Source organism: Pseudoalteromonas sp. 2CM39R, from assembly GCF_023161845.1.
This window is the reverse complement of record NZ_JALNTM010000010.1, coordinates 1-114325: the sequence shown is the minus strand read 5'-3', so window position 1 is coordinate 114325 and position 114325 is coordinate 1. Positions and strand designations below refer to the sequence as shown.

Genomic DNA, 114325 nt, shown 5'->3' with positions numbered 1-114325 from the left:
TTTCATCACAGTTACCACTTGCAATTGCATCGGCTGCAATACGGCCTTGGTCAAATGCCGCACTTGCAAGGCTTGGGTAACCAATGACATCACCTACAGCATAAATGTTGTCAACTTCTGTTTGGTATGTTTCATTCACTCTAAGCTGGCCACGACCATCCGCTTTTAGGCCTACAGCTTCAAGGTTTAATGTGTCTGTGTTACCAGTACGACCATTGGCAAATAAAATACAGTCAGCTTTTACGCGCTTACCTGATTTTAAGTGCATTACCACACAATCATCGCGAGTTTCTACGCGATCAAACTCTTCATTGTGACGAATAACAATACCGCTATTCCAAAAGTGATAGCTTAGAGCATCTGAAATTTCTGCATCCATAAAGGCAAGTAGGCGGTCACGGGTATTTACCAGGTCAACCTTGGCACCTAAGCCTTTAAAAATAGAGGCGTATTCACAACCAATTACACCGGCACCATAAATCAGCACACGATGAGGGTCATCTTCAAGGCCTAAAATGGTATCGCTGTCGTAAATACGTGGATGTTTAAAGTCTACACCCGGTGGACGGTAAGGGCGCGAGCCAGTAGCAATAACGATTGTTTGTGCAGTAAGAGTTTCAAACGAACCGTCTAGGTGCGTCACTTTGATAGTGTGTTTATCAATAAACTCAGCATCACCTTGATACATATGAATGCGGTTACGCTCATAAAAGCTGCTGCGTAAATTAGATTGCTTTGAAATGACGTTACTTGCGTGGTGCAAAATATCTGGGAAAGTTAAGCGGTTAGGGCGCTCACTAATATTAAATAGCGGATTTGCTTTATATTCAATATAACGGCTTACGGAATGACGTAATGCTTTTGACGGGATAGTACCCCAGTGCACACAACCGCCGCCTACCGCTTCTTGACGCTCAATAACAGCGACTTTCTTGTTACTTTTAGATAGGTTCATGGCGGTACCTTCACCGCCAGGACCTGTACCTATGATGATCGCATCATATTGATAAGATGGAGTATCTTTTTGCTTTACTTGTTGTTTGGCCACAGCCGCTCCTATGTTAACTAAAAGAGGCTTTTAACAACCTCGCATTTAGTGCAAGCCAAGCCTGCTTTTGGTTTTCCCAAGCGGCTTCAAGCTCGTGATATTGTGTCATTAATGCTGATTTTTCACACTGTTTCATCATTTTATTACGTTTGATTTCTAACACGCGTTTTTGCAAGGCACAGAAGTGTTGCAGTTTTTTCAGCAGTAAATCGTACTCAGATTGTAATAATGTAAGCTTATCTTGCGCTAAAGGCAATTTTGCAAGGCGACCTTGAGTCTTATTCATCAAGGTTTCTGCTTTGGCTTTTTCGATTCGCTCAATCGGTGTGCGCTTTAATTTTGAAGCAAGGCCGATTGCCGCTAGAGAGCGGATCATCCACTTAGTTGGATCATAGTGATACCACTTAATGCCATTGCGATAGTCGCTAGCAAAAATATGGTGGAAGTTATGATAGCCTTCACCGTATGTGAATAGCGCTAAAAAACCATTATCGCGGGCGGTGTTTTTTTCTGTGTATGGACGTGAGCCCCAGATATGTGCCAGCGAGTTGATAAAAAAGGTAAAGTGTTGGCTCAATACTAAGCGCAGTAAACCAACCAGTAATAACATGCCCCATACATCGCCAAGCATTAAACCTAATAATAAAGGAATACCAAAATTAGTCGCGACGACTAACTTCATATAGTGACGGTGTTGCCACATAACAACTTTGTTTTTTTGTAAGTCTCGGCAGTTACTGTAGTTACCGTATTGCTCGCCTTGATAATCGCGCAGCATCCAACCGATGTGGCTATACCAAAAGCCATTGGTAGCGGCGTAAGGGTCTTTGATTGGATCATCAACTTGACCATGGTGAATACGGTGATCACTACTCCAGTGCAAGGCACTATTTTGTAATGCAAAAGCACCACCTAAGGCAAAAATCACTTCAATAACAGGATGCACATCATAGGCTTTGTGTGCCCATAAACGGTGATACCCTGCAGTAATAGAAAGTCCGGCGTAGAACATACAGCCAATAAAGGCTATCCACTGTGTACTGGTGTATCCGTAGCTAAAGCCATACCAAGGAACAAGGGTGATCGCGGCCAAAAATGTAAGGCTAAAAAATAGCACATTGGTCCAAATAATCGGTGGTTTTTTCATCTGAATAAATCTCGGCGTACAGTTGTACGCTAAAATAGTGTTTCATTCTCTCCGCGTCAAGTATTAGACTAGCTCATTAACCGAAAAATCATTAAAAATTCACGCTGGGAGTTTCCATGTCGGGTGTTAGAGCGCAACAGAAACAAAAAACACGACAAGCACTAATCGAGGCTGCATTCAATCAATTGAGTGCCGATCATAGTTTTTCTAATTTAAGCTTGCGTGAAGTTGCCCGTGAAGCTGGGATTGCACCCACCTCTTTTTACCGCCACTTTAAAGACATGAATGAGCTCGGTTTGACCATGGTTGATGAAGCTGGTTTAACACTTCGCCAGCTTATGCGCCAAGCGCGTCGCCGTATTGAGAGTGGTGGTAGTGTGATCACGACATCAATCGTTACCTTTATGGAGTTTATCGATAACTCGAGCAACCAATTTAGATTGTTATTGCGTGAGCGCTCAGGAACTTCAAAAGCATTTCGTGCCGCGGTTGCTCGTGAAATTAAACATTTCATTTTAGAGCTTGCGCATTACCTTGAAAGCGAAACACCATGCGACCCAACTCATGCATACATTCAAGCCGAAGCCATGGTGACTTTAGTATTTAATGCCGGTGCCGAAGCCCTCGATATTGAAGGGACACAACGCGAAGAGCTGGTTGAGCGTTTAATCTGGCAATTACGTTATATTGCTCGCGGTGCCACTTTATACGTGCGTGATAGTAACCAATCGCAAAAGTTAATCTAAGCAATAGAGGCTTTACCTTCCGAAACTTTAAAACGTTCAACACACTCAATGAGGGTTAATTAACCTTAAAAATGCATTTTTGTGGATTTTTAATTTCAGTAAGGTGATTTGAAAATCGCTTTTGTGGAAAAATTATGCTTGCAAGCTCGTTTTTTGAATGTTAAAAATACAGCCACTGAACACACATTTAGTAAATTAAGATGCAAATTACACACTCAATTACATTAAAACTAAACCTCTTACTGCTTAAATCAGTGAGCGGGGCTTAGTGTATTTGCATTTGTAGAACATTAAAAAACCCCGCAACCGCGGGGTTTTTTTTATCTCGCTAATGGGTCATTGGGAACGAGGACAGTTTATGAAAGATAAGGTTTGGATTTTTGACACAACGTTACGTGATGGTGAGCAAGCATTAAAAGCAAGCCTAACCGAAGACGACAAAATTCAACTTGCGCATACCATTAGCCGCTTAAATGTGGATGTAATGGAAGTGGGTTTTCCGGTATCTAGTCCGGCAGATTTTCGCTCTGTACAGCGCATTGCGACTGAAGTGAAAGGGCCGATTATTTGTGGCTTAGCACGTGCTGTTGCAAAAGATATTGAAGCATGTGGTGAAGCACTTCGCCCGGCAGAGCAGGGCCGTATTCATACATTTATTGCAACCAGTCCATTACACCTTGAACACAAATTACGTATGAGCTTAGACGATGCAACAGCGATGGCTGTTAAGTCGATTAAACTTGCGCGTAACTACACCGATGACGTTGAGTTTTCGTGTGAAGATGCAGGTCGTACACCGCATTGGGATTTATGCCGTATCGTTGAAAGTGCTATTGATGCGGGTGCATCAACTATCAACTTACCTGACACCGTAGGCTATGTAACGCCAGACGAATACGCCGCGATGATCCACCACTTAATGAACAATGTGCCAAATATCGACAAGGCGCGTTTAAGCGTGCATTGCCACAACGATTTAGGTTTAGCGGTTGCTAACTCAATCGCAGCGGTACAAGCCGGTGCTCGCCAAATCGAATGTACGATTAATGGCATTGGTGAGCGTGCAGGTAACTGCTCGCTTGAAGAAGTGGCGATGATCATGAAGATGCGTGAAGACCACTTAAAAGTGCATACCGATATTCGCAGTGAAGAGATTTACCGTGCTTCGCGCCAAATCGCGAAGATTTGTAATATGCCAGTGCAACCAAACAAAGCAATTGTTGGTGAAAATGCCTTTGCACACAGCTCAGGAATCCACCAAGACGGCGTATTAAAAGCACAAAACACCTACGAAATTATGTCGCCAGAAAGTGTTGGTGTACCAAATAACCAATTAAACATGACTTCGCGTTCAGGTCGTCATGTTATTGAGCATCGTTTAGAAGAGTTAGGCTATCAAAAATCTGATTACGATATGGATAGCTTATATAGCAGCTTCTTAGCATTAGCAGACCAAAAAGGCACTGTGTATGACTACGACTTAGAAGCGATGATTTACTTTAATCAAATCAAAGATAAAGACGAAAAGTACCAACTTGAGTTTGTTAACTCTACGTCTAACTCACAATCGGTGGCGAGCTCAACAATCGGCATGACAATTGATGGCGAGTCCAAGCAAGAGGCAGCAACAGGTAATGGTCCTGTCGAAGCATCTTTCTTAGCAATTGAGCGCTTAACGGGTATGTCGGTCGAAATGATTGAATATAACCTAGAAGCAACAGGCCAAGGTGCCAGCTCGCTAGGGCAAGTGAATATTATCGCTAAATACGATGGTCGCCCTTATCACGGCGCGGGCATTGCAGCGGATGTGGTAGAAGCGTCGGTACGCGCCATGATCCGCGTTTATAACTTAATTTATCGTGCACAAAAAGTGTCTGATTTAAAACAACAGAGGAAAGCAGGATGAGTCAATCGAATTACAGTATCGCAGTATTAGCAGGCGACGGGATTGGTCCAGAAGTTATGGCAGCAGCAGAAACCGTCTTGGATGCTGTAAGCGAAAAATTTGGTTTTACTTTGACTCGTCATCACCATGCGATTGGTGGCGCTGCTATTGATGAGTTTGGTCAGGCCCTGCCGCAAAGCACACTGAGTGCTTGTGAAAATGCCGATGCGATTTTATTTGGCTCAGTAGGTGGCCCTAAGTGGGAAAACTTACCACCGAATGAGCAACCAGAGCGAGCTTCACTGTTGCCACTACGTAAGCATTTTGGTTTGTTCTGTAATTTACGCCCAGCACAATTATTACCAGCACTAAGCGCTGCGTCACCGCTTCGTGCAGATATCAGCGCACAAGGCTTTGATATCTTATGTGTTCGCGAGCTAACAGGCGGTATTTATTTCGGTGAAAAAGGCCGCAGTGGCGAAGGGGAACAAGAAGCCGCTTTCGATACCCAAACATATTCTCGTAAAGAAATTGAGCGCATCGCACGCTTTGCATTTGAAGCTGCTAAGCTGCGTAGTAATCATGTTACCTCGGTTGATAAAGCGAATGTGTTAGCGACCAGCGTACTTTGGCGTGAAGTGGTCTCTGAAGTAAGCAAAGATTACCCAGAAGTAAGCCTTGACTACATTTATGTTGATAACGCGGCAATGCAGTTAGTTAAACAGCCTAGTCAGTTTGATGTATTACTTTGCGATAACTTATTTGGCGACATTTTGTCTGATGAGTGCGCGATGATCACAGGCTCTATGGGCTTATTACCATCAGCGAGTTTAAATCAGTCTGGCTTTGGTTTGTATGAGCCAGCTGGTGGCTCAGCACCAGATATCGCAGGTAAAGGGGTTGCAAACCCAATCGCACAAATTTTAAGTGCTGCGCTTATGCTGCGCTATTCACTAGGTCAAGATGAAGCGGCTCGTACGATTGAAAAAGCGGTAGCAGAAGCGGTTGAGGCCGGTGTTGGTACGCCAGATATCTACCCAAATGCAGGGTACACCACGAGTGATGTTGCTGCGGCAATTGTGGCACGTATTTAATTAAAAATTGTTTGCGCTGAGCTCGTCACTCAGCGTAACTAAAATGAGGGAATAGCAAGTGGCCCAAACCTTATACGATAAAATTTGGCAAGCTCATGTAGTCGCCAGCATAAATGATCAAACCGATTTACTTTATATCGACCGTCACCTAGTTCATGAAGTTACATCGCCGCAAGCCTTTGCGGGTTTACGTGAGAAAAACCGCAAAGTACGTTGCCCAGAAAAAACCTTTGCGACTATGGATCATAACGTTTCAACAAAAAGTCGCTCATTAGATGCAGCGAGTGAAGTGTCGAAAAATCAATTAATGGCATTGGATGCAAACTGTAAAGAGTTTGGTATTCAACTTTATGATTTAAATTCGATTAATCAAGGTATTGTGCATGTAATGGGGCCTGAGCAGGGCATTACCTTACCGGGCACAACCATAGTGTGTGGTGACAGCCATACCTCTACTCACGGTGCATTTGGTGCACTAGCGCATGGTATTGGTACTTCAGAAGTTGAGCATGTTCTAGCCACTCAAACGCTACAGCAGAAAAAAGCCAAGTCGTTAAAAATTCAAATTAATGGTCGCCTGCGCCCAACTGTTACTGCCAAAGATTTAATCATGGCGGTGATCGGTAAATTAGGCACGGCGGGTGGTACTGGCTATGTTGCTGAATTTTGTGGCGAAGGGATCGAAGCGCTGTCTATGGAAGCGCGTATGACGCTTTGTAATATGAGTATTGAAATGGGCGCAAAAGCGGGTTTAATCGCGCCAGATAAAACAACTTATGATTATTTAAAAGGTCGTCCATTTGCACCACAAGGTGCAGACTTTGATAGTGCTGTAGCCTATTGGCAAACACTAAAAACTGATGAAGGCGCAGAGTTTGATCATGTGGTTGAATTGGAGGCTGCTGATATTCAACCGCAAGTTACTTGGGGCACCAGCCCTGAGCAAGTGATTGGCGTAGATGAATTCATTCCTGATCCTGAGCAAGAACCAGATCTAATCAAAGCTGATGCAATCCGTAGCGCACTAAAATATATGGGCTTAACAGCAGGCGATAAATTGTCTTCAGCAACTGTTGATACCGTATTTATTGGCTCATGTACAAACAGCCGAATTGAAGATTTACGTGCTGCCGCACAAATTGTTGAAGGTAAGCAGGTTGCAGCGGGTGTTGAAGCGCTGATTGTTCCGGGTTCTGGCCTTGTTAAAAAACAAGCCGAAGACGAAGGCCTTGCAGATATCTTCAAAGCAGCTGGCTTTGAATGGCGTGAGCCAGGTTGTTCAATGTGCTTAGCAATGAATGATGATAGATTAGAAGCCGGTAAACGCTGTGCGTCGACCTCAAATCGTAACTTTGAAGGTCGCCAAGGTCGCGGTGGTCGCACTCACTTAGTGAGCCCTGCAATGGCAGCGGCAGCGGCAATTCATGGTCGTTTTGTTGATATCAGAGGAGAAGCCTAATGAGCGTATTTTTTAGTGGCTTAATGGCCCCGTTAGATAAAAACAATGTTGATACTGACCAAATTATTCCAAAGCAGTTTTTAACGTCGACCAGCCGTGATGGCTTTGATGCGGCGCTTTTTTACGATTGGCGTTATTTAGATAACGGCGAGCCAAACCCTGAGTTTATTTTGAACCGCCCTTGTTACCAAGGTGCGCAAATTCTTTTAACTCGCGACAATTTTGGTTGTGGTTCATCGCGTGAGCACGCGCCATGGGCATTAAAGCAATATGGTTTTGAAGTTATCTTAGCAGAAAGCTTTGCTGATATTTTCTTTAATAACTGCGGCAATAACCAAATGCTTGCTATCGCATTACCTGCAGAAACACTTGAGCAATTATTTGTTCTGAGTGAACAGCATGATGATATTCATATCGAAGTTGATTTAGAAAACCAACAACTTCGTAGCGATAAGTTTGACACTATTCACTTTGATATTCGTCATGACATTAAAGAGCGTTTATTAAGCGGCTTGGACTTTATCGGTGTGACTGAAACACTTAACAGCCAAATTGATGCCTTTGAGCAGCAACTTGCAGCAGAACGCCCTTGGCAATAACCTTTTTTTTCCATGTGAACCTAAACGCGGCCAAGGCCGCGTTTTTATTTGTTTCTAAAAAAGAAAGTTGCTAATTTGGTTGGAAAAATAATGAAAACAACAAATAACTATGTGGCCTCTTTCTCCTAAATCTATCGGCATCTTGATGGGTGTGCTTTATGGCATCAGCATGCGCATCTTTCTTGAAGTTAGCGGAACGTTTAATTTCGGTAGCCTCGTTACTATTTCGTTTATGTTTTTAGTGCCTGTGGCTATTGGGTTTATACGGGTACATTTTGAATATAACCACCTGTCGCCGATGACATATGGAAGAATGGCGGTAGTCGCTTGGCAGCCTATTTTTGTGTTCTTATTTGTCAGCGTAGTAACTCTTTTAGAAGGAAGTATCTGCGTTGCAATGGCTCTCCCTGCATTTATGTTTTTTGCTAGTATTGGTGGTATGTTAGCAGGGCTATGCCATCGCCTTTGGGAAAAGAAAAGCAACAAAGCGGTGATGTCGGTAGCTTTGCTGCCGTTGATCCTTTCTCCTTTAGAGCTCAACTTTTTACACTTATCGAAAACTTACGAAGTTAAAAATACAATTGTTATCAATGCGCCTGTTGATGTTGTGTGGCAACAATTAGCTAATGTTAGCCAAATTCATGAGGGCGAATATCCAAGTTCATTTTCGCAATTAATAGGTATTCCTAGGCCAATTCGAGCTGATATGAGTGGTGATGGGGTAGGTGCAATTAGAACCAGCCAGTGGCAGAAAAATGTTGTATTTAAAGAAGTGATAACCGAGTGGCAGCAGAATGAGAAAATGCTATATAACTTTGAAATTGACCCAGAATTAATTCCTGATCATGCACTTGATCAGCATGTGAAATTAGGTGGTGAATATTTTTCGCCGCTGCATGGTGGTTATGAGTTAGTTGCAAGTGGTAATAATCAAACGCTGTTAAGCCTTAAAACGACGGTACTTGATAACACTAACTTTGGCATTTATTCGCGAGTATGGGGGGAAGTGATCTTTCAGGATTTTCACCGAGCACTTCTCAAGCTAATGAAAGTACGCGCTGAAAATGACAATAAATTAGTTGTAAAAACAGGATGACCACTCGCTGTCTAGCAGCTTATCGTAATTGTTTTCTTTATGGTCTTTAAACCATTAGCCTAGACTGAAATTTTATTTAGGGAACACACCATGAAATACTTAGTGGCATCGATGCTCGTGGCAGCATCATCAGTAGCGGCTGCACGACCTGCACCATTAGTGTCAATTCCAAGCCATGATGGCTTTTTTGATAATATTGCTGCCCATTGCGGTAAAGCTTACGAAGGTAAAGTGAGCGTTGATAACGCTGCTGGCCCAAGCTCATTTGCGGGCAAAAAGTTAGTAATGCATGTACGTCGTTGTAACGAGCGTGAGTTACAAGTGCCATTTCATGTAGGTGATGATGCATCTCGTACTTGGATCATCACAAAAACGGGCAGTGGACTTAGTTTAAAGCATGACCATCGTCATAAAGATGGCAGCGATGATAAATCAACCATGTATGGTGGCCATACGCTTGATGCAGGTTTTGCTAACGCGCAGTCGTTCCCGGCTGATCAGTACTCAAAAGAGTTGTTTGTGAGCCAAGGTATTCCCCAATCAATGGGTAACACGTGGCAAATGTATATTTATCCTGAGCAATTTACGTATCGCTTAGTGCGTGAAGGGCGTGAATTTCGTGTTGATTTTGACTTAACTAAACCTATCACGCCGCCAAGCGCGCCGTGGGGATATGAAGACTAGTACTATTTAGCTTCGTCTTCACACTGTAAAACAACCGTTAAAGGTGGCTGATAGGCGCGTGGTTTAGTTGGAAAACGTTCATACTCCTGCACCCCATCAGTCACTCTTAGCATAAAAGGTTTGTCTCTACATAAGCGACTTGCATGGCGCAGTAAGAATACGCTTTGATTGCGAAAATGCTTGTAGTCGTCAGACTGAATTTCGAGGTGGTAGCGGCCGTCGGCCAATTTAGTTTGGTAGTAATGGACTTTTTCGTCGAAGTCATAGAGCTTTTCGGTTTCGCCTTTTGCTGCCTGCGCATTACTGCACCCCGCTAACATTAAAACGGCGCTGATTAATAGTGCTTGTGTACTTCTCACTTCACTCATAAACACTTAACTCCATGTGATTAATACCTTGTTTCATCGAGATGTTGAACCTGAGTTAGCATCCATAGTCAAACTAAGGTAACGTTACGTCTTACATGTAGTCTAACACCCAAAAAGGGAAAATGTGATGCTCAATAAAATAAAACAGCTGTTTTCAGCGCTGAATGATACCCAATCTAGCATTGCTGAGCATGACCTAAAAACCGCCGTTGCTGCGTTATTAATTGAGGTTATGCGTGCAGATAATGAGTTACAAGATGATGAGCAACAGACCCTGAATGAGACCTTAAAGAAGTATTTCTCGCTCAACGAAGAAGAGGTTCAAGAGTTAGTTGCAAGTGCATCGCAAAGCTTAGATGATGCAATAGATTACTTTCAGTTCTCAAAACAAGTTAATGCCCAGTGCAGTGCCGAGCAGCGTATTGAAATCATCGAGCTGTTGTGGCGTTTAGCCTATGCAGATGGCAATTTAGATAAGCATGAAGAAATGGTTATTCGCCGCGTCGCAAGCTTGCTGTATGTAACTCATGAAGACTTTATCGCTGCTAAGCTAGCAGCGACAAAACTAAGCTAGGGCGTGTTGACCTTTGTGGATTAAAATTTGTTCACTCTAGGGGCGATTTAATCGCGGCGCGAGATTTGTAACCTAGTGGGCTAAGTAAAAATCGAGCAACAAAGAGTTAATCGTCCCTAGGAAGAACCCGAAGGGCAGCGCGTGTTTGGCATTGAGACTGCGTTATCGCCTATTTATGTGGAACAACCACACTACATAGGCTCTGCCTTGCCTAAATACCAAACACACTGCTGCAAAATTAATCATAAAAGGTCAACACGCCCTTATATTACTTATTTAATTTGCTCGCTACGCTCACAAGTTGCTGGGCAAGGCTGGCAACTTGCTCGGCTGTATCAGCATCGCTGATGCGGCCTTGCTCATCTAATTTAGTGTGGATAGCTGGTACTGCAAGTTGATCTGCAAGTACTAAACTACCAATACCTGATAAAATATCACGCACGTGATTTAAACCACGTAAGCCACCTAAACCACCCGGTGAAGATGCATAAAGTGCAGTCACTTTATTACGAAATGCAGGCACTGCGCCTTGCTCTGTACGAGAAGCCCAGTCGATTGCGTTTTTAAGTGGCGCTGTAATTGAGCCATTATATTCTGGGCTTGCTAATAAAATGCCATCAGCAGCGCGAAGCTTATCTTTTAATAATTGTGCGCCAGCAGGTGTACCTTGCGCTTCAATATCTTCATCAAATAAAGGTAAGTCTAAATCACTTAATTTAATCACTTCTACTTCAGCACCACTTTCGAGGGCGAAGCGTGCAGCTTCATTAATCAGTTTTTGATTAAAGCTGTCTTTACGTAGGCTGCCTGCTAGGGCAATAATTTTTGGTGCTGTCATGATGGCTTCCTTTTTTAAGCTTCACTGTTGTTCTGTTCACTGTTGATATACTCACTGTAGCAAAAAACAGCTTGCAGAAAAGCCAAATAAACGCAAAACTTATGTGCGTATATGCACACAAGGAGCCGTTATGGCGATTCAATTTGATGATTGGCAAGATGTAAAAGTTGCTTATGAGGTGGCAAGGCTCGGCACGTTAACCGCTGCTGCCGAATCGTTAGGTGTTCACCACAGCACAGTGCTTAGAAGAATCAATAATTTAGAAGATAACCTTGATGCGCGGTTATTCCACCGCCATGCCCGAGGCTATACAGTGACAGAAATAGGCGCTAAGTTGTTTGCGACTGCAAAATCGATTAACGCTGAACTTGAAAAACTTCACAACGATATTATTGCCGCTGATAGCCAACTGCGAGGCAGTTTATTATTAACTACGGTTAGTGGTTTTATTGATGTGCTTAGTGATGTCTGCGAACAGTTTCAAAGTCTGCACCCTCAAGTGCAGCTCGAAGTTATTCTTGATCAAAACCGTTTACGCCTTGATCATGGTCAGGCGCACATTGCTGTGCGAGCGGGTCCTCGGCCTGATGAAGGCGACTATATTGCCCAGCATTTAGCTGAACTTTCGTCAGGGTTTTATGCCTCTAAAAGTTATATTGAAAAGTATGGCATGCCAAAGAATATTGAGCAGTTGCAACAGCATAGTTTTGTTTCTGGGGTGGCTGGCTATAACGGTAAAGTGCCTTATTTTGCATGGGTTGATCAACACATTGAACCTTCGCAAATTAAGTTACGGGTGTCTGAAACATCAGAAGCTACAAGGGCGATTGTGAGAGGCTTAGGAATTGGTGGTTTACAGCATGAAGTGGCAAGCCAATACCCTGATCTGCTGCCAGTGCTTCCTAAAGAGCTAAACTGGCCAACGGATCTTTGGCTGGTAACGCATCACTTGGTGCATCGCACAGCCAAAGTCCAAGCATTTAGTCAGCTTTTAAAAGCCTATTTTAAAGATTTAAAAGCCTAAACAGACTTTTTAACGCTAATGCCTAGCCGTTTGGCTAGGCGCACAAGGTTGGCTCTATCAACACTTAAGCTGCGTGCTGTGGCTGCCCAGTTTAGGTTGTGTAGTTCAAGTTGTTGCATAATCAATTGATAACTAAAAGCGTCAGTTGCCTCTTTCAGCGATAAGCGAGTGGCTTTTTGTTCGTTAACTGCAACAGGGCTTGGTGCAGCAACGGTCGTTTTAGCAATATCACAATGCTCAGGCTCGATTGTGACAATGCTTTGTTGCCATTGCTGCTGCTTGGCTTTGAGTGCTGCGCGGCTGATCACATGTTCAAGCTCTCTCACATTGCCTGGCCAATCATATTGACGCAGTAGTAACTGTGTATCGCTACTAAGCTTAAGTTGTTTAATTGCCAATTTTTTAGATGTTTGCTCAATAAAAAAGCCTGCCAATAAAATAACATCGTTATCGCGCTCTTTTAACGGTGCAACATGCAATGGGTAAACGCTTAAGCGATGATAAAGGTCTGCACGAAAGCGCCCCGCAGCGACTTCTTGTTTTAAATCGCGATTGGTAGCTGCAATCACTCTGACATCAACATAACGGCTTTGATCTTCCCCCACCGTTTGTACTTCACCACTTTGTAATACGCGCAATAGCTTACTTTGCATAGCAAGTGGAAGCTCGCCGATTTCATCTAAAAACAGGGTACCACCATCGGCGAGTTGAAACTTACCTTGACGCGCAGTATGTGCGCCAGTAAATGCGCCTTTACTGTGACCAAAAAACTCACTTTCGGCTAAGCTCTCTGGTAACGATGCGCAGTTTAAGTGGATCAACGGCATGTCGCGGCGTTTTGAGTTTAAATGGATATTGCGGGCAACGAGTTCTTTACCGACGCCTGTATCGCCTTGTATCAATACGCTAAATTCTGAGGCAGCCACCAGCTGAATATCATTTTTAAGGGTCAGCATTGCTTGGCTATTACCAATAATTTCGACACCTTCTCGTGTTAGCGCTTCAAGATTAAGCTGCTGCGCAACTTGATGGCTGTGCTGTGCATGTTGCTTAAAATGCTGCAAGGTTAGGGCATGCTCAACATAACCTGCTGCTAGCTGTTTTAGTTGATTGAGCTCGTTCATTGCTAAAGCGTCAAAGGCATGTTCATCTAAACTATCAAAGGTCAAAACACCGAGTAGTTCGTTGTTGTTTTTGCTGCTCAGCAGCGGCACACCCATGCAGGCATGAACAGGAAAGTCGCCATGCTGGCTTTGTAATAAACCATCGTAAGGGTCGGGTAGGCCACAATCTTTGGCAAATTTTAGCGGTTCACTGCCACGGCATATTTCAAATAAGCGCGGATGCTCCGCTATTTTAAAGCGTCTTCCTAACGTATCGTCCGACAATCCACGAAGGGCTACGGGCTTTAACACATCACCTTGTTTCAATAATAAGGCAACGGCATCACATTCAAGCCAATCATTAATGCAACTCAACAGATAACTGAAATTATGATCAACACTGCTTGCTTTGGTAAGTGCAAGAGCAACATCAAGAAGGGATTTTTTGAATGCCATGTCAATTTGACCTGAATGTGTTTTATTGATGTTTTTAATGGTGTGTCATTTTGACTTATTTATCAAGTGTCCAAACTTAATATATTGATATTTAATGGTTTTTATTTTTGGCTTGAACTGTGCAATAGCTGGGGAAATTAAACGCTGAGAGCACGAATGAAAGTCATTAATTTAACTGAACCTATGCCAACTAAGATCAAATTTTATCAACTCAGCCAGTGGCCGTTATGGGCATTAGCATTTCGGCCTTTTTTCTTGGCGGCAGGTGCCTTAGCTGTATTTGCTATGAGTTACTGGTTTTTAATCTTGGCGGGCTATGCACAGTGGCACCTAACAATGCCCGCAACGCTTTGGCATGCTCACGAAATGCTGTTTGGTTTTGCAGGCGTGGTTGCCATGGGCTTTTTGCTCACCGCCGCACAAACTTGGACAGGCGTGCCGAGTGTAAGTGGTATTAAGCTTTGTTTGCTTAGCATGATTTGGCTTGCTGCAAGGCTTAGTTTTTTTATTGAGATTGCAGGGTTCGAGCAGCTAAACCTTTATATTGTTAGTGCATTACAACTCGTTTGGTGGCTAGCTGGAATTATTATTTTAGCTGACATGCTGATACAGGCGAAAAGCAGCCATAACTACTTATTTGTTGTCATCGCATCTTTGCTCTGTGCACTCAATGTGATTTTTTTGAGCTTAGTTGTACTTAATAAAATGTCGCTGGCACTGGGGGTTATTGATACCGCTGTGCTTATCATGACACTGCTAGTTGGCGTTGTCGCTGGGCGAGTTGTGCCATTTTTTACCGCGCGCGGTCTTAACCTAAGTGAACAAGTTAGAACCCCCAAGCTCGATAAACTAGTCGTATTTAGCTCATTTTTCGCCATTGCGTGGTTTTTTATGAGTCAGCTATTTTTTAGCGCAATGAGCACCGGTTGGGTTTTTGCTTGGCTTGCTTGTTTACATTCAGCTCGGTGTGTTTTGTGGTGGCATAAAGGGATTTTAAAAGTGCCTTTGCTATGGTCATTACACGTGGCTTATTGGGCTTTATCGGTTGGTTTAATACTCGTCGCGCTGAGCTATTTCAGCCCTATTATCTTATTCAAAGATGCGCTTCATCTGATCACTGTTGGCACCATAGGTGTGATGATCATCGCCATGATGGTACGTGTCTCTCACGGTCACACTGGGCGCGCATTACAAGCCCCTGCGTACATTAGCTTGGCATTTGTACTCATTGTGATAGCTGCCATTGTACGTTCGTTACTTCCCGTTTATTTAGGTCATCACCTTGCATGGCAGTTAAGTGCGTTGCTGTGGGTTGCTGGCTTTAGCTTATTTTTATTTCATTGTGTGCCCATCTTAGTGAATCGTCGTGTTGATGGTCGCCGCGGTTAACCTCTCCAATAGGAAAAACTATGTTATCTGAAAAAACGATCCAGATTGTTAAAAGTACTTTGCCGTTGCTTGCACAAGCAGGCCCTCAAGTGACTGAGTATTTTTATGATCGTATGTTTAGCTACAACCCGGAGCTTAAAAATATTTTTAATATGACACATCAGCAATCGGGCTCTCAGCAATTTGCGCTGTTTAATGCCTTAGCTGCCTACGCGGCAAATATTGATAACTTGGCAGTGTTAAAAGGTGCGCTTGCGCGCATCAATCATAAACACACCAGTTACCATATTTTGCCAGAGCATTATCCTATTGTTGGTGGACATTTGATTGCGACTTTAAAAGAGTTATTGCCAGAACAATTTACCCCTGAGGTCGAGTATGCATGGCGTGAAGCCTATTCGTTATTAGCGGATGTATGTATTAATGAGGAGATGTCGCTATATCAAAAAACCAAAAAGGCACCGGGAGGTTGGTTTGGTACCCGTACTTTCACTATTACAGAAAAACGTATGGAGTCATCGCAAATTTGTAGTTTCACATTAACGCCTGTCGATACAAAGCCTGTAGTGGCGTATTTACCGGGCCAATATTTAGGGATTAAAGTAACGCCTGCAAACAGTGATTTAACGCAAGTTAGGCAATACTCTTTATCGCAGCAAAGTAATGGTCGTAATTACCGAATTAGCGTGAAAAAAGAAGGCTTGGTATCTAACTACCTACATAGCTTAACTGAGGGGGATGAGGTAGAAATTTACCCACCTGCAGGCGACTTTGTGCTTCGCGAAATTGACTCGCCTGTTGTATTGATTTCAGCGGGAGTTGGTCAAACCCCGATGATGGCGATGCTCGAAACACTATTAAGTAATCAACCTAATCAGCCAATTCATTACCTGCATGCTTGCGACAGTGAGACGCAGTTTGCCTTTAAAGAGTACTTATCTAAGCAACAGCAAGCGCAAGCTTCATTACATTGTGTTACCTGGTTTAAAGATGGCAAGGGGGGCGATTTTGCGGGCTTAATGGATGTAAACCACATCGCTGACAGCTTACCAATTAGTAAAGGTGACTTTTACCTGTGTGGCCCAATCGCATTTATGGCAATGATAAAAGAGCAACTACTAGGTATTGGGGTTGCAAGTAAACGCATTCATTATGAGGTGTTTGGCCCTCACCAAAGCCTATGATGTAAAAGGCGCAGCTTCAGCTGCGCCTTTTTGTTAGTTTACTTCGCACTCTACATTAGGAAGTGGAATACGGAGCTCTTTTTTGGGGTAGTAAAGCAGGCATTGCTCGCCCGCCTTTTGCAACACAAACTTCTCTGAAGGAATTGAATGGGCCCCCATAATTGGCAGACCATCAGGCCCTTTGTTGGTGCCGTGGTCAATCAGCAACTCTGCACTTTTAGTAAACACATCATCGGCTAAGGTGACCAGAGCACCGCCCTTAGCAGACTGAATAGCCTGCTGTATATCAGTAATCACTCCCGGGTTTACCCGAACAAGCGTAGCATCTTGCGGTTGCTCCGCTTGAGTACTTTTACAGCCTGCGATGCTTGCCAGTAAGGTGCAGGTTAATAACAATGCTTTATTCATTATCACCTTCCTTAGCTGGTAGCGGACGGGTTAAATCCATATTATTTTTGTAAAGTGTAGTATTGGCTTTTAGCGCAATACCAGCTTCATCAGCAGCATAAGATGAGGTTGTCGCTTGCTTAGCTGTGACACTTTGCGTTACCACTGGGCAACTATCATTCTCAATATGATAAAGCGCTGCACTCAGAAGTGTTTCATCACTATCACCTAACTGGTGGTTAAAGTCGTCATCGAGTTCACAGCCTTTTACATCTGCATCGAATTGCGGTGAAGGAGTTGGTACTAAGCCGTCAGAGTATTCGCCAAAGCCTTTGTAATTCACACCCGTTAGCTGAATGGTGTAGTAAGTGGTTGCACAGTTATGTGTTGGGGTAAAACCATATGGTTTACCGCAGGTTTTACCACCTATTAAAACAACTTCAGTATCTATGCCTTTTAAGCCATTGATAAGTGCTTCTGATGCTGAACACGTATTATCAGTGCTGAGTACATAGACTTTCGATAAATTTAAGTCGGGGAGAGTGTTACCTGTTCCCTCGAAAGTAGAATAATCGACTTCAACATCAATAAACGGGTATGGGTCGCTCTCGGGCTGCTTGTCATTTTCAATGACTTGATAGTAAAAATAGTCACTCGTATTAGCTGGACCTGCAATCATATAGGCAAGTTGTGAAGAAAGCGCTAATAAACCACCGCCATTGTATCTAAGGTCGATCACAAGCTCGTCGATATTGTCGGTTTTGAACTTATTCACAGCACTTATCAGCTCAGGCTGAGCAATACTTATATGGCTGTTAAACTGCATGTAGCCAACTTTAGTGCCATCTCCTGTGGTAATAGTATCGACATTTTGTACAGGTGTTTGGGTTATATTACCTGCGATTAGAGTAAACGATTTTTCGGTGCCATCATTACTGCGTACAACAAAATTGTGCGAGTCGCCAGCTGTCGGCCCAAATAGCGCTTCATTTAGAATATCTACGCCTTGTTGAGTATTAGTGTCAATGCTAACGTCGTCGACCATTAAAATAGTATCACCGCGTTGTAAGCCTGCATTTGCAGCCGGTGAGTCATCCTCTAAATAGGCAACACGCAACTCTCGTGGTGGAACATTACTAATAAATGCCCAGTTAATTCCATAGCCAGAAACGACCCCAGATTGAGCCTCTTGAAAATACTCTTCTGTTGGCCTGCTGAAATGGAATTGATCTTTATAAGCACCAGAGTCTGTTGTTTCGAAGGTTTTTAATTGATCAAAATAAGCGGCGACAGAGCTGAAGTTATCTGGGTCATTGTCTTCTATTTCATCGTACCAAAGATAGGTTTCGTCACTCCATGAACGTAGCCACATCTTCTCAGTAAACTCAGAGCCTGCTGTATCTGGGTAAGGTTGATTATCGTTATATGGATCATTGCCAGTTCGCGGTACAGCGCATTGATCTTTAAATTCGCTTGATGGCTCAAAGACACCAGCCGTCCAAGTGGGTTCTGAAGTTGTTGGTGGTGGATTCGTGGTATCGGTATTGCTCGATGAGCCACCGCCACCGCCGCCGCAGCCAGATAAAGACATGCCTGAAGCCGCTAAGAAGACAGCTAAAGCGAGTTTGTTATTTTTAAACATGGTGCTTCCTTTCTTATATAAATTGTTTAAAAACTAACAATTACTTAATCTGAAAGCAATAAATTATAGTGTCTAAAATGTAAACGAATGTGCTGCTAGTTATAAAGATTTGCGATTGCTAATTTCAGCTATTTCAAGCTTTTGCCACGATTCAAATAATTTACGTTGTTTGTCAGATATTTTTAAGCCATAGGTTTTTTGCATATAAAAATAGGTATCGGCTATTTGCTTTCTTGCATAAATGGGTGGCTCAAATACGCGTTGCTTAAAGTCAACTTTTACAGGGCATGCTCCGTAACTTGCACTTGATGATGACACCATGCCGTAGCGAAAGTTTGAGCGGTCAGCATTGATCTCGCCTATAGCAGGTGCAAGGTTATTAATGTCGGCTTCCATTTGACGAAACTTTTCACTGACCTTTTTACAGTTTTTGCGACCGCCATTCTGCCAGCATTGTAATTGATGACCAAACTCCCAGGCAGGCACAATGTGCTCCCACTCTATTCTTTTTGCGCGAGCATTCTCTTTTCCTGAGCGGGTGACAGAGTTTCTAGGAATATAACCACACGCATCAGGGTCTGGCACAAGTTTTTTACCTTGGCGCTTGATATCGCAACCACAATATAAGCTTTTACTGTTGCTTGGTAGATTCTTAATTAAATGCTTTTTGGCACTGTAAAAGCTCGAAAATTCTTTAGCGGATATAGGAAAAGTGAAAATAAAACAAAGGGCTAAGTATAGAAATAAACGCATATCCATCACATCAGTGAACTACAGGAACAGCTATTCTAGGGCGACTATTCTAAAAAGGAAAAGTTTTTCAACTCAGCTATAGTTGTTAAGCCGTTTTTATTAAAGGAATTACAACCATGTTATTAGGTGCTTTTTCTGTAAGTCTAAATGTAAAAGATATTCATGCTTCAAAGCTGTTTTATGAAAAGCTAGGTTTCAAAGAGTTTGCTGGGGAGATAGAACAGCATTGGCTAATAATGAAAAACGGTGAACATTTAATTGGTTTGTTTCAAGGTATGTTTGATAAAACCATGCTGACCTTTAACCCAGGGTGGGATCAAAATGCTGAAGCTTTGGATGAATTTGCAACCTTTGAGCAATTAGCTGCACAATTTCAGCAACAAGGATTAGAAATACAAAAGGCCGGTGACGCGAGTTTTATTATCACCGACCCAGATGGCAATCCTATTTTGATTGACCAACACGTGTAGCTGGCTTTTTACGTTTAATTCGAACGTTTTGTAGTAACAAGAGAACTCCTGTAATACAAAATAGTACGCTGGTGGCTGAGAAGCTGATGAGTAGTGGATTGTTAAAGTTCTCACGCTCATCATAATCCATAATGTGTAGCATCCAGAAAAAGTCGAAAATGCGCCACAGGGTGCTGCGCACAGTTATAACTTTACCGGTTTGGCTATCTAAATATAAGGTTGTTGTTAACCAATCATCGGAGCTAACTTGCCAAACATTGGCTTTGTGACCGACTTCTCTAGGCCCTTTTGTTAATAACTGCGCTTGCGTTATTTTTGCGTCAATAAGCAGGTGAGCTTGCGCATTTTCAATGATTTGCGCTTTACTCGGTGCAGGCATTTTAGCACCAGTTTTGCCATCAAAAGTAAACGTACCGCTAGAGGATGTAACTTCTATAATCGGGGTATTTAAAAAATGGCTATATTTAATACCTTCGATTTGCTCAAATTGCGCTGTTATTTTATCAATTGAAGCAGGGTAGTCCGACAATAAAAATGGGCTACTTAAACTGCGATTAGCCAGATGCTTACCATGCACTTTTTCAAGTGGTAATGAGCTCATCACAAGCCCACCTAAAAGCCAAAAAAAGATCTGCAAAGCAAGTAAGTAGCCAAGCCATTTATGCCCTTTTCGAGCATATTTGAACATGCGTTTATTCATTATTACCCCGTTATTATTGTTATGTGGGCGCTATTTTAGGTTGTTTAGCTAGATTGCCAATGCGGCATAATGTCGCATTAACTGTATTCTAGATTTGGTATATATACAAAACTGAGTTAAAGTTTCAGTCGATATCAATAGAGGGTAAAAACGAGAGTATGTCGGAAATTCAATTTTTAAATGTAGATCTGGAGCTTGAATCAAAGCACGATATTAGTGCGCTTGTTGCTGATTTGAAGAAAAACGCCATGGTTTTACATTATGACCAAGATGAATACCGCCAACTAGCACGTATTGAAGCAACCGCAGATATCAGCTCTCCAGATAAAGCAATTAACCAGCTTTGCGAGCTTATTGAGTCTTGCTCGCGCAATGCATTGAAACAGTGGTTATCGTGCTCAAAGCGTACATTTGATATAGGCTTTGAATCAGGTAATTCTCCTAAATGCTTTAACCAACCCCTGCATGCCGATACCTTGTTACGTATCTCTGCAATTGGCGCAGGGATTGAAATTACTATTTATCCTGTCGAAAAATAGTCTGAATCTATCGCTCTACAACAGCTGCGGTCATTCTTGATACGCAGCAAAGCTCTCCTGCGGCATTGGTAATTTTAATATCCCAAACAGAAGTTCGCTTACCTAAATGCAGCGGTCTCGCAGTTGCTGTTAACGTTCCTTTGCGTGACGCTTTCATGTGGTTGGCATTAATTTCTTGGCCAACAGCATAAAACTTATTGAAATCAACCACGAAATTGGCTGCATAGCTTGCCACTGTCTCTGCTAATACAACGTTTGCTCCGCCATGGACCATGCCCATAGGGTTATGATGCTCAGGAATAGCAGGCATGGTTGCCATTAAATAATCATCGCCAATTTCAGTTACCTCAATGCCCATAGTTTTCATTAAAGTGCCTTGACCGGTAATCCCTTGTTCCAGCTCTTTGCAAAGCTCTAACGTGATTGGTTGGTGCCAAATACTCATTGTGTTTCCTTAGCCTGCTAATTAAAGCTAATACCTTATGGCATCTTTTGGTGTGGTTCAATGTTAGTTTTGTAGCAATATGATGGGGTTAATTTAAATTTGCGATTTTCAAATAACTGTATATACTCACAGTTAAATGTACTGTATGGAAAACCAGTTGTATGCGCCCATTAACTAAACGCCAATCGCAAATTTTAGAACTAATTAAAGTCTTTATTAAAGATACAGGCATGCCACCTACGCGTGCTGAAATAGCTCAAACATTGGGTTTTAAAAGTGCCAACGCTGCTGAAGAACACTTAAAAGCACTGGCAAAAAAAGGCATGATCAAAATGAAGCCTGGGGCGAGTCGCGGTATTCAGTTAATTGAAGAAGATGAGCCAGAGCAACTAGGCTTACCTTTAATTGGCCGTGTTGCAGCTGGTGAACCTATTTTGGCGCAAGAGCATGTTGAAAGTCACTGCCAAGTTGATCCTTCATTATTTAAACCTGCAGCCGATTTCTTACTGCGTGTAAATGGCATGAGTATGAAAGACATTGGTATTATGGATGGCGATTTGCTTGCAGTACACAGAACACAAGTTGCTGAAAATGGGCAAGTAGTTGTAGCTCGAGTCGATGAAGATGTAACAGTTAAGCGTCTAGAAAAAGCGGGTCGCAAAGTACTTTTACATGCTGAGAACGAAGAGTTTTCGCCTATTGAGGTTGACCTTGAGCATGAGTCGTTCAACATCGAGGGGTTAGCGGTAGGTGTTATTCGTAACGCTGACTGGATGTAAACGTTCCCAATTTGGTGCATCAAATTGACTCAATTTGGTGCGCCGCTGAAATTTTACTACTTAATTAGGATTTGTGAATCCTTACTCTTCATTTAAAGCCTTATATGGCGCAGTTTTCCTCTCTTTTTATATTTCGTACTTACTCCTAAACATTAAATAACGCGCTGATTATAGTTGTTATTTCTGCACCAAAATAAACATTTATTATCATTAAAACTTGCTTATTGGTCATTTTTTAACTAATTGGTTAATACACTGTATTAACACCTAATTAATAAAAAGACACAAAAATGTGCGAGGTGTTAGTCAAGGGGTCGGTATCATAAGTGGGTCAAAATGATACGTAGTCGCTCTGAACAATAAGAAAAACGAATGGGCACCTTGTTGTATCGCCTTTTCGCTTTGCGTCTTGCAATAGCATCTAAAGGAGCCGTCACATGGGTAAACTGCGTTACGCCTTGTGGCTTATATTGTTTGCACTTCCTGAGCTTGCATTGGCAAATAGCCAATACAATATGCGTAAAGGGGTGACCGATATAAGTAATAATGTTTATGAGTTACACATGACGATATTTATTATCTGCTGTGTAATCGGCATCATCGTATTTGCGGTGATGTTTTGGGCTTTAATACACCACCGTAAATCCAAAGGGGCCAAGCCAGCCCAATTTCATGAAAGTACAAAAGTTGAAATACTTTGGACTGCCATTCCATTTGTCATCTTAATCGCCATGGCTGTGCCTGCCACAAAAACCTTAATTGCCATGGAAGATGCCTCTAAAGCCGATATCACCATTAAAGTGACTGGCTCACAATGGAAGTGGCATTACGAGTACATGGGTGAAGACATTGCTTATTACTCGATTCTATCTACTCCTAAAGATCAAATAGACAACCAAGCAGAGAAAACAGAGCATTATTTGCTTGAAGTAGATAAACCGCTAGTACTTCCTATCAATAAAAAAGTTCGCTTTTTAATGACCTCAGACGATGTAATTCATTCGTGGTGGGTGCCTGATTTTGCGGTTAAAAAGGATGCAAATCCTGGGTTTATCAATGAAGCGTGGACACGTATTAACGAGCCAGGAGTATACCGTGGTCAATGTGCTGAGTTATGCGGTAAAGATCATGGCTTTATGCCTGTTGTGGTGAAAGCCTTACCTGAAGATGAATTTGCTAATTGGCTTGCAGATGCCAAGCAAGAAAAAGCCAATGCGGCCGCAGCAGATGCTGCTTTGCTTGATCAAACATTACCGAAAGAAGAGCTTATGGTCTTAGGTGAGCAAGTGTATATGGCAAGCTGTGCTGCATGTCACCAACCTACTGGTATGGGCTTACCGGGCGTTTTTCCAGCGCTTAAAGGCAGCCCGATTGTATTAGGTGATGTAAAAGATCACATAGATATCGTGTTACACGGTAAGCCTGGCACAGCAATGCAAGCGTTTGATAAACAGCTTTCAATTAAGCAACTTGCTGCGGTTATTACTTATAAGCGAAACGCGTGGGGTAATGATACCGGCGATGTTATCCAACCGAGTCAAATTCAAGCCGCGATTGATGCAGCAGCGGAGGCGAACTAATGAGTAATGTTATTAACGAGCAAGCAACAGGGCATGCGCATCACGACCATCATCATCCAGCTAAAGGTTTTAAGCGCTGGCTATACACTACCAACCATAAAGACATTGGTAGTTTATACCTGATTTTTTCTCTAACTATGTTTTTAATTGGTGGAGCGATGGCAATGGTGATCCGCGCTGAATTGTTTCAGCCTGGATTACAGTTAGTCGACCCGCACTTTTTTAACCAAATGACTACCGTACATGGTTTGATCATGGTGTTTGGTGCCGTTATGCCCGCATTTACTGGGCTTGCAAACTGGATGGTACCTATGATGATAGGCGCACCTGATATGGCTTTACCACGTATGAATAACTGGAGCTTTTGGATATTGCCGTTCGCATTTTTAATTCTATTGGCTTCGTTACTTATGCCTGGTGGTGGTCCTGCGTTTGGTTGGACTTTCTACGCACCACTATCAACAACTTACAGCAACGATAACACCGCACTGTTTGTATTTGCCGTACATATCATGGGTATCAGCTCAATTATGGGGGCGATTAACGTTATCGTGACTATCGTCAACTTAAGAGCGCCGGGTATGACGTGGATGAAGCTGCCGCTATTTGTTTGGACATGGTTAATCACTGCATTTTTGTTAATTGCTGTTATGCCTGTCCTAGCAGGTGCGGTCACAATGGTGTTGACCGATAAATACTTCGCAACCAGCTTTTTTGATGCAGCCGGTGGGGGCGACCCTGTGATGTTCCAGCATATTTTCTGGTTCTTTGGGCACCCCGAAGTGTACATCATGATTTTGCCGGCCTTTGGCATTATATCGACTATCGTACCGACTTTCTCGCGCAAAAAGCTATTTGGCTATGCCTCTATGGTGTATGCAACTTCATCGATTGCGCTACTAAGTTTTATCGTTTGGGCACACCATATGTTTACCACTGGGATGCCTGTGGCAGGCGAGTTGTTCTTCATGTACGCCACCATGCTTATCTCAGTGCCAACAGGCGTTAAAGTATTTAACTGGGTGGCCACCATGTGGCGCGGCTCAATTAGCTTCGAAATACCGATGATGTTTGCCATCGCCTTTATTGTGTTATTCACCTTAGGTGGTTTCTCTGGCTTGATGCTTGCGATTACACCGGCAGATTTTCAGTATCACGATACCTATTTTGTGGTGGCTCACTTCCATTATGTGCTTGTGACAGGGGCTGTGTTCTCAATTATGGCGGGGGCCTATTACTGGCTACCGAAATGGACCGGCAACATGTATAACGAAACGCTGGCGAAATGGCATTTTTGGTTATCGCTAATCAGTGTCAACGTGTTGTTCTTCCCTATGCACTTTGTTGGCCTTGCTGGTATGCCGCGTCGTATTCCTGATTATGCTCTGCAATTCGCTGACTTTAACGCCATTATCAGTATTGGTGGTTTTGCATTTGGCTTATCGCAACTGTTGTTTGTGTTGGTGGTATTTAAATGTGCCAGAGGTGGCGAAAAGGCGCCTGCCAAAGTGTGGGATGGAGCTGAAGGTTTAGAGTGGGAAGTCGATTCTCCAGCGCCTTATCACACCTTTGAAACACCGCCGGAGATTAAGTAATGAACCATGCACCTTTGCTAAAAAAACTGCTGATTACATGCTTGCTCATGTTCGCATTTGCTTTTGCAATGGTGCCGCTTTACGACGTGTTTTGCGACGTTACAGGGTTGAATGGCAAGCCATCATTAGACAAAGCGAGCGCGAGTGAATCAATAAACACACAGCGCCAAGTTGATGTCAGCTTTACCACTCACGCCCAAAGCGGCGCGCCATTTAAGGTGCAGTCTGAGCAATACAGCGTGGCGGTACAACCTGGTGCCATGCGTGAAGTTAAATTCTCAGCAAAGAACACCAGTAATGAAGACAAAGTCATGCAAGCAATTCCATCAGTATCACCGGGTAAAGCGGCAAAGTACTTACATAAAATCGCCTGTTTTTGCTTTGATCAGCAGCCAATGAAAGCCGGTGAAGAAATGGAATTTACCTTGTTGTTTTATGTTGATACTGAGTTACCCGACGATGTTGAGGAACTGACGTTGTCGTATACCGTGTTTGATATTAGCGGGCATGTTGTGGCTAAAAACGATTAAAAGCCGCCAAGCTAATTGCTAATTGGGAGCAAACAAAATGAATCAAAATTATGAAAAATACTATGTTCCAGCCGAGAGTCCTTGGCCAATAGTTGGTGCCATCGCGATGTTTTTAATTGCTGTTGGTGCTGGTTTAACTGTGATGCAAGTAAGTGGTGAGGGCAGTAGTGGCCAGTATGTCTTGTATCTAGGCATTGCCATATTAGTTTATATGGTTTTTAGCTGGTTTAGAAACGTTATTGAAGAGTCTCATAAAGGGCTTTACTCAGCACAAATGGACCGCTCATTCAGACAAGGTATGAGCTGGTTCATATTCTCTGAGGTTATGTTCTTTATGGCGTTTTTTGGCGCACTTTTTTACGCACGTATGATTTCGGTGCCTTGGCTCGGTGGCGCTGGTAATAACGCTATGACCAATGAAGTGCTCTGGCCAACCTTTGAAGCCGTATGGCCGCTATTAACTACGCCAGCGGGCGAGACCACACAGGCTATGGGCTGGCAAGGTCTACCTCTGATCAACACGCTTATTCTGCTTACCTCATCGGTCACAATTCACTTTGCTCATGTTGCTATTGAAAACAATAAGCGCGGCGCTCTAAAGGTATTTTTATCTTTAACCGTGCTATTAGGTGTGATTTTCCTTGGCTTACAAGTTTACGAGTATATGCATGCATACCAAGATTTAGGTTTGACCTTAGATGCGGGCGTTTATGGGAATACCTTTTTCTTGTTAACGGGTTTTCACGGTATGCACGTGACACTAGGCACCATTATTTTATTTGTGGTGCTACTTAGAATTTTTAAAGGCCACTTCACAAGTGAAAAGCATTTTGCCTTTCAAGCGGCTGCTTGGTATTGGCACTTTGTTGATGTGGTGTGGTTGTGTTTATTTGTATTTGTGTACGTGCTGTAGCTTTGTGAAGCGGCGACGGGTTGGTGTGAATAAAGCCCAATTTCATTGCGGCAATGATGAGCACCAGCACAATACCTGAAAACAGCACTCGACGACCTAAGTAATGCGACATGGGTTTCGAGTGCTCTTTTGCTGACATCATCACAAACAGCGCTCTAAATAGGTTGAACAGAATATAAAGTAATAACAAAACAATAATGATTTTAATCATATTAGGTATTCCAAATGCAGTTAATTTTATGGCGTAAACAAAAGCTTAGCTCAATTATCGCAATTTGCGTTGTGATACTTGCAGTGCTTATTTGTTTACGACTAAGCGTTTGGCAATACCAGCGAGGCGAGCAAAAACAGCAGCAACTAAGCCAGTTAGCCGTTTCGAAAGAGCAAGGCGTTTTGAGCTGGCAAGAACTGCAAAATTTACCTAGTGAGCTGAACAAAACGGGCTTGCAAGTCAAAGTCTCTGGCGAGGTAAATAAACAATATTACTGGCTGCTTGATAATCAAATTTATCAGGGGCAAGTGGGTTATGACTTACTGGTAGCGATGACAATTGCAGGTGAAACCGCGCCTTTAATCGTTAACTTTGGTTGGCTAAAAGCCCCAACAAACCGTAGCCAGTTGCCAACCGTTGTGTGGCCAGAATCAACAAGCTTTACGGCTACTTTGCAATTGAAACAAGGCAACTTACAAGGCTTCACACTTGCCGATGAGATTGGTGCAGAGCAAGGCTGGCCTAAGCGTATTCAAGGCATCGATTTAGCAATTTTTAGTGCTCAATTAGCAAAGCCCTTACAAGACTTTATTGGTTATCGCAATGAAGCAGATGGTATTGCAACCCCGCATTACCAGAGTGTCGTGATGGGGCCAGATAAACATTACGCCTATGCCGTGCAGTGGTTATTAATCGGCTTAGCGTGTGTAGTTATTGCTTATTTTGCGATGAGAAGGAGAGGTTATGAAAATAAACCCGCTTAGTTTATTCGTTTTATGCTGTTTTGTGCCGCTGGCACTTGCTTATGCAGCATTAAAGCTTGAGTGGTTACCGAGTGGTTCGAGTAATCATGGTGAGCTTTTAAGCGAAGAAGTTAAATTAGCTGACTGGCAACAAGGCGATCCCAAACAATGGACAATTGCGCTTAATTATCCAAAAGAGTGCAGTGAAGTTTGTGCAAACCAATTAGCCAGTCTAGATAACCTATATGTCGCTTTAGGTAAAAATCAGCAAAAAGTGGATGTGGCGGTACTGACAAATCAACAGCAGGTATCGGCAAATTGGCGTCAACTAGCAGTAAGTCCTGCGCTCAAAGCGGGAGACTTATATTTGGTTGATCACATGGGCTTAGTGGTTTTGCATTACCCCTACACGGCTGAGCCAGAACAAAACAGACTTATTCAAAAAGGCTTACTTAAAGACTTAAAGAAACTACTTAACTATGCGCGTTCAAGTTAAACCTCATTAAGGGGATAAAGATGTATAAAAATTATAAATATTTAGTCTTAATTACGGTTTTCTTCTCTATCTTAGTTGTTGGGCTTGGTGCTTATACACGGCTGAGTGATGCTGGACTTGGCTGCCCTGACTGGCCTGGGTGCTATGGATTTTTAACCGTGCCAAAACATGAAACCGCTCTGTTACATGTTGAACAAAACTACCCTGATATGATGTTTGAAGCAGCAAAAGCTTGGAAAGAAATGATCCATCGCTATTTTGCCGGTGCCCTTGGTCTATTAATTTTAGCTTTGTTTGTTTTTGCATTTTTAAAGCGCCAATATCCAAATACGCCGGTTAAATTGCCATTAGCACTATTATTGCTAGTGATCTTCCAAGCCGTATTGGGCATGTGGACTGTCACTATGAATCTACAGCCTTTGATTGTTATGGGGCATTTGCTCGGCGGCTTTAGCATTTTGTCGTTGCTGTTTTTATTGTATCTACGTTTAAAAACCGAACCTGTAGCTAGCAGTGATAGCGGCGCAAAGCCATATTACCGGTTAGCGCTGGTGGGCTTGGTGGTGCTAATACTGCAAATTGCATTGGGTGGCTGGCTTGCAGCTAATTACGCCGCTCCGCATTGTAATGGCTTACCGCTGTGTAGTTACGGACAACCGTTTTCTTTGAAGAGCGTTTTTCAATTGCCGCTCGAGCATAGTACCTATGAATATGGTGTGCTATCTCAGCAAGCGCGTATGTCTATTCACTTACTGCATCGTATTTGGGCGCTGGTTACTTGTGTGGTGTTAGCGCTGATCATGTGGCGCATATATTCACGCTGTTACTCTCGAAAAATTAAGCACTGCACAGTCACTGTATTAGTCGCTTTGTTGTGCCAAATCTGTTTAGGCCTAGCTGTTGTGCACTGGCACTTCCCATTAAGTGTTGCGCTTGCGCACAACCTAATGGCCGCATTGTTACTGCTTAGCATGGTAAGACTATGCTTCCACTTAAAAATAAGAACCTAGGAGGCTGTGATGGCATTATTACTAAGCTCAGAAAAATCATTATTTATTCAAAGCTCAGAGTTACTTAAAGATTACTTAGCTATCAGTAAGTTTAAAGTAGTTGCCATGCTTGTACTAACTGCTTGGGTTGGTTTGGCATTGGCTCCCGATGTTGGGCGAGGGATATTTGTGCAGCTTGCAAGTTTGCTAGGCATTGGCTTGCTGTCGGCTGCTGCTGCCGTGATCAATCATGTTGTTGATAGTGAAATCGATAGTAAAATGGCACGTACACGTCATCGTCCTGTGGCAAAAGGTAGGCTCAGTAAACAACATGCTTTGAGCTTTGCTGCGACTATAGGTGTACTAGGTTTTGTTATGCTTATGGTATGGGCGAATACTCTCACAGCCATTCTTACTTTGTTTGCACTTGTCGGCTATGCCTTTATTTACACCTCATTTTTAAAGCGTGCTACACCGCAAAATATTGTTATTGGTGGTTTGGCTGGTGCTATGCCACCCCTGTTAGGGTGGGTGTCTGAAACAGGCCATATGGCTGCGGCTCCTTGGCTATTAGTGATGATTATATTTACTTGGACCCCACCACATTTTTGGGCATTAGCGATTGCACGTAAAAGCGATTATGAGCGGGCAAAAATTCCTATGTTGCCTGTTACTCACGGTATCGAATTTTGTAAAACCTGTGTTATTGGCTACAGCATTTTGCTTGCTTTGGTATGTGTGTTGCCTTATTTAATTGGCATGTCAGGGCTAATTTACTTACTAGGAGCAAGCGCTTTAAACGCGATATTCATTTATAAAGCGTTAAAACTAAAAATTGCCCCAAAAGATGATACAGCAATGGACTTATTTCGTTTTTCAATCGTGCATTTAATGCTACTCTTTATCGCCTTATTCATTGATAAATGGTTAGTTTTATGACGCGAATCGTCGCTTTTTTATGTTTCAGTGCGGTATTGTTTGTAACCGGTTGTGGTAAAAACAACACCGCTCCTGAAGTCGAAGCACTGGTTTATGAGCAAGCAAAGCCGATTAGTCCGTTTTTATTAACCGATCAACATGGTGCGCCCGCTGATAACAGTCAGTTTATGGGGCATTGGAATTTGGTCTTTTTAGGCTACACCAGTTGCCCTGATATATGTCCAATGACATTGGCGAAACTAACGGCAGTACAAAAGCAGTTAAGCCAAGATTACAAAGTGCAGGTATGGTTTGTTGCCGTAGATCCAAAACGTGATATAACCGAAAAACGCAAAGCCTACATTGATTACTTTAATCCTGATTTTCTTGCAGTATCGGGCCCACACAAACAACTTTTTCCATTTGTCAGAGAGCTTGGCTTAATTTACGCAATTAATGATAGTGATGAGCAAGAATATGCCGTTGATCATAGCGCGTCAGTAGTGATGGTTGATGGCGATGGCTCGGTACGTGCGATTTTTAAGCCTGAATTTAAACAAGGCAGCGTGCCATTAATAAACGCCACAACTTTGACTGAAGAGTTCAAAAAAATAGCAGATTATTACGCAAAGTAAATTTTCTTGGTCAAGGGAGTCATTTTCAGCAAAAGAAAAGCTTCCTTTTTTGATATAAATGTCTAAGCTACTAAAAAATTTTACTATTTTTTGATTCAAATTATGGCATTTTTATTTAGTCAGTCTAAGCTTTTGTTATGAATTGTTTAAAGCAGGGAAGGTATAAGTAATGTTAAAGCTCCCTACAGAATTAGCTATTAGTCAGGTCGAAACACTCCATCAAGATTTGCTACAAGAGTTGTCAGCAAATGATGATATCTGTCTGGATATCAGTGAAGTGACCCGTGCTGACACAGCATCAATTCAGCTTTTATGTGCATTACAGAAGCATTTGCTTTCGGTGCAACACAAAATTATTTGGGTTGGCGAGAGTAAGCCGTTGCAACAGGCAATTAATAGTTTGGGCTTAAGCCATTATCTTGTGCTTGAGAATGCCAATTAAGAGGTTTTTATGAAAAGAATTTTAGCAGTAGACGATTCTGCATCTATGCGCCAAATGGTTGGTTTTACGCTTAAAAAAGCTGGCTTTGATGTGACAGAAGCGAAAGACGGCAGCGAAGCTTTAAATATCGCAAAACAACAAGGCTTTGATGCTGTTATTTCTGATGTGAATATGCCGGTAATGGATGGTATTACCCTTATTCGTGAGTTACGTAGCTTACCTAATTACAAGTTCACACCTTTACTGATGCTGACCACAGAGTCGGGTCTTGATAAAAAGTCTGAAGGTAAAGCTGCTGGTGCAACTGGTTGGATTGTTAAGCCATTTAATCCTGAGCAATTGTTAGCGGTATTGAAAAAAGTGATTCGCTAATAATAGGAGCGGGGCATGAGTATAGATCTAAGCCAATTTTTTGAAGTATTCTTCGAAGAAAGCTTTGAAGGACTCGACGCTATGGAGGCTGAGTTATTAAACTTAGTGCCTGGCGAAGAAGACTTAGAGACGATAAACACAATTTTTCGCGCTGCGCATTCAATAAAAGGAGGCAGCGGTACCTTTGGTTTTAGTGCTGTTGCAGACTTTACTCATGTTCTTGAAACTCTGTTAGATCAAATTCGTGAAGGTTCGCGGGATCTTACTGCTGAGCATGTAAATTTACTTTTAAAATCAGTTGACTGTTTACGGGCTTTACTCAGAACTCTACAAGCTGAGCAGCAGCCAGACTTAACTGAAGCTGATGAATTGCGTATTAAGTTTGAAGAAATTCTTGGTATGCGTGCTGCAAGTAAAGAGACTGAGCAAGCGCAAGAAGTTGTTAGCGAAAGCAGCTTTAATACCTATCAAATCGATTTCAAACCACATCATCATTTATTTAAAACCGGTAATGAACCACTGTATATGATCAGTGAGTTGGCTGAGCTAGGTGAGCTTGAAACTCAATCCTTTCAAGATGATGTGCCTGATATTACTAACCTTGCCCCTGAAGACTGTTTCTTATCGTGGCGCTTTTTCTTAACCACAGACAAAGAGCAAAGCTGCATCGAAGAAATTTTCGAATGGGTTGAAGATGACGCTGATATCACCATCACGCTATGCGGTGGTTTGTTTGGTGATGAAGAGATTACAGTAGCTGAAACTGTTGCTGAAGAAACTGCGCCAGCACAAGAGGCTGAGCCTGCAGAAGTTAAACCAGCTACTGATTCTAAAAAGCCAGCGCCAGTTAAAGCAACCACAGCCAATGCAGAATCAACCTCAATCAGGGTTGGTATCGACAAAGTTGATTCACTGATCAACATGGTGGGTGAGTTAGTTATTACCCAAGCCATGTTAAGTCAATTGGGTGAACAAGAAATCACAGAAACAACGATAGCCTCATTACAAGAAGGCTTGGCACAACTGGCACATAATACTCGTGATTTACAAGAAAATGTCATGCGTATTCGCATGTTGCCAATAAGTTTTGTATTTAGTCGCTTTCCTCGCTTAGTGCGAGATATCTCGCAAAAGCTTGATAAACAAGTCGAGCTTAAATTACTGGGTGAACAAACAGAGCTAGATAAAACTGTAATGGAGAAGCTGTCTGATCCTATGGTGCATCTAGTAAGAAACTCCCTAGATCATGGCTTAGAAACCGTTGATAAGCGTGTCGCCGCGGGCAAAGACCCTGTTGGCACAGTAACGCTCAATGCGTTTCATCAAGGCGGTAATATCGTTATCGAAATTATGGATGATGGCCAAGGTCTTAACACCAGTAAAATTCGCGAGAAGGCGATTAAAAACGGCTTAATTTCAGAAACCGATGAGTTGTCTGATAACGAAATCAACGAGCTTATTTTCTTACCTGGGTTTTCTACAGCCGATCAAGTCAGCGACTTATCGGGTCGTGGTGTTGGTATGGATGTAGTTAGGCGAAATATCGAAGCACTTAGCGGCTCTGTTGAAGTGGCTTCTGCACCAGGTGTGGGCTCAACATTTACAATTCGCTTACCGCTAACGCTGGCTATTTTAGATGGGCAGTTAGTCCGGATTGCTGAACATACTTATATTATTCCGCTGATTTCGATAATAGAGTCATTACAAATCGATATAAGTAAAGTGAGTCGGGTAGGTAAAGATTTGGATGTGCTGCGGCTACGTGATGAATATATTCCAATCTTAAGGCTTTATAATATTTTCAATCACCAAGGGGCGATAGAAACGCTTGATAAAACCCTGTTGGTTGTGGTTGAGAGTGACAACCAAAAAGTAGGTTTATTGGTTGATGACTTATTGTCACAACAGCAAGTGGTAATCAAAAGCTTAGAGGCCAATTATCAAAAAGTTGATGGTGTCTCAGGGGCGACAATTTTGGGGGATGGTCGTGTTTCTTTGATTGTTGATATCAGTGGTTTGATTAAATTATCTGGGCTTAGAAAGCCTGGGAGCCAAGAATTGATTATTGAATCAAAAGCGAATTTGGAGGCGTCATGATTGCACAGCACGACGACCTGCATAACAAGCTAAACCTTGAACAAGATCAAGATGTAAAACAGTTTTTAACCTTCTTCATGGCTGAAGAAGAGTATGGTGTTGATATTTTAACGGTGCAAGAAATTCGCAGTTGGGAAGAAATTACGGTGATCCCTAATTCACCTGATTTCGTCAAAGGGGTTATCAATCTGCGTGGCACCATAGTGCCAATTATTGATTTAAGGCTTCGCTTTGGTATTTCAGCCATCGAATACGGGCCGTTAACCGTTGTAATTGTTCTAAAAGTACAGCTTGAAAATACATGTAAAATTATGGGCATCGCCGTTGATGCCGTCTCGGATGTCTATAGCATTGCTGAGCATGAAGCGAAGGCAGTGCCACATTTGTCTGACTCAGACAACGCGCAATTTGTTGCGGGCTTAGTCAATGTGGGTGAGAAAATGGTCGCATTACTTGACCTACAAAAAACAATGGACATTTAACTGGGTAGATTAACAAGAAGGTGAAGGGTATGGGATGGTTTAGCAGTCCTAAAAATGTTGAGTCGGAAAATGATTTAGTTATTGCGGCACTTAAAAAGTCGCAAGCGATGATTGAGTTTCAACCGTCGGGGCAGATCATAACTGCCAATGCTAATTTCTTAAACACCATGGGTTACCGACTCGAAGAAATCCAAGGGCAACACCACTCTATGTTTGTTGCTGAACAAGAGTCGCAAAGCCCAGAGTACCAACAGTTTTGGCAGCGATTACGCAGCGGTGAGTTCTTCACTGATGAATTTAAGCGTGTCGGTAAAAATGGCAAACAAGTTTGGATCCAAGGTACCTATAACCCAATTATTGATAGTAATGGTAATGTCACTAAAGTTATCAAATTTGCGACTGACATCACACCACAAAAAGAGCTTGAACGTCAGTCAAAACGTGATGCCGATTTATCAAATGCGCTGCGTGTTTGCCAAGCTAATGTGATGATTGCCGATAACGATTTAAAAATTATCTTTGTTAATGAGCAAGTAAAGCAAATGCTGCAAGCTCGCGAATCAACGTTACAAACTGTGCTGCCGAGCTTTTCAGTTGCTAACCTAATTGGAACCTGCGTTGATGATTTTCATAAACAACCGTCACACCAACGTGAGCTGCTAAAAACCTTATCTGAACCATACAAAACCACATTGCGTTTGGCGGGGCTTATTTTTAGCTTGATTGCGACTCCTTGGGTAAGCGCTTCGGGTAAGCGTTTAGGTACTATTGTTGAGTGGCAAGATATTACTGATAGTGTAAATAAAGCGGATGCTGAAAAGCGTGCAGCAGAAGAAAACTTGCGAGTACGCCGAGCACTTGATCGCGTGGCAACCAATACCATGATTGCAGATTCTGGTAACAACATTATTTACATGAACGAAGCCGTTCTGAACATGATGAAGGTTGCTGAAAGTGATTTACGTAAAGATTTACCTAACTTCAACAGTAATAATTTAATTGGTCAAAATATTGATGTATTCCATAAGAATCCAGCGCATCAACGTAATATGCTTGCTAAGTTAAGTGACACTTACAGCACTGAAATTCAAGTCGGCGGTCGTACTTTTGGTTTAGTCGCAAACCCTATTTTCACCCCAGACAATGAGCGTATTGGAACGGTTGTTGAGTGGGAAGATAGAACAGCTGAAGTCGCAATTGAAAAGGAAATTGCCGGCCTTGTTGCTGCAGCGGGTAAAGGTGATTTGCAAGCGCGTGTTGAAGAAGCGGGTAAACAAGGTTTCTTCTTACGTCTAGCACAGGGATTAAATAGCCTAGTTAGCATTGTTGATGATGCAGTAAAAGACACTGGCAATATGCTTGATGCTATGGCGAACGGTGACTTATCAAAACGTATTGAGCAAGACTACCAAGGTTCATTCGATAAGTTAAAACGTGATGCAAATGCCACAGCTGATAAGCTTACTGAAGTGATTAATCGCATTAATACCTCAGCAACCTTGGTTGCTAGTGGTGCAGAAGAAATCTCGCAAGGTAATGCTGATTTAAGTCAACGTACTGAAGAGCAGGCTTCATCACTTGAAGAAACAGCGTCAAGCATGGAAGAGATGACCAGTACAGTTCGTCAAAATGCTGATAATGCTAAAGAAGTAAATGAACTAGCTGAAGAAACACGTACTAAAGCACAAAAAGGTGGCGAAGTTGTAAATCGCGCTGTAATCAGTATGTCAGCAATTAATGAATCAAGTAAGAAGATTGCAGACATCATCAGTGTCATTGATGAAATTGCTTTCCAAACAAATCTACTTGCGCTGAATGCAGCTGTCGAAGCAGCACGAGCAGGTGAACAAGGCCGAGGTTTCGCGGTTGTTGCTGGTGAGGTTCGTAACTTAGCGCAACGTTCAGCTGCTGCTGCAAAAGAAATCAAAGAATTGATCCGAGACAGTGTTGGAAAAGTTGAGGATGGTACATTACTGGTTAATGAATCGGGTTCAACATTACAAGAAATTGTTACGGCGGTGCAAAGAGTTACAGCAATGATTTCTGATATTGCTCAAGCTTCTGAAGAGCAAAGCTCTGGTATTGAACAAGTTAATAAAGCCATTGCTCAAATGGATGAAATGACTCAGCAAAATGCTGCTTTAGTCGAAGAAGCCTCTGCCGCAGGTGAATCAATGGCTGAGCAAGCGAATGATATGAGCCGCTTATTAAACTTCTTCTCGTTATCAAATAACGAGATGGATATTACAAGCCGCGCAAGTTCAGCCCCTGCTCCTAAAACGCCAAGCTCACCTGTGCGTTCAGCGCCAAAAGGCAATAACTTTGTTGACCCTAGTGATGAGTGGGAAGAGTTTTAAAACTCTTCCCAACTAAATTCTAACTAGTTAATTGCATCTAATGTTACAGCTGCAGGGTCAGGCTCATGAAAGAGTTTTTATTAACGGATAGTGATTTTAAAGCTATTTCGTCACAAGTGTACGATGCTTGCGGCATTGTCTTAGCAGAACACAAACGCGAGATGGTTTACTCGCGTTTAGCAAGACGTATTCGCCAACATAAGCTTAAGAACTTTAAAGAATATTTAGATTTTCTTGAGGAGAATAAAGAGCAAGAGTTTAGTGAGTTTATTAATGCCATAACTACTAATCTGACTTCTTTCTTTCGTGAGCCACATCACTTTAGTTATCTAAAAAATACCATAGTCCCCAAACTGCTGATTAGTAATGCTAAACAAAAGCGTGTAAGGGTGTGGTCTGCTGGTTGCTCGACCGGCGAAGAGCCTTATACCATTGCTATGACTTTAAGCAGCCTATTTCCATCTGATTGGGATGTGAAAATCCTAGCTACTGACTTAGACTCAAATGTGCTCGCTAAAGCACAGGCTGGCACCTATACCGCTGCCAATGTGAATGGTTTAGACAAAAGCCAACTTAAGCGCTGGTTTCTAAAAAGCCATGACGGTCAGTTATATAAAGTAAAACCCGAACTACAAAAAAATATTTTCTTTAAACGTCTAAACTTATTACAAAGCTGGCCTATGAAAGGGCCGTTTGATGTTATTTTTTGTCGCAATGTAGTTATCTACTTCGATAAGCCGACGAAAGATACTCTATTTAAACGTTATTACGATTTGTTGACCGATTCAGGTCATTTATTCTTGGGGCATTCCGAAACACTGGGTAAGGACCACAAAGAGTTTAAGAATTTAGGCCAAACTATCTATCAAAAAGGTGGTCTATGAGTAGTCATTTTAAACCTGTATTGTCTGGTTTTGAGCACGTTAAACGGTTTTGGGATGGCAAGCGCCATAAAGTGGTTGCTAAAGTATTACCAGGCGAATTTTATGTGTCTAAGTCTGATGAGTTGATCACAACTGTGTTAGGTTCGTGTATTGCTGCATGCATTTACGATGAAGGCTTAGGTATTGGTGGTATGAATCATTTTATGCTGCCGGCGGAAAAAGGCGTTGATCCGAGCAACGCACATAGCCTTAATTGCCGTTATGGTAACTGGGCAATGGAATACTTGATAAATGAAATCCTAAAAAATGGCGGTTCTAGACGCAACCTCAAAGTAAAGCTGTTTGGCGGCGGGAAAATAATCCGCTCAATGACAGATATTGGTGTTGGCAACATTCGTTTTGCAAATGCCTATGTACTTGAGGAAGGTTTAGATTTAGTATCCCATGATGTTGGCGGGCCTTGGCCACGTAAGGTGATGTTTGATCCACAAACAGGCAAGGCGCAGGTTAAGAAAATGCGTGAATTGCATTCTGATAAGCTTGAAAAACGTGAAATTAAATACTTACACGATATTGAGCATCAAGATGCAGAAACGGATATTGAATTATTTTAGGAGAGCAAATGATCAAAGTACTCATAGTTGATGATTCTGCTTTGATCCGTGGTTTACTCAAGGAAGTGCTCGAGCAAGCGCAAGACATTCAGGTCGTTGGCGCGGCAGAAGACCCTTATCAAGCCCGAGATTTAATTAAGCGCCTTAATCCCGATGTCTTAACGCTTGATATCGAAATGCCGAAAATGGATGGGTTAAGTTTTTTAAAAAACTTGATGCGCCTTCGTCCTATGCCAGTTGTGATGATTTCTACACTGACTCAAAAAGGCTCACCAATCACACTGGAAGCCCTCGAAATTGGTGCCGTTGACTTTATTGCTAAGCCAACTATCAATGTCACTGAAAATCTGCAGCGTTATGCCCATTTATTACATCAAAAAGTACGTACTGCAGCTGGCGCTAGAGTGCGAGCTTTTAAAGAAACAAAAGTTGAAGACGACAGCTCTTTAACTGCATTGCAATTTAAGGCAAATAGCGTGCTTGCAATTGGTGCTTCAACAGGTGGTACAGAAGCAATTAAAGAAGTGCTTGTGCGCATGCCAGAAAGCTGCCCGCCGATTGTTATTACACAGCATATCCCTCCAGTATTTAGTACTTCGTTTGCGATGCGCATGGATAGAACGTGCAAAATCAACGTTAAAGAAGCTGAACATGGCGATAAGCTACAACCAGGCTGGGCGTATATTGCACCGGGCGATCAGCATTTGAGTGTAGTAAAAAAAGCAGGCGGTTTGTTTTGTCAGCTTGATTCAAGTGAGCTGGTTAATCGCCATCGTCCAGCGGTTGATGTGCTATTTAACTCCTTAGTCATGGCTTGCCCTAAAGCGACGGTAGCTGCGTTATTGACCGGTATGGGCAGCGATGGCGCCAAAGGCATGCTTGCATTAAATCAAGCTGGGGCTTACACCATAGCACAGGATGAATTGTCGTCAGTGGTATGGGGCATGCCTAAAGCCGCAGTAGAGCTTAATGCGGCTAATGAAGTGGTTCGCCTTGATAAGGTTGCAGCGCAAATGCTAAAACAAGCTGCTAAGGTACAATAACCCAAGGTTGAGAGAACCAGTAGTAACTGCCTTTTTTCGCGATAGAAGGGGCAGTGCAGTTAAAGCGAGAGCGGCCTTTTTTCAGTTTTTCAGGTGAGGTGATCTTCACCGTATCTTTACTAAGCCAAGTTAAGTCTGCTTGACCAATACCAGAGACATAACAAGCAAACTGACTTTTATGAAAGTCCTGCATATCAAATTGAATGCTTATACTTGGTGGGTTTTCGTTTGTAACGCTATCTGAATAGCTGAGCTGTTTGATTGTGAATGCTTGAGAGTCGAGTTTAGTGGCAAGCGTATCAAGCTTTGAATAAAAGCCCGATGCCGGAAAGCGTGGTAATCGGGTAAAGTCAGAATGGATACCTACAGCACCCGAATGCTGACCTATACCAACAAAGCCTAGCGATTTTACTAGTTGTTGCAATGAATTATTAAACTCACCATAAGGGTAAGCAAGGTATTTAAAATCATGGCCAATTTCTTCTTTAATGCGCTGCTGGGCAGATAAAATATCTTTTTTAGTACGTGCAAGCCATGATTCTTCACTCTCGCCAGACTGTTTGCGATGCAAGTAATTATGAACTTGTGTATGGTTGCTGATTAAGGCGCCTTTATTAGATAGCTCCTTTAACTGCTGCCATGTCATTACATAGCTTTTACCTTCATCAATTAGCTCGGGATTTACGAAAATTGTGTACGGATAGCCAAACTTCTCCAAGATAGGCGCTGCTTCTTCATAGTTATTTTTGTAGCCATCGTCGAAGGTAATCGCGACAGTTTTATCAGTTAGCGGTTGGCCTGCTTGTAACGAGGTGATGAGTTCATCTAGTGGAATAACGTTGAAGTTATTATCTTTTAAATATTGCATGTGTTCAGTGAATGTTTCGCTGCTGACACTGGTTACCGCAGGAAGGCTTTCACTGACGTGGTGATACTGTAGAATGACTGCGCCATGGGCACGCAAAGATAAACCTAACAGGACTGCAAATACTAAATGAAACATTTTCTTAAACGTCATAAGGCACACCATAAAAGTTTACTGTTATTAGCCGGTCCGATGATTTTATCAAATATTACCGTGCCAATGTTAGGTTTAGTTGATACTGCTGTAATCGGCCACTTAGGAAGCGCTCACTATTTAGCTGGTATAGCGCTCGGTTCAGCAGTTATCTCGTTATTGTTTTGGCTAGCAGGCTTTTTGCGCATGAGCACCACAGGATTAGTTGCACAGGCTTATGGTAAAAGCGATCACACCTTACTCGCTGAGCTATTAAAGCGCAGCTTGTTACTAGCAACAGCGGTTGCGCTGTTATTAATAGCGCTGAGTATACCTATACAATCCTTAATGGCATATTTATCAAATGCTAATGAAGCTGTTTTAGAACAAGCAAATAGCTATTTTTCGATTCGTATTTTTAGTGCACCAGCTGCTTTGTGTAATTTGGTTTTACTTGGTTGGATGTTAGGTGTTCATTATGGTCGAGGACCGTTTTATTTATTACTTATCACCAATATAACCAATATTGTGCTCGATATTTATTTTGTGGTGTTTCTTGATTGGGGTGTAGCTGGAGCTGCGTGGGCATCTTTAATCGCTGATTATATCGCCCTTGCTTTTGCACTTATGTTAGTTGCACAGCTTGCTAAAAAGCAGGGGGTTAATCTTGCTGTGAAAGCGTGGTTAAGTGTTGCTAAGTTACTTGATTTAGTGAGCTTAAATCGCGATATTTTTATTCGCTCACTAGCACTCCAGCTATGTTTTAGCTTTATGACTTTTTATGGCGCACGTATCGGCGAAACAACCTTAGCGGCTAATGCCGTATTGCTAAACTTTTTAATGTTGGTGAGCTTTGCGCTTGATGGTATTGCTTATGCCAGTGAGGCAAAGGTCGGTAAAGCGAAAGGTGAGTACAGTACTAAGCAGATTAAGTTATGGGTTAATTTGAGCTTGTTTTGGGGCGGGTTATTTGCACTGTTTTATAGCCTTATATTTTTATTATTTGGTGAGGCAATTATTCGCTTACTTACCGATGTGCCCGAAGTTATCAGTCTTGCAACGGTTTATCTACCTTGGGTGATTATATTGCCTATCGCGGCGATGGGCTGCTTCTTATTTGATGGCGTATTTGTCGGTTTAACCCGTGCTAAAGACATGCGTAATACTATGCTATTTAGTGCTCTAGTGGGCTTTTTTGGACTGTTTTGGGTAGTGAGCAGCTGGCAAAATCATGGTTTATGGTTTGCGATGACCAGCTTTATGCTAATGCGTGGGTTAACGCTGTGGTTTCGCTATCGTAAAATTGTCAACAATCAGCAATTATTAGATTAAATTACTTCCACAAATCAGGGTCGTGATTTTTGGGAGACGAGCGCTCTAAAACTTGCGCAAAACGGTTGGCAAAAATACCTAAGTAGCCCCAACCAGCAAAGAATAAAGCCACTGCTAGTATGACTAGGCCAATTAATTGAAATAGTGCGGGCCCATAGTAACCTATGGCAATAAAAATCACGGCTAGCACAAACAGTGCTAGGCCGCGAAGAAAGCGTTTTAAGCTTAACTTGGGGTCGCTACCTAAGCGAAATACCCATTTTTTAAGCATGCTTTATATACCGGTTAGTAGTAAGAGTGCTCACCAGATTGGTGATCAGTAATGTCTCTTACACCGTTGATTTCGTCAAACTTGGCGATCATTTCTTTCTCGATGCCTTCTTTTAGTGTGACATCAATCATTGAACAACCGTTACAGCCACCACCAAATTGCAGTACCGCGATACCGTCAGCAGTAATTTCTACTAGGCTAACTTGGCCGCCGTGGTTAGCGAGCTGTGGATTCACTTCAGTTTCAAGCATATGTTGAACACGTTCTTGCAGTGATGCATCGTCGCTAAGTTTACGTGCTTTTGCATTTGGTGCTTTAAGCGTTAACTGGGTACCCATTTTGTCAGTTACAAAATCGATTTCAGCTTCTTCTAAGAAAGGGGCGCTTTCTGCATCAACAACGGCATCAAAACCATTGAATGGTAGACGAATATCAGTCGCTTCAACGGCGTCTTCTGGGCAGTAAGAAACACCACACTCAGCCTGCGAAGTACCTGGGTTTACTACAAACACGCGAATGTTTGTTTGTTCAGCTTGGTCTGCTAAAAGTTTAGCAAAATGAGATTGTGCAGATTCAGAAATAGAGATCATAAAATGGACTATACTTGACTAAATTACTCGGATACTGTGTATCATACTCCGCTCATCGTGTTGTCGCCAGTGTTGAGCGTAAAAAGTTGCATCTATTTTATCGAATGGTAGCGTTAAAACATCAAATAATTACGGGTGCTATCTATGCGTTTCATAATAACAATATTAACCATGCTAGTGAGCGTCAGCGCATTAGCAAAACCTCTTTCTTATTACTTTGAACAAGATGTGAAATTTGACCCAAGTATTCCGACTCCTGAGCAGGTGTTAGGCTACGAAGTGGGTGAGTGGCATGTACGTCACGATCAACTTGTGCAATACATGCAAATTCTTGCTGAAAAAAGTGACCGAATGAATTTTAAAGTAATCGGTCGCACTCATGAACAGCGTCCACTGGTGATGCTCACGGTTACAGCGTCAGACAAACTTGGCCAAGTTGAGCAAATCCGCAAGGCGCATTTGGCTCGCCTAAATGGTGAAGCGAGTGACTCAAGCAAACAGCCTGCGGTTGTTTGGATGGGTTACAGTGTTCACGGTAATGAATCATCAGGCAGCAACGCATCGCTTCTCGTTGCGTATTACCTTGCAGCCGCACAGGGCCCAGAAATCGATGCCTTACTTAACAACACGGTTATTTTACTCGACCCATCATTAAACCCAGATGGCTTAGCACGTTTTGCTAATTGGGCAAACAGCAACCGTGGCATGAAATTGTCATCAGATCCACAAACTCGCGAGCATATTGAAAGTTGGCCAAGTAGCCGTACTAACCATTACTTGTTTGATTTAAACCGTGACTGGTTGTTACTGCAGCACCCTGAATCACGTGCACGTATTGCACAGTTTCACCAATGGAAGCCGAATATCCTAACTGACTTCCATGAGATGGGGCCAAACAGCACTTACTTTTTCCAACCAGGGATCCCAACTCGTAAGCACCCAATTACGCCAGAAAAAAATGTCACGCTGACTAAAGCCATTGCAAACTATCATGCAAAGACACTTGATGAGCACAATGCACTTTACTTCACTGAAGAAAGCTTTGATGACTTTTACTATGGTAAAGGCTCAACTTACCCAGACGTAAATGGCGGTGTAGGCATCTTATTTGAACAAGCGAGCTCGCGTGGTCACTTACAAGAAACTATCAACGGTCCGTTAAGCTTCCCGTTTACGATTAAAAATCAGTTATTAACTAGCTTATCGACGTTCCAAGCGGCGATTGATAACCGTACAGACTTACTTGATTATCAAGCAAAATTTTACAACAAAGCAGTTGATCTTGCTGGTGATGAAGACTTTAAAGGGTATGTGGTTAAAGGCGGCGCTGATCAAAGCCGCATGCAATACTTCCTTGATTTACTTAGACAACACCAAATCAATGCGTACATGTTAGAAGAGCCGTTAAAAGTAAACGGGCAAAGCTTTTCTGAGCAGAGCTATTATGTGCCATTAGCACAGCCACAATTTCGTTTAATTAAAGCGATTTTCAGTGAGCAACAGCGTTTTGTTGATAATACCTTTTATGATGTATCTGGTTGGACACTTGCTCATGCCTTTAATTTAGAATTTGCAAAGGTAAGCAGCAACTGGGGCTTAAATGTGGCAAAAATGCCTTGGCAGCAAAGTGTTAAGTCAAGCTTTGCAGCATTACCGCAAAGCTATGCTTACGCATTTAAATGGGATGATTACCTAGCGCCAAAAATGCTTAATAGCTTACTTGAACAAGGTGTGAAAGCACGCGTGGCATTAAGCCCACTTACAGCAAAAACACCATCAGGTGAAATAGCGTTTGAACCAGGTAGTATTCTTGTTCCTGCTGGTCTGCAAACTGATAGCAACTGGGTTAGCTATTTAAACCAAGCACAGAATGAGTTTGGTATTGAAATTACGCCAATTAGCTCGGGCCTAACGGTTAAAGGTGCTGATTTAGGTTCTCGTGCAATGGCGGTTGTGAAAGCACCTAAAGTATTGCTAGTGGGTGGTCAAGGAACTAGCCAGTATGAGCTTGGTGAAGTGTGGTATTACTTAGATCGTTTTGTTGGTACCGCGCCAAGCATTATCGAAATGGAGCGCTTAGGTAGGGTAGACCTTGAAAACTACAGCCATATTATTTTAGCGCACGGAAATTTCAATCGTCTTGACGATGCGACTAAAGTGGCTATTAAGTCGTGGGTTCGTAAAGGCGGTGTTATTTGGGGTCACAAAGGTGGTGCCAAGTTCTTAGCTGATCAGCAGCTACTAAAAGCTAATTACTTATCTCGTCGTGATGTAGCGAGTGCCTTTGATACAACAGGGCTTACTTATGCTGATAAAGATGACTTAGCAGGTCGTCAGCGTATTGCTGGTGCAATTTTTAATACCTCAGTGGATTTATCTCACCCACTTACGTATTCGCTGAACCGTAATACATTACCTGTATTTAAGAATAGCACTTGGCTACTTGAGAAGTCAGATGCCCCATTTGTTAATGTGCTTACTTACACAGATAAGCCGCTTTTAGCTGGCTTTACTGATGACGTAAACGTAGAGCAAGTAGCGGGTGCTGCAGGTCTCATTGCGCATTCATACGGCAAAGGCAGTGTAATAGGTATGACAGATAACCCTGTGTTCCGTGGTTACTGGTACGGCACGAGCCGATTACTAAGCAATGCTTTATTTTTTGGTAATGCCTTTCATGCCTCAGGTGATAAGTAATCACAATTAATCATAATGCAGGTTGCCTAACCCTGTTAGGCACGTGAGCATAGCCCATACTTGCTTTGCTCCTGCATTTTTTATGGCTTCTGTCGCAGCATTTATGGTTGCGCCAGAAGTCATCACATCATCAATAATTGCCACGGTTTTTCCAGTTAAATCTTGCTGACAAACAAACGCATTTTGTAGGTTTTTAACTCTCTTCGCTTTACTTAACTGTGATTGCGCTTTGGTTGCTTTTTGCTTGTAAAGAGCTGGGCTAACAGTCCATTGCTGGTTTTTTAAAACAGGCAGCCAAGTTTGGCTTACCTGATTAAAGCCGCGAGCTAAAAAGCGCTGATTATGCAGAGGTAGCACAATAAAAAGATCGGGCCAATTTGTATTTACTTGATGAGCTAATTGCAGCTGCCTCTGTATTACTTGTTGTAGCGCCACACGAAAATACTGCTGGTCATTAAATTTCAATTGCTTGAGCCAAAGTTTAAAAGGTGCTTGATACCAAGCACAGGCAATTAAATGATCAAAATTACTATCAGGAAATGCATCACATATATCTGGTCGGTGTAACAGATTTGGATGGCGTGTAAGGTCAAATAAATTAAGGTCATCTAAGCAATACTGACACAAAGCTTGATCAGCCTGTATGTGATTCTGGCAGCTAATGCAAAAGTTGGGGAAGAGTGCGTCTAGCCCTAGTTTTAAGGCATGAGGTAAGTGAGACATTGCATTCATTCCTTTAAACGCTATTATGAGCGCTAAGTGTGGTTGGGAAATACAAATTATGCAAAATGAGATGGTGCTATTACATGGCTGGGGAATGAACCAAGGGGTTTGGCAAGTGATCAAACCTGAGCTTGAGTTTTTTCATGATGGTGAAGTCCGTTGTCTCGATTTACCTGGCTTTGGTAACGCACAGTCTATTCCCACACCTTACACTTTGCACGCTGCAGCTGAGCAACTAAGTACACAGCTAAGTGAAAAGTCAACTCTTGTTGGCTGGTCGTTGGGCGGGCTTTTTGCTTTGTATATTGCAGCACATTGGCCTGACAAAGTAGCAAAGGTTGTGTTGGTTGCCTCAACGCCTTTTTTTGCGCAAACCGACGAATGGCCAGGTATTAAACCTGACGTATTGAACGCATTTAAAGATCAGCTAGTTAGTCACAGAGAAAAAACGATAGAACGGTTTTTGGCGATACAAGCGATGGGCAGTGAATCAGCACGGGATGATATTAAGCAATTAAAAGCACTTTTAAACCAATACCCAGCGCCTCAAGAGCAAGCTTTAAGTGCGGGCTTAGACATTTTACAGCAGGATGATTTACGGGAACTATTCGCTAACCTTAGCGTACCTGTGCGTGGTATTTTCGGTCGCTTAGATTCATTAGTTCCTTATCGCGCGATTGAAAAAATGCATGCCTTACAACCTCAGTTTGAATATGAAGTTTTAGATAAGGCCTCACACGCGCCTTTTATTTCTCATAAAGCGTCATTTATATCAGCACTGAAATCAATGTGTTAAGCAAAACTCGCTGAGAGGCCAGAAAAATAGCGGGATTTAGCTTTATTTTGCTCGTTTTATGAGCGATACTTAACGGATAGATCTCACTGTTGGAGGGTGTTATGCCAATCAGTTCTGTTTTTAATAATGCGGTAGAAGGTTATAACCGTGCAAGCCAAGGTATCGAAAAGGCGAGCGCTGAGATTAGCCGTGCCTCAATTGATCAGCAAGATGATGCCCAATTAGCTCAACAACGCCAATTACAAGCGGCAACTCCAAATGAAGCTGTAACTCCGCCAGTTTCACAACCTGCCCCAATCGATGAGTCGCTTGTTAACTTAAAAGTTGAAGAGTTTAATGCAAAAGCCAATATCAACACGATTCAAACTGCTGATGAAGTGCTGGGTACATTAATAGATATTAAAGTTTAGTACTTATGAATATCGTCACTCCGTTTCCTTCGATTAATATCAACACAGCGAATGTGCACACTGAAAGTGCTCGCCGTGATAATCAGTTACGTGAAGTGATCCCACCTCCTGCTGCTACCAAGCCGAGTAACGCAGAAAACAAAACCCTGAATGATGGCGACAAAACCAAGCAGCCTGGTTCTGAAGCTGGTACTTATGATGCTAAAGGTCGTCTAGCTGAAGATAAGGTGATTGAAGAACGCCAGCAAGGTAGCGAACAAGGCGAGCCTGAACAATCAGAGCAAGAACAGCAAGAAGCTAAACAAGAGCAGCAAAAAGAGCAAAAGATTGCTGAGCAAGAGCAACAAGACGCTGAGCAAATTAAAGAGCTAAAAGCCCGAGATACCGAAGTGCGTATTCATGAACAAGCGCATGCGACGGTTGGAGGGCAATATGCAGGCTCGCCAAGCTATGAGTATCAACGCGGCCCTGATGGTACAAACTATGCCGTGGGCGGCGAGGTGCAAATTGACGTTGCTGAAATCAAAGGCGACCCAAAAGCTACAATCGAAAAAATGCAGACGGTGCGTGCAGCTGCGCTTGCACCACAAGAGCCTTCAAGTGCTGATCGCTCAATTGCTGCCGATGCCACACAAAAGCTTATGGCAGCGCAAGCTGAGCTTGCCAGTCAATCAGCTGATGTCGATGCTGACTCAGGCAAATCGACTTTCAAAATAAACAGTGAGTATGCCGAAGATAGCGCTACTCAAACCAGCGAAACTAAAACAGCCAAGCGTGATGTAGAAGTAGACGAGCGTGCCTCACGTATTGCTAATTATTATCAAGCAGCAACTTCTCCAGCTAATCAAAATCAGTTCTCTGCCTTTATTTAAGCTCCTATTATTGCACATTATTAATTAATCATTTTGGTGGATTAAACCTGTCGTAAGCGAGGGTTTTATTGCCTAAAAATAGCTCAATTAATTAAGTTTTTAATCGAATTTTTATAACAGTTTCTTACATTTAGCCTACTAAAATTAATATTGTTTCTATTGCGGGTCCTTACTCGCTTTGGTAGATTGTCCACGATTTATAATTAGGATGATTAAACAATGAAATACACTCTTCTTGCTTGCGCATTATCACTTGCTTCTACCGCTGTCATGGCAGAAAACACCTCGCCTCTAAGCTATGACTTTGTTGAAGCAGGATATAAAAAGACAGAAATTGATGGCTTAGATGAGCGATCTCTTAAAGGCTATGGCTTTAATTTCAGTAAGCAGTTTGCTGAAAATTGGTATGTTACAGGTCATTATTCAATTTTAAATGATGATGTGACTGCAACGAATGAATTCAATGGCTCAGGTGTTTACGATAGCAATAATAATTATTTAGGTGATACTGTCATAGCTTATACTTTCGATTATGATGTTGATATGACGCGTTACGAAATAGGTTTAGGTTATATTTATTCGCTATCCGATCGCACTAAAGTTGATTTTTCAGCAAAGATTGGCCAGTTAAAGAGAGAAATTGACCTTAATGTTAAAGAAGTTGTCTCATACCAAGATCAAGTTTTTAATAGCTTTTCAGAGAACCACTCAAATTCAGAAACCGCAGATATTTTGTCTGCTAACGCGCAAATCAGACATCTATTAACTGATTCATTTGAGATCAACGCTGGCGTTGGCTACGAGCGTTTGCACGACGAAGAGAGCGAAAATAATGCTGTATTTCATGTAGGTGCAAACTATGCCTTCACACCAGCTTGGCTTGTCAGCGCAAGCTATCGTGATGCAAATGATTACTCAGATCTTGCATTGTCGGTTCGTTATAACTTCTAATTTTTTAGCAGCTAGGGATGACTTTCCCTAGCTGTTTTCACTCCTCATTTTGTTTCTGTAATCGTATTTTTGTACAAAACGCTACATTTTGTGTAAATATCCCGCAAAGCGTTTATTTTTACCGCTTTGGTGTTTATTTAATGTTAATTTTGTGTCTCAGGTGTGTACAGGTCGGTTTGACCATGTAACCCCCCCTCTGTATATGTTTGCCTGCTAAATAATTTAGTGTGTCAGCTCAAGCAATTTATGAGCTGTTTAGAATTAAATCAGTGGGAATCATATGCAACCTTGCAATAAGAAAATCGCACACTTGAAGAAAAGTTCAGTAGCCGTACTTACAGCCTTGTATGTCGGTGCTACAGGCTATGCTGCGGCAGAGCCTGGCTTTAACAAAGTGTCAGATAAAGGCTTCTATCAGCCAACATTTACAGCTGAAGATATCGCAAATTACCAACAAGAAAAACAAATCGAAGATCATCCAAGCTTACTCAAAGGGAGTGCTCAACGCTTAAATCAGCACTATCAAAGTCAGCAGCCGGAACATGTTTTTCAACCTCAAGATGGGGTGACAGGGATTCAAACTTACATTGTGCAAATGCATGATGAACCTGTAGCAAGTTATCAAGGTGATATTCAAGGCTTCAGCGCTACAGCCATTACAGAGTCACGTTCTTTAATGGTAAAAGAGCGCATTGATACAGCTTCGCAAAGCGTGCGTGCGTATCAAGGTTTTTTAAAGCAACGTCAAACAGCAGTATTAAGTAAGGCGCGTGCAATAGGTGCCAATATTGCAATTAAAAAGCAATTTACTCTTGCAAATAACGCGGTAGTGGTCGAAATGACACAAGCTGATGCAGAGCTACTTGCGACACAATCAGGCGTAAAGCGTATTACTCCTAACCGTATTTTTGAATTACGCACAGACCGTGGTCCTGAGTTTATTGGTGCTGATCATTTATGGCAGGGTGCAACACCGGCTTCATCGGTAGGTGTTAAAGGTGAAGGTATGGTTGTAGGTATTATTGATACAGGTATCAATACAGACCATCCTGCATTTGCTAGTGACGAACAATACAGTGAGAAAAATCCACTAGGTGCAGGTAACTTCGTAGGCGACTGTGAGGAAGAACCTGAGCTATGTAATGACAAGCTAATTGGTGTTCGCTCATACCCAGAAATCACTGCAATGAATGCCGATTATCAATTTGCACGTGCAGATCGCCGTCCTGAAAATGGTGAAGACTATAATGGTCACGGTTCTCACACAGCAAGCACTACGGCGGGTAATTACATCGAAAACACACCGCTTCAAGCTGCAACAGGTGAGAAGGTAAGTGATGGTGAAAACTTACCATTTACGTTTGAAAGTACCAGCGGTGTGGCACCTCGTGCGCACATTATTTCGTACCAAGTGTGTTATGCAGGAAACTCGGGTGATCTATATTCTGGCTGTCCTGAGTCAGCTATTTTATCAGCATTTGAAGATGCAATTGAAGATGGTGTAGATGCAATCAACTTCTCAATTGGTGGTGGTGAAAGCTTCCCGTGGGAAGACCCAATGGAAATGGCTTTCTTAAGTGCGCGTGAAGCAGGTATTTCAGTGGCAGCAGCAGCGGGTAACTCAGGCCCATATTATATGTCTGCGGATCATACTTCGCCTTGGGTAACTACTGTAGGCGCTTCAACCCATGATCGTGTAATGGACTTAGGTGCTAAAACCATCAATAACTTCCAAGGTACGCGCACGCCTTATACTGGTGAGTATTCAGGTAAGAGTTTCTCTGGCGGTATCACAGGTGAAGTTGTACTTGCTGAAAAGTACGACGATCCGAACGAAAATGATGATTACGATGCAGCAAGTTGTAATGCCCCTTTCCCAGCAGGCACGTTTACATCTGACCAAATTGTAGTGTGTTTACGTGGTGACATTGCGCGTGTCGACAAAGCTAAGAACGTGGCAGCTGGTGGAGCAGGTGGCTTCATTTTACAAAACATTAGTTCGGCAGAAAATATTGTTGCTGATAACTATGTAATCCCAGGTATTCACCTACCAGCAAATGCACGCTGGACAATTCGTAACTGGATTAATGCTAACCCTGATGGCGCAGCGATTGCGACAATAGGTGAACCAGAAAATCATTATTCATTTGATGAAGAAGCAGGTAATGAACTCGCGATCTTTAGCTCAATGGGGCCAAGTTATTACATCAATAACCTTGTTCCAGATGTGACGGCACCAGGTGTGGATATTTACGCAGCGAATGCCGATGACCAACCATTTACAGCTAATCCTCGTGCATCTGACTGGACTTTCATGAGCGGTACTTCAATGGCTACGCCGCATGTTACTGGTGCAATGACGCTACTTATGCAAATGCACCCTGATTGGACGCCTGCAGAAATTCAATCAGCGCTAATGATGACGGCGAACAAAGTGCGCATTTCTAATGGCGTTACTTTAATTGACCCATACTACAACTTCATGGCTGGTGGCGGTGCGATTGACGTAGCACAAGCTGCCAATGCGGGTCTTATCATGGATGAGACTATTGAAAACTATCATGATGCGAACCCGCGCAATGGTGGTTTAGTAGAGTGGCTTAACCTACCTTCGTTAGTTAACCAAGACTGCGAACTTGAATGCACGTGGATGCGTACAGTTAAGGCCACAAAAGATGGTACTTGGGATGCAACAGCTTATGGTTGGGCTGTTGAAGGTGAAGAAGAAAGCTTTGGTGTAGAAGTTAGCGTAACACCAAGTAATTTCACACTTCAAGCAGGTGAAACACAAGATGTGATGGTTACTATGAAGTTGCCGAATATCATCGAGTCTAAGCTTGATCCTGTTGAAGAAGGTGCGCCTTGGGACAATATCTTAAATAAAGATGCTTGGTTCAACGGTAAAGTGTTATTCAAGAACACTGATGGCGACTCACCTGATGCTCATTTCACATTAGTTGCGAAAAACGTCATTGATGAGTTACCAACCATGGTTGATATCGATATGGCACGTGCAAGTGCATCAGAATCAATCGTTGTTAATACCGATAGCTACAGTGAATTTACGCCGACTTATTATGGTCTAGTAAAACCAACGGAGATTACCGCAAATATCTTAGGTGTTGCACCTTATGTGACAAAAGACCGCGTTGAAAAAGCGTGGGATATCCAGGCGTTTGAAGTACCAGAAGGTACAAAACGCTTAATGGTTAAAGTTGCATCTACCGAGCAAACTACAGATCTAGCAGACCTTGTTGAGCCTCGCTGGCAAATGAAAAAAGCACACTTGGTTGTGGGTTATGATGCTAATGAAAGCGGCTCATTCATGGTGTCTGATGAAGAGATTGCGGAAGATTCTACTGCACTGATCAAAGCGCTTAATGAAGAAATGATTTGTTATTCTTCAAGCAGTGTTGAAGATAACTACTGTAACATTATTGACCCTAAGCCTGGTAAATACTGGTTTGCGACCGCAGCTCTAGCAGGTTTACGTGATGTTGGTTACCAAACAGTGACGCATTACGCCATTGTTAAAGAGCAAAATACTGGTGAATTCAGTGTATCAGCGCCACAGCAGCACAGCGGCAATGGTAACTATGAAATTGCTGTAAATTGGGATTTACCAGATGCGCAACCGAATGATGTTTATTATGGCGGCTTTGCATTAGGTAATGCTGAGGGAGCTGAAGGCACCCTTGGTTTCACATCGGTTAATTTAAAGCGTGATGCAGAGGCGCTTACTTTAAATGTTGACCAAGACACTGCTCGCGCTATGGACCTAGTTAACGTTAATGTTAAACTTAAAGCCAACTATGAATCTAAAGCACGTGACTATTCATTGTCATTGACGATTCCTGATGGCATGCAAGTTTGGCCTGAAACGCTAACTTCAAACAATGAAGAAGTTGAAGCTTCGTTAGTTGTAGAAGGCAACACGTTAACTATTCAAGGTACACAAGACGCAACGCGTAACGTACAACGTGATTATGTGGTAACTAACAACATCACTAATGAGATGTGTAAAACGCCAATGATTGATGAATTCTCGACAGGGGGATATATCGATTTATGGGGTGATTTCCGCATTCAACCTGAAGCTGCTTGGTATGAAGGTGGCTCAAATGTGTACTTTGATGTGCCAATTGATTGGTTATTCTATAAAGAAGGTGCGAAGTTTGAAATTTACAACCAAGTAAATAATAACGAAGTACGTTTACACCCAACAGGTGCAATGCAGTTCACACCTATTTGGTGGATGATGAGTGCACACCGTGGTCCTGGTTTCTTAGTTGAAGCGCTAGCACCATTCTGGCGTGGCTCGTTTGAAATCGAAAACCTTCGCAATCCAACGGATCCAACAGGTCTAACAATTGCCTCTCAGTATAAAGAAGAGCGTCCTGACTTAGGTGATCTCGTATTCTTGGAATTCGATAACGTGACTGATAAATACACAGGCGACACGTTTGACTATGAAGTGATTTTACGTAGTGGTATCGATGACCATGAAGGTATGTTCGAAGCTATCTTTGCTTACGATAACCTAGGCGCAGGTGTTGATGAAGGGACTATCTTTATTGAAGGTGGTGATAGTGTTTACTCTACAACTGCCGGCTTTAAAGACGGTGCATTAAGCAATGTGGTTGGTTATGACGACCTTGGCAAGATCTTACAAGATGACTTAGTGATCTGTTTTGATTATGTTGGCCCAGAGCAAAGTGAAGTTGAGTTTAACTTTACTGCTACGGTTATGCCTGATGCGAAAGGTTCTGTGCAAGATATCACCCTTGATTACCAACTAGGTAGCCAAGAAGGTGGTATGTTAATGCACTCTATTGGTGTACAAAGCAATCTGAAAATGAGCGACATCGCTGATATGACGGTAGCAGAAAATGGCCGTATCGATGGTGTTGATGTGATGGTTGTTGATGTAGATCAGTCGCCAAATGAATTAGTGGTAACCGGTGAGAATGTTACGGCTGAAGTTGACGGAATGTCGTTTAACTTAATCCCTGATGCACATTTCCATGGTGAAACAATGGTGACAGTCACAGTACAAGATAAAGCTAACCCAGCAGACAAAGTAAGCAAAGAATTCTTGCTTATGGTTGAGTCTGATGGTGTAGAGCTTGGCTGTACTGATGCTGCTGCAACTAACTATGATGCGACTGCGAATGAAGATGATGGTAGCTGTGAATTCGCTTCACAAGTAACACCTGAAACTGAAGCTGAAACTAAGAGTTCTTCAAGCGGCTCATTAGGTCACTTCATTGTGTTACTACTGCCATTACTTGCACTTCGTCGTCGTAAGTAATAGCGATAAAGGCTCAGTTTATTGAGCCTTTCATAGCAACGAGACTGATTAAGTTGCTATACAAATAAAAAACCGCGTAAGTTTACACTTACGCGGTTTTTTTCGACTTATGCCTACAGCCTATTATTTTTTCACTTTTGCATTGGCAAATGCATCAGCAAAGGCATTACCCATGGCAACATTGCCAAACTCGCGTTTTTGCTTAGGTGCACTTTTCGCTTTCGCAGCTGGCTTAGGTTTGCTAGCTGGTGCGGCTTTATTGCTGGTATCAACATCATCATCTAAACGCATGGTAAAGCTAATACGTTTACGAGCAGCATCTACTTCAACTACTTTTACTTTAACAATATCGCCAGCTTTAACCACTTCACGTGGATCAGAGATAAACTTGTTAGTAATCGCAGAAATATGCACTAAACCATCTTGGTGTACGCCCACATCAACGAAGGCACCAAAGTTTGCAACGTTAGACACTACACCTTCTAAAATCATACCTGGTTTTAGGTCGTTAATAGTTTCAACACCGGCTTTAAATTCAGCTGTTTTAAACTCAGGACGCGGGTCACGACCCGGTTTATCAAGTTCTTTGATAATGTCGGTAACCGTTGGTAAACCAAATTTTTCGTCTGTGTAGTCGTTTGCAACGAGCTTATTTAGGATGTCAGGGTTACCAATTAGGCTGTTTACATCTAAGCTGTTCTTCTCGCAGATACGCTTAACAACCGGGTAGGCTTCAGGGTGAACTGACGAGTTATCAAGAGGATCTGAGCCTGTGCTGATACGTAAGAAACCGGCAGCTTGTTCAAAGGCTTTTGGCCCTAAACGTTCAACTTTTTTAAGTTCAGAGCGTTTGCTAAATGAGCCATTCGCATCACGGTAGCTAACAATGTTTTGTGCTAATGTTTTGTTTAAGCCAGATACGCGAGTCAGTAGTGGCACCGACGCCATATTTAAGTCTACACCCACTGAGTTTACACAGTCTTCAACCACTGATGTTAGTGTTTGACCAAGTTGGCTTTGCGATACATCGTGCTGATATTGACCTACACCGATAGATTTAGGCTCAATTTTTACCAGCTCAGCAAGTGGGTCTTGTAAGCGGCGCGCAATAGACACAGCACCACGTAGTGAAACATCAAGGTTAGGGAATTCATTAGCGGCAAACTCAGATGCCGAATAAACAGAAGCGCCTGCTTCACTAACCATCACTTTATTAAGTTTAAGCTCAGTGTTGGCTTTAATCAGTTCTGCTACTAATTTGTCAGATTCACGTGAAGCCGTACCATTACCAATAGCGATTAGCTCAACTTTATGCTGGCGGCATAATTGCTCAAGAGTACGAAGCGATTTATCCCAATGATTTTGTGGTGCGTGCGGGAAAATCGTTTGTGTTGTTAACAGCTTGCCTGTGCTATCTACAACGGCAATTTTACAACCAGTACGTAAACCAGGATCCAGACCTAACGTGGTACGTGGACCTGCTGGAGCGGCCATTAATAAATCTTTTAAGTTCTTAGCAAAAACGTCAATTGCGCCGGTTTCTGCTTTTTCGCGCATTGCACCTAAAAACTCATTCTCAAGGTGAAGGCTTAACTTAATTTTCCATGCCCATTGCACTACGCCCATTAACCAAGCGCTTGCTGCAGAGTTGCTAACATCTAAGCGATAATGATCGGCAATCATTTGTGCACACACTTGCGCCGGGTTTTCTGCGCTTGGCTCTGGGTTGATACTAAGTTGTAATACGCCTTCATTACGAGCACGAAGCATAGCAAGTGCACGGTGTGATGGTACTTTCTTAAGCGGTTCTTGATGCTCGAAGTAGTCGCGGTACTTTACACCTTCATTTTCTTGGCCAGCAATTACAGTACTTTCAATTTGACCATGTTGTGCGATATGGCTTCGGAATTTAGCTAGCAGTTTGGCGTCTTCAGCAAAGCGTTCCATTAAGATAAATTTAGCGCCATCTAGCACTGCTTTATTATCTGCAAAGCCTGCATCAGCATTAATGTAGTCACTTGCTTGTTGTTCAGGGTCTAGGCTAGGGTTGTTAAATAGCGCATCGGCAAGCGGCTCAATACCCGCTTCAATGGCAATTTGCCCTTTTGTACGACGCTTAGGTTTGAAAGGCAGATATAAATCTTCAAGCTCAGTTTTACTGTCAGCGTTATTAATATCAGCACTTAGCTCGGCTGTTAGTTTGCCTTGCTCTTCAATAGTATTAAGGATAAAGCTGCGGCGCTCTTCTAATTCACGTAAATACGATAAACGCTGTTCAAGTAAACGTAGTTGCGTGTCATCTAAGCCACCAGTTACTTCTTTACGATAACGGGCGATAAAAGGAACTGTGGCACCTTCATCAAGTAGTTTGATTGCAGCAACAACTTGTGGTTGCTGGGCACTTAGCTCTGTTGCTAAGCGTGCAGAGATATTGCTCATGCATAAACCTTTTTAAAAATAGAAAATCAGTAAAACTGAAGATTAATTGCCTGAATAATATCACAATAAGAAGGCCTTAAAAGCACTGCTTTTAAGGCCTGCAAAAATAGTCTTACACAACGCAGATTTTAACGCTTAGTGCGGGTGATCAACCTGCTGTAATACTTCGCTAAAGCCATTAGCAATTGGGTTGATATTAACAGGGATATGTAATTTTTTAGCGATCTCTCGAGCTGAAATCAAACCACATATTTCTTGTTTAGCACTGGTTACTAATAAGAACATCATACCTTGGTGTTCCATGGTTTGCAGTGCATCGCCAATACTTGCGTAGCTGATGCTTTGCAGGCTCACACCAGCTAAGCTGCTAAGTGGCGTCATTACATCGTGTAAAGTAATTTCGTCACGGTGTAAGTTCAAGCGCTGTGCAAGGATCATAATTTTTGAGCTTTGCAGATCAGCACTAGAGGTGATGCCGAGTAGTTTATCTTCGCTATCAACCACTAAAATAAAATCTGAGCAACAGCTATTTGTTTGCTTTAGAGCATCAACAATAGTGGTGCCGTAATGTGCACGTAAAGGGTCTTTTTTAGTAAAGCTATTAAGTACTTTTAAAGCTGAAGAAGTGAGTTCTAGTGTTGGCTCAACTTCATTCACTGCATTAGATAATGCGCCATTAGAGATATCTTGAAGACGTAATTCTTTGAAATTATTCATTTTGGTCACCATACATTTTAATAAAACTGAAATAGAAAATTTGAGTTAATTAAAAAGCAGGAGGCCCTCGCTGGTGCGCGCTATAAACAGACACCTTATTACAAGGGTGAACATACGAAACCACACGTGCATCTGGCAGTGGTTGGGCTACATTAGCAACGAACGCAGGAGTATGTTTATCGAGGTCGGTATCTAAGTTGGCAGGGTCTGCACTATCACACGCAATAAAGTGAGCGGTTGGCGTAACACTGTCTGAATGGCTCTCTATATCACTGGCGTAAGATATCAAACTCACACTAATTAATAGTGCGAATACAATGGCATTATTCATTATGCGTTGTATTGCGTTTGACATACTTACTACCTTCTAAAACTCAAGTAATGATTTATCTTGAGTAACTTTAGTTATAGATCACATTTTTAGACTAAACAATCACTAATTAACGCTTTCTGAATTTTCTGGCAAAAGTTATTTCTCGTCCGGATAAGTTATCTCGTTGATATACCATTCTTTTGCGCCTTCAGGCGTGTTCACCGAAAAATCATCATCTACCTGTTTGCCAAGTAGCGCTCGAGCCATAGGTGCATCAATCGAAATGTAATCTTTGCGCTCGTAAATTTCGTCGGGGCCGACAATACGAAAGCGCTTTGTTTCGCCTTGCTCATTCTCAATTTCGACCCAAGCACCAAAAAACACTTTTCCCGCTTGCTGTGGGTTGTAGTCAACAATTTTAAGATCTGGCATGCGTTTACGAAGATAGCGTACACGGCGATCTATCTGTCGTAAAACACGCTTATTAAATTGATAATCTGCGTTTTCAGAACGGTCGCCTAAGCTTGCTGCCCAAGTAACAATTTTGGTAATTTCAGGGCGCTTTTCATGCCATAAGTAATCATGTTCTTGTTGTAATTGCTGATACCCTTCTCGGGTTATTAAATTTGTCTTTGCCATTTTATTCAGCCTAAAAAGAAAACCAGCCGCAAGGTATAAAAGTCTTTTACCTTTGTCGAGTGGGATTTTGAAATGTTCAGTAACAATCTAAGCGCGTAATTCGTTTTTTATTCTTAACTTTTTCATTTATATTAATAAGTAACATATTACAAAAAGAATGAAAGTTATGGGACACGAAACGACAAAAGTATTGGTTGTTGATGACGATATGCGCTTACGTAGTTTGCTAGAGCGTTACCTTGTAGAACAAGGCTTTATTGTTCGCTCAGCAGCAAATTCAGAGCAGATGGATCGCTTATTAGAGCGTGAAAACTTCCACTTGATAGTATTAGATTTAATGTTACCAGGTGAAGATGGGTTATCAATTTGCCGTCGTTTACGTCAAAAAGAAAATGACATTCCAATTGTAATGCTTACAGCCAAAGGCGATGAAGTTGACCGTATAATCGGTTTAGAGCTTGGTGCTGATGATTACATTCCTAAACCATTCAACCCACGTGAACTGTTAGCGCGTATTAAAGCAATTTTACGTCGTCGTGCTAAAGAAGTGCCAGGTGCGCCTGCTGCCGAAGAAAACGAAATTAGCTTTGGTGATTTCACACTAAACCTTGCGACCCGCGAAATGAGCCATGGTGATAAAACAATGTCGTTAACCAGTGGTGAGTTTGCGGTATTAAAAGCATTAGTGACTCATCCACGTGAACCGCTTAGTCGCGATAAATTGATGAACTTAGCTCGTGGCCGAGATTACAGTGCGCTTGAGCGCAGTATCGATGTTCAGGTTTCACGCTTACGCCGTATGATTGAAGTGGATGCTGCTAATCCTCGTTATATACAAACAGTATGGGGCTTAGGCTACGTATTTGTGCCAGACGGTGAAAAATAACAGTAATGGGCATGTTTCCACGTAGTGCGTTTGGACAAACGGTATTTTTGGTTGCAGCCTTGCTGTTAATCAATCAAATTGTCTCTTATATCACGGTCAGTTTTTATGTTGTTAAACCAACTATAGAACAAGTAAACCTGATCCTTTCGAAACAGGTGAAAACCGTGTTTATCGAATGGGAAGAAGGCGTTGAGGTAAGCAAGGAAGCCTCAGACAAGTTTTTTGAGATCACCGGCATCGAAGTGATGACCCAGCGTCAAGCGATGAGTGAAGGGTTGGCTGAAACTCGTGAGTACTCCATGCTATCGCGCAGTATGTCGAAAGAACTCAATGGCTCTGCTCGAGTACGTATTAGCCAAACCGATCCACTTGTTTATTGGGTTGAAGCACCGCAAGCACCGGGTTATTGGGTGCGCGTGCCACTCACCGGCCTGCAAGAAAACAACCTGAAGTTCTTAACCTTTTATTTATCGAGTATTGGCTTTTTAAGCGTACTCGGTGGGTGGTTATTTGCCCGTCATCTAAATAGGCCTTTAAAGGCACTGCAACAAGCCGCTGTGAAAGTAGGGGTGGGTGACTTTTCTACCAAATTAGAAGAGCAAGGCTCTACTGAAGTCATTGAAGTAACCCGAGCATTTAACCAAATGTCGCGAGGTATTGCTGCCCTTGAGAATGACCGTCGGTTATTAATGGCAGGTGTTTCCCATGACCTGCGTACACCGCTTACACGTATTCGCCTTGCCACCGAAATGATGTCGGACGATGAAGATTACCTGCGTGAAGGGATCATTCATGATATTGAAGATATGAATGCCATTATTGACCAATTCATTGAATATTTACGCCATCACAAACGTGAAGAACTTGAGCTAGAAGACTTAAACGCGATTGTTTCTGAAGTTGTCGAAGCTGAACAAAAACATCACCGCACTATTACCTTTAAAGAGAATCCGAGCTTAAGCGAAGTGCCAGTGAGTATGGTAGCAATAAAGCGTGTTGTTACTAATATGATTGAAAACGCAATTCGCTATTCAGATGGTGATATAGAGGTTGAAACCCGCGTGAGCAGTAATAAAAAGTTTGCCATGGTCGTGGTTAACGATCACGGCCCGGGGATCCCAGAAAGCGAACTTGAAACTGTATTTGAACCGTTTAAACAAGGTGATGCCGCTCGCGGTAGCGAAGGCAGTGGCTTAGGCCTTGCGATAATAAAGCGTATTGTCGATATGCACGGCGGCCGAGTACAACTACTTAATCGCCCAGAAGGTGGCCTCAGCGCACAAATCTATTTGCCTTTTTAAAAGTATTTAGCTTTAAGCCTTAAGCTATAAGTTTCAAGCAGCCCGAGTGGGCTGCTTTTTTATGGCAATAAAAAAACGCGACATCAAATGCCGCGCTTTTCATAATTTTTTAGCAACTAGCAACTAGCAACTAGCAACTTAAATCGCTTTAAAACGAATCGCTGTGCCGCCGCTGGTGGCAAGCTTTAACGTTAGCTTATCATCAGCAGTCACTATGCGTTTTTCTACTTTTAAGTCGTAAGGGTTATTTACCCATTCGGCTTTGTCACCGTCACGGTAGATTTGCGCTTCAAACTTTTTATCTTTATCTAAGAAGTCTAACTTCACTTCTAAAGTGCGGGCTTTTTCGTCTGTAACAGCACCTAGATACCAGTCGTTACCTGAGTATTGATCACGCTTGCGTTCTTTACGTGCAAATACAACGTAATCGCCTACTTCACCTTGTAGTGCAATACTTTGTTGCCAATCAGTTGGTACATCCTGAATAAACTGGAATGCATCTGGCTTCGCTAAGTAGTTACGTGGTAAATCTGCCGCCATTTGAATTGGGCTGTACATTACAACGTATAGCGCTAATTGCTTCGCTAGGGTTGTTTGTGGGCGGTTGGTATCAGCACCTAAACCGTTAAAGCCCATATCAAAAATACCTGGCGTAAAGTCCATTGGGCCTGCAAGCATACGCGTGAAAGCTAGCATTGGAATATGCTCTGGTGGGTTCGGCGGTGTACCCCATGCGTTAAACTCTTGACCACGGGCACCTTCACGAGCAATCCAGTTAGGGTATGTACGACGTAGGCCGGTATCTTTCACAGGCTCATGCGTGTTGATACTAATTTTATGTTTTGCAGCAAGTTTTACGTTGTGTAAGTATTCATTAACCATGAACTGACCATCGTGCCACTCTTTGCGTACAATGCCGTTTTCATCGATACGCTTGATGTTACCACCGTCAGCGACATAACCTGTTTTAACTTGGCTTACATTTGATTTTTCGTATAACGCAAATGCATCTTCCATTTGGTTACGGTAGTTGGTCACGTTGCCCGAAGTTTCGTGGTGACCAATTAACTGTACGCCTTTCTCTTTGCCGTAACGTGTCAGCTCTTCAATATCAAAGTCGTCATAAGGTTGTGTGAAGCTAAATACGTCACCGTTATAGAACCAGTCGCCATCCCAGCCAGTATTCCAACCTTCAACTAATACGCCATCGAAGCCATATTTAGCAGCGAAGTCCATGTAATATTTAGTGTTTGCAGTAGTTGCACCATGAATTTTACCGCTACCCCAAGTATTTTCATTGATGTGCATACCCCACCAAATACCTACGTATTTACCCGGTTTAACCCAAGATACATCACCCAGTTTATTTGGTTCGTTTAGGTTTAAGATGATATCTGAGTTGATTAAATCAACGGCTTCATCACCAATTTGAATTGTACGCCAAGGAGTATTAAATGCGCCTTGTTTTTTGACCGCGACACCGTCTGACCAAGGTGTTAAATCGGCTTGGAAAGTACCATCACGACGTTGATTTAAAACCATGCCTGCATAATCAACAAGGGCTGCTTCGTGAATACTGATATGCACACCCTCTTTATTTTTTATAGTAAATGGTGTGTGCACAAGCGCCGCTTTATGAAGTGGGGTGGTGTTATAAACATATTCATAACGGTTCCAACCACGAGCGGGGATCCACCAAGCTGTTGCATCTGATGAGTCTGTAATAGCAAACTCTGTAAGCTCTTTAGTGATTTCTACATCATCATAGCCAGCTTGTTTTGGTAATTCGTATCGAAAGCCTACACCATCATTAAAAGCACGAAAACGTACCGTAAACGTACCACCTTGCGGTTGTGGTTTTTTAAAGGTAACAGCGACTTCGTTATGGTTATCAACCACAGTTTGGCGTTCACCCCAAGGTTGCTCCCAGCTGCTTTTTACCGAATCAGTGGTTTGGCTGCTAATTTTGTAACCTTCACTCATTGCTGGTTGTTGTTTAAAAACAAGGCCTAACGAAGAGTTAGCAATGACTTGTTTACCGGCAAAGCTGATTTCGTAGCTAGGTGTGTGTTGCTCATCTGAGATAGTTACTTTGATCTGCCCATCAGGTGAACTGACGGTTGTGGTTTGTGCTAGGCAAGTACCTGAAAAGGCTGCTAACATTAAGGCAGTTAATCGCATTGTTGTTCCTTGGCGGCTTATGGTTATGGATTGTTGTCATGTATTCACTTATATCCTTAAAGCATAAAGTGACTTGCTGGTTAATACGAGAGATCTGCATACGTATTCAACAAAGTGAACGCGGCGATATCCAGCCCAGCACCTAAAAAGGTTTAGCAAAATGACAAGAATAACCCTGTTGCTACTACTATTGTTTAGTCAATGTTTATTGGCACAGCAAATACAAATAGTTGATAAGCAGAATCAACCTGTCAAAAATGCCGTGGTTTGGCTTAAAGGTTCAAAACAACTTACATCTCTTGATAGTCATTACACGATGAGCCAAAAAAAGCGTGCCTTTGTGCCTCATGTGTTGGCAGTGCCACAAGGGGCTAATGTTGAGTTTCCTAACCTTGATTCAATCATGCACCACGTTTATTCATTTTCTAAAACAAAGCAATTTGAGTTAAAGCTTTACCACGATAAACCAGAAAAACCGATTAACTTTGCACAATCGGGGGTTGTTGAGCTTGGCTGTAACATTCATGACTGGATGCTGGGTTACATTGTGGTTGTAGATGGGGGTATTTATGGGCAAACAGATGAGCAAGGTATGGTTGAGTTACGCTTACCAGAAGGTAAGTTTACTTTGGCAGTTTGGCATGACCGCTTTAATGATATCAGCACACCTGAAACCATTGATATGACTAACAATGCAAAGTCATTGAGCTACCAGCTAAAACAAGCCTTATTACCAAAACTAGAATTAAGCAGTGACGAGTTTGATGATTATGAATAAATGGCAAGCTTTAGCATTGGCGAGTGTTTTTGGGTTGCCCGCAGTGGCATTTGCTGAGCATGATGGGCTGGTGACTGTTTCGGCTGTGCGTGGCGACCAACTAGCGAGCTATCAACGCAAAGGAATTGGCTTATACCGTTATGACCAAGGGCATGATGGAGTTGTGATATCCCAAGCTATGCTGAGTAGTCGTTTTGAGTTAACGAGTGATTGGTCTGCGCATACAGTGCTTAACGCCCATCCTGATCCTGAACTAACAGTCGGTTTTACTCAGGCTTATTTACAATATCAACCGCTCACTGCAAGTCGTTACAAATGGGCTGTTAAAGCGGGTGGCTTTTATCCAAAAATGTCACTTGAAAACCCACAAAGTGGTTGGATGTCACCTTATAACTACACTAACTCTGCAATTAATTCTTGGATTGGGGAAGAGGTGCGGGCCTTTGGTTTAGAGGCAAACATCAAGCGCCCAGGTAGAAAGTTTAGAAGTAACCATAGTTTTGAAGGCTTTGCTGCGGTTTTTAAAGGTAACGATCCAGCTGGAACACTCTTGTCATGGCGAGGGTTCGCTATGCATGACAGGCAAACCACGTTCAATGAACAAATCGACTTTGCTATTCCACATTCTTTTGAGTGGGCGCAGTTAGATAAGCAAGCTGAGTATGTGGAGCCTTTCGAAGAAGTCGATGGGCGCTTTGGTTATTACGTCGGTGCACATTGGGATTATCAAAAAAAATCGCAATTACGTGTTTATTATTATGACAACAATGGCGATCCAGGTGCGTTGAATACCCGTACTGGTCAATATGCGTGGGATACACGTTTTTTAAGCGCGGCATGGTTGTTTAAGTTTAATAAGCAAACCCGCATTATTGTACAGATCCTTGATGGTAAAACTGCGATGGGTACTAATCGTGGGGTAGACAATGATTTTTATAGTCATTTTGTTTTGTTAAGTCACAAGTTAGACCAGCATCGCCTCACAATAAGGTATGATTATTTTAAGGTTAGCGATCATGATGATTGGCAATTTGATCCTAACCAAAGTCGTGGAGAAGCTTTAACCGCAAGTTGGCGTTATCAACTGTCGACCAAGTGGCAAGTAGGTGCTGAATATTCAGTGCTGAGCAGTGACGCTCAAAATAGACCCGGTATGGGATTTAATGAGCATAACTCGCAGCAGCAATTGCAACTTTCAGCGAGTTGGCACTTTTAATTTCATACACTTTTTTAGTTTTTCTACTAACATTCTAATGAACGTGCTGATTAGAATTTGAATTAGGATAATGTATGAAGTTACAAAGCATTCGCGTCAAAAGTTCTTTGCCTATTGTGCTACTTGGCATTGCTATCGTCATTTTAATTGCCGGCTATACCTATCTAATTAACCTTCAAAAAGAAGCGATTGATGCACAGTCTGAACGTTTCTTAAATGCGGTTTCTGTGGTTGTTAATGCTGACCGAGATTTATACCAAGCCAAAGTAGCAGAGCTGCACCTGGTTACCCAAATGAAAGGGGATAAAGGCCAACTTACTGATCACCAAGAAAATGCTGAGCAAGTTAAAGACCGTTTCAAGCAATATTTATCTTACATGTCGCCATACTCTGAGGTGACTGGTCAGTTTCGTAACTTTGATAGCGCATTTGACGCTTGGTATACAGCATCAACAGCTCATATTAATAACCCAGCAAATGCTTCACAAAAACAAGCGTCGGAGCAAAGCTTTTCGGCACTACGTGATATTTTAGATAAAGCAGGTGAAGCGGCAGACAAAACCTCTCAAGCAGAAACAGAAAAGCTGATGGATAAAGTAATGGGCTTTAAAGTGTTGCTTATGGTGATGATTGCAGTGGTTTTAGCTGTTGCTGGTTGGTTTAGTTATTTTGTACCGCGTCAGCTTACAAAACAAATTAACTTTGTCACAGAGCGGATTAACGAGATAGCCTCTGGAGATGGAGACCTAACAGGTCGTATCAATGTTAAAACGCAAGATGAATTTGCTGAGTTAGCAACCGCATTCAATCGCTTTTTAGATAATTTACAGCAGTTAATCAAAGATATTTTAGAGCAAGCGAGCGAGCTACATAATCTAGGTAACGATTTAGATAACTTTGCTAATCAAAACCATCAAGTTAACCAAAAGCTCAGCCAAGCATCTGAGTCTATAGTCAGTGCTGTCCACGAAATGAGTGTAGCAAGTCGCGAAGTGGCGAATGTGGCGCAAAACTCATCTCATGAAGCTGATAATTCCCAGCAGCTAGCTAAACAAGGCTTAGCTGCGGTTGATAATTCAAGCCGTAAAATTAATGCCCTGTCAGACAATATGGAGCATGCTAGCCAGCGTTCAACTGAGTTGCAACAAAGTTCAGACAACATTGCTAAAGTGCTTGAAGTTATTCGTGCTATTGCTGATCAAACTAACTTACTTGCACTGAATGCGGCAATTGAAGCGGCCCGTGCCGGAGAGCAAGGGCGAGGTTTTGCGGTGGTTGCTGATGAGGTTCGCACCCTTGCAACTCGTACGCAAGAGAGTACTAATGACATTCAAACTATGGTTGAGCAGTTTGCATCAAGCGTTGAGCAGTCACTGCAAGCTATTAACAGTGGTAAGCGTTATGCAGATGAAGCAGTTGAGTCATTCACACAAACCAATGATGTGCTCAACTCAATGCAAGAGTCATCAGTTAAGGTAAATGATATGGCGATGCAGACAGCGCAAGCGACTGAAGAGCAAACCGCTGTGGCAGATGAAATTAGCCAAAATTTATCAGACTTAAATGACCAAACCCAACAAGGGGGCGGCTTAGCAAGTTCAACACAAGAAGTAGCTAATCGCATGAACCAACTAACTAATGAGCTAAATCAATTAGTGAATCGATTTAAAGTCTAGTTAAAGCCAACAAAAAAGGGCTCAATGAGCCCTTTTTTACATCTAGCTAAAACGCTTACTTTTTCTCAAAAGCACGCTTCATATAATTTGGTGTCGCTAATGCGCCGTAGTGAATACCTGCATTGTAGTATTCTGTGCTTTGCGCAAGTGTATTTGCATCATTTTCACGAAACCCTGCGAATGCTTCTGATTTACGTGCAAGCGTTACTGACCATAAGCCACTTGGGTAAATTGGCTGTGGGAAAGGCAACGTTTGTAGGTCAACAAAACCCACTTCTGTCATTGCATCACGCATTTCTACTAATAGTGGCATATGCATTAGTGGTGATTCACTTTGCTGAATTAAGATGCCACCAGGGCGAAGTGCAGTTAAACAGCTAGTATAGAAAGCGTGGTTGAATAAACCTTCGCCTGGACCAACTGGATCTGTACCATCAACAATAACCACATCGATTGATTCAGGTGCAGCTTCACGCATGTACTTGATGCCGTCGTCAAACATCACTGTCGCGCGAGGATCTTGGTTTGATTCACACAACTCAGGGAAGTACTTAAGTGACATTTGCGTCACGACTTCGTCGATATCAATTTGCGTTACGCTTTCAACACCAGGGTGTTTTAAAACTTCGCGTAAAGTACCGCAGTCACCACCACCAATGATCACAACATTTTTTGGATTTGGGTGTGCAAGCAATGCCGGATGGCTGATCATCTCGTGATAGAAAAAGTTTTCACGGCTACTTACCATAGTACAACCGTCAATAATCATCAGATTACCGAAGTCAGTTGTTTCGTACATTTCTACTTTTTGAAATGGCGATTGCTGTTCATCAAGCTTTTTAGTAATGCGTAATGAAAAGGCACTACCATCACGGTCACTAATTTCAGTGAACCAGTTGTTTTGATCTAAATTAGCCATCTTGCTTATACACTTTTGGTTAATGGTAAAAAAGGGGGGCAATTTTGCCAGTGCTTGACCAATTGCTCAATCAAATTTTAATCAGTATAGCGAATATTTTTTATCACTTTGGCATATAGCGCAATTTTTGTTAGCGTGGTCAGCCCTGGCGTATTAAAATGTGCGTTTATATCTATTGAAATTACAGAAGACATTGCCATGACTTGGGGTTTAGACAAAGCACGCGATACATACAATGTTGCTCACTGGAGTGACGGTTACTTTGACATTAACGCACAAGGTGAGCTGGTGGCTTACCCTGATGGCGATCAAACTAAAGCTGCGGTGTCTTTATCTGAACTAACCGAGCAATTCAAAAAGCAAGGTCTTACTTTACCTGTACTAGTACGCTTTACCGACATTTTACAAAATCGTGTTGATACCCTAACGAGTGCTTTTACTAAAGCCTGTAATGCCCGTGAATACCAAGGTAGTTATACCTGTGTTTACCCAATCAAGGTTAATCAGCAGCGCTCTGTTGTTAGTAAACTACTTGCTCATCCAAGTGGTTTAGTCGGCCTTGAAGCCGGCTCAAAGCCTGAGCTTATGGCGATTTTAGGTGTAGCACAAGAGCCAATTACCATTGTTTGTAATGGCTACAAAGACAGTGAGTTTTTACGTTTAGCCTGTATCGGTCAAGGCATGGGCCATAAGGTTCATATTGTTGTAGAAAAACTGTCTGAACTAACCACCTTATTGGCTGAAATTGATGACTTAGGTATTGAGCCATCAATCGGTATTCGCATTCGCTTAAACTCGGTAGGCAAAGGTAAATGGCAAAATACCGGTGGTGAAAAAGGCAAATTTGGTTTAACTGCAGGCCAAGTACTTTCTGCGGTTGAGCTACTTAAATCACGTAATAAACTTCATTTAATGCAACTTGTGCATTTCCATATCGGCTCTCAAATTGCCAATATCCGTGATATTCATCGAGCACTGCGAGAATGTGCTCGCCATTTTGCAGAGTTAACACAGTTAGGCGTACCACTTAATACAGTTGATGTTGGTGGTGGCTTAGGTGTTGACTATGAAGGCTCTGGTTCACGTAGTTCATGTTCAATGAACTACAGTGTTGATGAATATGCACGTAATGTAGTGAATGCATTTGCTGAAGTGTGCCAACAACATGAGCTTAAACACCCAGCCATTATTACTGAATCAGGCCGTGCGTTAACAGCGCACCACGCAGTATTAATTACAGATGTTATTGATGTTGAGCGTGCACCTAACCATGCGAATCCAACTGCACCAGATGCAGGTAGCGTATTAGTGCTCGATGAAATGTGGCAGTGCTTACAGCGTTTAACGCCGCGCATGGCATTAGAAATTTATCATGATGCAATGCACCTATTCAGTGAAGCCCATGATCAGTATGTGCATGGCTTACTCACCATGCTTGAGTGGGCGAAGCTAGAGCAGCTTTATTTCACTATTTTACACCGCGTTCGTGCATCCCTCAGCGAAAATGCCCGTGCCCACCGTGAAGTGTTAGACGATCTAAACGAAAAACTGGCCGACAAGCTATTCGTTAATTTCTCATTATTCCAATCACTGCCAGATGTTTGGGGTATTCAGCAACTTTTCCCTGTGATGCCAGTAGAAAACCTTCATCAGCCATTAACGCAACGGGCTATTATTCAAGACATTACCTGTGACTCTGATGGACAAATTCGTAACTATGTTGAAGGTACAGGTATTGAGAGTAGTTTACCTATTCCTGAGTACAAGCAAGGTCAGCAATACCACATTGCCATGTTCTTAGTGGGCGCGTATCAAGAAATTTTAGGTGATTTACATAACCTGTTCGGCGACACAGATTCAGTGCATGTTGAGCTTACTGAAGCGGGTTATCAGCTGACTAACGCAATTAAAGGTGACAGCGTTAAGGACGTATTAAAGTTTGTTGATTATGATAGCGACATTCTTGCTGAAAACTTTGCAAAACGGGTTAACTCACTGGCAATTGATGAGCAATCTAAGGCACAATATTTGTCAGAACTAAATGCAGGCCTTGCTGGCTATACGTATTTTGAAGATTAAGCATTAAAGGAATAAGTAGTAATGTCCATGATCCGTTGTGTGTTCAGTTTTATATTTTACACCCTCAATACACTTTTTTGGTTTGTGCCCATCTTTATTTGTGGCGTGATTAAACTGATCCCAATTAAGCCTCTACAAAAAGCAATGAGTTGGATAGCTAAGCAATGCGCCACTATGTGGGTGAGTTGCAACAGCATCAACCAAAACATATTTGCTTCATATAAGCTAAACGTGACAGGTCTTGAGCAACTAAAAGCGAAAGACTGGTACTTGGTTATCGCAAATCATCAAAGCTGGGTAGATATTGTTGTAATGCAACGCGTGTTTAATCGCCGCATACCGTTTTTAAATTTTTTCTTGAAAAAAGAGCTAATCTACGTTCCTTTTTTAGGCCTTGCTTGGTGGGCATTGGATTTCCCATTTATGACTCGCACGAGTAAAGCTCAGTTAAAGAAAAACCCTAAATTGCGTGGTAAAGACTTAGAAACGACGCGTAAAGCTTGTGAAAAGTTTAAAGAAATGCCAGTAAGTATCGTTAACTTTGTTGAAGGTACGCGTTTTACACAGCAAAAGCACTCGCGCCAAAATAGTCCTTTTGAGCACTTGTTAAAGCCAAAAGCGGGTGGTGTTGCGTTTGTTATGCAAGCAATGGGTGAGCAAATTTCCAAAGTGGTTAATGTCACTATTCATTACCCTGGTGGTATTCCTAGCTTTGTGGACTTTGCCAGTGGTCGTGTAAAACAAGTCGAAGTGCGAGTAGAAGTGATGGAAGTAAGCCCTAATTTAATCGGTGATTACACTGGTGATGCTGAGTTTAGAGTTAACTTTCAAGCTGAATTAAACCGCATTTGGAATGAAAAAAACCAGCAGCTAGCCGAGTTAGAAGCAAAAACGCAGTAGTATTGCTAACGCAGTCGAGAGCACACTTATGTTAAAGAAATTTTTACCAAATTGGTTAACAGGCGTTCTAGTTAGCATTGTCTTGTTTGCTAATGTAATCATTTGGGGCACGATTGTACTGCTCTTTGGTGTGCTTAAGCTAATACTGCCATTTAAAGTGGTTAGCGATATTCTTCATGCGGCTTATCGCGGTTGGTGTAAAGGTAACCGCTTGGCTTTGTGGTTAGGTTGCCCCACAATAGATGTTGATATTAAAGGCAAAGTCAGTACAGATGGTTGGTACTTACTTATCTCTAATCACATGAGTTGGCTAGACATTGTTGTTCTAAGCGCGATTGATGTTTTACCTGCGCCAAAATTTTTCTTAAAAGATGAGCTGAAGTATGTGCCATTCATTGGCACCGGCGCGTGGGCCATGGGTATGCCTTTCATGAAACGTGTTAGCAAAGCACAGCTGGCAAAAAATCCTAAGCTGAAAGGTCTCGATGTTGAGCGCACTAAGCGCAGTTGCCGCGACTTTCGTAATCACCCGACAACCATTATCAACTTTGTTGAAGGCACGCGCTTTACGTGCCAAAAACACAAAAAGCAAAATAGTCCGTTTACTTATCTTTTAAAACCAAAAGCGGGTGGTATTGCATTTGCCCTTGAGGTGTTAGGCGAACAGTTTGATGCATTATTAAATACCTCGATTATTTACCAAGGCGAGGGCGACCATATTTGCCGTAACCTGATGCGTGGCCGCCTTAATGTGATCAAAGTTGAAATGCACGTACAAGCAATTAGCGCAGAGATGATTGGTGATTATCAGCATGACCGCGCATTTAGAACGGCTTTTCAACAACATATTAATGAGTTATGGTTGAAAAAAGACGCTCAGCTACTAACTTATCATCAAGCCCAACAAGCTGAGTACCTTGCCAATATCAATAAAGAGGTTGAAGCGCCATGAAGCAAACTCACCTGCAAGAGCTGGTGATGCCTTGGTTTGAATCAATGCCAGACGCGGCGCTGTTAAGTGCATTAACGGCTACAGCGATTGGCGTTGGCTCATTATTATTAATTTATATGTTTACCCGTCGACTGCTGCTACCGGGTATTCAAAAGGTTGTTACACGTCTGTCTCCAGAGCGCATAGGTGCGCTTACTCCAATGCTCAATAAACTGAATCGTCGTTTTGCGGGGATATTGTGCTGCGTACTTTATTTGGCAACCTTTGATTATGTATATCCAGTTCATGATGTTGCTGCGTTGGTACTTAAAACCGTAGGCCAAGTTGCATTGATCATTTATGGTGGCTTCATTTTAAGTAGTGTGGTGAGCATTGCTGGTGGCATTTATAACCAACTTGACTTTGCCCGCGATATTCCGATTCAGGGTTTGATCCAAGTTGTAAAACTTATCACATTTATGGTTTGCGCCATTCTCATTGTGAGTATTTTGCTAGAAAAGTCGCCAACTTATATTCTTTCTGGCTTTGGTGCGATAGCGGCGGTAACCTTACTCGTATTTAAAGATACCATTTTGGGATTTGTCGCCAGTATTCAAATTGCAGCTAATCGATTAGTGACCTATGGTGATTGGATCCAAGTGGATAGCTATGGCGCGGATGGCGAGGTTATCGACCTTGGCTTAAATACGGTAAAAGTACGTAACTGGGATAACACTATCACAACCATTCCAACCTATATGCTAGTTGCTGGGTCATTTAAAAACTGGCGTGGTATGCAAGAGTCGGGTGGTCGTCGTATCAAGCGTGCTTTAAACATTGATATGAACAGTATTCGTTTGGTTGATGATGCGTTTCGAGAGCAAATTGATGCTGCTATTCCACTTAACGACTATATTCGTGTTTCAAGCTTGCCCGATCCGGTGACAAACCTTGGCTTGTTCCGTCGTTATGCTGAAGGTTACTTAAAACAACATGAGAAAATTAATCGTGATTTGACCTTAATGGTGCGTGAGCTACAGCCGATGAATCACGGCTTACCTATTGAGTTTTACTGCTTTAGTGAAGATAAGCGTTGGATTTCATACGAGCACTTGCAAGCAGAGATCATGGATCACCTGCTTGCTGTGTTGCCAATCTTTGGACTCAGACCTTATCAAAGTGTTACTGGGCAGTTAAGTACAAGCGAAGCTCAAACAGGGCTAAAACCAAGTATCAAGGTTGCTAACCCTGTGCGCGAAAAAACTTAAAACTGACTAACTAGCACGCTCAGTGCAATAAAGCCTAACAATAGCCACCAAATAGGTGGCTTTGCCATTCTTAGCCACGTAAATGCTGCAATGACTAAAGCTACTTGCCACAAATTTTGCACTGCCGATTGCCAAATAGGTGAATAAAGGGCGGCAGCTAAAAAGCCCACTACGGCCGCATTTAACGCTGCAATACTGCCCGCAAAGCGAGGCTTATCAGCCAGCTGTAGCCAGCTTTTCATAAAGGCTAACATCAATAAAAAGCCCGGTAAGAAAATCATGATGGTCGCGACAATCGCACCTATAAGTGGTGTATTCGGCGACACTTGTGCGCCTAAGTATGTGGCGATAGTGAACATCGGTCCAGGTATGGCCTGAGCACTGGCATAAGCAGATAAAAACTGCTCGGTTTCAAGGCTCGGCACGCCAGCTTGTAAAATGGGTAACACAACGTGGCCGCCACCAAAGACCATAGCGCCAGTTTGGTAAAATGGGGCAAACAAAGAAAACCCTTCGCCTAAAGGCAAAAAGCTAATCAGTAACAAGACGGTAAATAAACAAAGCGGTAACCAAGCAATTTTCACAGGTTTATGTTCTTGGTTCTCTGGCAGTTTAAGCTGAGGATAAAACCAACCTATGGCTGCAGCTGCAATCAGCACTATAATTTGACTTGATAACTGTGAGAAAACAATCAGTGCAATCGTGCTCAATACCGCGATAAGCTTGTGTAAGTGGTTTTTGCAAAAGCTCATTGCCATAGTGTAGGTCGCATCGGCAACAATCACCACAGCGAAGAGTTTAAGCCCGGCAATGACCGCAAAGTAAATATCACCAAACTGGTGAGCGCTAAGAGCCAAAAAGAACATAATTAAAAATGAGGGCAGGGTAAAGCCAACAAATGCACACAGGCCTCCCAGTATTCCTCCTTTTTCAACCCCCATTGCAAAGCTAACTTGGCTTGAACCAGGGCCTGGTAATGCTTGGCTTAGGCTAATCAATTGCGCATAGCGCTCAGCAGTGAGCCATCTTAAGTTATCAACAAAGTGGCGCTTAAAATAACCAAGGTGTGCCGCAGGACCGCCAAAGCTCATACAGCCTAATAAAAAGAATTGTTTAAAGATGATAAATAACATTACTTTTACCGTTACAGGGTGATTGTTTCTATTATGACAAAATTGTATGACATTTTTGTGGTTTTTATGACACAAGGCCGTCTACAATATAGAGAACGAGTGAACGTAGTTATGAGTATCACTATGAAACGCTATATTATCAGTTTATTTTTATTACTATGCAGCAGCTTTGCATTTGCAACCTCTTTTGAGAAAGTTGTGGTGGCTGTTGATCATGCGCCTCCTTATGGCATGGTCTCTGAAGATGGTAGAGTCAGTGGCGCAATAGTGGATATTATGCGTGAAATGCAGCGTACCTTACCAATAAAGCTTGAATATGTCGCTTGCCCGTTTTCTCGTTGTTTAAAAATGCTCGAGCAAAATGAGCTAGATGTGATGGGCGGGCTTATTCGCACAGAAGCGCGCGAGCAAAAAATACAGTTTCTTACCCCGCCGTATATGATGCTGTCATCTTCTTTCGTGTTTTATGCCAGAGCCGATAGCGAGCTTAAAATAAACAATTATCAAGACCTAGTCGGTAAGCGTATTGCGGTAATGCGAGGCGCTGCGCACTTTCCTCGTTTCGATAATGATAAAACACTCACTAAAATTGAAGCGTTAAGCGAACATAATGCTTTTGATATGTTATTAAAGGGCCGCGTTGAGCTGGTAATTGCTGTTGAAACCACAGCTGACCACGCCTCAGTGTTTTTGCAGCGACCTTCACAAGAAATTGTAAAAATGCCCTATCGCTATAAAGATGTTATTTATGGTCACATTGCCCTAAGTAAACAGTTTGCAAGCTCGGGTTTAGCCGAAAAAATTCAAGACCGCCTCAATACGTTAGTCCTCAATGGCCGTTTAACAGAATTGGTCAAAAGTTATAACTTACCTCCGGTTACTGCTGTAGCAATCGATAAGTAACCCATTCTTCATAGTTTGTTCATAGACGTTCATTCATAATTGTTAACAATTCAATTTGAATAATTGCCATGGAGAGACACATGACTTTTACAAAATCAGTTTTAACAGTGGGCGTATTAGCCGTTCTATTAACAGGTTGTGAGACAACGAATACAGGTAAAGGCGCTGCGATTGGTGCTGCAACAGGTGCAGTACTAGGTAAAGCAACTGGCGACCATGACGATAAACGTATCTTTATTGGTGCGGCTATTGGTGCATTAGCAGGTGCAGCCGTTGGCGATTATATGGATAAGCAAGAAGAAGCATTTCGCGATGAACTAGCAGGTTCAGGTGTTGAAGTGGTTCGTGAAGGCGACAATATTCGTTTAGTGATGCCATCAAATATTACTTTTGCAACTGATCAATCTTATATTTCGTCTGGCTTTCATAGCACTCTAGATGCGATTGCTAAGGTTATGAATAAATACGAAAAAACCTACTTAAGTGTTGAAGGTCATACCGACAGCACAGGTAAAGATAGCTACAACATGACGTTATCTCAACAACGTGCACAAAGCGTAAAAGACTACTTAGTGAATCACCAAATTATGTCTGCGCGTATCAGCACACGAGGTTATGGTGAAACACGTCCTGTGGCGAGCAATGACTCAGCAAATGGCCGAGCTTTAAACCGCCGCGTAGAAATTCAGATCGTACCGAATACACAAGGTTAGATTTTATATCTAGATTTGTGGTCAGGTTTGATATGCCCTTTCAAACCTGACATTTCCCTTCTTAATCTCGATTAAACTGTAATTCGCACAATTGTTTATACAATGGGTTAGTTTCAAACAATTGCTGATGCGTACCCGTTGCAATAATTTCTCCTTTATCCATCACGACAATCACATCGGCGTGTTTAACTGTTGCTAAACGATGGGCAATAATCAGTGTTGTTCTGTCTTTCATTAGATGCTCAAGGGCAGCTTGTACATGAAACTCACTTTGTGCGTCGAGTGCACTGGTTGCTTCATCAAGCAATAAAATGGCAGGGTCTTTTAATATTGCGCGCGCTAGTACTATGCGTTGTTTTTGCCCACCTGAGAGCCTAACACCTTGCTCACCTAAAAAGCTGTGATAACCATCAGGAAGTTGCTTAATAAACTCATCGGCATGGGCATATTTAGCCGCAGCATATACTTGCTCGTCGCTGGCGCTTGGGTTGCCATAGCGTATGTTATGCATTACGTCTGAGCTAAATAAAATTGGGTTTTGTGCCACCATCCCCATTTGCTGGCGTAAGCAATCAAGAGAGAGTGCTTTTATGTCTATTCCTGCCAGCGAAATACTCCCAGAACTTGGGTCATAAAAGCGCTGCAGTAATTCAAACAATGTTGTTTTACCAGCCCCTGATGGGCCAACGATTGCAACAGTTTGCCCCTGTTTTACTTGTAAATTCAGCGCATTTAAAGCGGCTTTATCTTGCCTTGAAGGGTAATGAAAAGACACATCATTAAACTGAATAGCAGGGTGATTAAGCTTGTTTTCCTCAAGTTGTGCATCATGATTTGTATCTGGGCTTTTGATCATGCTTTCAACGGCGAGTAGCTCTAATAATCGTGCTGCTGCACCTGCAGCTCTTTGCAACTCACCGTACACTTCGGCAACGGTTGCTACAGACATCGCCACCATAATCGCATAAAACACAAAAGCACCTAGCTCACCACCTGTCATGGTGCCAGCTAATACGTCGCTGCCACCGACCCACAGCATCACGCTAATGGCACTAAAGGTCAGAAATATAACTGCTGCAATCAAAAACGAGCGCTGTTTGATACGGCTCTTCGCTACTTGAAACGCCTTGTTTGTTTCTTCGCTAAATGCGGCTTTTTCACGTTCTTCGTGACTATAACTTTGCACGACTTTAATATTTTGTATGATCTCACCAGCATAGGTGCTGATATCGGCAATGGCATCTTGGCTTGAGCTTGCCAGCTTTCTCACTTTTCGGCCAAAAATCATCATCGGCAGTAGTACTACGGGTACGCAGGCAACAACCACAAGAGTTAGCTTTAGGTTGGTGATAAGTAGCATAGCCAAGCCACCAATCAGCATTAAGCTACTGCGTAATGCCATCGAAAAAGAGGAGCCAATGATAGATTGCAACAAGGTGGTATCGGTGGTTAGTCGCGACATCAGTTCGCCGCTGCGGTTTTCTTCAAAGTAGCTGGGGTGTAGTGTAACGATGCGATCAAACACGGCTTTACGGATATCGTTACTGACTCGCTCACCAATCCACGACATTAAATAAAAGCGACAAAAAGTACCTACAGCTAATAAGCTAATCAAACCAATCAGCACCATCACCGCTTGCTGAAGCTGAGCTTGCGAGCCTGCAATAAAGCCATGGTCGATAACAAATTTAACGCCTTGTCCGAGTGATAAGTTAACACCGGCCGTAAGCAACAAGGCGCCAAGGGCTGCAAACACCACCCATTTGTAGGGTTTTATAAAAGCTAAAATCGGTAACAGGCTACTAAATGCGGCCTTTTCTTTATTGTTAGACATGCTAGATTCTTGTTGGTGAATAGGGTATAGATATGGTTATCAATGCTCTAAAAATCAACAGTTATTAAGGGATTAGTATGGAATCTACAACGATCAGTGGTCAATTCACCGTAAAGTTAAACCCAATTGGCGGCTATGCCACAGGGCAAGATGGCGTAAATTTGGGACGCATGTCGATTGATAAACAGTTTTCAGGTCCATTAGAGGCAACAAGCCAAGGCGAAATGCTCAGTGCCATGACTGCAACTCAGGGGAGCGCAGGTTATGTAGCGATAGAACAGGTTGTTGGTAGCTTAGAAGGTAAGCAAGGCAGTTTTGTGCTGCAACATTTTGGTACTATGGATAAAGGTGCTGACCGATTGATTTTAGAAGTGGTGCCTGACTCTGGCGCAGGAGAGCTTGAAGGTCTCTGTGGTAAAATGGCAATTCGAATTGAATCGGGTATTCATCATTATGACTTTGAATACCAACTGATGGACTAACATGCAAAAAGTAGTTGAGTTTAAAAAGAAGCGCTTTTTCGGCGGCATCGATATTGATGCATTAAATCAACGGGTGTTCGAATTAGGCCAAGCTGGCTGGCAAGTGAAAACCATCACCACTGCCACTGGGGTTTATGGTCAGATAACATCCGTTTTATTACTAATTGAGAATAACGAATAATGACACTAACTGAGTGGTTGAGTTTAGTTTTAATTTGCGTGATGGGGGCAATGTCGCCGGGGCCGAGTTTAGCTGTGGTTTTAAAACACAGTTTACACGGTGGTATGAAGAACGGCATGTTAGCGGCGTTGAGCCACGGTATTGGGGTTGGCTTTTATGCATGTGCCTCGTTACTAGGTTTAGGTGCGCTGATGACTCAGGTACCAACGCTTTATCAAGTGCTGGTCTATGGCGGTGCAGCCTATCTCGCATATTTGGGTATTCGTATTCTGTTAGCTAAGCCCAGCTCGCAAACACTGAATGTTGAGCAGACTAAGCCGAGCCCTCGCAGCGCGCTGCAAGATGGCTTTGCTATTGCCTTTTTAAACCCAAAACTTGCGGTGTTCTTTTTAGCGTTGTTTTCGCAATTTATTGACCCTGAGAACCTGACTTTGCAAGTTGGTTTAATCATGTGTTTAACGGTATTTGTGCTTGATACAGGCTGGTATCTACTTGTTGCACTGTTAACCGAAATATCAAAAAAGCGTTTTGGTTTCACCAAGACAAATCCATGGCTCGAAAAATTGCTAGGGGTGATTTTTATTGCCTTAGCTGTTCGCGTTGTTATTACTCTATAAATCCCTCTATATTGCGATTACATCACTAATAAAAAAGGGTTGTGATCGCTGCTCTCCCCAGCAAGTTCCTATTGCATACGTATTCATCACACAATATTTACCTTTTGGTTACACTTTATTGGTTGTTTTTTGACAACAACAATAACCACAAATACAACACCTCCAACGACAACAGGGTGGAAATCCAATGGGGAAATTCAAGCTAAGTGCGCTTATGCTGGCTTTAGTGGCAGCAAATAGTGCAATAGCGGCGACGGAAGAAGAACGCACATCAGCAAAGGAAATCGATCCTGAGCTAGAAGTAATCGAAGTGCGCGGCTTTAGTCGCAGCTTAATTCAATCATTAAATCAAAAACGCTTTAGCGACACTGTCTCTGAGCAACTATCAGCCGATGACTTAGGGGCATTACCTGATGTGTCTATGGCTGATGCATTAACACGTCTACCGGGGATCTCGGCGGTACGGACCGGTGGCCAAGCTGCCGAAATCAACATTCGCGGTTTATCTGGTGGATTTGTTTTTTCGACATTAAATGGTCGAGAGCAAGTATCTACTAGTGGTAGTCGCAGTATTGAGTTTGACCAATACCCGTCTGAGTTAATCAGCTCCGCGGCGGTCTACAAGTCGCCAAAAGCATCACTTATTGAAGGGGGCGTAGCAGGTACGGTAGAGCTACAAACAGCCAGCCCATTGGATAATGACCAGCAACACAAATTTACTGCGAATGTGCGTGGTATGTATAACGACCGTGCTTCAGAGGTATTTGATGCCACGGAGTATGGCGACCGTATTAGCTTTTCTTACCAAGGCAAGTTTCTTGATGATACGCTAGGTGTCGCACTGGGTTACGCGCGCTTATTCCAACCAAGTGTGGCGACTCAGTTTATCGGTTTAGCATATAACGGTAATAAAGATGTTGATGGGCTAGCAAATGATACCGATGGCCCTGCTGATAACCCTGCTAATGAATACATCAGTGAAGGTTTTGAGCTTCAGCACTTAGGTGGTGAAGAAACCCGTAATGGTTATTTAACCTCAATTGAATGGGTCCCAACCGATAACTTTAAACTAAAAGGTGATGCGTTTTTATCGCGTTTTGATAGCGAATCATTTGCCCGTGGTTTTCGGGTTAAGTTTGGTGGTCCGTCTGCGGTGTATGCTAATCCAGTACTAGATGGTAATGCGGTGATTGGTGGTGCGATTAACCGCACATCAAATAGCTTTACCCGTGTTGAAATCGTTAATGATGATAACCAAGACTTTGATGAAGTAGACAGCTATGGCATTAATGCCGACTGGCAAGTTACTGAGCGTTTGAACGTCAATGCTGACGTGTCGCTATCACGTGCTAAGAGTAATTTTCGCAATGGTTTACTTTGGGCATTGGTAGCAGAAGATGCCACCGTTGAGAACCCTGTGTTCGATACCAATGTATCGCTTAACTATCAATTGAATGGCTTAAACTTGCCTGATGTAGGTTTTAACCAAGCCGACGCATTTAGCGATATTGACCGCGTTATGGTCAGTAAATACGGTATTTATCCGTATGAAAATGAAGATGAAGTAAAAGCATTTCGACTCGATTTTAAGTATGAGTTAGAGAATAACTGGTTTAGCTCCATTGAATTTGGCGCTCGTTATTCAGACCGTGAGTACAGCAATAATCGCTCTGTATTTGAATACGGTAACGATGGTGCATTTTCTTCGACTCAACCACCGCTTCGCCTTACCGATGACATGACCACCGTAGTTGATTGGCAAGGTGAGTTTAGTTATTTCCCATCTTACCTAGCGATAGATTTAGATAAAGCACTCAACGCATGGTTTCCTGGTGGGACTCCGCAGCCAGTACAGACCTGGGGTAACGCCGATGGTGTTGTGGATTTAGATGGTGATGGTGAGCCAGATGCGCAAGGCTATACCACTAACTACTCATGGACCATGTTACAAAGTGGCTCAGTGTATGAAGAAGTAGTGTCAGCCTATCTGATGCTTAACATTGATACTGAAATTGGCACTCTACCCGTTACAGGTAATATTGGTATTCGCCGAGTAGATACCGATCAGTCAGCGACGGTACTCGAAAACGTCGGTGGCGACCCACAACTCGGTGCGCAGTATATTGTTGATGACAATGGCATTGTTAACGACCTTTATGCACCAAGCGTGTTAGGTATTAAATACACTGACTACCTGCCTTCATTAAATCTGAACTTTAAAGTCAGTGACGCGACACAAATTCGTTTTGCTGCGGCAAAAGTGATGGCGCGTGCTCCGATTAACCGTTTAGCGGGTGATGCCAGTGCATCGGTTAACAATGACGGCGAAATTAACGGTTCAAGTACTAATAACCCATTCTTAAAACCTTTCTATGCTGATCAATACGATATCTCGTACGAGCAATACTTTGAAGACACCGATGGTGCACTGGTTGTTGCTGCGTTTTATAAGAATATCGACTCATTCATAGATACGGTAGCTATAGAGAACTTTGACTTTAAAGGTAATGGTTTTAACGTACCAGAATACATTGTTGACCCTGTCAGCGGTGAGCAAATCGAAACCACGAATGGGGTGTACACAACTGCGGTTAACAATGCCAAAGGCGGTTATATTCGTGGTATTGAGCTTGCCTATACGCAAGTTTTCTCTTTCTTACCCTCACCGTTTGAAGGTTTAGGCATTAACGCCAGTTACTCATATACCGAGAGTGAGGTGCAATCTATTACCGATTTAGGTGGTGATTCTGTGTCGCAAGACTTGCCTGGCCTTTCAAACAATGTCTTTAACGGCACACTTTTTTACAGCTATGAAAACTTTGAAACACGTTTGAATGTGCGTTATCGCGATGATTTCGTTTCAGAGCAAGTTGCTGTCAATGAGCAAGTGGTGAATTTTGATGCAGAAACGGTTGTCGATTTCCAAACGTCGTATCAGTTCACAGATTCATTCGGCATGTTATTACAAGTGAATAACTTAACCGATGAACCAACACAAAGCTACTTTGGAACAACCAGTAAAACAGGCACCACGCAATTCTTTGGTCGTCAGTTTTATCTAGGTTTTACCTATAACCATTGATCAGTAAGTTGGAGATAATAATATGAAAATAATAGCTAATTTTAGCCGCTTACTGATTGCATGTAGCATGGTTTTGCTAACTGCATGTGGTGGTGGCGCTAGTAACGATATAGATTCAGGGCAAGTTTTATTGACCTGTAGTGTCCCGCAAGTTCCCAATGAAGCGGGGACTGAGTGTGTTGATCCACCACCGATTAGTTGTCCGGCACCAACGGTACCCGATGAGAATAATGAAAGCTGCGTAGTAGGCGCTGATCCCACTTTGCCTGATCCTGTGGTTTTCCCTGCAGACGACGAAGCCATCTTATTCTATAACCGCACCAGTGATGATGCCTACGAAGGCTATCGATTACACTCATGGAATAATGATGATTGTGATGCGTACGCAGCGCCGTTTGATGCCACTGATTGGGCCAATGGTCATGAATACGATGGTATAGATCCTAACTATGGTGCGTACTGGATTGTAAAACTAAAAGAGGGTTACAACGAGTGTGCTAACTTCATCGTGCATATTGGTACCGAAGGGTCTGGCAAAGCGTTTGGTGATGTTGATTTAAAAATGCCATTGATGCAGGACGATGAAAAGTTCCAACGTATGAACTTTACCATTCATGGTGAACCATCAGTATTTGAATATCCAATTGTTAGCTTAGGTGAGCGCCCGGTGAGTATTTCTGGTGCTTCAGCGCATTGGATTGATTTATCTACTGTGATTTACCAGCCAAGTAATGAGCTGACAAGCATCATTAAATTACACTCATCAAACAGTGCAGATTTAGCTGTCGATGAAGATACTGGTGAGTTAAATGGTCAAGTGGTTGAGCTTACATCGACATCTTTAAGCGATGAACAAATCGCTAAAGTGCCGCACCTTGCTGGATGGAATGCATACCAAGGTAACTGGGATGCCGCCGCTGCAAAAGAGCTTATTAAACAACAACTGGTTGTGGCAGGCTATGATGCTGATGGCAAGCTAACAGAAGCCACTTATGTGCAAGCCGCTAAAGCCCTCGATGACTTATACACCAGTGGCGAAAGTGATGCTAATGAAGCACAACTAGGTGTGCATTACGCCAATAATGGCATTGATGTGTCGGTATGGGCGCCGACTGCAAGCAATATGAAATTAGCGCTGTATGATGCTGATAAAACAGAGCTTGAACAACTTGCTATGACCTTTGATAGCACAACGGGTATTTGGTCTAGCAATGTCGATATCAGTCACGATCGCCATTACTACCGCTTTATGTTTGATGTTTATCATCCTACGACTAAGCAAATTGAAAGCTTATGGAGCACAGACCCTTATTCATTAAACGTTTCAACCAATGGTCTATATAGCCAACTGATCAACCTTGATGATGAAGATACTAAACCAACCGGCTGGGATGAGCGTATGGTGCCAACGGTTGATTACCCTGAGCAAGCGGTCATTTACGAAGGCCATGTGCGTGATTTTAGTGTACGTGATGAAACCGTCAGTGAAGCAAACCGTGGTAAGTATCTTGCGTTTACTGAACTTGATAGCGCACCAATGCAACATCTCAAAAAGCTGGCAGATAATGGCTTAACCCATTTCCATTTACTACCACTGACAGATATTGGCACCATTGATGAAGATGCCAGTCAGCGTGTTGATATTACTGCAACCTTAGGTGATTTATGTAGCCGCATTGAGGATGATGCCGATGCATGTAAAACCGAAGATAAGAGTGCTTTGATAGTTGATTTAATGGCGTCATATCTACCAGGCTCTGATGATGCTCAAGCACTTGCTAATGCAATGCGTGGTGTTGATAGCTTTAACTGGGGTTATGATCCGCATCACTTTATTGCGCCTGAAGGTTCTTACGCTTCATCACCTGAAGGTATTGCACGAGTCAAAGAAACGCGTGCGATGATCCAGTCTTTACAAGAAATTGGTTTACGTGTCGTGCTTGATGTTGTTTACAACCACACGACCTCATCAGGTGTTTGGGATAAATCAGTGTTCGATAAACTCGTTCCGGGTTATTACCACAGATACAACGAAACCTCTGGTGATATTGAGCGTTCAACCTGTTGTGAAAATACAGCAACAGAACATGTCATGATGGACAAATTTGTCGCTGATTCTATGGTGATTTTAGCCCGTGATTTTGGTTACGATAGCTTCCGCTTTGATGTGATGGGGCATATGCCAAAAGCGTCAATTATGACCGCGCTTAGTGCAGTACAAGCGGTTGACCCAGATACTTACTTCTACGGTGAAGGGTGGAACTTTGGTGAAGTCGCTGATAACCGTTTATTTGTGCAAGCTAAACAAATGGATATGGCTGGCAGTGAAGTAGGCACCTTTAATGACCGTATCCGTGAGGCAATTCGTGGTGGTGCGTTCTTTAGTAATAATGTCACAGATGGCAATTTATCTGAGCAAGATACGTTGCGTTTATCACTGGCAGGTAACTTACAAAACTACATTCTTAAAGACTTTAAAGGTAATTCAGCAAAAGGCAGCAGCTTTAGCTGGAGTGGTCAGCCAGCGGCTTACGCCCTTGACCCGGCTGACAGCATTAACTATGTCTCCAAGCATGATAACGAAACACTATGGGATCAGCTGCAATATAAACATGGCACTAACTTAAGTATTGAAGAGCGTGTGCGTGTTCACAATATGGCTTTAGCTATGCCGCTGATGAGCCAAGGTATTCCATTTATGCAAATGGGTGCTGATATGCTACGTTCTAAATCAATGGATCGTAATAGTTATGATTCTGGTGATTGGTTCAACTTTGTTGATTTCAGTATGGATACCAATAACTGGAATGTAGGCCTACCTCCTGAGCAAGATAACCAAGCGAAGTGGGGCGAAATTGCGCCTATTTCAGCAAATCCTAATGCACAAGCTATGGCAAGCGACATTGAGTACGCAAGTAATGTATTTACTGAATTCTTAGCAATTCGTAGTGCCAGCCCATTATTTAGTTTAACCACAGAGCAAGACATTTTAGACCGCGTTGGCTTCCACAATATTGGTAAGCGTCAACAGCAAGGGTTAGTCGTGATGAGTACCGATGATGGCGTTGGGTTGACTGACCTAGATAGCCAATACGATGCCATTGTCGTGGTGATGAACGGTACGGAGCAGAGCTTATCGCATACGGTATCAACGGCTGCGGGTTTTGAGCTTCACCCTGTTTTAAAAGCGAGTGTTGACTCAAGTATGTCAGCAGCAAGCTTTATAGCTGGTGAAGGCGAAGGTACCTTTAATGTTCCACCATATACTGTTGCTGTGTTTGTGAAACCACAAGCTGATGCACAAGGCGAAGGCCTAAGTGCCGATGCGACTGTGGGTGCGCCAGATATTGTGCCATTTGGTAGCACAACAGTTTATGTTCGTGGCTCGTTAAATGACTGGGGTACGGCAAATAGCTTTGAATATGTGGGGAATGGCGAGTACAAAATTGCGATTCCTCTAACAGCAGGTAGCTATGAATTTAAAGTGGCTTCTGAAGATTGGTCTACTGTTGATTTTGGTGCGCTTTCTGCTGATGTTGCTGAAGTGATCGAAGGCGAAGATGAGCCGCTAACACGCAGTGGTGCCAATATGACCTTTACGGCGGCAATGGATGCTGTTTATGTGTTCTCATTCGATGCCACAGACACCGAAAACCCAGTACTTAAGCTCTATAATGAAGAGCCATTTGTTGGTACGCCAATTTATGTACGCGGTAGCTTAAACGATTGGGGTACCAGTGACGAGTTGATGTATCAAGGTAAAGGTGTTTATACCTTCACTAAACAGTTAACTGCGGGTAGCTATGAGTTCAAAGTGGCCTCTGAAGATTGGAACACAGTGGATTATGGCTCAGGTGAAAGTAGTGCAGCGGTTACAGTGGGTACTGAAAAACTACTCGCAGTAAAAGGCGCAAATATGACAATGGATATTGCAAGTGATGGTCAATATCAGTTTGTGTTTGATGCCAGTAACCTTGAAGAACCACTTATGACTGTATTCAATGCAGAAATGTTTGGCGAAACTCAAGTGTACTTACGTGGCAGTGTAAATGATTGGAGCACAGATAACCCACTGATTTATGCTGGTGATGCGATGTACAGTACCACCATGACATTAGAAGCCGATGACTATGAGTTTAAAGTCGCTTCTGAAGACTGGAATACGGTAGATTACGGTGGCAGTGGTGATGCCCCTGTTGCTGTGCTTGGCGAAGCGGCTTTACTAGAAGCGGTTGGCGCCAATATCGCTCTGAGTATTGCAGCTGCTGGCGATTATCGTTTTACAGTGCAAGGACCTGATCTGAGTAAACTAACAGTGACGGTTGAAGCAGTGGAATAGCTTTCCCTGCAGTACCCTTAAGCCGGGCTTTTGCTCGGCTTTTTTTGTATTTAATGAAAAGTTTGTATATTGTCATAACTCTCTATCAAGGAGCCTATGATGACAGAAACCAGTGTAACGAGTGCTAGCTTTGATCCAAAAGTAAAACAATATTGGTTATTACTGGGTATTTTTACCTGTGTGATTAGTATGGTAGGGATCCCTTTCATTCCCATAGTTGCGTTAATAATCTGGCTGGTGTCTGGGCGTATTTTAGCGGCGATGTCAGCCACACTTTTAACGCGCAAGTTAGTGGTAAAACGAGGTGTCTTCTTTAAAGAAGAAAAATCGATCCCACTTGAAAAAATAACCGATGTGGCACTTAGCCAAGGTCCTTTAATGCGTCAATTTGGCCTTTATCGACTGAGCTTTGAAACGGCAGGTCAATCAGGACAAGGTGCATTGGTATCATTGCTCGGAGTGGTTGATGCTGAGACGTTTCGTGAAGCAATCTTGAAACAAAAAGATGAAATGACTCAAAGCAGCAGTGCTAAGGCTGAACATCAACCTGAAGATACTCAGTTAGAACTGCTGCGCTCACTTACTTATAGCGTAAAAAACATTGAGCAAATGTTAGTTACGCTATTAGATGAAAAGCGTTAAGCCATTTGTAAAGTAGAGCTACCAGCTTGTACGCTGAGCGCTTTTTTACGCTCGTTAAGCAGTGTGTAATCGGCTGTTTTAACGCTACTTACATAATGCCACTGGGCAAGCGCTTGCTGTTGAGTAAAGGTGACCGTTAAGTAGCCTCGTTCAACTAAGTTGTTGTAGGCTAAGTCGTTAACCAGTAATGCAATAACTTGCTCAATTTGTGCGACAGCCTCACTCGGTTGCGTATTTAACGCTAAGTAGTTCTCAAGACCTGGAGAAGAAACCGAAGATGTTGCAAACTCAACACCAGCTGCAGCTTTAGCAGAAACAGGGTTACTTGCATCAGTGACTAATTGTCCTGCCCAGCTGTTATGCGTGTCACCCGCTAAAACCACCAAGTTCTTTTGTGCAGCAATTGCAGTCCCAAGTATTACCTCTCGTTCATAAGCATAGCCATCCCATGCATCAAGATTATAAGGCGCTGTTGTTTCTACGCGTGCTCGCTGCTCACTAGTAACTGTTGGATCGCCAGCTAATACGCGCCCTTTAATTTGCGCAAGCTCACTAAATAAGGTATTTGCTTGTGCAAGTAATGCAGATGGATCAGCTCCGTTTGCTTGAGTCACTTGAATATTCATTAGTAACTGTAAAATCTCGAATGGCAAATGCATTTTTGTCATCAGAACTTGTTGCCCAAGCACTTGCCATTGTGTTGTTGCTGTCGTTAAACCATCAGTCAGCCATGTAAGTTGCTCACTGCCTAATAGAGCACGAGTAGGTGAGCTAATTGCTGCAACAAAGTCAGTTTGTCCTTGGCTGCTGGTTAAGTCGAAATCTGCATAATTAACTTGCTCGTCGCGAGCTAAAACACGGGTATCGAGCATGTGTAATGAAACTAAATTACCAAACTCAAAGCGTCGATAAATACGTTCTTTATCGGCAACATTACGGATAGGCATCCATTCAAAGTAGGCTTGTAACGCATGCATTTTGCGCTCGCTAAATTCACCTTCGCCGTCGTTGTGATTTTCAGCGCCACTATGCCATGTATCATTAGTTATTTCATGGTCGTCCCAAACAGTAATAAATGCACAATGACTATGGGCAGCTTGCAAGTTATCGTCTTTACGGTAATGGGCGTAACGTTTGCGATAATCCGCTAAAGAAATGATTTCATCGCTATTGTCATCAGGTAATAAACGGCCAAGTTCGGCGGCATCTTCAGTGGCATAACCTGTATTACCATATTCATAGATGTAGTCACCTAAGTGCAGTACTGCATCTAAATCGGTTTGTTTTGCGATTTCACCATACACATGGAAGTAGCCAGCAGGATAGTTAGCGCAAGAGACAACGGCAAATTTTACTTGTTCTATGTTGTCGGTTGGAAGTGTTTTACCTGCTCCAGTAGGTGAGGTTTTACCATTACTTATGAAGCGGTAGTAATAGGTGGTGTTGGCATCGAGACCTTGCAGATCAACTTTTAAGGTGAAGTCAGTTGCATCGCTAACCTGCGTTTCGCCATCGTGGCTTATGGTTGTAAAGTTAGCATCTGTTGAGGCTTGCCAAACTACGTTAACACTCGTGACGTTTTCAAGAGGTGTTATGCGAGTCCAAATAATTAGACTGTCAGCGAGCGGGTCGCCACTGGCAACACCGTGATCAAAGCTGACAGGGATTTGCTTTGTAGTTTCGTCATCATCGTCATTAAGACTACAGCCCGTTAAACCAAAAGATAAAACGGCGGCTCCAAAACCAGCCGCCGATGCTTTTAAAAAGCGTCTGCGCGTAAAAGTCATTGCTCTGTACCTATAAGTAGAAAAGTACGAGCTTATCCGACCAGTGTTACTGTTCTATGAAGTTAAAACACCTGACAAATTTGTTCTGCATTACAGGTGATTACAGTGACATTTTCGTAGCCAACACGAGTCAGTGCTTCGGCACTTAGTGTGGCGCGGGCACTACTTGCACAGTGTAAGTAAATGGGTCTTGCAGGATCTTTTTCAATTTCCATTAATTTCATTTCAAGTACACCACGCGGGATATTAATTGCACCTGTTGCTGCTTTAGTTGCATGCTCAGCAGGTTCTCGTACGTCTATTAATAAACCGTGGTTTTCGCTTAATTCTTGTTTTGCTTGGTCAGCGCTAATGCGGCGCTGGTTTGGGGCAATAATTTTCATTAAGTCAGGAATTGGGGTCAGCATACTAATCCTCCATGCCAAGTTTGCGTAAAATGGTGATCATTGGGCACCACTTAGTGAATGCCGATTGAATTAAGTTTAGAGCAATAAACACCGTAAACCAAATCCACAGCGGACTGTGAAACTGTTGCAGCAACAATGAAATACAGATCATTACACCAGCAATTAAGCGAAGCGCGTCATTTAGTTTCATAATAAGACCTCGATAACAGAGTGATGTATTTAATATATTAGATAATACTACATTAGTAAATTCTAATATTAGACTTTTCTAATATATCAATCTATACTTTAGCGGTATTTTAAGAATATAGAGTAGTGTGATTATGAACATCGATTTTGCGGCTATGGCCGACAATGTGGAACAAGCAGAGCAAATGCTAAAGATATTGGCGAATAAGAATCGCTTGATGATCTTATGTTCGCTGCAAGATGGTGAAATGAGCGTGAGCGAATTAAATGAAGCAGTGCCATTGGCGCAGTCAGCATTATCGCAACACTTAGCGGCGCTGAGAAAAGCTCAGATAGTTGCTACTCGACGCGAAAGCCAAACTATTTATTACCGCGTGGTTGATGAAAATGTGGTATCAATCTTAGCGACCCTACATGGCTTATTTTGCAAAGGTAATTAAGCAATGAATGCTATCGATAATGCAGTAAAAAACAGCTTGAGCGGCCGCCTCCCTGTCATTATTTTTATTATGTCGGTGCTGCTTGGCCTAATGGCATTAAAGCAAACACCCCGTGAAGAAGAGCCGCAAATTGTGGTTCCTATGCTTGATATATATGTGGCAGCGCCAAACGTCGAAGCGCCAGAAGTAGCTAGGCTGGTAACTGAACCATTGGAGAAGTTATTGGCGCAGTTAACGGGCGTTGAGCATATTTACTCGACCACACAAAGTAATGCTGCTGTTGTTACTCTTCGCTTTGAAGTTGGTCACGACCGTGAGCAAGCCATCCTCGACACTTACGCTAAACTCTATAGCTATCAACACACGATGGCGTCAGTGATCAGCTCATGGCAAATACGTCCGGTTGAAGTGAATGATGTGCCAATAGTCATGCTAGGCTTATTTAGTAAAGATCCAAAACTTTACGATGACTATCAACTAACCCGTTTTGCCAACGAAATCGCTAACAGCTTACAGCGCATTGAAAATACCAGCGAAGTGAAAGTGATTGCTGGTCGAACACGTCAATTAACGATTAACCTTGATGCAAGCGCTCTCGCTGCACACCAAACAACATTAACCGATGTGTATTATGCGCTTAGCGTATCTAACCAATTAGTGAATGTGGGCAGTGTTGTTGAGGGTAAGCAGCAAATTGCCTTACAAGTGGGTGATGTTTTACGTTCTCAATCTGCGATTGAACGGCTTGTTGTCAACGTGGTAAACGGTAAGAGTGTTTACCTAAATGATGTGGCCCAGGTGAGTGATGGTCCAAGCGAAGCACAAAGTTATCAATGGTTGGCTCATTCAGATAACCAGCAACAACTTCCTTTAGTCACAATTAGTGTCGCTAAACAAGCAGGTACCAATGCGGTAGCTGTAGCCAATGAAGTGCACAGCATGATGGACAGTTTATCGGCTAATCTACTACCAGATGAAGTGGGCTACACCGTACTGCGTGACTATGGCCAAACCGCGAATGAAAAAGTAAATAACCTTACATCGAGCTTAGTGTTTGCGGTATTTACCGTGGTTATTTTTGTTGGCGTATTTCTAGGTTGGCGACCAGCGATTGTTGTGGGGCTAGCGGTACCTATTTGCTACGGCATCACCCTGACACTTGATTTTGCCTTTGGCTATACGATTAACCGAGTCACGCTGTTTGCACTAATACTTTCTTTAGGTTTATTGGTTGATGATCCCATTACTGGGATAGATAACATAAGTCGTTTTTTAACGAAAAAAGGCGATAAAAAACAACGCATAGTTGATGCCATGAGCGAAATTCGTGTGGCGCTCTTTATGTCTACATTGACCATTATGGTGGCATTTATCCCACTTGCGTTTATCACAGGCATGATGGGGCCGTACATGGCACCGATGGCATTCAATGTGCCGGTCAGTGTGATGGTTTCAACCATAGTGGCATTTTTTGTCACGCCATGGTTGGCCATGAAGTTACTGAAAGCGCCAGTTGATGACAGCATGCAACTAGAAGCTAACCCGCATAGTTTATATGAGCGCATGTTATCGCCATTACTCGAGTCTAAAGGCCGCGCCAAACTCGTACTATGGACCACATTAGCTTTGTTTGTCGCCAGTGCCATGTTACCCGTAATGCGTGCAGTGCCTCTAAAGCTATTACCGTTTGATAATAAAAACGAGTTGCAAGTTTTAATTGATATGCCAGAAGGCACGAGCCTTGAGCAAACCGCCGCTTTCACTCGACAAGTACAAACCATCACTTGGCAATTAAATGAAGTAAGCGAGGCGGCAGCCTACGTTGGTCAGCCATCAAGCATGGACTTTAATGGTATGGTGCGTGGTTATTATCGACGTGAAGCTGCTAATTTAGCTGAGCTCAGAGTATTACTGCTCGATAAAACTGAGCGTGATCATCAATCTCATGGCGTGGTCATGCGCTTGCGTGCCGCATTAGCGCCACTGGCAACCGATGGCATTGTAATTAAAGTGGTTGAAGTACCACCTGGTCCGCCGGTTTTAAGTACCTTAGTGGCTGAGGTTTACAGTGAGCCATTTGTTGATACAGACACTCACTATCAAGCAGCACTTGCTGTTGCTGCAAGGTTAAAGCAAGAGCCGCATGTGGTTGAAGTTGATACCAGTATTGCTGCCAATGCGCCGTTACAGCGTTTTGTTACCGATAAAAGTAAAGCGTCATTGTCGGCGGTCTCTACGCAAGATATTGCCCAGACCTTAGCCATTGCCTCACATGGACAAAATGTTGGGGTGTTATATGTTAGCGGCGAAACAGACCCTGTCGATATAAAGTTACAACTGCCTTATCAAGATCGTAACCAATTTGCTCAATTGCTGGCATTACAAGTTCGTGGTGATAGGGAGCTTGCAAAAACCAGTGATGAATTTGGGCTACAAAGTGCACCACGTCCGCTGGTGGCGCTTTCTGAGTTAGGTGAATTTCAGCATCAAGATGTTGCCAAGCCAATTATGCGTAAAGATCAGCGTAATGTTGTGTATGTAATGGCTGAGCTAAATGGCCGTACACCCGCTGAAATTATTGCTGACGTCAATGCCGACTTAGGTATTAGCGCTGACGAATTTAGCCAAACTGATTGGCAAAGTAGGCACTTTTTCAATAATGGTGGTAGCCAAGCTTGGCAATTACCTGCTGGCACTGACGTGACCTTTAGTGGTGAAGGCGAATGGCGAATTACCATTGATGTATTCAGAGATATGGGCATTGCCTTTGCGTTTGCGCTAACAGCCATTTTCATCATCTTACGCATTCAAACAAACTCTGCGAGTTTGTCACTGATCATCATGTCGGCTATTCCATTAACTGTAATAGGGATCATGCCGGGCTTTTGGCTATTAAATCAATTTGGAGAACGCACTATTGCAGGTGCTCCAGAGCCGGTGCTATTCACCGCAACAGCCATGATAGGCATGATTGCACTTGCCGGTATTGTGGTTCGTAACTCACTTATTTTAGTTGAGTTTATTAATCAAGCTCGCGGCCAAGGTATGGCAATTAAACAGGCTTTAATCGCCGCAGGCACCGTGCGTATGCGCCCTGTGTTGCTCACAGCGGGAACCACCTTATTAGGTAACTTGGTGATCACCCTAGATCCGGTATTTAGCGGTCTAGCGATCGCAATTATTTTTGGTATTGTGGCATCAACATTGTTCTCATTATTTGTTGTGCCACTGGTTTATTATTTAGTGTTTGCAAAGGATGCAGCCAAAGAGGAACAAGCTCATGCAAGGTAAATCAAAACTTATTGGTTCAATTATCGCGTTATCAGTGATTATTGTGGCGGTACTTTACATGGCGGGCAGTTTTTCTGATAAGCAAGCTGCAGGCATGAAAAACCCATCGGCAAATGATTATACTGGTCAGTTAGTGACAGTGACACTGGCAGATATTGCTCGTGATGAAGTTGTACCGGGCACCGTGATTGCAAAACAAAATACGCAAATCTCTTCTCGTGTAATGGCACAAGTTGAGCGTTTAAATGTACGCGCTGGCGATACTGTAAAACAAGGTGACGTGCTAATTACTTTGCAGCAAGATGACTTTAAAGCAGGACTTGCTCAAAGCGAAGCACAAATAAATGCGATTAATGCATCGCTAACTCAAGCTGAGAAACAACTAAAGCGTATTAACGACTTATACAAGCAAGGCTTGGTATCTGTTAGCGAATACGACGATGCAAAAGCAAGGTTCGATAACTTAACAGCGAACCTAGCGATTGCTAAGCAGCAGCAAACACAAGCGCAAGTTGCACTGAGTTTTACGCAAATTAAAGCGCCGATTTCAGGTGTTGTGGTTGAGCGCTTTGCAGAGCCTGGGGATACCGCAACTCCTGGCACACCATTACTCGCACTGTATAACCCTCAACAATTGCAATTAGCATTTAATGTCAGAGAACAACAAGCAATTAAGCTGAATGTTGGTCAAACTTTAACGGTCAAATTACCTGCTTTATCTACGTCAATGCCTGCCACAGTGACAGAAATTGTGCCTGTTGCTGATAGTGCTGCGCGTAGTATGGAAATCCGTTTAGAAACAGATGCGCAAACTGGATTAATGCCTGGGCTTTATGCGCAATTACAATTACCGCTCGCCACTGAAAAAGGGGTGTTGATTGAGTCAAGCTGGGTGCACCAATATGGCCAATTGAGTATGGTCTATTTACTTGAAAATAATCAGATAGTGCGTCGCTATGTGCGCCTTGGCGAAATGCTTGATGGCAAGCAGCACATCGTTTCAGGTTTAAACCCGGGTGATGTGCTGGCTGTTGATTTTAAAACTAAATAAAGGTCGCTATTTCGTCTAGCGACTTTTTCACTAAGGCATGCTCAGGGATGGTTGCATCTGTGCCTGGGTAGCCTGCAATAAGTAGCATATAAGGGCGCTCATTATCTTTATCGCGGCCACAAATTTCGGTTAAAAAACTCATTGGTTTTGGTGTATGCGTAAGGGTTGCAAGGCCAGCTCTGTGTAGTGCTTGAATTAAAAAGCCGGTTGCTAGGCCAACAGATTCATGAACATAGTAATTGGTATTTTTGTCATCGGCAGAAATCCCGCCTTTCTTTTGACTAAACACGGCAATTAGCCAAGGTGCATGCTCAAGGTAGGGCTTACTGGCATCGGTGCCAAGTGGTTTTAAGGCATCTAACCATTCTTCACCTGCGCGACCTTCATAAAATGAGCGCTCTAATTTTTCAGCGGCTTCTCGAATTTGTTTTTTCACATCGCTGCTGTGTATTGCTACAAAGTGCCAAGGTTGATGATTGGCACCGCTCGGTGCAGTGCCAGCCGCTCTAATACAGGTTTCGATTATTTCTTTTGGCACTGGGCGGTCGCTAAAGCTGCGAATACTATGGCGACGCTGACTCACGGCTAAAAACTCTTCGGCGCGTTTTAGCATCTCGTCATGAGGGTACTCAATAAAGTCATTGAGTGGCTGATTTTTGTGTTCTTGCATGGCTTTTCGCTTCTTGTGTGTTGATGATTTTAATTATGAATATGTTGGTTTCGGCGGTACTCTTTTAATTCATTGCTCAACCAATCTTTTGCATTGAGTAACGACCCATTGCTGAGTCTTACTTTATAGGGCTTACCGCTCCATGAGCTTTTACTCGCTAGGTTTTCGATAAACTTTTCAGCGGTTTTTGCATAGCGGGTCGCTTTTCGATACTTCATAGCAAGGTGTTCGGCAGCATCTTGACTTGAGTGCTCTGTACCGTTGCGAATAAATATGGCATCGCTTTTAGCTACAAAATCAATGAGGTGATTTATCTCTTGTTCTGGGGTGGCTGCATCACTGAATTGGCTAATGCTCAATAATATTAACGCGATAAACCAATATCTTCTCATACATAATCTCATAGCGTTTGATGCTCTATCGTCAAGGTTGCAATTATTGGGTTATGATCTGAGCTTGCAAGCTCAGGCACAACGGTTGTCTCTATTTTGACACCGCGCACCCATACTTGGTCAAGTGCTAATCCAAATGCTTTGGTGCGCTTATCATCTAAATAAATAGCTTCGTGCAAACCTAGCTGGGTCAATGTTTGCTGTAATAAGGCTTGGCGCTCATCACTCCAGGTATTGAGATCACCGGCAAATACGATTGGGCCCTTATGCGTTCGCATAATAGCAGCGGCATCGTCGAGCTGTTGCTTAAAGTCACTTACGCCAATCGTAAAATTAATGGCGTGTAGGTTAATACTCAGTAATAACTGTTGATCTGGCAGCGCATACTCCACAATATTGGTGGCTTTTGGACTACGTAGCCAAGGCTCTTTATGGGTGAGTGTACAATGCACAGTAGCTGGCCAGCGGCTGAGTGTCATAACCCCTGATTGCACGCTGCCACTCTTATACCCTTTAGCAAAGCGCCAGTAAGGTTTTAGCTTCGTAAGTGCAGGTTCTTCGATAGCTTCTTGTAGTAACACAATATCAGCATCGGCATTTAGCTTTTGCAAATCTGTGAGTAAGCCATCTATTTGTGCTTTGTAGATATTCCAACTCAATAACTTGAACTGATAGGGCAAAATATAATGTTCAGCATAAGTTTGCATGCGGCTTTGCGCTAATTGCTGTTGGCAATTTGCAAGGTTCACAGCGGTTTTGGTTATACCTTGTTGCTCATCAGAGCTAGGATCGCTTGAAAAGCTATACCAAGACAGCACACTCAAACACACAAGTAATAAAAATATACGCAAATATGCCGTCATAATGACCTTTAGTTACTTTTCTCAAGAGTTAGTCGTCGATAGCCCCAGTTTAGTTCAAAGGCTAAATGTTAGAAACTGTAGTATTTCCTACAATTTCTATACGCTTTCTTACCCAAAATGAGTACTCATATTCTTATACTTACTGAGCTTAACAACTCAGACAAAGGAACTACTCATGAAACAAATGGCCTGTATGCTGCTTGCCTTATCGGTGACAGCGTGTTCATCAGTCACCATAGTGCCAGAAAAAACAACCAATAAATTAGCCACTAAAGCTGATTACCAAGATAGCCGCCCATTCTTTTTGTGGGGCCTTGTTGGTGAAGAGCGCGTTGATGTAAAGGCTATTTGCCAAGATAAAAAAGTTGCCCAAATGCAATCGCAACAAACATTCGCTGATGGCGCATTAGGACTCGTTACACTCGGAATTTATGCTCCTCACACAGTAAAAGTATGGTGTGAGCAACAAGCACAGGAGCAACAACTATGAAAAGCCTACTAGTAACAACTGTGTTAGTAGCAACCTTAAGTGGTTGCACAAATATCTACTTTGATAATGGCAGTGCTGCGCAAGCCAATAAAGCGCCTGCAACAGAGCAATGGCATCATAACTTTGCCGCAGCGCTTTACGAAGGTTCAAAGCCTGTCGACTTATCTGAGGAGTGTCCTGATTCCGAATGGCAAACTGTTCACACTTATAAGTCGTTCACCAATGGCTTAGCTGAAGTTGCAGTAAACCAAGTTGGGCCTATTTGGTACCCGAAAACAGTTGAAATAAGCTGCGCTCAAGTACCTTATAAGCCAGACTAGTTACTCATAACGCAGCGCATCAATTGGGTTTAAGCGTGCCGCTTTAATAGCGGGCGCTAAGCCAAACACAATACCAATCAATGAAGTAAAGCCAAATGACAGCATAATCGCCCAACCCGGTATGTAGGCATCTGGCATGCTCGGCACTGATAACGAAATCAGTGCCGCAGCACCATAACCAATCGCTAAACCAATTAAACCACCAAATAGTGATAGCACCACCGCTTCAACTAAAAATTGCAGCATAATAAAGCCAGGTGTTGCCCCTAATGCTTTCAAGGTGCCGATCACACGCGTACGTTCTGTTACCGAAACCAGCATGATATTCATCACTCCGATACCACCAACTACCAGGCTGATACCCACTATCCCCGCGGTAATTGCGGTAGCACTTCCGGTAAATTTATCGATATTAGCACGGGCTTTTTCGGCGGTTTCAAATTCAAAGTCGTCATCTTCACCGTCTTTCAGTTTATGTAATTGACGTAAGATACGGCGAATTTTAGCCAGTACTTGCGCTTCGTTAGCATCGTCTTTCAAACGAAACATCATTTGTACATTGGTATCAACACTGCCGCCTTCTAGCGCACTCATGGTACTTATTGGAATATTAATGTAATCGTCTTGGTCAAAACCTAATAAACTACCTTGTTTTTCAGCAACACCAATGATGCGAAACCACTCACCACCGAGTTTAATATATTCGCCTACAGGGTTTTCAGGCAGGTTAAGCTTTTCGATAATTGAAGGGCCAATAAACGCCACTCGACGGCGTTTTTCATCATCTTCTGCGCGAATAAACCGCCCGAGTTCTGGGTAGGTGCGATAAGCTTTTTGGTAGTCTTGCTCGGTGCCCATTACCCGTGAAGCATGACTTTTATTGCCATACTCTGCTGCACCAGAAAAGCGCCAAGTAAACATTAGCGCAGTAAAGGTTTCGGCTTCTTTCACCCGGGCTTTTAGAGTTAAAAAGTCGCTGTAGGTTAACTTTGCTTGTTGACCTACCATTTCTTTTTCTACGCTAGTGTAAGGTTTTATATTGGTGACATCGGGAGACATATCAGCAAGCTGATCATTAATTTGCTTGGTAAACCCTTGCATCACTGCCACCACTGTCACAACCGCTGCAACACCAATAATAATGCCTAAGCAGGTAAGGGCACTGCGCATCGCATTGGCTTTAATTGCCATCAGTGCGGCTTTTGTACCTTCCATTACAGCGATAGCAGATTTAAACATGTTGTCTTGTTCCTTCGCCTTTACGGGTATCACTAACAACCTTGCCATCAACTAAACGAATAACCCGTTGGCAGTGATCAGCAATATCTTGTTCGTGAGTAACCAAAATAATGGTGTGCCCTTCGTTATGAAGCTCATCAAACAGCGCCATGATTTCAGTGGTGGTTTTACTATCTAAGTTACCGGTAGGCTCATCACCAAGTAGAATGTGGGGCTTAGTAACCAGTGCGCGAGCTATAGCGACACGTTGACGTTGACCACCAGAAAGCTGGCTCGAAAGGTGATTTACCTTATCGCCAAGACCAACCCGTTGTAATGATTCGAGCGCTTGTTGCTTTCGCTCTTTGGCAGAAATAAATCGATACACTAAGGGCTGCATAACATTTTCAAGGGCGGATGCTCGTGGTAATAAATTGAAACTTTGAAAAATAAAGCCAACACTTTCATTTCGCTGATGAGCAAGCTCCGTTTCGGTCATGCGCTTTACTAGCTTATCTTTTAAATAATAGTCACCACTGGTGGGAGTATCTAAGCAGCCAAGCAAGTTCATCAGGGTTGATTTACCTGAGCCGGAAGGGCCAATAATGGCAACATACTCATTTTGCGCAATTTCAATATTAATATCATCAAGGGCTTTGAAAACTTGTTCGCCCATTTTGTATTGTTTATTGATATTACTGAGTTTGATCACCGCAGACATTAGTTAGCACCTTTTTCAGGGCTGTTTTTAACGGCTACCGTATCACCCTCTTTTAGTGAGCTAAGTGGTCTAGCTGGGCCGATAACAATACGATCTCCTTTTGCAACACCGCTGGTTAGTGCTTGCTCTATATCTGAAGAAATACCTACCGTAACAGCTGTTTTAGTTACTGTGTTATCTGCGTTAAGCTTCCAGACAAAGTAGCTATCATCCTCTTTTTGAATAGCTTCAATAGGCAGTTTTAAGCCGTTTTCGGCAATGCTTGTGGCGATTTCTGCGCGGCAGCTCATTCCGGCATAAAGCTGGCGGTCAGTGGCATCAAGCAGTACTTTGACTTTAAATGATAAGCCCTGAGAACCGGCTTGATTTTTTGCTGATGTGCCAATGTTTATTACTTTGCCAGTGAAAGGTTGATTTGGGTAAGCGGCGGCATAGATATCTGCATGTTGGTCTAATTTGATACCGGCAATATCAGTCTCATCCACTCGAAGCTCGGCTAATATTGCGCTGGGGTCTGCTACTAGCATCAGGTCTGAGCCAATAATGTTAGTTGTTCCCGCAATAACAGTTTCACCTTCTTTAATATTGACCGAAGCAAGTAGGCCACTCATTGGAGCGCGAAACACGCTTTTATTTAAACGGTCTTCAGCAATCAATAACGATGCTTGGGCTTGGTTGTAAGCTTCACGTTTTGCTTCAATATCTATTTTTGCTAAATCGCGGGCATTTTGTAGGTTTTCATATACCTCTTGGCCAGCAAGGCCAACTTCATAAAGCTCTTTTTGGCGGCTTAGTTGACGCTCGATATTTTTTAATCGGGTTTCGCTATGTTTAATATCTATTTCGGTCGCACGAAGCACGGCTTTATTGCGGGCAACTTCAGATTCAAACGCGGTCGTATCTAGGCGCATTAAAATATCGCCCTCAGTGACACTTTCACCTTCCTCGACAAACACTTTCGCTACACGGCCTGTCACTTCTGAGCGCAGTTGCACTTGGGTGTTAAAGACTAGGTTGCCTGAGGCTAAAATTGAATCGGCAATATTGCCTTGTTCAACTTCTGCAATATGCATTTCTGGTGCATCTTTATTGCCTGTGACTTGTTTTGAAATCAGTAAAGCGACAAATGCCGTAACAGCGAGGCCAATAATAATGGCTTTTTTCATGTTACTTCCTTGGTAGTTAAGAGCGGCATATTGCCGCTCAAAGCAGAATTAAACGAGAGCGATTACAGTCCAAATACCGTAAATAACAATACTTGGTAGAGCTGCAAACAGTAGCGCTTTATTGAAAGTGAAATTAGTCCAGCTCTTTAAACCGATAGCTGCGATGAAAATACCCCAAATAGAAAAGATATTGAGACTTTCAAGTAAGGTGTAGAATGGGTGGCCAATTTCTAAACCAATTAAAAGTTGGTTAATCGAAGCATAGTTAAATAACGTCTGTGAGATTTGGTCGGTACTCGCAGTTAATACTAAGATGAGTAAACCAAGACTTGAGATAATCATTGGCATCATGGTCCACACACCAAAGCCATACCACGCACCATAACCGTAGTTAGCTTCTGGATCTTGCTTAGATACAAATAGGTAGTAGCCTGCCATTAGAGCATTAATAACAGCCAAACCAATGATGCCACCAAATATAGCAAACCATACTTGCATATCTATGGTTTGCTCCATGCTTTGGCGAATCATTTTTTGTTCTGCAATGGTGGCATCAACACTGGCCGCTGCCACTTGTTGATCGATTAAAAACTGCGGGTCAGCTTTATTGTAAAAAGCAAACATGCTGGCAGCGAGGATGCCGGCAAGTAAAATAAAGGCAACAAAAGACCAACCTTTTGCTTCCTTTAAACCATTAAAGGCTTTGCTCGGGCTGATAAAAATATCAACCAATGCGGTCATGACATTTGATGATTTCATTTTTTATTCCTTGTTTTATAACATTTGTTTTTAGGTACTAAAATATCCTGTTTAGTAACAAATTAGCAATTTGTTTTGTAACTGTATGTTAACAGCTGTGATTAGTAAATCTGTGATATGGTTAAAAGATTAATTTGAGTCGAATTTATTAGGAATAGTAGGTCGTTATGGTGAATAGCAATGGTCGTTGTATTGATGAGTTGGTATTAGGGTTCTGGCGCTTGCTAGATTGGCAGATAACGCCACAGCAATGCTTAAGTTTTTTAGAAAATGCAATCGATATTGGAGTTTCACATACCGATCATGCTGACATCTACGGTGAATACGGTTGTGAAGCCGAATTTGGTAAAGCACTTAAACTAAAACCAAGTATTCGTGATGAAATCAAAATAATCACTAAATGTGGTATTAAGCCTGCGTTTGCAAGCCTAGGATTACAAGGCAAAGCAAACCATTATGATTCAAGTGCCGCGCATATTATTGCCTCAGCACAGCAGTCACTTAAAAACTTTAACACTGATCGTTTAGATGTATTACTTATCCATCGCCCTGATTACTTAATGAATGCCGATGAAATGGCACAAGCATTTAATACCCTAAAAGCGAATGGTGATGTGATTGATTTTGGTGTATCAAATTTTACGCCATCGCAACTTAGTTTGTTGCAGTCGCGTTTAGACTTTGAGCTTGTGACCAATCAAATTGAGTTTTCACCTTACGAAATGAAAGCCCTTGATGATGGCAGCTTAGACCAATGCCAATTGCTCGATATCAAACCTATGCTTTGGTCACCATTAGCTGGGGGTCGTTTATTCTCAAGTGATGATGAAAAAGCGGTGCGTTTACGTGCGGTGTTAGAGCAGGTTGGTGCTGAAATTGGTGCCACAGCTATTGATCAGGTTGTTTATGCTTGGCTGTTAATGCACCCAAGTGCACCGTCTGTGGTACTTGGTACGGGCAATATTGAGCGTGTTAAATCAGCTGTTGAAGCTAAGCAGCTTTCTATGAACCGTGAACAATGGTATCGCATTTGGCAAGGCTCAACCGGTCATAGTGTGCCTTAACGAATAGCCCAAAACGAGAAAAGGGCCTTATCGGCCCTTCGTGTTGCAGCAAGTAACACATTCTTTATAAAGTGAAGTCAACCGCGTAAGCGACGTACACTTTTACATCTGAACCATCAATGTCGTTGTCTGAAAGACCGAAAGTAAAGCCGTCTTTCGACACTGAAACACCGTAGTCGATGATGTCATCATCACCAATGAAATCCCCTGAGTAATGACCTAAATGAAGGGCCATTTCTGCACCGGTACTGCCTACAGGGAAACCGTAGTCAGCATTTAAATATAGAGAGTCACCAAAATCTGTACCGTCACCGCTTGCTGCTGATGTTGCTAGGACTGCTGCACCAAAGGTGAAGCTACCCATACTAATGCTACCGTAGATTTCAGAGAAGTCTGAATCTGTATAAGACGCTGCATCTGGGTATGCATAATAAATGTAGCCAACATCGTAGCTAAAGGTTTCATTGATTTCACCGCCAAAACCAGCATAAAGGTCTAGCTCGTAAGTCATGTCGTCAGCCCAGCTAGCATTCGATACCCAAGTACCCGCATAAAAGCCAGATTCACTTGCGTAGTCGATACCACCTTGGATTGCAGCATCACCGCCGGTTTGTTCTTGACCACGCCACAAGTAGTTAGAAGTGGCTGCTGCATTAGCTGTTACTTCTGCATAACTATATGTTGAGCTCAAAGTTAATAGCGCAATGGCGCTTGCTGCGACCGTTTTTTTTAGTTTTAGCATGTTTCTGTATCCTGTTGTTATGTTGATTTTGTCCCATTTTCAGATTGCAGTCTGGTTATTATTTGAGGACATTTTCTATGTGTTGTCTGGATACGATATTGCACTGGTTGTGCCAAGTTAATTTCGAACGGGATATTTTATGCTTAAAGGCTTTAAAAACAGGCTTTTAAACTTGTTTAATTGTGAAAAGGATGGTTATTTGAATTGTTCATGCGCACATGTGTGGTGCAAAAAATAACCCGGTTGCACAATTGCGAAGCAACCGGGTTTTGCTTATTTGAGAGTAACTTAGCCGAAAATTGCACGCATTAGAGTAATGGTTTCTTCAACACTGCGGCCTTTTTCAACTTCACTGATGATTGAATCGCGCTTAGCTTTGATATGTTCAGGGATATCATCACTTGCTAATGCTCGGTCCACCAGTATCTCTGCTGATTCTTTGCCACGGCGTACGGTCTTTTTACCTGCTGAGCTTGTGGTACCCTTAGGTTTGTTTAACAACTTAATATAGTTAGAGTTATCAGCGGTACTTTTATCTGCATAATAAAAGAAGCTAGGCAATAGGGCTTTGATTTCAACTAGAGATTGTTCAAGCTCATTTGCTGCACTGGCCATTTTGAACCAAGGCATGCTATGTATTGCTTCTACAACATCTTGCCAGTAGCGCTCAAAATCACGGTTATTAAGCTTAGTAATGCCTAATGCCGCACAAAGGGCATCAAGTTTACTATTTACGATTGGTGTAAACACGTCAGGTCGGCGCATCGCAAGCAAGCGAGTAGCAGGAGCAAGCGTTGGCTTTTCATCGCTGCCATTAAATGCCATGAAGTAAGCAACCATAAAATGCTGATAATGTTCTTGCGTTACTTCACCCTCAAGTGGAATGTGTGCAAGCGCCTCATCGAATGCACCTGGTAAATCACTCAACATTTGGTGGAAACCTTTTGCGTTCTTAGTAGAAGCAAACCATTCAACGTCGAAGTTATAGCTGCTTGGATCAAGCGAGGCACTGTGTTTACCTGAAAACGCTAAACGGTCTTCTGGGATCATCTCTTTTAGTGATTGCGATTTAATAGCAGCAATGTAATTAGCTAAGCGTAGTTGCTCATCAAGGGCTACAAGCTCTTTATGCTGCTCGATAAAGCCTGCGATAACAGGCCATGGCGCGACCCTTAATGTTTTGAGCTGCAAAAAGCTGATTGCAGAAATTAATAAGTCATGAAGTTTTTTAAGAGTGGGTAATTGCTTATCTTCTAATAGATCGTAGTTAATGCGATCGCGGCTTGCACTTAATAGCTCATAGCACCAACCTAAAAAGTCTTCAGGGTGGTTTTCTACTTTAACTGCCATAAGGTTTAAGCTGATATCAGAGGCTTGCTTGAGGATATTTTGATAAATTTGACTTTCTTGCTCGCCAAGCGCCATTTTTGACGGTGAAATAAGCAGTTTCTTCATGCTTAATCGATACTCCAGTTTTGACCAAATTGGGTTGTTTAATTTTAGTACACAGGGTGCAAAAACAACAGGGTCGTGCATCATACCGAAGTAATGAAATGATGCAATCTTACTGATAATTTATAAGTAAGATTGCGACTGATGTGGTTTATTAATCATTGTCATCGAGTGTAAATAATTGCTCAACACTGAGTTCAAAGTGAGCAGCAATTTTTAACGCGATAATCACCGAGGGTATAAAGCGGCCTGTTTCAACTGTGCTAATGGTTTTACGTGATACTGCAATGGCATCAGCAAGTTCTTGCTGCGATAACCCCTTTTCTTTGCGGAATTTAGCGATACTATTTTGCACTTTTATACCTAGTCTCTACTTTGCCAAAGAATTGATACGCCATATATCAAACACATCAAGGCAAGGTAAAATGTGGCCATCATGCTATGAGATACATTTAAAGCAAGTTCATCAGACAATAAAAAAATAGCCCCCATGCTAAAAAGCAATCCAAGCACAACATGTTTATAAGCGATGGTATCAATCGTATTTAAAAATTCATCCTTATACGTAAGGCGATAACCAAGTTTCCATGTAAACCCCCCTCTAATTACAAACATAAAGAAAGATCCTAAAAATGCGGTACCGCCAATAAACAGTAACGGTGCTGATGTTTGCTTGAGCATTGGGTAAACACTAATAATTAATAACGTGACTCCCATGAATATTGAAAACCATGCGTTATGACTCATAAACTTTTCTTCCGTTTTGATATCTTGCATAGACATAATCGTTTCCTTTTATTTTAAACTCAAATGTAACCTATAGGTATCAATGTAACCCTAGGGTATCATACGGTCAAGATCTTTTTGTAACCTATAGGTATCAAAATGTTTCAGCGCTGATTCATATTCTTGTACCTAAGCTTGTTTACAAACCTTTTTATGTGTTGGGCAATGCAATTGCGCCTAACTCCCGCTATGATAAGAACATTGTTTGCCCATTTTTAAGGATGATTATGAAAACCTTACTGAAAATCGTTGGTGTCATCTTCGTATTACTGATTGCATTGGTAGTCGCTGCACCATTCCTAATACCTACAGACGCGATATTTAATAAAGTATCGGAGCAAGTAGAACAAACCACAGGTCGTAGTCTGACTATTAATGGCGATAAAAAGCTGTCGGTATTTCCATCATTAAAACTTGAATTGAATGATGTGCACTTTGCCAATATGCAAACAGGCTCGCAAAAAGATATGGCAAGCATGCAGCAACTTGCTATACGTATCCCGTGGATGTCGTTATTTGGCGGTGAGTTTAAGCTTGATAAATTCGTTATTAACGAACCAACGATTTTGTTAGAAACCGATAAAAATGGTAAAGCAAACTGGCAACTATTTGATGCGGTTGCTGAGCAACCACAGACAGAGCAGCAAAAGAGTTCTGGCGCTGTTAACTTACCAGATAACTTTGATATCGAACTTGGTGAAGTGGCAATCTACGGTGGTACTTTCACTTATCTAGATGGTAAAACCGGAGCAAAGCAACAGATAAGCGATTTAGAGTTAGCCATCTTACTACCTTCTCTTCGCAAGACCTTAGAATTAAAAGGCGGTATTACCTATATGGGTGAGCGCTTTGATTTAGATGTCACGCTAGATACACCTGTTAAAGCGATTGAAGGCGAAACCTTTAATGTAAGCACTGAGGTTGATTCACGCTTAGTCGATTTGAATTTTAAAGGTGCAATTGCAGAAATGGGTAATGACGTGCAAGGGCTTCTTTCTGTCAGTGGTGACTCTGTTAAAAACATTGCGAGCTGGCAAGGTGTTGAGCTTAATGCAAAAGAAAATGCGTTTAATGCCTTTAATGTAAAGGGTTCAATGCACCTAAAAGGACAACAGTTTAAGCTTACTGAGCTACTTGCCACCCTAGATGAGCTGCAAATTAAAGGTAAAAGCGATATTAAGCTTGGTGATCGTTTAGCTGTGAATGCCGATATTGATTTAGGCATGCTTGATCTAAACCCTTACCTACCAGAGGGCGTAGCTAAAGAAGAGCAAGCAGAGCCTGCAGCAGATACGCCAGCACAGCCAATTGTTTGGGATGATACTGCAATTGATATGAGCGGCTTAAATGCACTTGATGCAAATGTAGTCGTGCGTTCAAGTGGCTTACAAGCAAATGATATTACCCTTGGTGAAAACCAGTTAACGGTGAACCTAAAAAATGCAGTGGCTAAAATCAGTCTAGACAAGTTTGTTGCTTATGAGGGCAATGGTAAAGGTGTGATAACCGTTAACGCCAAGCAAACACCTTATAAAATTAGTACTAACTTTTCTTTAGATAAAATCGATGCACAGCCTTTACTGACTGATGCGGCTGGTTTCGATAAGTTAATGGGTAAAGGCTCTCTAAATTGGGATCTAACGACCACAGGTCAAAGTCAAAAGAGCTTTATCAATGCTCTAAATGGTAAGTTAGGCTTTGAGTTTGCTGATGGTGCGGTAAAAGGGGCCAACATTGCAGAGATGGTTCGTAAAGCAAAAGAGCTTATCAAAGGTAACTTAAGTGCAGTATCTGAAGGTTTAGATACTGGCTTTGATAACTCACAGCAAACAGACTTCTCGGCATTGCAAGGCAGTTTTGTATTCACTAACGGTGTTGGTGAAAATACAGACCTGTCACTACTTAGCCCGCTTATTCGCATTACAGGCTCTGGTAAAGTTGATTTACCTATGACGAATGTAGACTACCGCTTAGTAACGGGGATTGTTGATTCAATCGAAGGGCAAGGCACGACCGATGATAGTACAGGCTTTAAAATTCCACTGCGTATCAAAGGCCCATTCCATGATGTTGGTTATAGCTTAGATGTCAGTGATGCGGCGAAAGAAGAAGTCAAAGAAAAAGCCAAAGATAAAATTAAAGACAAATTAAAAGGTTTATTTGGTAATTAATAAAAATTTAATTAAACTCAAAAACAGGGCGCATTTGCGCCCTGTTTGTTTTATAATCAATAACAAACCAGCAAGCTGCTGTAATTCCTCAATGCAGGCATTGCGATTAATTCCAAATTAATTAAAAAATAACCTACCACTTCCTTGCCATTGCTGCTACAATTGCCCGCCCTTAAGAGACAACTTGCTTGTTTTTTGAGTGGAATTTAACCGAAATGTCTTGATTTTAAACAAAATTAAGGCGTGTTGTAATTTCTACACCGGAGGTCATTAACATGATCCAAATGCAAACTCAGCTGGACGTTGCTGATAACAGCGGCGCTCGCAAAGTGCAGTGTATTAAAGTCCTTGGCGGTTCGCACCGTCGCTATGCAGCGGTTGGCGATATCATCAAAGTTTCTGTAAAAGAAGCTATTCCTCGCGGTAAAGTGAAGAAAGGTGATGTTAAAAACGCGGTAGTTGTGCGTACTAAAAAAGGCGTTCGTCGTCCGGACGGTTCTTTGATCCGTTTCGATAGCAATGCGGCTGTTATCTTAAACGATAACTTACAGCCAATTGGTACTCGTATCTTCGGCCCTGTGACTCGTGAACTTCGTACTGAAAAGTTCATGAAAATCGTTTCACTAGCACCAGAAGTACTATAAGGAGTCTATCATGGCAGCAAAAATCCGTCGTGATGACGAAGTAATCGTACTAGCAGGCAAAGACAAAGGTAAGCGCGGTAAAGTGCTTTCAGTTGTTGCTGAATCTGGTCGAGTATTTGTCGAAGGCATCAACTTAATCAAGAAGCACCAAAAGCCTGTTCCTCAGTTGAACCAAGCTGGCGGTATTGTTGAGAAAGAAGCGTCTATCGACGTATCAAACGTTGCGATCTACAACTCGGAAACGGGTAAAGCAGATCGTGTAGGTTTCAAGATTGAAGATGGTAAGAAATTACGTATCTTTAAATCTACTGGTAAAACTATCTAATAGTTGGAGTAGAATGATGGCGAAACTGCATGAAGTATATAAAGACAAAGTAGTTGCTGAGCTTCAAGAGAAGTTTGGTTTCAGCTCTGTCATGCAAGTCCCTCAGATCGAAAAGATCACATTAAACATGGGTGTGGGCGAAGCTCTAGCTGACAAGAAGATCCTAGATAACGCTGTTGCGGATCTAGAAGCAATCTCTGGTCAGAAACCTCTAATCACTAAAGCACGCAAATCAGTTGCTGGCTTCAAAGTGCGTGAAGGTTACCCAATTGGTTGTAAAGTAACCCTACGTGGCGAGCGTATGTGGGACTTTTTTGAGCGTTTGGTTTCAATCGCTATCCCACGTATCCGTGACTTCCGTGGTGTGAGTGCTAAGTCTTTTGATGGACGTGGTAACTACAGCATGGGCGTACGTGAGCAAATCATCTTCCCAGAAATCGATTATGATAAAGTAGACCGTGTTCGCGGTTTAGATATCACAATCACTACTTCTGCGAAATCAGATGATGAAGGCCGTGCGTTGTTAGAAGCGTTTAACTTCCCATTCAAGAAATAAGGGTAGGGTTATGGCAAAGAATTCTATGAAAGCGCGCGAAGCAAAGCGTGCGAAATTAGTTGCTCAGTATGCTGAAAAGCGTGCGGCACTAAAAGCTATCATCAGTGATGTTAATACATCTGACGATGATCGTTGGGACGCGGTATTAAAGCTACAAGCTTTACCACGTGATTCTAGCTCTTCACGTCAACGTAATCGTTGTAACGTTACGGGCCGCCCACATGGTTACCTTCGCAAATTCGGCATGAGCCGTATTAAAGTTCGCGAAGCAGCTATGCGCGGTGAAATTCCTGGCCTTAAAAAGGCTAGCTGGTAATAGTATCACGGGAGTAAGACTATGAGCTTGCAAGATCCTATTGCGGATTTGTTTACACGTATCCGTAACGGTCAGTCAGCGAAGAAAGTATCAGTATCGATGCCAACTTCAAAACTGAAAGTAGCAGTAGCTAAAGTATTAAAAGATGAAGGTTATATCGCAGATTACGCTGTAAGCGGTGAAGCGAAGCCTCAGCTTTCTATCGATTTAAAATATTTCGAAGGCAAAGCTGTTATTGAAAATATCCAGCGTGTTAGCCGCCCTGGTTTACGTATCTATAAGAAACGTGACGAATTACCAAAGGTAATGGGTGGTCTTGGTATCGCTATCGTATCAACTTCTAAAGGCCTAATGACAGACCGCGCAGCACGTAGTGCCGGCGTTGGTGGTGAGATCATTGGCTTTGTAGCTTAATCGGAGGGGAACTATGTCTCGCATAGCAAAGGCACCAATCAATGTTCCTGCCGGTGTAGAAGTTACATTAAAAGGCCAGGACATCACAGTTAAAGGCAAAAACGGTGAATTAACTCGTACTATCAACGACGCTGTTGAAGTACAAGTTAACGATAACGTTATTACAACTTTACCTCGTGAAGGCGTAGCTAATGCATGGGCACAAGCAGGTACTGCTCGCGCTCTAATCAACAACATGGTTGTTGGTACGCATGAAGGTTACGAGAAGAAACTTCAGTTAGTAGGTGTTGGTTACCGTGCAGCAGCTAAGGGCAAAGTATTAGACTTAACTCTTGGTTTCTCACACCCAGTGAATTTCGAAGTACCAGAAGGTATTACGATTGAAACACCAAGCCAAACAGAAGTTCTAGTTAAGGGCGTAGACAAGCAGTTAGTTGGTCAAACAGCTGCTAACATCCGTGCATACCGTAAACCTGAGCCTTATAAAGGTAAAGGTGTTCGTTACGCGGACGAGAATGTACGCCGTAAAGAGGCTAAGAAGAAGTAAGGTAAGACGATGGATAAAAAAACAGCTCGTCTACGTCGTGCTAAACGCACTCGTAGAAATTATATTGAACAAGGCACAACGCGTCTTGTTATCCACCGCACGCCACGTCACATTTACGCTCAAGTAGTTACTGCTGAGGGTACTGTACTGGCTGCTGCTTCTACTGTTGAAAAAGCAATTAGCGAAACAGTTAAAGGCACAGGTAACGTTGCAGCTGCTCAAGCAGTTGGTAAAGCGGTTGCTGAACGTGCAGCTGACAAAGGCATCGAAAAGATTGCTTTTGATCGCAGTGGCTTTAAATATCACGGCCGTGTGAAGGCGCTTGCTGATGCAGCGCGTGAAGCCGGTCTGCAATTCTAGGAGTAGACAATGGCTAACGTAGAAGCAAAGCAACAACAGCCTGATTTGGCTGAAAAGCTAATCGCGGTAAACCGTGTGTCTAAAGTGGTTAAAGGTGGTCGTATCTTTAGCTTCACTGCACTAACAGTAGTTGGTGACGGCGCAGGTAAAGTAGGTTTTGGTTATGGTAAAGCACGTGAAGTTCCAGCTGCTATTCAAAAAGCAATGGAAAAAGCACGTCGCAACATGATCAGTGTAGACCTTAACGGTAACACGCTACAGCACCCAATCAAGGGTCGCCACGCGGGTTCTAAAGTATACATGCAGCCTGCTTCTGAAGGTACAGGTATCATCGCCGGTGGTGCGATGCGTGCAGTACTAGAAGTAACTGGTGTACAGAACGTATTGTCAAAAGCATACGGTTCAACTAACCCGATCAACATCGTTCGTGCAACGATTGCTGCTCTAGAGAACATGAACTCTCCAGAGTCAATCGCTGCTAAACGTGGTCTTAGCGTTGACGAAATCACGGGGTAAACCATGGCTAATAAAACTGTAAAAGTAACACAAGTAAAGAGCTCTATCGGTCGTTTACCGAAGCATAAAGCTACATTACGCGGTCTTGGTCTACGTCGTATCAATCACACTGTTGAGTTAGAAGACACAGCATGTGTGCGTGGTATGATTAACCAAGTTTCTTACATGGTAAAGGTTGAGGGTTAATTCGATGCATTTGAATACACTTTCACCTGCTGCTGGTGCAAAAACTGAAAAGAAACGTCTAGGTCGTGGTATTGGTTCTGGTCTTGGTAAGACTGGTGGCCGTGGTCATAAAGGCCAAAAATCACGTTCTGGCGGTAAAGTTCGCGTTGGTTTCGAAGGCGGTCAAATGCCTATGCAACGTCGTCTACCTAAATTTGGTTTCACTTCACGTAAATCATTAGTATCTACTGAAGTTAACCTTTTTGAAATCGCTAAAGTTGAAGGCGATGTAGTAGACGTAAACGCGTTACAAGCAGCTGGTCTAGTTAAAAAGAACATCCAGTTCGTTAAAGTAGTTAAATCTGGCGAAGTTTCACGCGCAGTTACCGTTAAAGGTCTTAAAGTGACTAAAGGTGCTCGCGAAGCTATCGAAGCTGCCGGAGGCAAGGTAGAAGACTAAGGAAGTACTAATGGCTAAACCAGGTCAAGATATGAAAAGTGCACAAAGTGGGCTTTCGGAATTGAAGCGTCGATTACTATTTGTATTAGGTGCTATCATTATTTACCGTCTAGGTTCATTCGTGCCGATCCCTGGGATTGACGCCGCTGTACTTGCCGATTTCTTCGAGCAACAAAAGGGCACCATTGTTGAAATGTTTAACATGTTCAGCGGTGGTGCGCTTGAGCGAGCTTCAGTGTTAGCACTGGGTATTATGCCGTATATCTCGGCTTCGATTATTACGCAACTATTAACGCATATGTATCCGCCGTTTATAGAGCTTAAGAAAGAAGGTGAGCAAGGGCGTAAAAAAATTAGCCAGTACACACGCTACGGCACGCTTGTGCTTGCTACAATCCAATCAATCGGTATTGCTACCAGCTTACCGGGCATGATGGACGGGTTAGTTGTTAACCCTGGTATCGGTTTCTATTTCACTGCTGTAGTGAGTTTAGTAACTGGTACTATGTTCCTAATGTGGTTGGGCGAACAAATTACAGAACGTGGTATCGGTAACGGTATCTCAGTTCTGATTTTTGTTGGTATCGTAGCTAACCTGCCGTCTGCTATTGGTTCGACAGCCGAAATGGCGCGCCAAGGTGATCTGAATGTACTTGTACTGTTATTGATTGCTGTAATCGTATTCGCTGTTACTTACCTAGTTGTATTCTTTGAACGTGGTCAACGTCGTATCGTCGTTAACTATGCAAAGCGTCAACAAGGTCGTCAGGTATTTGCTGCTCAAAGCACGCACTTACCACTGAAAGTAAACATGGCGGGTGTTATTCCACCAATCTTTGCTAGCAGTATAATTCTGTTCCCTGGTACAATTGCAAGCTGGTTCGGCCAGGGTGAAGGTCCGGTCGCTGATGTGCTACAAGCAATCGCTACAACGTTGACTCCAGGTCAACCTTTATATGCGATGGTTTTAGCTGCGGCTATTATCTTCTTCTGCTTTTTCTACACCGCGTTGGTATTTAACCCGCGTGAAACAGCAGATAACCTGAAAAAATCTGGCGCATTTATCCCAGGTATTCGTCCAGGTGAGCAGACATCTAAATACATTGATAAAGTGATGACACGCCTGACATTGGCAGGTGCTTTGTATATAACCTTTATCTGTCTGGTGCCCGAATTCATGACTATGGCATGGCAAACGCCATTCTATTTCGGCGGTACATCAATTTTGATTATCGTTGTTGTAATCATGGACTTTATGGCACAAGTACAGACGCATCTGATGTCACATCAGTATGATTCTGTGCTGAAAAAAGCAAACCTTAAAGGCTACGGTCGATAAGGTCATTTTACGGAGTTGAGCAATGAAAGTACGTGCTTCCGTTAAGAAAATATGCCGTAACTGTAAAGTTATTAAACGTGCTGGTGTAGTACGCGTAATTTGCAGTGAGCCTAAGCACAAGCAAAGGCAAGGCTAATTAAACAGTCGTGCAGGCTGAGTAATTTACTCGGCCTGTGTTTTTAGTTGTGATTTGGTCTTCGTTTGAGTATCCTTACGGGCTTTTCAAACAGATGATTACCAAATTCAAATATAGGAGATGTGTTAGTGGCCCGTATCGCTGGCATTAACGTCCCTGATCATAAACACGCAGTTATCGGTTTAACTGCTATTTATGGCATAGGTAAGACTCGCTCTAAGGAAATCTTAGCAGCGACTGGTATCGCCGAGACCACAAAAATCGGTGAACTTTCAGACGAAACACTTGACGTATTGCGTGAAGCAGTTGGCAAGTACACTGTAGAAGGTGACCTTCGTCGTGAAGTTACATTAAATATCAAGCGCCTTATGGACCTTGGTTGTTTCCGTGGCCTACGTCACCGTCGTTCGTTACCACTACGTGGTCAACGTACTAAGACTAACGCGCGTACTCGTAAGGGTCCTCGCAAGCCTATCAAGAAATAAGGTGGGGTAGATTATGGCTAAAGCACCAATTCGTCGTAAGAAGGTTAAAAAGCAAGTTGCTGATGGTATGGCTCACGTTCATGCTTCTTTCAACAACACTATTGTAACAATTACCGACCGTCAAGGTAATGCACTATCTTGGGCAACAGCAGGTGGTTCAGGTTTCCGTGGTTCACGTAAATCTACTCCATTCGCGGCTCAGGTTGCTGCAGAGCGTGCAGGTACTGCTGCTCAAGAATACGGTTTAAAAAATCTAGAAGTTTTCATCAAAGGTCCAGGTCCAGGTCGTGAATCTGCTGTACGTGCTTTGAATGCTGCTGGTTACCGTATCACCAACATCACTGACGTGACGCCAATCCCTCATAATGGTTGTCGTCCACCGAAGAAACGTCGCGTTTAACAATAGGTTAGGAGAAATAACATGGCAAGATATTTGGGCCCTAAGCTCAAGCTGAGTCGTCGTGAAGGTACTGACCTGTTCCTTAAGAGCGGCGTAAGAGCTATCGACTCTAAGTGTAAACTTGAGACTGCACCTGGTCAGCACGGCGCTCGTAAAGGTCGCTTATCTGATTACGGTTTACAGCTACGTGAAAAGCAAAAAGTACGTCGTATCTACGGTGTATTAGAAAAGCAATTCCGTAACTACTACAAAGAAGCTGCTCGCCTTAAAGGTAATACAGGTGAAAACTTGTTACAGCTTTTAGAGCAACGTTTAGACAATGTTGTATATCGCATGGGTTTTGCTAGCACACGCGCTGAAGCACGTCAGTTAGTAAGCCACAAAGCGATTTTAGTTAATGGTCGTGTAGTGAACATCCCTTCATACGTAATTACTCCAGAAGATACTGTTGTAATTCGTGAGAAGTCAAAAACACAAGCACGTATCATCGCTGCTCTAGAGTTGGCTGAGCAACGTGAAAAGCCGACTTGGGTTGAAGTTGACGGTAAGAAAATGGAAGGTAGCTTCAAGCGCCTACCTGAGCGTTCAGATCTGTCTGCGGACATTAACGAACAACTAATCGTCGAACTTTACTCTAAGTAAAGTTAAGAGTTAAGAGAGGATAAAATGCAGGGTTCTGTTACCGAATTCCTAAAACCAAGGTTAGTCGATATCGACGCTATCAACCCAACGCGTTCTAAAGTAGTTTTAGAACCATTAGAGCGTGGCTTCGGTCACACTTTGGGTAATGCCTTACGCCGTATACTGTTATCATCTATGCCTGGATGTGCAGTAACTGAAGTAGAAATCGACGGTGTATTGCATGAGTACAGCGCGAAAGAGGGCGTACAAGAAGACATCATTGAAATTCTGTTAAACCTTAAAGGTCTAGCAGTAACTTTAGAAGGCAAAGATGAAGTTTTTCTGACCCTGACTAAATCTGGTGTAGGCCCTGTGACTGCGGCTGATATTCAGCACGATGGTGATGTAACTATCGCCAACCCAGATCACGTTATCTGTCACCTTACGACAGATAACAGCGAGATCAGCATGCGTATTCGTGTTGAGCGCGGTCGCGGTTATGTGCCGGCATCTAGTCGTTTATCCTCTGATGACGATGAGCGTCCAATTGGTCGTCTGCTGCTTGATGCATCATTCAGCCCAGTTGAACGTATTGCGTACTCGGTTGAATCAGCCCGTGTTGAGCAACGTACA

114 protein-coding genes and 1 pseudogene (1 of these 115 cut by a window edge) are annotated in these 114325 nt (G+C 42.6%); 78 read left to right on the top strand and 37 right to left on the bottom strand.

Features of this window, described 5'->3' with window-relative positions; all coding sequences use genetic code 11:
• Positions 1-1048, bottom strand: partial view of a Si-specific NAD(P)(+) transhydrogenase gene (sthA, locus tag MTF66_RS21685; RefSeq protein ID WP_058586120.1) — the 5' portion only. It extends 383 nt beyond the left edge of the window; the window shows 1048 of its 1431 coding nt (coding positions 1-1048); it begins with the start codon at positions 1046-1048; its stop codon lies off the left edge, out of view.
• A gap of 13 nt (positions 1049-1061) precedes the next feature.
• Entirely contained in the window at positions 1062-2195 is a 1134-nt protein-coding gene (locus MTF66_RS21680; protein WP_248528655.1) for a fatty acid desaturase, read from the bottom strand.
• Positions 2196-2311: 116 nt separating this feature from the next.
• Between MTF66_RS21680 and fabR the strand changes: the two genes are divergently transcribed.
• From fabR to MTF66_RS21645, 7 genes are all read left to right on the top strand, one after another.
• Positions 2312-2941, top strand: a complete 630-nt coding sequence (gene fabR, locus MTF66_RS21675; RefSeq protein ID WP_054562898.1) for an HTH-type transcriptional repressor FabR — start codon at positions 2312-2314, stop codon at positions 2939-2941.
• 358 nt (positions 2942-3299) lie between these two features.
• Entirely contained in the window at positions 3300-4847 is a 1548-nt protein-coding gene (leuA, locus tag MTF66_RS21670) for a 2-isopropylmalate synthase (RefSeq protein WP_054562897.1), read from the top strand.
• A complete protein-coding gene (leuB, locus tag MTF66_RS21665; protein ID WP_054554475.1) occupies positions 4844-5920 on the top strand; it encodes a 3-isopropylmalate dehydrogenase in 1077 nt (358 codons plus the stop codon). The genes leuA and leuB overlap by 4 nt, the downstream gene beginning before the upstream one ends.
• A 58-nt stretch (positions 5921-5978) precedes the next feature.
• A complete protein-coding gene (gene leuC / locus MTF66_RS21660; RefSeq protein WP_248528652.1) occupies positions 5979-7379 on the top strand; it encodes a 3-isopropylmalate dehydratase large subunit in 1401 nt (466 codons plus the stop codon).
• The gene (gene leuD / locus MTF66_RS21655; protein WP_054562894.1) at positions 7379-7978 is read left to right on the top strand and encodes a 3-isopropylmalate dehydratase small subunit; all 600 of its coding nucleotides are present in this window, start codon (positions 7379-7381) and stop codon (positions 7976-7978) included. The genes leuC and leuD overlap by 1 nt, the downstream gene beginning before the upstream one ends.
• A 169-nt stretch (positions 7979-8147) precedes the next feature.
• On the top strand, positions 8148-9074 hold the full coding sequence (locus MTF66_RS21650) for a hypothetical protein (protein ID WP_308200155.1): 927 nt from the start codon (positions 8148-8150) through the stop codon (positions 9072-9074).
• A 90-nt stretch (positions 9075-9164) separates the two neighbouring features.
• A complete protein-coding gene (locus MTF66_RS21645; RefSeq protein WP_248528647.1) occupies positions 9165-9758 on the top strand; it encodes a hypothetical protein in 594 nt (197 codons plus the stop codon).
• Positions 9759-9760: 2 nt separating this feature from the next.
• Here MTF66_RS21645 and MTF66_RS21640 read toward each other — a convergent pair whose 3' ends face one another.
• The gene (locus MTF66_RS21640; RefSeq protein WP_055198597.1) at positions 9761-10126 is read right to left on the bottom strand and encodes a hypothetical protein; all 366 of its coding nucleotides are present in this window, start codon (positions 10124-10126) and stop codon (positions 9761-9763) included.
• Between the two features lie 127 nt (positions 10127-10253).
• Between MTF66_RS21640 and MTF66_RS21635 the strand changes: the two genes are divergently transcribed.
• Positions 10254-10700 (top strand): TerB family tellurite resistance protein, encoded by a 447-nt coding sequence (locus MTF66_RS21635; protein WP_058586124.1) that lies wholly within the window; start codon positions 10254-10256, stop codon positions 10698-10700.
• A gap of 268 nt (positions 10701-10968) precedes the next feature.
• On the opposite strand, the gene MTF66_RS21630 is transcribed toward MTF66_RS21635, so the two are convergent.
• Positions 10969-11538, bottom strand: a complete 570-nt coding sequence (locus MTF66_RS21630; RefSeq protein ID WP_054562889.1) for an NADPH-dependent FMN reductase — start codon at positions 11536-11538, stop codon at positions 10969-10971.
• A 130-nt stretch (positions 11539-11668) separates the two neighbouring features.
• On the opposite strand from MTF66_RS21630, the gene MTF66_RS21625 reads away from it, so the two are divergent.
• Positions 11669-12562: a LysR family transcriptional regulator gene (locus MTF66_RS21625; RefSeq protein ID WP_054562888.1), complete on the top strand. Its 894-nt coding sequence runs from the start codon at positions 11669-11671 to the stop codon at positions 12560-12562.
• Here MTF66_RS21625 and norR read toward each other — a convergent pair.
• The gene (gene norR, locus MTF66_RS21620) at positions 12559-14121 is read right to left on the bottom strand and encodes a nitric oxide reductase transcriptional regulator NorR (RefSeq protein ID WP_248528644.1); all 1563 of its coding nucleotides are present in this window, start codon (positions 14119-14121) and stop codon (positions 12559-12561) included. The genes MTF66_RS21625 and norR overlap by 4 nt on opposite strands.
• Positions 14122-14277: 156 nt before the next feature.
• Here norR and MTF66_RS21615 point away from each other — a divergent pair, with 156 nt between their 5' ends.
• Both MTF66_RS21615 and hmpA read left to right on the top strand, forming a co-directional pair.
• Entirely contained in the window at positions 14278-15510 is a 1233-nt protein-coding gene (locus MTF66_RS21615) for an NnrS family protein (protein WP_248528641.1), read from the top strand.
• Positions 15511-15530: 20 nt separating this feature from the next.
• Entirely contained in the window at positions 15531-16694 is a 1164-nt protein-coding gene (hmpA, locus tag MTF66_RS21610) for an NO-inducible flavohemoprotein (protein ID WP_248528638.1), read from the top strand.
• Positions 16695-16727: 33 nt separating this feature from the next.
• On the opposite strand, the gene MTF66_RS21605 is transcribed toward hmpA, so the two are convergent.
• From MTF66_RS21605 to MTF66_RS21595, 3 genes are all read right to left on the bottom strand, one after another.
• Positions 16728-17102, bottom strand: coding sequence for a hypothetical protein (locus MTF66_RS21605; protein WP_217875273.1), 375 nt, complete (start codon positions 17100-17102; stop codon positions 16728-16730).
• Positions 17095-18723 carry a S41 family peptidase gene (locus MTF66_RS21600; protein ID WP_248528635.1) on the bottom strand — a complete coding sequence of 543 codons (1629 nt, stop codon included), beginning with the start codon at positions 18721-18723 and terminating at the stop codon, positions 17095-17097. The genes MTF66_RS21605 and MTF66_RS21600 overlap by 8 nt, the downstream gene beginning before the upstream one ends.
• Positions 18724-18822: 99 nt before the next feature.
• Positions 18823-19476 (bottom strand): endonuclease, encoded by a 654-nt coding sequence (locus MTF66_RS21595; protein WP_058586194.1) that lies wholly within the window; start codon positions 19474-19476, stop codon positions 18823-18825.
• Between the two features lie 116 nt (positions 19477-19592).
• On the opposite strand from MTF66_RS21595, the gene MTF66_RS21590 reads away from it, so the two are divergent.
• Positions 19593-19946 (top strand): VOC family protein, encoded by a 354-nt coding sequence (locus MTF66_RS21590; RefSeq protein ID WP_058586131.1) that lies wholly within the window; start codon positions 19593-19595, stop codon positions 19944-19946.
• On the opposite strand, the gene MTF66_RS21585 is transcribed toward MTF66_RS21590, so the two are convergent.
• Positions 19921-20646, bottom strand: coding sequence for a hypothetical protein (locus MTF66_RS21585; protein WP_248528632.1), 726 nt, complete (start codon positions 20644-20646; stop codon positions 19921-19923). The two genes, MTF66_RS21590 and MTF66_RS21585, sit on opposite strands and share 26 nt — an antisense overlap.
• Before the next feature lie 158 nt (positions 20647-20804).
• Here MTF66_RS21585 and MTF66_RS21580 point away from each other — a divergent pair, with 158 nt between their 5' ends.
• Positions 20805-21185 carry a hypothetical protein gene (locus MTF66_RS21580; RefSeq protein ID WP_054554459.1) on the top strand — a complete coding sequence of 127 codons (381 nt, stop codon included), beginning with the start codon at positions 20805-20807 and terminating at the stop codon, positions 21183-21185.
• Positions 21186-21192: 7 nt separating this feature from the next.
• Here MTF66_RS21580 and MTF66_RS21575 read toward each other — a convergent pair whose 3' ends face one another.
• Positions 21193-21630 (bottom strand): PaaI family thioesterase, encoded by a 438-nt coding sequence (locus tag MTF66_RS21575; protein ID WP_054562879.1) that lies wholly within the window; start codon positions 21628-21630, stop codon positions 21193-21195.
• A gap of 161 nt (positions 21631-21791) precedes the next feature.
• On the opposite strand from MTF66_RS21575, the gene lexA reads away from it, so the two are divergent.
• The 5 genes from lexA to MTF66_RS21550 all read left to right on the top strand — a co-directional run bounded on the left by lexA (position 21792) and on the right by MTF66_RS21550 (position 27027).
• Positions 21792-22409 (top strand): transcriptional repressor LexA, encoded by a 618-nt coding sequence (gene lexA / locus MTF66_RS21570; protein ID WP_054554457.1) that lies wholly within the window; start codon positions 21792-21794, stop codon positions 22407-22409.
• A gap of 437 nt (positions 22410-22846) precedes the next feature.
• Positions 22847-23989 (top strand): cytochrome c oxidase subunit II, encoded by a 1143-nt coding sequence (coxB, locus tag MTF66_RS21565; RefSeq protein WP_054562878.1) that lies wholly within the window; start codon positions 22847-22849, stop codon positions 23987-23989.
• The gene (ctaD, locus tag MTF66_RS21560) at positions 23989-25584 is read left to right on the top strand and encodes a cytochrome c oxidase subunit I (RefSeq protein WP_054554455.1); all 1596 of its coding nucleotides are present in this window, start codon (positions 23989-23991) and stop codon (positions 25582-25584) included. The genes coxB and ctaD overlap by 1 nt, the downstream gene beginning before the upstream one ends.
• Entirely contained in the window at positions 25584-26114 is a 531-nt protein-coding gene (locus MTF66_RS21555) for a cytochrome c oxidase assembly protein (protein WP_248528629.1), read from the top strand. Before ctaD ends, MTF66_RS21555 begins: the two co-directional genes overlap by 1 nt.
• 37 nt (positions 26115-26151) lie before the next feature.
• Positions 26152-27027 carry a cytochrome c oxidase subunit 3 gene (locus tag MTF66_RS21550; protein ID WP_055020536.1) on the top strand — a complete coding sequence of 292 codons (876 nt, stop codon included), beginning with the start codon at positions 26152-26154 and terminating at the stop codon, positions 27025-27027.
• Here the strand turns inward: MTF66_RS21550 and MTF66_RS38615 are convergent.
• Entirely contained in the window at positions 26927-27238 is a 312-nt protein-coding gene (locus MTF66_RS38615; protein ID WP_308200152.1) for a DUF2909 domain-containing protein, read from the bottom strand. The two genes, MTF66_RS21550 and MTF66_RS38615, sit on opposite strands and share 101 nt — an antisense overlap.
• A gap of 14 nt (positions 27239-27252) precedes the next feature.
• On the opposite strand from MTF66_RS38615, the gene MTF66_RS21540 reads away from it, so the two are divergent.
• The 13 genes from MTF66_RS21540 (at position 27253) to MTF66_RS21480 (ending at position 39310) form a co-directional block, all read left to right on the top strand.
• Positions 27253-28002: an SURF1 family protein gene (locus tag MTF66_RS21540; RefSeq protein ID WP_248528627.1), complete on the top strand. Its 750-nt coding sequence runs from the start codon at positions 27253-27255 to the stop codon at positions 28000-28002.
• Positions 27983-28477 (top strand): hypothetical protein, encoded by a 495-nt coding sequence (locus MTF66_RS21535; protein WP_054562875.1) that lies wholly within the window; start codon positions 27983-27985, stop codon positions 28475-28477. The genes MTF66_RS21540 and MTF66_RS21535 overlap by 20 nt, the downstream gene beginning before the upstream one ends.
• 20 nt (positions 28478-28497) lie before the next feature.
• A complete protein-coding gene (locus MTF66_RS21530; RefSeq protein WP_248528625.1) occupies positions 28498-29487 on the top strand; it encodes a heme A synthase in 990 nt (329 codons plus the stop codon).
• A gap of 9 nt (positions 29488-29496) precedes the next feature.
• Positions 29497-30405 (top strand): heme o synthase, encoded by a 909-nt coding sequence (gene cyoE, locus MTF66_RS21525; protein WP_248528621.1) that lies wholly within the window; start codon positions 29497-29499, stop codon positions 30403-30405.
• Positions 30402-31019: an SCO family protein gene (locus MTF66_RS21520; protein ID WP_248528618.1), complete on the top strand. Its 618-nt coding sequence runs from the start codon at positions 30402-30404 to the stop codon at positions 31017-31019. The genes cyoE and MTF66_RS21520 overlap by 4 nt, the downstream gene beginning before the upstream one ends.
• Positions 31020-31188: 169 nt before the next feature.
• Positions 31189-31461, top strand: a complete 273-nt coding sequence (locus MTF66_RS21515; RefSeq protein ID WP_054562871.1) for an STAS domain-containing protein — start codon at positions 31189-31191, stop codon at positions 31459-31461.
• Positions 31462-31470: 9 nt separating this feature from the next.
• Complete coding sequence (locus tag MTF66_RS21510; RefSeq protein WP_054562870.1) at positions 31471-31833, top strand: response regulator; 363 nt, start codon at positions 31471-31473, stop codon at positions 31831-31833.
• A gap of 15 nt (positions 31834-31848) precedes the next feature.
• Entirely contained in the window at positions 31849-33930 is a 2082-nt protein-coding gene (locus tag MTF66_RS21505) for a chemotaxis protein CheA (protein WP_248528615.1), read from the top strand.
• Positions 33927-34412, top strand: a complete 486-nt coding sequence (locus tag MTF66_RS21500; RefSeq protein ID WP_054562868.1) for a chemotaxis protein CheW — start codon at positions 33927-33929, stop codon at positions 34410-34412. Before MTF66_RS21505 ends, MTF66_RS21500 begins: the two co-directional genes overlap by 4 nt.
• 29 nt (positions 34413-34441) lie before the next feature.
• The gene (locus MTF66_RS21495) at positions 34442-36769 is read left to right on the top strand and encodes a methyl-accepting chemotaxis protein (RefSeq protein ID WP_248528613.1); all 2328 of its coding nucleotides are present in this window, start codon (positions 34442-34444) and stop codon (positions 36767-36769) included.
• Positions 36770-36834: 65 nt separating this feature from the next.
• The gene (locus tag MTF66_RS21490; protein WP_058586142.1) at positions 36835-37653 is read left to right on the top strand and encodes a protein-glutamate O-methyltransferase CheR; all 819 of its coding nucleotides are present in this window, start codon (positions 36835-36837) and stop codon (positions 37651-37653) included.
• The gene (cheD, locus tag MTF66_RS21485; protein ID WP_248528610.1) at positions 37650-38267 is read left to right on the top strand and encodes a chemoreceptor glutamine deamidase CheD; all 618 of its coding nucleotides are present in this window, start codon (positions 37650-37652) and stop codon (positions 38265-38267) included. The genes MTF66_RS21490 and cheD overlap by 4 nt, the downstream gene beginning before the upstream one ends.
• Before the next feature lie 8 nt (positions 38268-38275).
• Positions 38276-39310: a chemotaxis response regulator protein-glutamate methylesterase gene (locus tag MTF66_RS21480; protein WP_248528608.1), complete on the top strand. Its 1035-nt coding sequence runs from the start codon at positions 38276-38278 to the stop codon at positions 39308-39310.
• Here the strand turns inward: MTF66_RS21480 and MTF66_RS21475 are convergent.
• On the bottom strand, positions 39297-40328 hold the full coding sequence (locus MTF66_RS21475) for a polysaccharide deacetylase family protein (protein WP_248528606.1): 1032 nt from the start codon (positions 40326-40328) through the stop codon (positions 39297-39299). The two genes, MTF66_RS21480 and MTF66_RS21475, sit on opposite strands and share 14 nt — an antisense overlap.
• On the opposite strand from MTF66_RS21475, the gene dinF reads away from it, so the two are divergent.
• Complete coding sequence (dinF, locus tag MTF66_RS21470; protein WP_282454158.1) at positions 40305-41639, top strand: MATE family efflux transporter DinF; 1335 nt, start codon at positions 40305-40307, stop codon at positions 41637-41639. The genes MTF66_RS21475 and dinF overlap by 24 nt on opposite strands.
• Position 41640: 1 nt before the next feature.
• Here dinF and MTF66_RS21465 read toward each other — a convergent pair whose 3' ends face one another.
• Together MTF66_RS21465 and nfuA are read right to left on the bottom strand one after the other, a co-directional pair.
• Positions 41641-41910 (bottom strand): hypothetical protein, encoded by a 270-nt coding sequence (locus tag MTF66_RS21465; RefSeq protein WP_054554438.1) that lies wholly within the window; start codon positions 41908-41910, stop codon positions 41641-41643.
• Between the two features lie 14 nt (positions 41911-41924).
• On the bottom strand, positions 41925-42500 hold the full coding sequence (nfuA, locus tag MTF66_RS21460) for a Fe-S biogenesis protein NfuA (protein ID WP_054554437.1): 576 nt from the start codon (positions 42498-42500) through the stop codon (positions 41925-41927).
• 144 nt (positions 42501-42644) lie between these two features.
• On the opposite strand from nfuA, the gene MTF66_RS21455 reads away from it, so the two are divergent.
• Complete coding sequence (locus MTF66_RS21455) at positions 42645-45197, top strand: M14 metallopeptidase family protein (RefSeq protein ID WP_248528604.1); 2553 nt, start codon at positions 42645-42647, stop codon at positions 45195-45197.
• Positions 45198-45203: 6 nt separating this feature from the next.
• Here MTF66_RS21455 and MTF66_RS21450 read toward each other — a convergent pair whose 3' ends face one another.
• Positions 45204-45920, bottom strand: a complete 717-nt coding sequence (locus MTF66_RS21450) for a ComF family protein (protein WP_248528601.1) — start codon at positions 45918-45920, stop codon at positions 45204-45206.
• Positions 45921-45978: 58 nt separating this feature from the next.
• Between MTF66_RS21450 and bioH the strand changes: the two genes are divergently transcribed.
• From bioH to MTF66_RS21425, 5 genes are all read left to right on the top strand, one after another.
• The gene (bioH, locus tag MTF66_RS21445) at positions 45979-46716 is read left to right on the top strand and encodes a pimeloyl-ACP methyl ester esterase BioH (protein WP_248528598.1); all 738 of its coding nucleotides are present in this window, start codon (positions 45979-45981) and stop codon (positions 46714-46716) included.
• 101 nt (positions 46717-46817) lie between these two features.
• Positions 46818-47126 carry a hypothetical protein gene (locus MTF66_RS21440; protein ID WP_054554434.1) on the top strand — a complete coding sequence of 103 codons (309 nt, stop codon included), beginning with the start codon at positions 46818-46820 and terminating at the stop codon, positions 47124-47126.
• Between the two features lie 5 nt (positions 47127-47131).
• A complete protein-coding gene (locus MTF66_RS21435) occupies positions 47132-47998 on the top strand; it encodes a putative metalloprotease CJM1_0395 family protein (protein WP_248528595.1) in 867 nt (288 codons plus the stop codon).
• Between the two features lie 219 nt (positions 47999-48217).
• Positions 48218-48949: a porin family protein gene (locus tag MTF66_RS21430; protein WP_248528592.1), complete on the top strand. Its 732-nt coding sequence runs from the start codon at positions 48218-48220 to the stop codon at positions 48947-48949.
• A 280-nt stretch (positions 48950-49229) separates the two neighbouring features.
• A complete protein-coding gene (locus tag MTF66_RS21425) occupies positions 49230-54260 on the top strand; it encodes a S8 family serine peptidase (RefSeq protein ID WP_248528589.1) in 5031 nt (1676 codons plus the stop codon).
• A gap of 123 nt (positions 54261-54383) precedes the next feature.
• On the opposite strand, the gene MTF66_RS21420 is transcribed toward MTF66_RS21425, so the two are convergent.
• The 4 genes from MTF66_RS21420 to greB all read right to left on the bottom strand — a co-directional run bounded on the left by MTF66_RS21420 (position 54384) and on the right by greB (position 58368).
• A complete protein-coding gene (locus MTF66_RS21420) occupies positions 54384-56699 on the bottom strand; it encodes a Tex family protein (RefSeq protein ID WP_248528587.1) in 2316 nt (771 codons plus the stop codon).
• A 135-nt stretch (positions 56700-56834) separates the two neighbouring features.
• Entirely contained in the window at positions 56835-57416 is a 582-nt protein-coding gene (locus tag MTF66_RS21415) for a CBS domain-containing protein (RefSeq protein WP_248528584.1), read from the bottom strand.
• Positions 57417-57465: 49 nt separating this feature from the next.
• The gene (locus MTF66_RS21410) at positions 57466-57771 is read right to left on the bottom strand and encodes a hypothetical protein (RefSeq protein ID WP_058586153.1); all 306 of its coding nucleotides are present in this window, start codon (positions 57769-57771) and stop codon (positions 57466-57468) included.
• A 114-nt stretch (positions 57772-57885) separates the two neighbouring features.
• Positions 57886-58368, bottom strand: a complete 483-nt coding sequence (greB, locus tag MTF66_RS21405; protein WP_248528581.1) for a transcription elongation factor GreB — start codon at positions 58366-58368, stop codon at positions 57886-57888.
• A 166-nt stretch (positions 58369-58534) separates the two neighbouring features.
• Here greB and ompR point away from each other — a divergent pair, with 166 nt between their 5' ends.
• Complete coding sequence (gene ompR / locus MTF66_RS21400) at positions 58535-59254, top strand: two-component system response regulator OmpR (protein WP_054554428.1); 720 nt, start codon at positions 58535-58537, stop codon at positions 59252-59254.
• Positions 59255-59259: 5 nt separating this feature from the next.
• A complete protein-coding gene (gene envZ, locus MTF66_RS21395; RefSeq protein ID WP_054562852.1) occupies positions 59260-60555 on the top strand; it encodes a two-component system sensor histidine kinase EnvZ in 1296 nt (431 codons plus the stop codon).
• A 138-nt stretch (positions 60556-60693) separates the two neighbouring features.
• Here envZ and MTF66_RS21390 read toward each other — a convergent pair whose 3' ends face one another.
• Complete coding sequence (locus MTF66_RS21390; protein WP_248528577.1) at positions 60694-62736, bottom strand: glycoside hydrolase family 97 protein; 2043 nt, start codon at positions 62734-62736, stop codon at positions 60694-60696.
• 160 nt (positions 62737-62896) lie between these two features.
• Here MTF66_RS21390 and MTF66_RS21385 point away from each other — a divergent pair, with 160 nt between their 5' ends.
• The 3 genes from MTF66_RS21385 to MTF66_RS21375 all read left to right on the top strand — a co-directional run bounded on the left by MTF66_RS21385 (position 62897) and on the right by MTF66_RS21375 (position 66406).
• Positions 62897-63514 (top strand): methylamine utilization protein, encoded by a 618-nt coding sequence (locus MTF66_RS21385; RefSeq protein WP_248528575.1) that lies wholly within the window; start codon positions 62897-62899, stop codon positions 63512-63514.
• Positions 63501-64730, top strand: a complete 1230-nt coding sequence (locus MTF66_RS21380; RefSeq protein ID WP_248528572.1) for a hypothetical protein — start codon at positions 63501-63503, stop codon at positions 64728-64730. The genes MTF66_RS21385 and MTF66_RS21380 overlap by 14 nt, the downstream gene beginning before the upstream one ends.
• 74 nt (positions 64731-64804) lie before the next feature.
• Positions 64805-66406 (top strand): methyl-accepting chemotaxis protein, encoded by a 1602-nt coding sequence (locus tag MTF66_RS21375; protein ID WP_248528569.1) that lies wholly within the window; start codon positions 64805-64807, stop codon positions 66404-66406.
• Positions 66407-66461: 55 nt separating this feature from the next.
• Here MTF66_RS21375 and speE read toward each other — a convergent pair whose 3' ends face one another.
• A complete protein-coding gene (speE, locus tag MTF66_RS21370; protein WP_248528567.1) occupies positions 66462-67325 on the bottom strand; it encodes a polyamine aminopropyltransferase in 864 nt (287 codons plus the stop codon).
• 198 nt (positions 67326-67523) lie between these two features.
• On the opposite strand from speE, the gene speA reads away from it, so the two are divergent.
• Genes speA through MTF66_RS21350 form a run of 4 tightly spaced genes read left to right on the top strand, consistent with a single transcriptional unit; the run spans position 67524 to position 72503 of the window.
• Entirely contained in the window at positions 67524-69404 is a 1881-nt protein-coding gene (speA, locus tag MTF66_RS21365; RefSeq protein WP_248528564.1) for a biosynthetic arginine decarboxylase, read from the top strand.
• Positions 69405-69425: 21 nt separating this feature from the next.
• Positions 69426-70304, top strand: a complete 879-nt coding sequence (locus MTF66_RS21360) for an acyltransferase (protein WP_248528561.1) — start codon at positions 69426-69428, stop codon at positions 70302-70304.
• Positions 70305-70332: 28 nt separating this feature from the next.
• Positions 70333-71256, top strand: coding sequence for an acetyltransferase (locus tag MTF66_RS21355; protein WP_248528558.1), 924 nt, complete (start codon positions 70333-70335; stop codon positions 71254-71256).
• Positions 71253-72503, top strand: a complete 1251-nt coding sequence (locus tag MTF66_RS21350) for a mechanosensitive ion channel family protein (protein ID WP_058586162.1) — start codon at positions 71253-71255, stop codon at positions 72501-72503. Before MTF66_RS21355 ends, MTF66_RS21350 begins: the two co-directional genes overlap by 4 nt.
• Here the strand turns inward: MTF66_RS21350 and chrA are convergent.
• Entirely contained in the window at positions 72500-73636 is a 1137-nt protein-coding gene (gene chrA / locus MTF66_RS21345; RefSeq protein WP_248528555.1) for a chromate efflux transporter, read from the bottom strand. The two genes, MTF66_RS21350 and chrA, sit on opposite strands and share 4 nt — an antisense overlap.
• Positions 73637-73669: 33 nt before the next feature.
• Here chrA and MTF66_RS21340 point away from each other — a divergent pair, with 33 nt between their 5' ends.
• A complete protein-coding gene (locus MTF66_RS21340) occupies positions 73670-74539 on the top strand; it encodes an ABC transporter substrate-binding protein (RefSeq protein ID WP_248528549.1) in 870 nt (289 codons plus the stop codon).
• Between the two features lie 80 nt (positions 74540-74619).
• Positions 74620-75252, top strand: a complete 633-nt coding sequence (locus MTF66_RS21335; protein ID WP_054562840.1) for an OmpA family protein — start codon at positions 74620-74622, stop codon at positions 75250-75252.
• 61 nt (positions 75253-75313) lie between these two features.
• On the opposite strand, the gene MTF66_RS21330 is transcribed toward MTF66_RS21335, so the two are convergent.
• The gene (locus MTF66_RS21330; RefSeq protein ID WP_248528546.1) at positions 75314-77086 is read right to left on the bottom strand and encodes an ABC transporter transmembrane domain-containing protein; all 1773 of its coding nucleotides are present in this window, start codon (positions 77084-77086) and stop codon (positions 75314-75316) included.
• A 77-nt stretch (positions 77087-77163) separates the two neighbouring features.
• Between MTF66_RS21330 and MTF66_RS21325 the strand changes: the two genes are divergently transcribed.
• From MTF66_RS21325 to MTF66_RS21300, 6 genes are all read left to right on the top strand, one after another.
• Complete coding sequence (locus MTF66_RS21325) at positions 77164-77568, top strand: DUF3224 domain-containing protein (protein WP_054562838.1); 405 nt, start codon at positions 77164-77166, stop codon at positions 77566-77568.
• Between the two features lies 1 nt (position 77569).
• A complete protein-coding gene (locus MTF66_RS21320) occupies positions 77570-77749 on the top strand; it encodes a DUF4177 domain-containing protein (RefSeq protein ID WP_054554414.1) in 180 nt (59 codons plus the stop codon).
• Positions 77749-78366: a LysE family translocator gene (locus MTF66_RS21315; protein ID WP_248528544.1), complete on the top strand. Its 618-nt coding sequence runs from the start codon at positions 77749-77751 to the stop codon at positions 78364-78366. The genes MTF66_RS21320 and MTF66_RS21315 overlap by 1 nt, the downstream gene beginning before the upstream one ends.
• Positions 78367-78553: 187 nt before the next feature.
• Complete coding sequence (locus MTF66_RS21310; protein ID WP_248528541.1) at positions 78554-81448, top strand: TonB-dependent receptor; 2895 nt, start codon at positions 78554-78556, stop codon at positions 81446-81448.
• A gap of 22 nt (positions 81449-81470) precedes the next feature.
• Complete coding sequence (locus MTF66_RS21305) at positions 81471-85787, top strand: alpha-1,6-glucosidase domain-containing protein (protein ID WP_248528539.1); 4317 nt, start codon at positions 81471-81473, stop codon at positions 85785-85787.
• A 99-nt stretch (positions 85788-85886) separates the two neighbouring features.
• Positions 85887-86429, top strand: a complete 543-nt coding sequence (locus MTF66_RS21300; protein ID WP_248528867.1) for a PH domain-containing protein — start codon at positions 85887-85889, stop codon at positions 86427-86429.
• Here MTF66_RS21300 and MTF66_RS21295 read toward each other — a convergent pair.
• From MTF66_RS21295 to MTF66_RS21285, 3 genes are all read right to left on the bottom strand, one after another.
• Positions 86426-88216 carry an alkaline phosphatase gene (locus tag MTF66_RS21295; RefSeq protein WP_248528537.1) on the bottom strand — a complete coding sequence of 597 codons (1791 nt, stop codon included), beginning with the start codon at positions 88214-88216 and terminating at the stop codon, positions 86426-86428. The genes MTF66_RS21300 and MTF66_RS21295 overlap by 4 nt on opposite strands.
• Before the next feature lie 62 nt (positions 88217-88278).
• Complete coding sequence (locus MTF66_RS21290) at positions 88279-88623, bottom strand: rhodanese-like domain-containing protein (protein WP_054562833.1); 345 nt, start codon at positions 88621-88623, stop codon at positions 88279-88281.
• Position 88624: 1 nt separating this feature from the next.
• Positions 88625-88813: a DUF2892 domain-containing protein gene (locus MTF66_RS21285; RefSeq protein WP_054562832.1), complete on the bottom strand. Its 189-nt coding sequence runs from the start codon at positions 88811-88813 to the stop codon at positions 88625-88627.
• A 133-nt stretch (positions 88814-88946) separates the two neighbouring features.
• On the opposite strand from MTF66_RS21285, the gene MTF66_RS21280 reads away from it, so the two are divergent.
• From MTF66_RS21280 to MTF66_RS21270, 3 genes are read left to right on the top strand one after another with little or no spacing between them, the layout of a single operon-like run.
• Positions 88947-89252, top strand: a complete 306-nt coding sequence (locus MTF66_RS21280; RefSeq protein WP_054562831.1) for a metalloregulator ArsR/SmtB family transcription factor — start codon at positions 88947-88949, stop codon at positions 89250-89252.
• 3 nt (positions 89253-89255) lie between these two features.
• The gene (locus tag MTF66_RS21275; protein WP_248528534.1) at positions 89256-92543 is read left to right on the top strand and encodes an efflux RND transporter permease subunit; all 3288 of its coding nucleotides are present in this window, start codon (positions 89256-89258) and stop codon (positions 92541-92543) included.
• The gene (locus MTF66_RS21270; RefSeq protein ID WP_188730929.1) at positions 92533-93594 is read left to right on the top strand and encodes an efflux RND transporter periplasmic adaptor subunit; all 1062 of its coding nucleotides are present in this window, start codon (positions 92533-92535) and stop codon (positions 93592-93594) included. The genes MTF66_RS21275 and MTF66_RS21270 overlap by 11 nt, the downstream gene beginning before the upstream one ends.
• On the opposite strand, the gene MTF66_RS21265 is transcribed toward MTF66_RS21270, so the two are convergent.
• The 3 genes from MTF66_RS21265 to MTF66_RS21255 are packed head-to-tail and all read right to left on the bottom strand — an operon-like array spanning position 93587 to position 95519.
• A complete protein-coding gene (locus MTF66_RS21265; protein WP_055198623.1) occupies positions 93587-94264 on the bottom strand; it encodes a nitroreductase family protein in 678 nt (225 codons plus the stop codon). The genes MTF66_RS21270 and MTF66_RS21265 overlap by 8 nt on opposite strands.
• Positions 94265-94293: 29 nt before the next feature.
• Complete coding sequence (locus MTF66_RS21260; protein ID WP_248528530.1) at positions 94294-94656, bottom strand: DUF5329 domain-containing protein; 363 nt, start codon at positions 94654-94656, stop codon at positions 94294-94296.
• An 8-nt stretch (positions 94657-94664) separates the two neighbouring features.
• On the bottom strand, positions 94665-95519 hold the full coding sequence (locus tag MTF66_RS21255) for an endonuclease/exonuclease/phosphatase family protein (protein ID WP_248528527.1): 855 nt from the start codon (positions 95517-95519) through the stop codon (positions 94665-94667).
• A 175-nt stretch (positions 95520-95694) separates the two neighbouring features.
• On the opposite strand from MTF66_RS21255, the gene MTF66_RS21250 reads away from it, so the two are divergent.
• Positions 95695-96009: a Bor family protein gene (locus MTF66_RS21250; RefSeq protein ID WP_054554401.1), complete on the top strand. Its 315-nt coding sequence runs from the start codon at positions 95695-95697 to the stop codon at positions 96007-96009.
• Entirely contained in the window at positions 96006-96329 is a 324-nt protein-coding gene (locus MTF66_RS21245; protein ID WP_054562825.1) for a Bor/Iss family lipoprotein, read from the top strand. Before MTF66_RS21250 ends, MTF66_RS21245 begins: the two co-directional genes overlap by 4 nt.
• Here MTF66_RS21245 and MTF66_RS21240 read toward each other — a convergent pair whose 3' ends face one another.
• From MTF66_RS21240 to MTF66_RS21225, 4 genes are read right to left on the bottom strand one after another with little or no spacing between them, the layout of a single operon-like run.
• A complete protein-coding gene (locus tag MTF66_RS21240) occupies positions 96330-97568 on the bottom strand; it encodes an ABC transporter permease (RefSeq protein ID WP_058586180.1) in 1239 nt (412 codons plus the stop codon).
• On the bottom strand, positions 97561-98268 hold the full coding sequence (locus MTF66_RS21235) for an ABC transporter ATP-binding protein (RefSeq protein WP_054562823.1): 708 nt from the start codon (positions 98266-98268) through the stop codon (positions 97561-97563). Before MTF66_RS21235 ends, MTF66_RS21240 begins: the two co-directional genes overlap by 8 nt.
• On the bottom strand, positions 98268-99434 hold the full coding sequence (locus tag MTF66_RS21230) for an efflux RND transporter periplasmic adaptor subunit (protein WP_058586181.1): 1167 nt from the start codon (positions 99432-99434) through the stop codon (positions 98268-98270). Before MTF66_RS21230 ends, MTF66_RS21235 begins: the two co-directional genes overlap by 1 nt.
• Positions 99435-99482: 48 nt before the next feature.
• Positions 99483-100193: a YIP1 family protein gene (locus tag MTF66_RS21225; protein WP_058586182.1), complete on the bottom strand. Its 711-nt coding sequence runs from the start codon at positions 100191-100193 to the stop codon at positions 99483-99485.
• 170 nt (positions 100194-100363) lie between these two features.
• Here MTF66_RS21225 and MTF66_RS21220 point away from each other — a divergent pair, with 170 nt between their 5' ends.
• Positions 100364-101257, top strand: a complete 894-nt coding sequence (locus tag MTF66_RS21220; RefSeq protein ID WP_374237577.1) for an aldo/keto reductase — start codon at positions 100364-100366, stop codon at positions 101255-101257.
• A gap of 64 nt (positions 101258-101321) precedes the next feature.
• Here MTF66_RS21220 and MTF66_RS21215 read toward each other — a convergent pair whose 3' ends face one another.
• From MTF66_RS21215 to MTF66_RS21200, 4 genes are all read right to left on the bottom strand, one after another.
• Positions 101322-101999: a TorF family putative porin gene (locus MTF66_RS21215; protein WP_248528521.1), complete on the bottom strand. Its 678-nt coding sequence runs from the start codon at positions 101997-101999 to the stop codon at positions 101322-101324.
• A 288-nt stretch (positions 102000-102287) separates the two neighbouring features.
• Positions 102288-103454, bottom strand: coding sequence for a hypothetical protein (locus tag MTF66_RS21210; RefSeq protein ID WP_248528518.1), 1167 nt, complete (start codon positions 103452-103454; stop codon positions 102288-102290).
• Between the two features lie 151 nt (positions 103455-103605).
• On the bottom strand, positions 103606-103806 hold the full coding sequence (locus tag MTF66_RS21205; RefSeq protein ID WP_058586184.1) for a helix-turn-helix transcriptional regulator: 201 nt from the start codon (positions 103804-103806) through the stop codon (positions 103606-103608).
• Between the two features lie 8 nt (positions 103807-103814).
• A complete protein-coding gene (locus MTF66_RS21200) occupies positions 103815-104234 on the bottom strand; it encodes a hypothetical protein (protein ID WP_058586185.1) in 420 nt (139 codons plus the stop codon).
• A gap of 230 nt (positions 104235-104464) precedes the next feature.
• Between MTF66_RS21200 and MTF66_RS21195 the strand changes: the two genes are divergently transcribed.
• The 17 genes and pseudogenes from MTF66_RS21195 to MTF66_RS21115 form a co-directional block, all read left to right on the top strand.
• Entirely contained in the window at positions 104465-106408 is a 1944-nt protein-coding gene (locus MTF66_RS21195) for an AsmA family protein (RefSeq protein ID WP_248528515.1), read from the top strand.
• A gap of 275 nt (positions 106409-106683) precedes the next feature.
• Positions 106684-107052, top strand: a complete 369-nt coding sequence (gene rplN / locus MTF66_RS21190; protein WP_010378257.1) for a 50S ribosomal protein L14 — start codon at positions 106684-106686, stop codon at positions 107050-107052.
• Positions 107053-107062: 10 nt separating this feature from the next.
• Positions 107063-107377 carry a 50S ribosomal protein L24 gene (gene rplX, locus MTF66_RS21185; protein ID WP_054554391.1) on the top strand — a complete coding sequence of 105 codons (315 nt, stop codon included), beginning with the start codon at positions 107063-107065 and terminating at the stop codon, positions 107375-107377.
• Positions 107378-107393: 16 nt separating this feature from the next.
• On the top strand, positions 107394-107933 hold the full coding sequence (rplE, locus tag MTF66_RS21180) for a 50S ribosomal protein L5 (protein WP_248528865.1): 540 nt from the start codon (positions 107394-107396) through the stop codon (positions 107931-107933).
• A gap of 10 nt (positions 107934-107943) precedes the next feature.
• Positions 107944-108249, top strand: a complete 306-nt coding sequence (gene rpsN, locus MTF66_RS21175; RefSeq protein WP_058586188.1) for a 30S ribosomal protein S14 — start codon at positions 107944-107946, stop codon at positions 108247-108249.
• Positions 108250-108270: 21 nt separating this feature from the next.
• Complete coding sequence (gene rpsH / locus MTF66_RS21170; protein ID WP_058586189.1) at positions 108271-108663, top strand: 30S ribosomal protein S8; 393 nt, start codon at positions 108271-108273, stop codon at positions 108661-108663.
• Positions 108664-108676: 13 nt separating this feature from the next.
• Positions 108677-109210: a 50S ribosomal protein L6 gene (rplF, locus tag MTF66_RS21165; protein ID WP_054554387.1), complete on the top strand. Its 534-nt coding sequence runs from the start codon at positions 108677-108679 to the stop codon at positions 109208-109210.
• A gap of 9 nt (positions 109211-109219) precedes the next feature.
• On the top strand, positions 109220-109570 hold the full coding sequence (gene rplR / locus MTF66_RS21160) for a 50S ribosomal protein L18 (protein WP_036974021.1): 351 nt from the start codon (positions 109220-109222) through the stop codon (positions 109568-109570).
• A 9-nt stretch (positions 109571-109579) separates the two neighbouring features.
• Positions 109580-110086 carry a 30S ribosomal protein S5 gene (gene rpsE / locus MTF66_RS21155; protein WP_036974018.1) on the top strand — a complete coding sequence of 169 codons (507 nt, stop codon included), beginning with the start codon at positions 109580-109582 and terminating at the stop codon, positions 110084-110086.
• Positions 110087-110089: 3 nt separating this feature from the next.
• Positions 110090-110272: a 50S ribosomal protein L30 gene (gene rpmD, locus MTF66_RS21150; protein ID WP_016710201.1), complete on the top strand. Its 183-nt coding sequence runs from the start codon at positions 110090-110092 to the stop codon at positions 110270-110272.
• Between the two features lie 4 nt (positions 110273-110276).
• Positions 110277-110711 (top strand): 50S ribosomal protein L15, encoded by a 435-nt coding sequence (rplO, locus tag MTF66_RS21145; RefSeq protein ID WP_054554386.1) that lies wholly within the window; start codon positions 110277-110279, stop codon positions 110709-110711.
• A 10-nt stretch (positions 110712-110721) separates the two neighbouring features.
• The gene (gene secY, locus MTF66_RS21140; protein ID WP_036974013.1) at positions 110722-112050 is read left to right on the top strand and encodes a preprotein translocase subunit SecY; all 1329 of its coding nucleotides are present in this window, start codon (positions 110722-110724) and stop codon (positions 112048-112050) included.
• A gap of 22 nt (positions 112051-112072) precedes the next feature.
• Complete coding sequence (rpmJ, locus tag MTF66_RS21135) at positions 112073-112186, top strand: 50S ribosomal protein L36 (RefSeq protein WP_002959476.1); 114 nt, start codon at positions 112073-112075, stop codon at positions 112184-112186.
• Positions 112187-112314: 128 nt separating this feature from the next.
• The gene (rpsM, locus tag MTF66_RS21130) at positions 112315-112671 is read left to right on the top strand and encodes a 30S ribosomal protein S13 (RefSeq protein WP_054562818.1); all 357 of its coding nucleotides are present in this window, start codon (positions 112315-112317) and stop codon (positions 112669-112671) included.
• Positions 112672-112684: 13 nt separating this feature from the next.
• Positions 112685-113071, top strand: a complete 387-nt coding sequence (gene rpsK, locus MTF66_RS21125; RefSeq protein WP_036974009.1) for a 30S ribosomal protein S11 — start codon at positions 112685-112687, stop codon at positions 113069-113071.
• 21 nt (positions 113072-113092) lie between these two features.
• Positions 113093-113713: a 30S ribosomal protein S4 gene (gene rpsD / locus MTF66_RS21120; protein WP_036974007.1), complete on the top strand. Its 621-nt coding sequence runs from the start codon at positions 113093-113095 to the stop codon at positions 113711-113713.
• A gap of 24 nt (positions 113714-113737) precedes the next feature.
• A pseudogene (locus tag MTF66_RS21115) lies at positions 113738-114325 on the top strand (DNA-directed RNA polymerase subunit alpha); the annotation flags it as partial.

Excerpts from the sequence above, each read along its gene's own strand:
- MTF66_RS21440 (WP_054554434.1), top strand. The coding sequence starts at position 46,818 with ATGCCAATCAGTTCTGTTTTTAATAATGCGGTAGAAGGTTATAACCGT.
- MTF66_RS21510 (WP_054562870.1), top strand. The coding sequence starts at position 31,471 with ATGAAAAGAATTTTAGCAGTAGACGATTCTGCATCTATGCGCCAAATG.
- MTF66_RS21360 (WP_248528561.1), top strand. The coding sequence starts at position 69,426 with ATGTCCATGATCCGTTGTGTGTTCAGTTTTATATTTTACACCCTCAAT.
- secY (WP_036974013.1), top strand. The coding sequence starts at position 110,722 with ATGGCTAAACCAGGTCAAGATATGAAAAGTGCACAAAGTGGGCTTTCG.
- leuA (WP_054562897.1), top strand. The coding sequence starts at position 3,300 with ATGAAAGATAAGGTTTGGATTTTTGACACAACGTTACGTGATGGTGAG.
- MTF66_RS21380 (WP_248528572.1), top strand. The coding sequence starts at position 63,501 with ATGATTATGAATAAATGGCAAGCTTTAGCATTGGCGAGTGTTTTTGGG.
- MTF66_RS21210 (WP_248528518.1), bottom strand. The coding sequence starts at position 103,454 with ATGAAGAAACTGCTTATTTCACCGTCAAAAATGGCGCTTGGCGAGCAA.
- rpsE (WP_036974018.1), top strand. The coding sequence starts at position 109,580 with ATGGCTAACGTAGAAGCAAAGCAACAACAGCCTGATTTGGCTGAAAAG.
- MTF66_RS21590 (WP_058586131.1), top strand. The coding sequence starts at position 19,593 with ATGTTATTAGGTGCTTTTTCTGTAAGTCTAAATGTAAAAGATATTCAT.
- MTF66_RS21585 (WP_248528632.1), bottom strand. The coding sequence starts at position 20,646 with ATGAATAAACGCATGTTCAAATATGCTCGAAAAGGGCATAAATGGCTT.
- rpsN (WP_058586188.1), top strand. The coding sequence starts at position 107,944 with ATGGCAAAGAATTCTATGAAAGCGCGCGAAGCAAAGCGTGCGAAATTA.
- MTF66_RS21500 (WP_054562868.1), top strand. The coding sequence starts at position 33,927 with ATGATTGCACAGCACGACGACCTGCATAACAAGCTAAACCTTGAACAA.
- MTF66_RS21490 (WP_058586142.1), top strand. The coding sequence starts at position 36,835 with ATGAAAGAGTTTTTATTAACGGATAGTGATTTTAAAGCTATTTCGTCA.
- MTF66_RS21430 (WP_248528592.1), top strand. The coding sequence starts at position 48,218 with ATGAAATACACTCTTCTTGCTTGCGCATTATCACTTGCTTCTACCGCT.
- MTF66_RS21450 (WP_248528601.1), bottom strand. The coding sequence starts at position 45,920 with ATGTCTCACTTACCTCATGCCTTAAAACTAGGGCTAGACGCACTCTTC.
- cheD (WP_248528610.1), top strand. The coding sequence starts at position 37,650 with ATGAGTAGTCATTTTAAACCTGTATTGTCTGGTTTTGAGCACGTTAAA.
- norR (WP_248528644.1), bottom strand. The coding sequence starts at position 14,121 with ATGGCATTCAAAAAATCCCTTCTTGATGTTGCTCTTGCACTTACCAAA.
- rplE (WP_248528865.1), top strand. The coding sequence starts at position 107,394 with ATGGCGAAACTGCATGAAGTATATAAAGACAAAGTAGTTGCTGAGCTT.
- MTF66_RS21645 (WP_248528647.1), top strand. The coding sequence starts at position 9,165 with ATGAAATACTTAGTGGCATCGATGCTCGTGGCAGCATCATCAGTAGCG.
- MTF66_RS38615 (WP_308200152.1), bottom strand. The coding sequence starts at position 27,238 with ATGATTAAAATCATTATTGTTTTGTTATTACTTTATATTCTGTTCAAC.
- MTF66_RS21320 (WP_054554414.1), top strand. The coding sequence starts at position 77,570 with ATGCAAAAAGTAGTTGAGTTTAAAAAGAAGCGCTTTTTCGGCGGCATC.
- MTF66_RS21480 (WP_248528608.1), top strand. The coding sequence starts at position 38,276 with ATGATCAAAGTACTCATAGTTGATGATTCTGCTTTGATCCGTGGTTTA.
- MTF66_RS21465 (WP_054554438.1), bottom strand. The coding sequence starts at position 41,910 with ATGCTTAAAAAATGGGTATTTCGCTTAGGTAGCGACCCCAAGTTAAGC.
- MTF66_RS21535 (WP_054562875.1), top strand. The coding sequence starts at position 27,983 with ATGAAAATAAACCCGCTTAGTTTATTCGTTTTATGCTGTTTTGTGCCG.
- MTF66_RS21200 (WP_058586185.1), bottom strand. The coding sequence starts at position 104,234 with ATGTCTATGCAAGATATCAAAACGGAAGAAAAGTTTATGAGTCATAAC.
- rpsD (WP_036974007.1), top strand. The coding sequence starts at position 113,093 with ATGGCAAGATATTTGGGCCCTAAGCTCAAGCTGAGTCGTCGTGAAGGT.
- ompR (WP_054554428.1), top strand. The coding sequence starts at position 58,535 with ATGGGACACGAAACGACAAAAGTATTGGTTGTTGATGACGATATGCGC.
- MTF66_RS21245 (WP_054562825.1), top strand. The coding sequence starts at position 96,006 with ATGAAAAGCCTACTAGTAACAACTGTGTTAGTAGCAACCTTAAGTGGT.
- MTF66_RS21600 (WP_248528635.1), bottom strand. The coding sequence starts at position 18,723 with ATGTTTAAAAATAACAAACTCGCTTTAGCTGTCTTCTTAGCGGCTTCA.
- MTF66_RS21435 (WP_248528595.1), top strand. The coding sequence starts at position 47,132 with ATGAATATCGTCACTCCGTTTCCTTCGATTAATATCAACACAGCGAAT.
- nfuA (WP_054554437.1), bottom strand. The coding sequence starts at position 42,500 with ATGATCTCTATTTCTGAATCTGCACAATCTCATTTTGCTAAACTTTTA.
- rplX (WP_054554391.1), top strand. The coding sequence starts at position 107,063 with ATGGCAGCAAAAATCCGTCGTGATGACGAAGTAATCGTACTAGCAGGC.
- MTF66_RS21250 (WP_054554401.1), top strand. The coding sequence starts at position 95,695 with ATGAAACAAATGGCCTGTATGCTGCTTGCCTTATCGGTGACAGCGTGT.
- MTF66_RS21515 (WP_054562871.1), top strand. The coding sequence starts at position 31,189 with ATGTTAAAGCTCCCTACAGAATTAGCTATTAGTCAGGTCGAAACACTC.
- ctaD (WP_054554455.1), top strand. The coding sequence starts at position 23,989 with ATGAGTAATGTTATTAACGAGCAAGCAACAGGGCATGCGCATCACGAC.
- MTF66_RS21375 (WP_248528569.1), top strand. The coding sequence starts at position 64,805 with ATGAAGTTACAAAGCATTCGCGTCAAAAGTTCTTTGCCTATTGTGCTA.
- lexA (WP_054554457.1), top strand. The coding sequence starts at position 21,792 with ATGCGCCCATTAACTAAACGCCAATCGCAAATTTTAGAACTAATTAAA.
- hmpA (WP_248528638.1), top strand. The coding sequence starts at position 15,531 with ATGTTATCTGAAAAAACGATCCAGATTGTTAAAAGTACTTTGCCGTTG.
- MTF66_RS21265 (WP_055198623.1), bottom strand. The coding sequence starts at position 94,264 with ATGCAAGAACACAAAAATCAGCCACTCAATGACTTTATTGAGTACCCT.
- MTF66_RS21520 (WP_248528618.1), top strand. The coding sequence starts at position 30,402 with ATGACGCGAATCGTCGCTTTTTTATGTTTCAGTGCGGTATTGTTTGTA.
- MTF66_RS21505 (WP_248528615.1), top strand. The coding sequence starts at position 31,849 with ATGAGTATAGATCTAAGCCAATTTTTTGAAGTATTCTTCGAAGAAAGC.
- MTF66_RS21390 (WP_248528577.1), bottom strand. The coding sequence starts at position 62,736 with ATGCGATTAACTGCCTTAATGTTAGCAGCCTTTTCAGGTACTTGCCTA.
- dinF (WP_282454158.1), top strand. The coding sequence starts at position 40,305 with ATGAAACATTTTCTTAAACGTCATAAGGCACACCATAAAAGTTTACTG.
- MTF66_RS21455 (WP_248528604.1), top strand. The coding sequence starts at position 42,645 with ATGCGTTTCATAATAACAATATTAACCATGCTAGTGAGCGTCAGCGCA.
- MTF66_RS21285 (WP_054562832.1), bottom strand. The coding sequence starts at position 88,813 with ATGAAACTAAATGACGCGCTTCGCTTAATTGCTGGTGTAATGATCTGT.
- MTF66_RS21235 (WP_054562823.1), bottom strand. The coding sequence starts at position 98,268 with ATGTCTGCGGTGATCAAACTCAGTAATATCAATAAACAATACAAAATG.
- MTF66_RS21270 (WP_188730929.1), top strand. The coding sequence starts at position 92,533 with ATGCAAGGTAAATCAAAACTTATTGGTTCAATTATCGCGTTATCAGTG.
- MTF66_RS21605 (WP_217875273.1), bottom strand. The coding sequence starts at position 17,102 with ATGAATAAAGCATTGTTATTAACCTGCACCTTACTGGCAAGCATCGCA.
- MTF66_RS21330 (WP_248528546.1), bottom strand. The coding sequence starts at position 77,086 with ATGTCTAACAATAAAGAAAAGGCCGCATTTAGTAGCCTGTTACCGATT.
- MTF66_RS21530 (WP_248528625.1), top strand. The coding sequence starts at position 28,498 with ATGTATAAAAATTATAAATATTTAGTCTTAATTACGGTTTTCTTCTCT.
- envZ (WP_054562852.1), top strand. The coding sequence starts at position 59,260 with ATGGGCATGTTTCCACGTAGTGCGTTTGGACAAACGGTATTTTTGGTT.
- chrA (WP_248528555.1), bottom strand. The coding sequence starts at position 73,636 with ATGTTATTTATCATCTTTAAACAATTCTTTTTATTAGGCTGTATGAGC.
- MTF66_RS21640 (WP_055198597.1), bottom strand. The coding sequence starts at position 10,126 with ATGAGTGAAGTGAGAAGTACACAAGCACTATTAATCAGCGCCGTTTTA.
- speA (WP_248528564.1), top strand. The coding sequence starts at position 67,524 with ATGACTTGGGGTTTAGACAAAGCACGCGATACATACAATGTTGCTCAC.
- MTF66_RS21550 (WP_055020536.1), top strand. The coding sequence starts at position 26,152 with ATGAATCAAAATTATGAAAAATACTATGTTCCAGCCGAGAGTCCTTGG.
- MTF66_RS21315 (WP_248528544.1), top strand. The coding sequence starts at position 77,749 with ATGACACTAACTGAGTGGTTGAGTTTAGTTTTAATTTGCGTGATGGGG.
- MTF66_RS21260 (WP_248528530.1), bottom strand. The coding sequence starts at position 94,656 with ATGAGAAGATATTGGTTTATCGCGTTAATATTATTGAGCATTAGCCAA.
- MTF66_RS21385 (WP_248528575.1), top strand. The coding sequence starts at position 62,897 with ATGACAAGAATAACCCTGTTGCTACTACTATTGTTTAGTCAATGTTTA.
- MTF66_RS21310 (WP_248528541.1), top strand. The coding sequence starts at position 78,554 with ATGGGGAAATTCAAGCTAAGTGCGCTTATGCTGGCTTTAGTGGCAGCA.
- rpmJ (WP_002959476.1), top strand. The coding sequence starts at position 112,073 with ATGAAAGTACGTGCTTCCGTTAAGAAAATATGCCGTAACTGTAAAGTT.
- rpsH (WP_058586189.1), top strand. The coding sequence starts at position 108,271 with ATGAGCTTGCAAGATCCTATTGCGGATTTGTTTACACGTATCCGTAAC.
- bioH (WP_248528598.1), top strand. The coding sequence starts at position 45,979 with ATGCAAAATGAGATGGTGCTATTACATGGCTGGGGAATGAACCAAGGG.
- MTF66_RS21495 (WP_248528613.1), top strand. The coding sequence starts at position 34,442 with ATGGGATGGTTTAGCAGTCCTAAAAATGTTGAGTCGGAAAATGATTTA.
- rpmD (WP_016710201.1), top strand. The coding sequence starts at position 110,090 with ATGGCTAATAAAACTGTAAAAGTAACACAAGTAAAGAGCTCTATCGGT.
- rplR (WP_036974021.1), top strand. The coding sequence starts at position 109,220 with ATGGATAAAAAAACAGCTCGTCTACGTCGTGCTAAACGCACTCGTAGA.
- MTF66_RS21475 (WP_248528606.1), bottom strand. The coding sequence starts at position 40,328 with ATGACGTTTAAGAAAATGTTTCATTTAGTATTTGCAGTCCTGTTAGGT.
- MTF66_RS21305 (WP_248528539.1), top strand. The coding sequence starts at position 81,471 with ATGAAAATAATAGCTAATTTTAGCCGCTTACTGATTGCATGTAGCATG.
- MTF66_RS21680 (WP_248528655.1), bottom strand. The coding sequence starts at position 2,195 with ATGAAAAAACCACCGATTATTTGGACCAATGTGCTATTTTTTAGCCTT.
- MTF66_RS21420 (WP_248528587.1), bottom strand. The coding sequence starts at position 56,699 with ATGAGCAATATCTCTGCACGCTTAGCAACAGAGCTAAGTGCCCAGCAA.
- MTF66_RS21280 (WP_054562831.1), top strand. The coding sequence starts at position 88,947 with ATGAACATCGATTTTGCGGCTATGGCCGACAATGTGGAACAAGCAGAG.
- MTF66_RS21300 (WP_248528867.1), top strand. The coding sequence starts at position 85,887 with ATGACAGAAACCAGTGTAACGAGTGCTAGCTTTGATCCAAAAGTAAAA.
- MTF66_RS21595 (WP_058586194.1), bottom strand. The coding sequence starts at position 19,476 with ATGCGTTTATTTCTATACTTAGCCCTTTGTTTTATTTTCACTTTTCCT.
- fabR (WP_054562898.1), top strand. The coding sequence starts at position 2,312 with ATGTCGGGTGTTAGAGCGCAACAGAAACAAAAAACACGACAAGCACTA.
- MTF66_RS21240 (WP_058586180.1), bottom strand. The coding sequence starts at position 97,568 with ATGTTTAAATCTGCTATCGCTGTAATGGAAGGTACAAAAGCCGCACTG.
- MTF66_RS21415 (WP_248528584.1), bottom strand. The coding sequence starts at position 57,416 with ATGAATAATTTCAAAGAATTACGTCTTCAAGATATCTCTAATGGCGCA.
- MTF66_RS21580 (WP_054554459.1), top strand. The coding sequence starts at position 20,805 with ATGTCGGAAATTCAATTTTTAAATGTAGATCTGGAGCTTGAATCAAAG.
- MTF66_RS21225 (WP_058586182.1), bottom strand. The coding sequence starts at position 100,193 with ATGAAATCATCAAATGTCATGACCGCATTGGTTGATATTTTTATCAGC.
- MTF66_RS21335 (WP_054562840.1), top strand. The coding sequence starts at position 74,620 with ATGACTTTTACAAAATCAGTTTTAACAGTGGGCGTATTAGCCGTTCTA.
- MTF66_RS21325 (WP_054562838.1), top strand. The coding sequence starts at position 77,164 with ATGGAATCTACAACGATCAGTGGTCAATTCACCGTAAAGTTAAACCCA.
- rplF (WP_054554387.1), top strand. The coding sequence starts at position 108,677 with ATGTCTCGCATAGCAAAGGCACCAATCAATGTTCCTGCCGGTGTAGAA.
- MTF66_RS21625 (WP_054562888.1), top strand. The coding sequence starts at position 11,669 with ATGGCGATTCAATTTGATGATTGGCAAGATGTAAAAGTTGCTTATGAG.
- MTF66_RS21575 (WP_054562879.1), bottom strand. The coding sequence starts at position 21,630 with ATGAGTATTTGGCACCAACCAATCACGTTAGAGCTTTGCAAAGAGCTG.
- MTF66_RS21230 (WP_058586181.1), bottom strand. The coding sequence starts at position 99,434 with ATGAAAAAAGCCATTATTATTGGCCTCGCTGTTACGGCATTTGTCGCT.
- cyoE (WP_248528621.1), top strand. The coding sequence starts at position 29,497 with ATGGCATTATTACTAAGCTCAGAAAAATCATTATTTATTCAAAGCTCA.
- MTF66_RS21410 (WP_058586153.1), bottom strand. The coding sequence starts at position 57,771 with ATGTCAAACGCAATACAACGCATAATGAATAATGCCATTGTATTCGCA.
- MTF66_RS21290 (WP_054562833.1), bottom strand. The coding sequence starts at position 88,623 with ATGCTGACCCCAATTCCTGACTTAATGAAAATTATTGCCCCAAACCAG.
- rpsK (WP_036974009.1), top strand. The coding sequence starts at position 112,685 with ATGGCTAAAGCACCAATTCGTCGTAAGAAGGTTAAAAAGCAAGTTGCT.
- MTF66_RS21540 (WP_248528627.1), top strand. The coding sequence starts at position 27,253 with ATGCAGTTAATTTTATGGCGTAAACAAAAGCTTAGCTCAATTATCGCA.
- coxB (WP_054562878.1), top strand. The coding sequence starts at position 22,847 with ATGGGTAAACTGCGTTACGCCTTGTGGCTTATATTGTTTGCACTTCCT.
- MTF66_RS21295 (WP_248528537.1), bottom strand. The coding sequence starts at position 88,216 with ATGACTTTTACGCGCAGACGCTTTTTAAAAGCATCGGCGGCTGGTTTT.
- MTF66_RS21635 (WP_058586124.1), top strand. The coding sequence starts at position 10,254 with ATGCTCAATAAAATAAAACAGCTGTTTTCAGCGCTGAATGATACCCAA.
- MTF66_RS21350 (WP_058586162.1), top strand. The coding sequence starts at position 71,253 with ATGAAGCAAACTCACCTGCAAGAGCTGGTGATGCCTTGGTTTGAATCA.
- MTF66_RS21275 (WP_248528534.1), top strand. The coding sequence starts at position 89,256 with ATGAATGCTATCGATAATGCAGTAAAAAACAGCTTGAGCGGCCGCCTC.
- MTF66_RS21355 (WP_248528558.1), top strand. The coding sequence starts at position 70,333 with ATGTTAAAGAAATTTTTACCAAATTGGTTAACAGGCGTTCTAGTTAGC.
- greB (WP_248528581.1), bottom strand. The coding sequence starts at position 58,368 with ATGGCAAAGACAAATTTAATAACCCGAGAAGGGTATCAGCAATTACAA.
- MTF66_RS21425 (WP_248528589.1), top strand. The coding sequence starts at position 49,230 with ATGCAACCTTGCAATAAGAAAATCGCACACTTGAAGAAAAGTTCAGTA.
- rplO (WP_054554386.1), top strand. The coding sequence starts at position 110,277 with ATGCATTTGAATACACTTTCACCTGCTGCTGGTGCAAAAACTGAAAAG.
- MTF66_RS21255 (WP_248528527.1), bottom strand. The coding sequence starts at position 95,519 with ATGACGGCATATTTGCGTATATTTTTATTACTTGTGTGTTTGAGTGTG.
- speE (WP_248528567.1), bottom strand. The coding sequence starts at position 67,325 with ATGGCTAATTTAGATCAAAACAACTGGTTCACTGAAATTAGTGACCGT.
- MTF66_RS21650 (WP_308200155.1), top strand. The coding sequence starts at position 8,148 with ATGCGCATCTTTCTTGAAGTTAGCGGAACGTTTAATTTCGGTAGCCTC.
- MTF66_RS21615 (WP_248528641.1), top strand. The coding sequence starts at position 14,278 with ATGAAAGTCATTAATTTAACTGAACCTATGCCAACTAAGATCAAATTT.
- MTF66_RS21340 (WP_248528549.1), top strand. The coding sequence starts at position 73,670 with ATGACAAAATTGTATGACATTTTTGTGGTTTTTATGACACAAGGCCGT.
- MTF66_RS21630 (WP_054562889.1), bottom strand. The coding sequence starts at position 11,538 with ATGACAGCACCAAAAATTATTGCCCTAGCAGGCAGCCTACGTAAAGAC.
- leuB (WP_054554475.1), top strand. The coding sequence starts at position 4,844 with ATGAGTCAATCGAATTACAGTATCGCAGTATTAGCAGGCGACGGGATT.
- MTF66_RS21215 (WP_248528521.1), bottom strand. The coding sequence starts at position 101,999 with ATGCTAAAACTAAAAAAAACGGTCGCAGCAAGCGCCATTGCGCTATTA.
- MTF66_RS21195 (WP_248528515.1), top strand. The coding sequence starts at position 104,465 with ATGAAAACCTTACTGAAAATCGTTGGTGTCATCTTCGTATTACTGATT.
- leuD (WP_054562894.1), top strand. The coding sequence starts at position 7,379 with ATGAGCGTATTTTTTAGTGGCTTAATGGCCCCGTTAGATAAAAACAAT.
- MTF66_RS21555 (WP_248528629.1), top strand. The coding sequence starts at position 25,584 with ATGAACCATGCACCTTTGCTAAAAAAACTGCTGATTACATGCTTGCTC.
- rplN (WP_010378257.1), top strand. The coding sequence starts at position 106,684 with ATGATCCAAATGCAAACTCAGCTGGACGTTGCTGATAACAGCGGCGCT.